Source organism: Endozoicomonas ascidiicola, assembly GCF_001646945.1.
In the GTDB taxonomy this organism is placed as follows: domain Bacteria; phylum Pseudomonadota; class Gammaproteobacteria; order Pseudomonadales; family Endozoicomonadaceae; genus Endozoicomonas; species Endozoicomonas ascidiicola.
On record NZ_LUTV01000006.1, the window covers coordinates 30,972 to 146,314 of the forward strand.

At 46.9% G+C, this 115,343-nt stretch carries 89 protein-coding genes (1 of these 89 only partly in view); 46 read left to right on the forward strand and 43 right to left on the reverse strand.

Features of this window, described 5'->3' with window-relative positions:
- The first annotated feature begins 278 nt into the window (after nt 1-278).
- On the forward strand, nt 279-1,241 hold the full coding sequence (locus AKL11_RS17230) for an SET domain-containing protein-lysine N-methyltransferase (protein ID WP_067519827.1): 963 nt from the start codon (nt 279-281) through the stop codon (nt 1,239-1,241).
- 35 nt (nt 1,242-1,276) lie between these two features.
- Entirely contained in the window at nt 1,277-2,038 is a 762-nt protein-coding gene (locus tag AKL11_RS17235; RefSeq protein ID WP_067519828.1) for a hypothetical protein, read from the forward strand.
- On the opposite strand, the gene rnhB is transcribed toward AKL11_RS17235, so the two are convergent.
- The 14 genes from rnhB to rpsB all read right to left on the reverse strand — a co-directional run bounded on the left by rnhB (nt 2,001) and on the right by rpsB (nt 17,134).
- The gene (rnhB, locus tag AKL11_RS17240) at nt 2,001-2,618 is read right to left on the reverse strand and encodes a ribonuclease HII (RefSeq protein ID WP_067519829.1); all 618 of its coding nucleotides are present in this window, start codon (nt 2,616-2,618) and stop codon (nt 2,001-2,003) included. The genes AKL11_RS17235 and rnhB overlap by 38 nt on opposite strands.
- A gap of 314 nt (nt 2,619-2,932) precedes the next feature.
- Nucleotides 2,933-4,102, reverse strand: a complete 1,170-nt coding sequence (lpxB, locus tag AKL11_RS17245; protein WP_067519831.1) for a lipid-A-disaccharide synthase — start codon at nt 4,100-4,102, stop codon at nt 2,933-2,935.
- Complete coding sequence (lpxA, locus tag AKL11_RS17250) at nt 4,102-4,884, reverse strand: acyl-ACP--UDP-N-acetylglucosamine O-acyltransferase (protein WP_216636823.1); 783 nt, start codon at nt 4,882-4,884, stop codon at nt 4,102-4,104. Before lpxA ends, lpxB begins: the two co-directional genes overlap by 1 nt.
- 258 nt (nt 4,885-5,142) lie before the next feature.
- A complete protein-coding gene (gene lpxD, locus AKL11_RS17255) occupies nt 5,143-6,159 on the reverse strand; it encodes a UDP-3-O-(3-hydroxymyristoyl)glucosamine N-acyltransferase (protein WP_067519833.1) in 1,017 nt (338 codons plus the stop codon).
- Nucleotides 6,160-6,179: 20 nt separating this feature from the next.
- Nucleotides 6,180-6,689 carry an OmpH/Skp family outer membrane protein gene (locus AKL11_RS17260; RefSeq protein WP_067519835.1) on the reverse strand — a complete coding sequence of 170 codons (510 nt, stop codon included), beginning with the start codon at nt 6,687-6,689 and terminating at the stop codon, nt 6,180-6,182.
- Between the two features lie 302 nt (nt 6,690-6,991).
- The gene (gene bamA / locus AKL11_RS17265; protein WP_067519837.1) at nt 6,992-9,313 is read right to left on the reverse strand and encodes an outer membrane protein assembly factor BamA; all 2,322 of its coding nucleotides are present in this window, start codon (nt 9,311-9,313) and stop codon (nt 6,992-6,994) included.
- 117 nt (nt 9,314-9,430) lie between these two features.
- Nucleotides 9,431-10,831: a sigma E protease regulator RseP gene (gene rseP / locus AKL11_RS17270; protein ID WP_253705248.1), complete on the reverse strand. Its 1,401-nt coding sequence runs from the start codon at nt 10,829-10,831 to the stop codon at nt 9,431-9,433.
- 2 nt (nt 10,832-10,833) lie between these two features.
- Entirely contained in the window at nt 10,834-12,036 is a 1,203-nt protein-coding gene (gene ispC, locus AKL11_RS17275; protein WP_067519839.1) for a 1-deoxy-D-xylulose-5-phosphate reductoisomerase, read from the reverse strand.
- Between the two features lie 4 nt (nt 12,037-12,040).
- Complete coding sequence (locus AKL11_RS17280) at nt 12,041-12,844, reverse strand: phosphatidate cytidylyltransferase (RefSeq protein WP_067519840.1); 804 nt, start codon at nt 12,842-12,844, stop codon at nt 12,041-12,043.
- Nucleotides 12,838-13,581: a polyprenyl diphosphate synthase gene (gene uppS, locus AKL11_RS17285; protein ID WP_067519841.1), complete on the reverse strand. Its 744-nt coding sequence runs from the start codon at nt 13,579-13,581 to the stop codon at nt 12,838-12,840. The genes AKL11_RS17280 and uppS overlap by 7 nt, the downstream gene beginning before the upstream one ends.
- 232 nt (nt 13,582-13,813) lie before the next feature.
- Entirely contained in the window at nt 13,814-14,371 is a 558-nt protein-coding gene (gene frr / locus AKL11_RS17290) for a ribosome recycling factor (protein ID WP_067520515.1), read from the reverse strand.
- Between the two features lie 2 nt (nt 14,372-14,373).
- On the reverse strand, nt 14,374-15,105 hold the full coding sequence (gene pyrH, locus AKL11_RS17295; protein ID WP_067519842.1) for a UMP kinase: 732 nt from the start codon (nt 15,103-15,105) through the stop codon (nt 14,374-14,376).
- 123 nt (nt 15,106-15,228) lie between these two features.
- Nucleotides 15,229-16,089 carry a translation elongation factor Ts gene (tsf, locus tag AKL11_RS17300; RefSeq protein WP_067519844.1) on the reverse strand — a complete coding sequence of 287 codons (861 nt, stop codon included), beginning with the start codon at nt 16,087-16,089 and terminating at the stop codon, nt 15,229-15,231.
- Nucleotides 16,090-16,303: 214 nt separating this feature from the next.
- Nucleotides 16,304-17,134: a 30S ribosomal protein S2 gene (gene rpsB / locus AKL11_RS17305; RefSeq protein ID WP_067519845.1), complete on the reverse strand. Its 831-nt coding sequence runs from the start codon at nt 17,132-17,134 to the stop codon at nt 16,304-16,306.
- A gap of 473 nt (nt 17,135-17,607) precedes the next feature.
- Here rpsB and AKL11_RS17310 point away from each other — a divergent pair, with 473 nt between their 5' ends.
- The 6 genes from AKL11_RS17310 to AKL11_RS17335 all read left to right on the forward strand — a co-directional run bounded on the left by AKL11_RS17310 (nt 17,608) and on the right by AKL11_RS17335 (nt 29,978).
- Nucleotides 17,608-19,098, forward strand: coding sequence for a carboxypeptidase M32 (locus tag AKL11_RS17310; RefSeq protein WP_067520517.1), 1,491 nt, complete (start codon nt 17,608-17,610; stop codon nt 19,096-19,098).
- A 381-nt stretch (nt 19,099-19,479) separates the two neighbouring features.
- Nucleotides 19,480-22,236 (forward strand): protein kinase domain-containing protein, encoded by a 2,757-nt coding sequence (locus tag AKL11_RS17315; protein WP_067519846.1) that lies wholly within the window; start codon nt 19,480-19,482, stop codon nt 22,234-22,236.
- A gap of 84 nt (nt 22,237-22,320) precedes the next feature.
- Entirely contained in the window at nt 22,321-23,394 is a 1,074-nt protein-coding gene (locus tag AKL11_RS17320; RefSeq protein ID WP_067519848.1) for an AI-2E family transporter, read from the forward strand.
- A 171-nt stretch (nt 23,395-23,565) separates the two neighbouring features.
- Nucleotides 23,566-24,192 carry an NUDIX hydrolase gene (locus AKL11_RS17325; RefSeq protein ID WP_067519852.1) on the forward strand — a complete coding sequence of 209 codons (627 nt, stop codon included), beginning with the start codon at nt 23,566-23,568 and terminating at the stop codon, nt 24,190-24,192.
- Between the two features lie 89 nt (nt 24,193-24,281).
- Nucleotides 24,282-25,727 (forward strand): protein kinase domain-containing protein, encoded by a 1,446-nt coding sequence (locus tag AKL11_RS17330; RefSeq protein ID WP_067519859.1) that lies wholly within the window; start codon nt 24,282-24,284, stop codon nt 25,725-25,727.
- A 939-nt stretch (nt 25,728-26,666) separates the two neighbouring features.
- Complete coding sequence (locus AKL11_RS17335; RefSeq protein ID WP_157673636.1) at nt 26,667-29,978, forward strand: DUF4116 domain-containing protein; 3,312 nt, start codon at nt 26,667-26,669, stop codon at nt 29,976-29,978.
- Between the two features lie 203 nt (nt 29,979-30,181).
- Here AKL11_RS17335 and tldD read toward each other — a convergent pair whose 3' ends face one another.
- The 3 genes from tldD to AKL11_RS26040 form a co-directional block, all read right to left on the reverse strand.
- Nucleotides 30,182-31,621 carry a metalloprotease TldD gene (tldD, locus tag AKL11_RS17340; RefSeq protein ID WP_067519861.1) on the reverse strand — a complete coding sequence of 480 codons (1,440 nt, stop codon included), beginning with the start codon at nt 31,619-31,621 and terminating at the stop codon, nt 30,182-30,184.
- Nucleotides 31,622-31,756: 135 nt separating this feature from the next.
- A complete protein-coding gene (locus AKL11_RS26035; protein ID WP_216636592.1) occupies nt 31,757-32,047 on the reverse strand; it encodes a TetR/AcrR family transcriptional regulator C-terminal domain-containing protein in 291 nt (96 codons plus the stop codon).
- A gap of 9 nt (nt 32,048-32,056) precedes the next feature.
- Complete coding sequence (locus AKL11_RS26040; protein ID WP_216636591.1) at nt 32,057-32,353, reverse strand: TetR/AcrR family transcriptional regulator; 297 nt, start codon at nt 32,351-32,353, stop codon at nt 32,057-32,059.
- A gap of 133 nt (nt 32,354-32,486) precedes the next feature.
- On the opposite strand from AKL11_RS26040, the gene AKL11_RS17350 reads away from it, so the two are divergent.
- The 3 genes from AKL11_RS17350 (at nt 32,487) to AKL11_RS17360 (ending at nt 37,640) form a co-directional block, all read left to right on the forward strand.
- Nucleotides 32,487-33,623, forward strand: a complete 1,137-nt coding sequence (locus tag AKL11_RS17350) for an efflux RND transporter periplasmic adaptor subunit (RefSeq protein WP_245673557.1) — start codon at nt 32,487-32,489, stop codon at nt 33,621-33,623.
- Nucleotides 33,624-33,626: 3 nt separating this feature from the next.
- Complete coding sequence (locus AKL11_RS17355) at nt 33,627-36,677, forward strand: efflux RND transporter permease subunit (protein WP_067519865.1); 3,051 nt, start codon at nt 33,627-33,629, stop codon at nt 36,675-36,677.
- Between the two features lie 381 nt (nt 36,678-37,058).
- Nucleotides 37,059-37,640 carry a YceI family protein gene (locus tag AKL11_RS17360; protein ID WP_067519866.1) on the forward strand — a complete coding sequence of 194 codons (582 nt, stop codon included), beginning with the start codon at nt 37,059-37,061 and terminating at the stop codon, nt 37,638-37,640.
- A gap of 18 nt (nt 37,641-37,658) precedes the next feature.
- On the opposite strand, the gene AKL11_RS17365 is transcribed toward AKL11_RS17360, so the two are convergent.
- From AKL11_RS17365 to AKL11_RS17390, 6 genes are all read right to left on the reverse strand, one after another.
- Nucleotides 37,659-41,609, reverse strand: a complete 3,951-nt coding sequence (locus AKL11_RS17365; protein ID WP_157673637.1) for a YhdP family protein — start codon at nt 41,607-41,609, stop codon at nt 37,659-37,661.
- A gap of 118 nt (nt 41,610-41,727) precedes the next feature.
- Nucleotides 41,728-43,203 (reverse strand): ribonuclease G, encoded by a 1,476-nt coding sequence (gene rng, locus AKL11_RS17370; protein WP_067519869.1) that lies wholly within the window; start codon nt 43,201-43,203, stop codon nt 41,728-41,730.
- A 227-nt stretch (nt 43,204-43,430) separates the two neighbouring features.
- On the reverse strand, nt 43,431-44,018 hold the full coding sequence (locus AKL11_RS17375) for a Maf family protein (protein WP_067519870.1): 588 nt from the start codon (nt 44,016-44,018) through the stop codon (nt 43,431-43,433).
- A gap of 23 nt (nt 44,019-44,041) precedes the next feature.
- Complete coding sequence (gene mreD, locus AKL11_RS17380) at nt 44,042-44,527, reverse strand: rod shape-determining protein MreD (protein ID WP_067519872.1); 486 nt, start codon at nt 44,525-44,527, stop codon at nt 44,042-44,044.
- Entirely contained in the window at nt 44,524-45,423 is a 900-nt protein-coding gene (gene mreC / locus AKL11_RS17385) for a rod shape-determining protein MreC (protein WP_095210475.1), read from the reverse strand. Before mreC ends, mreD begins: the two co-directional genes overlap by 4 nt.
- An 85-nt stretch (nt 45,424-45,508) precedes the next feature.
- On the reverse strand, nt 45,509-46,546 hold the full coding sequence (locus tag AKL11_RS17390; protein WP_067519875.1) for a rod shape-determining protein: 1,038 nt from the start codon (nt 46,544-46,546) through the stop codon (nt 45,509-45,511).
- A gap of 596 nt (nt 46,547-47,142) precedes the next feature.
- On the opposite strand from AKL11_RS17390, the gene gatC reads away from it, so the two are divergent.
- The 6 genes from gatC to AKL11_RS17420 all read left to right on the forward strand — a co-directional run bounded on the left by gatC (nt 47,143) and on the right by AKL11_RS17420 (nt 55,377).
- Entirely contained in the window at nt 47,143-47,430 is a 288-nt protein-coding gene (gatC, locus tag AKL11_RS17395; RefSeq protein WP_067519876.1) for an Asp-tRNA(Asn)/Glu-tRNA(Gln) amidotransferase subunit GatC, read from the forward strand.
- Nucleotides 47,431-47,480: 50 nt separating this feature from the next.
- Nucleotides 47,481-48,932, forward strand: coding sequence for an Asp-tRNA(Asn)/Glu-tRNA(Gln) amidotransferase subunit GatA (gene gatA, locus AKL11_RS17400; protein WP_067519877.1), 1,452 nt, complete (start codon nt 47,481-47,483; stop codon nt 48,930-48,932).
- 11 nt (nt 48,933-48,943) lie between these two features.
- Entirely contained in the window at nt 48,944-50,392 is a 1,449-nt protein-coding gene (gatB, locus tag AKL11_RS17405; protein ID WP_067519878.1) for an Asp-tRNA(Asn)/Glu-tRNA(Gln) amidotransferase subunit GatB, read from the forward strand.
- 259 nt (nt 50,393-50,651) lie between these two features.
- Nucleotides 50,652-53,294 carry a parallel beta-helix domain-containing protein gene (locus AKL11_RS17410; RefSeq protein WP_067519879.1) on the forward strand — a complete coding sequence of 881 codons (2,643 nt, stop codon included), beginning with the start codon at nt 50,652-50,654 and terminating at the stop codon, nt 53,292-53,294.
- A gap of 113 nt (nt 53,295-53,407) precedes the next feature.
- Nucleotides 53,408-54,628, forward strand: a complete 1,221-nt coding sequence (locus AKL11_RS17415) for a phosphatidylinositol-specific phospholipase C1-like protein (RefSeq protein ID WP_095210476.1) — start codon at nt 53,408-53,410, stop codon at nt 54,626-54,628.
- 146 nt (nt 54,629-54,774) lie between these two features.
- Complete coding sequence (locus tag AKL11_RS17420) at nt 54,775-55,377, forward strand: acyloxyacyl hydrolase (protein ID WP_067519881.1); 603 nt, start codon at nt 54,775-54,777, stop codon at nt 55,375-55,377.
- A 5-nt stretch (nt 55,378-55,382) separates the two neighbouring features.
- Here AKL11_RS17420 and AKL11_RS17425 read toward each other — a convergent pair whose 3' ends face one another.
- Complete coding sequence (locus tag AKL11_RS17425) at nt 55,383-58,283, reverse strand: ankyrin repeat domain-containing protein (RefSeq protein ID WP_067519886.1); 2,901 nt, start codon at nt 58,281-58,283, stop codon at nt 55,383-55,385.
- Between the two features lie 145 nt (nt 58,284-58,428).
- On the reverse strand, nt 58,429-59,814 hold the full coding sequence (gene nhaD / locus AKL11_RS17430) for a sodium:proton antiporter NhaD (protein WP_067520522.1): 1,386 nt from the start codon (nt 59,812-59,814) through the stop codon (nt 58,429-58,431).
- Between the two features lie 328 nt (nt 59,815-60,142).
- Between nhaD and AKL11_RS17435 the strand changes: the two genes are divergently transcribed.
- Complete coding sequence (locus AKL11_RS17435) at nt 60,143-60,640, forward strand: aminoacyl-tRNA deacylase (protein ID WP_067519888.1); 498 nt, start codon at nt 60,143-60,145, stop codon at nt 60,638-60,640.
- Between the two features lie 26 nt (nt 60,641-60,666).
- On the opposite strand, the gene AKL11_RS17440 is transcribed toward AKL11_RS17435, so the two are convergent.
- Nucleotides 60,667-61,644, reverse strand: coding sequence for a pentapeptide repeat-containing protein (locus AKL11_RS17440; RefSeq protein ID WP_067519890.1), 978 nt, complete (start codon nt 61,642-61,644; stop codon nt 60,667-60,669).
- Nucleotides 61,645-61,777: 133 nt separating this feature from the next.
- On the opposite strand from AKL11_RS17440, the gene AKL11_RS17445 reads away from it, so the two are divergent.
- The 5 genes from AKL11_RS17445 (at nt 61,778) to AKL11_RS17465 (ending at nt 66,039) form a co-directional block, all read left to right on the forward strand.
- The gene (locus AKL11_RS17445; RefSeq protein WP_157673638.1) at nt 61,778-62,206 is read left to right on the forward strand and encodes a DUF1499 domain-containing protein; all 429 of its coding nucleotides are present in this window, start codon (nt 61,778-61,780) and stop codon (nt 62,204-62,206) included.
- A 149-nt stretch (nt 62,207-62,355) separates the two neighbouring features.
- Nucleotides 62,356-62,700: an ArsC family reductase gene (locus tag AKL11_RS17450; RefSeq protein WP_172807319.1), complete on the forward strand. Its 345-nt coding sequence runs from the start codon at nt 62,356-62,358 to the stop codon at nt 62,698-62,700.
- 29 nt (nt 62,701-62,729) lie between these two features.
- Nucleotides 62,730-63,767, forward strand: a complete 1,038-nt coding sequence (gene dapD, locus AKL11_RS17455) for a 2,3,4,5-tetrahydropyridine-2,6-dicarboxylate N-succinyltransferase (protein WP_067519892.1) — start codon at nt 62,730-62,732, stop codon at nt 63,765-63,767.
- A gap of 177 nt (nt 63,768-63,944) precedes the next feature.
- Nucleotides 63,945-65,291, forward strand: a complete 1,347-nt coding sequence (locus AKL11_RS17460) for a hypothetical protein (RefSeq protein ID WP_067519893.1) — start codon at nt 63,945-63,947, stop codon at nt 65,289-65,291.
- A gap of 169 nt (nt 65,292-65,460) precedes the next feature.
- Complete coding sequence (locus AKL11_RS17465) at nt 65,461-66,039, forward strand: lysophospholipid acyltransferase family protein (RefSeq protein WP_067519894.1); 579 nt, start codon at nt 65,461-65,463, stop codon at nt 66,037-66,039.
- A gap of 400 nt (nt 66,040-66,439) precedes the next feature.
- On the opposite strand, the gene AKL11_RS17470 is transcribed toward AKL11_RS17465, so the two are convergent.
- Entirely contained in the window at nt 66,440-67,042 is a 603-nt protein-coding gene (locus AKL11_RS17470) for a LysE family translocator (RefSeq protein ID WP_067519895.1), read from the reverse strand.
- A 173-nt stretch (nt 67,043-67,215) separates the two neighbouring features.
- On the opposite strand from AKL11_RS17470, the gene AKL11_RS17475 reads away from it, so the two are divergent.
- The 4 genes from AKL11_RS17475 to AKL11_RS17490 all read left to right on the forward strand — a co-directional run bounded on the left by AKL11_RS17475 (nt 67,216) and on the right by AKL11_RS17490 (nt 70,415).
- Nucleotides 67,216-68,598, forward strand: a complete 1,383-nt coding sequence (locus tag AKL11_RS17475) for an aminotransferase-like domain-containing protein (protein ID WP_067519898.1) — start codon at nt 67,216-67,218, stop codon at nt 68,596-68,598.
- Nucleotides 68,599-68,618: 20 nt separating this feature from the next.
- Complete coding sequence (locus AKL11_RS17480; RefSeq protein WP_067519908.1) at nt 68,619-69,398, forward strand: hypothetical protein; 780 nt, start codon at nt 68,619-68,621, stop codon at nt 69,396-69,398.
- Nucleotides 69,399-69,472: 74 nt separating this feature from the next.
- Complete coding sequence (locus AKL11_RS17485; RefSeq protein ID WP_067519910.1) at nt 69,473-69,790, forward strand: DMT family transporter; 318 nt, start codon at nt 69,473-69,475, stop codon at nt 69,788-69,790.
- A gap of 43 nt (nt 69,791-69,833) precedes the next feature.
- Nucleotides 69,834-70,415 (forward strand): DJ-1/PfpI family protein, encoded by a 582-nt coding sequence (locus AKL11_RS17490; RefSeq protein ID WP_067519912.1) that lies wholly within the window; start codon nt 69,834-69,836, stop codon nt 70,413-70,415.
- A gap of 5 nt (nt 70,416-70,420) precedes the next feature.
- Here AKL11_RS17490 and AKL11_RS17495 read toward each other — a convergent pair whose 3' ends face one another.
- Entirely contained in the window at nt 70,421-71,797 is a 1,377-nt protein-coding gene (locus tag AKL11_RS17495; protein ID WP_067519914.1) for a class II fumarate hydratase, read from the reverse strand.
- Between the two features lie 270 nt (nt 71,798-72,067).
- On the opposite strand from AKL11_RS17495, the gene AKL11_RS17500 reads away from it, so the two are divergent.
- Complete coding sequence (locus tag AKL11_RS17500) at nt 72,068-72,553, forward strand: DUF2753 family protein (RefSeq protein ID WP_157673639.1); 486 nt, start codon at nt 72,068-72,070, stop codon at nt 72,551-72,553.
- 328 nt (nt 72,554-72,881) lie between these two features.
- Here AKL11_RS17500 and AKL11_RS17505 read toward each other — a convergent pair whose 3' ends face one another.
- Together AKL11_RS17505 and AKL11_RS17510 are read right to left on the reverse strand one after the other, a co-directional pair.
- Nucleotides 72,882-74,180, reverse strand: a complete 1,299-nt coding sequence (locus AKL11_RS17505; protein ID WP_067519917.1) for an NAD(P)/FAD-dependent oxidoreductase — start codon at nt 74,178-74,180, stop codon at nt 72,882-72,884.
- Nucleotides 74,181-74,185: 5 nt separating this feature from the next.
- Complete coding sequence (locus tag AKL11_RS17510) at nt 74,186-75,682, reverse strand: aldehyde dehydrogenase (protein ID WP_067519920.1); 1,497 nt, start codon at nt 75,680-75,682, stop codon at nt 74,186-74,188.
- A 179-nt stretch (nt 75,683-75,861) separates the two neighbouring features.
- On the opposite strand from AKL11_RS17510, the gene aptA reads away from it, so the two are divergent.
- The 12 genes from aptA (at nt 75,862) to AKL11_RS17570 (ending at nt 91,940) form a co-directional block, all read left to right on the forward strand.
- On the forward strand, nt 75,862-77,214 hold the full coding sequence (gene aptA, locus AKL11_RS17515; protein ID WP_067519922.1) for an omega-aminotransferase AptA: 1,353 nt from the start codon (nt 75,862-75,864) through the stop codon (nt 77,212-77,214).
- A 97-nt stretch (nt 77,215-77,311) separates the two neighbouring features.
- Nucleotides 77,312-78,094, forward strand: a complete 783-nt coding sequence (locus AKL11_RS17520) for a gamma-glutamyl-gamma-aminobutyrate hydrolase family protein (protein ID WP_067519924.1) — start codon at nt 77,312-77,314, stop codon at nt 78,092-78,094.
- Nucleotides 78,095-78,119: 25 nt separating this feature from the next.
- Nucleotides 78,120-79,466: a glutamine synthetase family protein gene (locus AKL11_RS17525; protein ID WP_067519926.1), complete on the forward strand. Its 1,347-nt coding sequence runs from the start codon at nt 78,120-78,122 to the stop codon at nt 79,464-79,466.
- A 99-nt stretch (nt 79,467-79,565) separates the two neighbouring features.
- Complete coding sequence (locus AKL11_RS17530; protein ID WP_067520527.1) at nt 79,566-80,942, forward strand: aspartate aminotransferase family protein; 1,377 nt, start codon at nt 79,566-79,568, stop codon at nt 80,940-80,942.
- Between the two features lie 109 nt (nt 80,943-81,051).
- Entirely contained in the window at nt 81,052-82,158 is a 1,107-nt protein-coding gene (locus AKL11_RS17535; RefSeq protein WP_067519929.1) for a polyamine ABC transporter substrate-binding protein, read from the forward strand.
- Nucleotides 82,159-82,269: 111 nt separating this feature from the next.
- Nucleotides 82,270-83,382, forward strand: a complete 1,113-nt coding sequence (locus AKL11_RS17540) for an ABC transporter ATP-binding protein (protein WP_067519931.1) — start codon at nt 82,270-82,272, stop codon at nt 83,380-83,382.
- Between the two features lie 12 nt (nt 83,383-83,394).
- Entirely contained in the window at nt 83,395-84,309 is a 915-nt protein-coding gene (locus AKL11_RS17545; protein WP_067519933.1) for an ABC transporter permease subunit, read from the forward strand.
- Nucleotides 84,306-85,253 carry an ABC transporter permease subunit gene (locus AKL11_RS17550; protein ID WP_067519934.1) on the forward strand — a complete coding sequence of 316 codons (948 nt, stop codon included), beginning with the start codon at nt 84,306-84,308 and terminating at the stop codon, nt 85,251-85,253. The genes AKL11_RS17545 and AKL11_RS17550 overlap by 4 nt, the downstream gene beginning before the upstream one ends.
- 150 nt (nt 85,254-85,403) lie before the next feature.
- Entirely contained in the window at nt 85,404-85,955 is a 552-nt protein-coding gene (locus tag AKL11_RS17555) for a cupin domain-containing protein (RefSeq protein WP_067520532.1), read from the forward strand.
- A 302-nt stretch (nt 85,956-86,257) separates the two neighbouring features.
- The gene (locus AKL11_RS25265; protein ID WP_157673640.1) at nt 86,258-87,277 is read left to right on the forward strand and encodes a hypothetical protein; all 1,020 of its coding nucleotides are present in this window, start codon (nt 86,258-86,260) and stop codon (nt 87,275-87,277) included.
- 1,046 nt (nt 87,278-88,323) lie between these two features.
- Nucleotides 88,324-89,082: a hypothetical protein gene (locus AKL11_RS17565; RefSeq protein WP_067519938.1), complete on the forward strand. Its 759-nt coding sequence runs from the start codon at nt 88,324-88,326 to the stop codon at nt 89,080-89,082.
- 398 nt (nt 89,083-89,480) lie between these two features.
- On the forward strand, nt 89,481-91,940 hold the full coding sequence (locus tag AKL11_RS17570; RefSeq protein WP_095210479.1) for a heavy metal translocating P-type ATPase: 2,460 nt from the start codon (nt 89,481-89,483) through the stop codon (nt 91,938-91,940).
- 18 nt (nt 91,941-91,958) lie between these two features.
- Here AKL11_RS17570 and AKL11_RS17575 read toward each other — a convergent pair whose 3' ends face one another.
- On the reverse strand, nt 91,959-93,464 hold the full coding sequence (locus AKL11_RS17575) for an ATP-binding protein (protein WP_067519940.1): 1,506 nt from the start codon (nt 93,462-93,464) through the stop codon (nt 91,959-91,961).
- A gap of 3 nt (nt 93,465-93,467) precedes the next feature.
- On the reverse strand, nt 93,468-94,229 hold the full coding sequence (locus AKL11_RS17580; RefSeq protein WP_067519942.1) for a response regulator transcription factor: 762 nt from the start codon (nt 94,227-94,229) through the stop codon (nt 93,468-93,470).
- Between the two features lie 211 nt (nt 94,230-94,440).
- On the opposite strand from AKL11_RS17580, the gene mglB reads away from it, so the two are divergent.
- The 4 genes from mglB to AKL11_RS17600 all read left to right on the forward strand — a co-directional run bounded on the left by mglB (nt 94,441) and on the right by AKL11_RS17600 (nt 99,229).
- Nucleotides 94,441-95,415, forward strand: a complete 975-nt coding sequence (mglB, locus tag AKL11_RS17585) for a galactose/glucose ABC transporter substrate-binding protein MglB (protein WP_067519943.1) — start codon at nt 94,441-94,443, stop codon at nt 95,413-95,415.
- A 258-nt stretch (nt 95,416-95,673) separates the two neighbouring features.
- Nucleotides 95,674-97,185 (forward strand): galactose/methyl galactoside ABC transporter ATP-binding protein MglA, encoded by a 1,512-nt coding sequence (gene mglA / locus AKL11_RS17590; RefSeq protein ID WP_067519944.1) that lies wholly within the window; start codon nt 95,674-95,676, stop codon nt 97,183-97,185.
- A gap of 50 nt (nt 97,186-97,235) precedes the next feature.
- A complete protein-coding gene (gene mglC, locus AKL11_RS17595) occupies nt 97,236-98,264 on the forward strand; it encodes a galactose/methyl galactoside ABC transporter permease MglC (protein ID WP_067519945.1) in 1,029 nt (342 codons plus the stop codon).
- Between the two features lie 185 nt (nt 98,265-98,449).
- Nucleotides 98,450-99,229 (forward strand): hypothetical protein, encoded by a 780-nt coding sequence (locus AKL11_RS17600; RefSeq protein WP_067519947.1) that lies wholly within the window; start codon nt 98,450-98,452, stop codon nt 99,227-99,229.
- A 282-nt stretch (nt 99,230-99,511) separates the two neighbouring features.
- Here the strand turns inward: AKL11_RS17600 and AKL11_RS17605 are convergent, their stop codons facing one another.
- From AKL11_RS17605 to AKL11_RS17645, 9 genes are all read right to left on the reverse strand, one after another.
- On the reverse strand, nt 99,512-100,303 hold the full coding sequence (locus tag AKL11_RS17605) for a sporulation protein (protein ID WP_067520538.1): 792 nt from the start codon (nt 100,301-100,303) through the stop codon (nt 99,512-99,514).
- Between the two features lie 217 nt (nt 100,304-100,520).
- Nucleotides 100,521-101,114 (reverse strand): HAD family hydrolase, encoded by a 594-nt coding sequence (locus AKL11_RS17610; RefSeq protein WP_067519949.1) that lies wholly within the window; start codon nt 101,112-101,114, stop codon nt 100,521-100,523.
- A gap of 280 nt (nt 101,115-101,394) precedes the next feature.
- On the reverse strand, nt 101,395-102,264 hold the full coding sequence (locus AKL11_RS17615; RefSeq protein WP_067519950.1) for a class I SAM-dependent methyltransferase: 870 nt from the start codon (nt 102,262-102,264) through the stop codon (nt 101,395-101,397).
- Nucleotides 102,265-102,636: 372 nt separating this feature from the next.
- Nucleotides 102,637-103,083, reverse strand: coding sequence for a DUF411 domain-containing protein (locus tag AKL11_RS17620; RefSeq protein WP_067519951.1), 447 nt, complete (start codon nt 103,081-103,083; stop codon nt 102,637-102,639).
- A 53-nt stretch (nt 103,084-103,136) separates the two neighbouring features.
- Entirely contained in the window at nt 103,137-104,477 is a 1,341-nt protein-coding gene (locus AKL11_RS17625; RefSeq protein WP_067519955.1) for an MFS transporter, read from the reverse strand.
- An 83-nt stretch (nt 104,478-104,560) separates the two neighbouring features.
- Nucleotides 104,561-106,087, reverse strand: coding sequence for a sialidase family protein (locus tag AKL11_RS17630; protein WP_157673641.1), 1,527 nt, complete (start codon nt 106,085-106,087; stop codon nt 104,561-104,563).
- Between the two features lie 88 nt (nt 106,088-106,175).
- Nucleotides 106,176-107,591: an MFS transporter gene (locus tag AKL11_RS17635; RefSeq protein ID WP_095210483.1), complete on the reverse strand. Its 1,416-nt coding sequence runs from the start codon at nt 107,589-107,591 to the stop codon at nt 106,176-106,178.
- Between the two features lie 189 nt (nt 107,592-107,780).
- Nucleotides 107,781-109,193, reverse strand: a complete 1,413-nt coding sequence (locus AKL11_RS17640; RefSeq protein ID WP_067520543.1) for a GH1 family beta-glucosidase — start codon at nt 109,191-109,193, stop codon at nt 107,781-107,783.
- Nucleotides 109,194-109,285: 92 nt separating this feature from the next.
- Nucleotides 109,286-110,680 carry an alpha-glucosidase/alpha-galactosidase gene (locus tag AKL11_RS17645; RefSeq protein ID WP_067519961.1) on the reverse strand — a complete coding sequence of 465 codons (1,395 nt, stop codon included), beginning with the start codon at nt 110,678-110,680 and terminating at the stop codon, nt 109,286-109,288.
- Between the two features lie 100 nt (nt 110,681-110,780).
- Between AKL11_RS17645 and AKL11_RS17650 the strand changes: the two genes are divergently transcribed.
- Complete coding sequence (locus AKL11_RS17650) at nt 110,781-111,701, forward strand: AraC family transcriptional regulator (RefSeq protein WP_067519962.1); 921 nt, start codon at nt 110,781-110,783, stop codon at nt 111,699-111,701.
- On the opposite strand, the gene AKL11_RS17655 is transcribed toward AKL11_RS17650, so the two are convergent.
- Nucleotides 111,693-112,331, reverse strand: coding sequence for a TetR/AcrR family transcriptional regulator (locus AKL11_RS17655; protein WP_067519964.1), 639 nt, complete (start codon nt 112,329-112,331; stop codon nt 111,693-111,695). The two genes, AKL11_RS17650 and AKL11_RS17655, sit on opposite strands and share 9 nt — an antisense overlap.
- 16 nt (nt 112,332-112,347) lie before the next feature.
- Complete coding sequence (locus tag AKL11_RS17660) at nt 112,348-114,837, reverse strand: glycoside hydrolase family 2 protein (RefSeq protein ID WP_095210485.1); 2,490 nt, start codon at nt 114,835-114,837, stop codon at nt 112,348-112,350.
- A gap of 245 nt (nt 114,838-115,082) precedes the next feature.
- Between AKL11_RS17660 and AKL11_RS17665 the strand changes: the two genes are divergently transcribed.
- Nucleotides 115,083-115,343: the beginning of an AraC family transcriptional regulator gene (locus AKL11_RS17665; RefSeq protein WP_067519965.1), read on the forward strand. Its footprint extends 807 nt past the window's final position; only the first 261 of its 1,068 coding nucleotides appear in the window; its start codon is at nt 115,083-115,085; the stop codon falls past the right edge of the window.

A 115,343-nucleotide genomic window follows, 5' to 3' on the forward strand; every position in this document is an offset into this window, starting at 1 on the left:
TCGTCTTTTGACTTCCAACCAGGCTGTATCTGCGGTGTAGCCTGAAGCAGCTCCTCCACCTGCTGGAGCGATTTGATGAGCCGTGTGTCCATTATGATTTTCATCCAGTAATTTTGGACGAAAGATCAGAAATCACAGGCTCATTTCATTTTGGAAACAAGGGCTCCGTTCAGGCTCATTTCATATTGGAAGAGACTTCTACTTTTAAATACTTTGGATCTATTAACAATAAATAGTCGCTAACAAAGTCGCTAATAATGAATAGTTGCACTTAGGCCATGCTACCTCTATCCCAGCTCATTAATGCTCAGCACTCATCGATTGACCGCTGCCTATCTGTGGAAACCTACGGACGTAAAAAACCAGCGGCCTATGAAGGCCAACAACGGATACCAGCAGCCAATAAAAATAAGCCTTCTCTAGAGCAAACCGACTTATTCCAAAGAAAAAAAACAGTCTCCGAGAAACCTCCCCTTCTTAACGTTTTGACGATTCAGCCATTTTTACAAAATCGTCTGATAAAGAAGCAGGCCATTCACCGGAGAAAACGTAATAAAAATGCCTTGAACCAGCCATCGGTCATCAATTATTGGGATAATCGATCCCCCATTGCCGTTTTTGAGAACAATGCTCGGATTCTACAGCAGTCATTAGCAAGATATCCCTCAACTACCAGCGTGCACCTTCCAGAAAACCTCAAAACGTATCTATCACAACACGATAAAAAGCATACGTTTCTTTCATCGGACTTCTGGGAGTCTCATATTGAGTACTGGCTATCGCTCAACAGCGAGCAAAGAAAGAGCACGCTGGATCAATACATGATTTCTTTTCTTATTCCCGCATCAGACCCTCGAAAAAAGCTGTACGGCCAGTGTGGCGTTATGGCAGCCAGAGATATCCCTCCATTCAGCATCATTGCACCCTACGGTGGTATGTACTGTGTGGGTAATGACCTTCTCAGCGAGCGAAATCGACACGGCACCAACGTTGTCCGCTATTCAGTAGACTGCTCAATGAACGGTATACAGATTAATCTGTGTGGATACGCCCATGGAAATATCACCATTTGTATAAATGCCAACACCACCTATGTTGAGTCTGATCCGTCTTATAAGGACAACTGTTGCTTTGTTATCGTCGTCTATAGGAACTGGCCCTATGTTTTTATCACCAGTACTGCGTCGATTAAGCAAGACTCCGAGCTATTAATTGACTACGGCAGGCAATACTGGAAGTAAACCTTTTCATACCAGCGTAAACAAGAGTTGTAGAAATGAACAAATTCTCCTTATACGTCTTATTTATATTCATCCTATCGGGGAGTTTTATTTCAACACTGTCTGCAGATGAGCCTAGTCAAAAAGCATTTGAGCAACCCTCTACATTATCTTCTGCCCAGCGACCCACTGCTCAAGAAGAAGACATTCTTTATGAAATAGAACGCATCAATCAAAAAATTGAAAAGCTGGAAGGCTCTGGCGAAATAAGCGGCACAACCAAACTGGCCATTGTCGGTATTTTGGGAACCATCGTTTATGGGGTTGTCCATGGGCACTTGACCTGGATGTTTAACCCTGAGTTTTATTTGGCAAAAGGCATCGCAGTCGTTGAAGGGTCAGCCTGGATCAATGCCGTTCTTCGAGGTGTAGTCGATACAGCAATACCCGGGCTTGCCATTGGAACACTGCTTGGTTTTGCTAATGAATACCCCGATAACCTGCCTGGCCTTAATCTAGAAACGGAAGATTTAGTAAAAGTCGGTGTTATATCTATAGTTTCAACTCTGGCAGCGACCACATTACTTGCCACAACCTGTGTCGCACTATCCAGCAACTGTCTCTCGTTTGGTAGCAGAATGTTTATCGCTGCATTTTACACAATGCCTGTTATGGCAATCATTCTGGTTGCCAATATTTATCAGCAGCGGGTCAATTTGAAAACGTTACAAATACAATTAAAAGAAGCGCACGACACCCTGGCTGAAAGGAGAAAGCTTGCTAATCAACAAGCTCAAGCGCTTCCCGCACCGGCTTGAAAGACCGCCGGTGAATGGGCGTAGCCCCCAATTTCTTGAGTGCGTCCATATGAACTTTGGTTGGGTAGCCTTTGTGTCCTGCAATACCATAACCGGGCCACTCTTTATCAAGAACAGCCATTTCCCGATCCCGAGTGACTTTAGCAACAATGGAAGCGGCAGCGATCTCAGCTACACGACTGTCGCCTTTCACTACAGCCTCTGCACGACAAGTCAGTTTTGGACAACGATTGCCATCGATATAAGCCAAATCAGGTGTTACGCTTAAACCTTCCACTGCCCTTTGCATAGCAAGCATGGTGGCATGGAGTATGTTTAGCTCGTCAATTTCAGCCACTTCAGCTCTACCCAATGACCAGGACAGCGCATCACGACAGATCAAATCGAACAGCTCATCGCGCTTTTTCTCAGACAGCTTTTTGGAATCATTAAGGCCGGGAATCGGGCGAGCTGGGTCAAGAATGACGGCAGCTGTAATCACTGGCCCGCACAACGGACCCCGCCCTACTTCATCAACACCGGCAATAATCAAACCGGGCTCCTGTTCATGGCTGAGCAGGTCAAACTGATGCTGTTTCATGGCTATTTATTCCATTTATGAGGCTGTCGAAAAAACACCAACATCTCGTCCCAATGCCTTGAGGCTGTCGCAAAATTCCAAACATCTCGCTCCCATGCTCTGCGTAGGAATGCATACCACCCTTAAATTTTCAAAGGGTTAGAAGTATGGATTCACACGCAAAGCTTGGGAACCAGAGCTTTCGCGACAGCTCGCTTTGCGTGGGAGCCGGACACCCTGATGTTTGGGGTATGCATTCCCACGCTGGAGCATGGGAACGAGGTGGTTGAGAGTTTTGGACAACCTCAGAGTATGGTAACGAGAACTGATCCTACTCAACGCTCAGAAATCACCGACATCACGCCTTCAAAAGCCAGCTTACTGGCATCCTGTTTCAGCTGTGTATGAATCTGAGAGAAATCACGCTGCAATGACTCTCGATAGGACGAATCATTCAACGCCTTAACCATCGCTTCACAGAGGTTTTCTGCGGTCGCATTATCCTGAAGCAACTCAGGAATTAACTCTCTGTCGGCCAACAGGTTCGGCAAAGCCACATACTTCACCTTTACCAGCCGGCTGATGATTGCAAAACTCAATGGTGCCATTTTATAACTCACCACCAGTGGTTTTTTATGCAGAGCCGCTTCAAGCACCGCGGTGCCTGAGGCAATCAGGATCGCATCCGCCGCCGTCATCACCGCTTGCGCCTGACCATCATAGACCGTCACATCCAAATCAGGGTATTGTGCCACCATGGGCAGAATCTGCTGCTTCCGTCGTTCATTGGCACAGGGGATCAGAAACCGGGCATCCGGGTATTCTTTGCGAAGTAAACGCGCCGTATCCAGAAACAATGAACCCAGTCGAGACACTTCACCGCTGCGACTTCCGGGTAAAAGGCCGATCACTGGCTGGACATTATCACTAATGCCAAGCGCCTTTCGGGCAGCATCCTGATCAGGATTCATAGGAATTTGATCAGCCAGTGGATGGCCGACAAAAGTAACAGGCACATCGTGCTTACGATAATAATCTACTTCGAAGGGCAGCAGTGCCAACATGTGATCAACACCGCTCTTAATCTTCTTTAATCGACTCTCACGCCATGCCCATACCTGCGGGCTTACGTAATGAACGGTTGGAATACCCGCTGATTTGAGCTTTCGCTCAAGCGCCAGATTAAAGTCTGGTGCATCGATACCAATAAAAACATCCGGTTGATCCGCGATGAACCGATCCCGTAAATCACGACGGATGCCCAGTAACTCACGAAGGCGACCCAACACTTCCACAAGCCCCATAACGGACAGCTTTTCCATGGGAAAAAGTGTGTTAAATCCCTCCGCCTGCATCAACGGACCACCAATGCCGTAGCATTCTACATCAGGATAGTGCTGTTTTATTTCTCGTACCAGCCCTGCCCCCAGCAAATCACCAGAGGCTTCACCGGCAACGATGGCAACACGCTTTAATGTCTTCCGTGAGATGCCAGCATTGATCATTAACGGGTAATTCCACGGGTAGATGCTTTAAGAGAATCAATCAACAATAGGATTTCCGGCACGGGCTCTATGGCTTCAAGGCGCTCAATCGCTTCTGTGGTTCTGAGGCCTTGACGGTAAATAATTTTGTAGCACTGACGGAGTTTACCAATCAATTCCTGACTGTAGCCGCGACGACGCATGCCTTCGAAGTTCATACCATGGGCGGCAGCCGGGTTGCCACTGGTCATGACAAAAGCGGGTACATCTTTAAACAACGCCGTATTCGCCGCGCTCATACTGTAATTGCCAATCTGACAAAATTGATGAACCGTCGTATAACCACCGATAATGACACTGTTACCGACAATCACATGGCCTGCGAGGGCAACATTGTTGGCAATCACACAGTTGTCACCAATGACACAATCGTGAGCAACATGAACGTAAGCCATCAGCAGATTATTGTTACCGATGGCCGTTAACCAGTTATCTTGAACGGTGCCACGGTGAATAGTACAACCTTCGCGGATGATATTGTTGTCACCAATCACCAGTCGGGTTGGTTCACCTGCGTATTTTTTGTCCTGATTCTCTTCGCCAACACTGGCAAACTGATAAATCCGATTCTCTCGGCCTATCGTCGTTTTACCATTAATGACAACATGGGAATGAACGCGGGTATCCGCTCCGATTTCGACATCGGCACCAATAAAGGTCCATGGACCAATTTCAACCCGTTCACCAATACGGGCACCCGGCTCAACGATGGCCTGGGGATGGACATTTGCCGTTGGATGAATATCCACCGTCGTAAGGTCAACCGCTTCTATACGGTCAACCACTTCATATTCTTTGGACAGTGTGTCACTCAAGACGCTATTTCCTTTCTTGCACACATAACTTTTTCAGAACAGACAATACTATCATCAAACTACCATCATCAAACTACCATCATCAAACTAGGCTTTTCAGGCAAAGAATGACCGGAAAAGTTTGACCGGCAAAAATGGAAAAGGCTGCACAACAGCCTTTTCCATTTTTGAAGGTACTTCCATCAGTCAGGTGTTTCGTTCGAGTTTCTTTAAACGCTTGGCAAGGTTGTCCAGTTGTCTGAACCGAACCACATTTTTCCGCCATTCCCGACTCTCCATAAAACCGGTACCGGAAGAATAAGACCCCGGGGTTTTAATGGAGTTGGTAATCATTGCCATACCACTGATAAAGGTGTTATCAGCGATGGTTAAATGACCGGAAAAGCCTGCCGCACCGGCGATAGTGCAGCTTTTACCAATTCGGGTACTGCCAGATATGCCGACACTGGCAGCAATTGCTGTGTTCTCACCAATCACCACATTGTGAGCAATCTGAATCAGGTTATCCAAACGAGCGCCGTCGTGAATTTCAGTATTACCCAGAGCACCACGGTCAATGCAGGTGTTATTGCCAATTTCGACATCGCAACCAATAACCACGCCGCCAATCTGTGAGATTTTGTGCCACTTACCATCAGAGTGCGCATTGCCAAAACCATCGCCGCCAATCACTGCGCCAGAATGGATAATGGAGCGAGCACCAATGGAGACACCATGGCAGATCGTGACATTTCGATGCAATCGAACATTTTCACCAATGACCGAGTCGTGCCCAATCACCGTGCCCGCATCAATACGCGCACCCGCTGCAATGTGAACGTTCGCTTCAATAACGACATTGGCACCAATAGCTGCACTGTCGTCTATCTGAGCACTGCCATCAACCACTGCACTTGGATGAACGCCTGATTCAAGCCCACGATCGGTATCAAACAAGGAAGACAGCCTTGCATAACCAAGATAAGGGTTATCAAGGATCAGAGCATTCCCTGAATAATCTTCTGCAATCTTTGGACTAAGGATAACAGCACCAGCCTGGGTCGTTTCCAGATATCTGGCATAGGCTGGATTGGCAAGAAAACTTAATTCATGACTGCGGGCATCCTGAAGGGTATTCAGGCCAGAGATCGCTGTATCACGATCTCCTTTCACCTGGGCTCCACAATACTCAGCCAGTTCTGCCAGAACGTATACATTACTCATGGAACATCACTCATGGAACATCACTTCATTTGGTTCAGGGTGTCAACAACATCTCGGGTTATATCAATACTCGGGCTAACATAGATAGCAGCCTGACGATCCACTACGAGATCCAGTTTCTTGGCTTTAACTACCTGGTCAATGGCAGACTGAATCATAGGGATAAGCTTCTGCATTTCAACATTATCAGCTTCAGACTTTTCTGCCCTCAGTTGACGATCTTTCAATTGAAGATCTTCAACCTTACGGCGCATTTCCAACTGACGAATTTTCAACTGTTCTTCACTGAGCGTCTGGCCATCTTTGCGCAGCTTTTCTTCCATGGTTCTCAGCTCGGTTCTGAGCTTCTCAATACTATCAATCTGCGGTTTGAATTTAGCTTCGGATGCTTTTGCATAACGTTTTCCCGCATTGGATTCGCTCAACACCGCCGCTTGGTTCAATACGCCAATCTGTGCAGCTTCAACTGCACTGGCAAAGGGTGCAAGCATAATCAGGGCAAGAATAGCCAGTCTGATGGATTTCAACATATCTCTCCTGTGATTTAAGTAATCTGTACCAATAAGTACCCAACCATATGAAATCATATTTTCTGACTCATTGGTTAGCCACTGTGCTTTGTTACATCTACGATCACATAGCTACGGCTATGCTCACTCCGATGTGCCTTGCACATTAGCCAACCACTAAGCCAGAAATATTCGATTTCATATGATCGGGTACTTAAGCAGTGACAACATTGCAATTAAGGACCTGCAAATATCGGCAAAAAGGCCATTCTATAAAGAAAAGGTGCCGTTTGGCACCTTTTAAATCAGTTAAAACACTAATATCAGAACGGTGTTCCCAAAGAGAACTGGAACGTCTGAGTTTCATCCTCGCCTTTGGAGTTCAGCGCTTTAGCCAAACTAAACGTCAACGGACCCAGTGGTGTAATCCAGGTAAGACCCAAACCACCGCTATAGCGCAGCTCGTTTAACTTAGGCTTAGTACAATCTTTAAGGTCGGCAGTGGTACTACAGGAAGTATCAAACACATTACCGTAATCAAAGAAAACACTGGTTCGCAAGGAACGCTGATCTTTCACAAAAGGTAATGGGAAGAGCACTTCAAAAGTACCTTCCACCAGAACATTACCACCGATGCTGTTCAGATCCCCGGCATTATCGTTCTGAGGTGCTTTTGGCCCGAGAGAGTTATCTTTAAAACCCCGGACAGAACCAAAGCCACCGGCATAGAAATTTTCAAAGAACGGAATTTCAGATGTGCTGCCATAAGCATCACCATAACCCAGACGGGCTGCGAAACGCGCAGTCAGGCTGCGGGTAATCGGCTGAAAATACTGCCCCTTATAAACCAGTTTGTAGAACGTGGTCGTGGAGCCCGGAGCAGCAGCAGACAACGACAGGCTCTGAGAGTGCCCCGCCGTAGGCAACAGGCCACGGTTCAATTCGGACTGAGACCAGGCTAACGATGTTTTGATGTTGGTAAACTTTTTACCTTCTTCATCAAGATACTCTGTAATGACTTTTGGCGTACCTGAGCCTGTTGAAATCTCAGTACCATCAACACCCAGACTAAAACTGACGGATTCCGTTTCAGACAGCGGGTAACCATATCGAACATTCCCGCCGAAGGTGTCCGCAGCGTAGCTTGAAATATCCGTATCGCTGTAGTCATAGGTTCTGTAATACACGTCAAACCCACGGGAAACACCATCGATGGTGTAGTACGGATCCATGAAGCTGAAGTTATAGAGTTGGCTGACATCACTCTTGTTCAGACCAACGCTGACTTTGTTACCGGAACCCAGGAAGTTACTTTGGCTGACAGAGCCACCCAACAGCAAACCATCGGATTGCGAGAAACCCACACTGGCGGTCACACTGCCAGAAGGCTGCTCTTCGACGGTGTAGTTAACGTCGATCTGGTCATTGGTTCCAGGTACCGGTGGCGTTTCTACGTTGACTTCTTTGAAGTAACCCAGACGCTCAAGACGCACCTTGGACTGCTCAATTTTATGGGTACTGGCGGACGCACCTTCCATCTGACGCATTTCACGGCGCAGTACTTCGTCATCCGTCTTGGTATTACCGGAGAAGTTTATCCGACGGACGTAAGCACGACGACCCGGATCAACAAAGAACGTCAACTCAACCGTTTGATTATCGTGATCGGGTTTTGGAATACCAGTGATGTTGGCAAATGTATACCCTTCATTCCCCAATCGACGGCTGAGAATTTCTTCCGTGGTGGTGATCAACTTACGAGAGAACACCTGATCCTTTCTCGCCAACAGCAGTTTTTCAGCTTCCGCTTCCGGAATTACCAGATCACCAGCCAATTTAACGTCACTGATCGTGTATTTATCACCTTCATCAATATTGGTGGTGATATAAACGCTTTGCTTATCCGGGCTGATGGAAACCTGAGTAGACGTAATATTGAAATTAATATAGCCGCGATCCAGATACCAGGACCTTAACCGCTCCAAATCACCAGAAAGTTTTTCACGGGAATATTTATCAGCAGAGGTAAAGAACTGATACCACTCAGCCGTTTGAAGCTCAAACAACTCCAGCAGTTCTTCTTTTGGAAAAGCGTTATTGCCCACAATATTCATATGTTGAATCGTGGCAACCTTGCCTTCCTTCACATCAATACCGAGTTTTACACGATTACGGGGCTGTGGCTCCACATTCGCTGTAATACTTGCGCCATAACGACCCTGAGCAACGTACTGACGCTCAAGCTCCAGACGAATACCTTCAAGGGTTGCCTGCTGAAAGATTTCACCTTCAGCCAAGCCCGAACGTTCAAGACCTTTCATCAGGTCTTCTGTTTTTATGGCTTTGTTGCCTTTGATATCAATAGCGCTGATCGAAGGCCGCTCAACCACCGCAACCACCAGCACATTGCCATCCCGGGACATACGAATATCATTAAAGTAGCCTGTCTGGTACAGAGCTCGAGTTGCTCCGGCTATTTCAGGCGATTGAATATCGTCTCCAACCTCCATAGGCAGAGCATTAAAAACTGTTCCGGCTGAAACCCGCTGAAGGCCATCAATCCGGATATCTGAGACGACAAAGGCGTTGGCGCCAGGCGCCATGGCTAGTGAGCCAATCAGCAGAGACAACAGTGATCGCTTCATGGAATCCGTTCTTATCCGTGTTCATTGTGCATTAACGTGAAAAACATAATACTTCAACGTTCTTCGCTAGTCGCAGAGAAGACAATGCTTCTCCATCCATAATTAAGCCTGTTAAGACTACTGAAACAAACGACTCAAGTCGTTATACATGGCCAGCATCATGACGCCGGCCACCAGAGTCACACCCACTTTTATACCAAAAGTTTGAGCCTGCTCTGAAAGCGGTTTGCCTCTTACCAGCTCCACCAGATAAAACAGTAGATGACCACCATCCAGCACCGGTATAGGAAGTAGATTTAATACGCCAAGGCTGACACTCAACATGGCCAGAAAATAGAGAAAATTCTCAAGCCCTGATTCAAAGGACGCGCCAGCCACTTTAGCAATGGTTATCGGACCACTCAAGTTTTTCACTGAAACCAGCCCTTTAATCATCTTCCAGATGGACTCCAGTGTCATACTTGTCAGCGACCAGGTGGCTTCTGCACCTTTTACCAAAGCATCCACAGGGCCATATTGAAGATGACGAATCATGGCTTCAGGCCAACTGACCCCGGCAACACCGGCACCAATGTACCCGGTCTTAACACCCTCCACTTCTCGACTACCAGGGATCAAATCAAGAGCGACCGGGGCTCCGTCACGAAGAACGTCCAGTTGAACAAGTGTCTCTGGGTTGGCACGAATAATCTCGACAAAATGCATCCAGTCGAAAACCGGTTCGCCGTTGGCTTCAAGAACGGTATCACCGGATAACAGGCCATCTCGATGGGCCGCACCCTCTTCAGCGACCTGGCCGATCACCGCAGGAATTTCAGGGGAAAAAGGAATAATACCAAGAGAACGAATGGGGTCTGGCTGCTCTTCACCTACCAGCCAGCGGGAAATCTGAACCGTTTTATCGCGAACCGGGCTATCAGACGCCACCTCCCCAGGCACGCCCGGCTGCACAGCAAAGGTAACCGAACCAGTTTCGCCAAGACTGCCCAGCAGTTCCATATTGACAGACTGCCAGCCCGGCGTCTCCACGCCATCCACTGCAACAATTTCATCACCGGGTAAAATACCCGCAACCGCGGCGGGGGATTCTGGCAACACCTCGCCCACCTGAGGCATTAACGTGCGAACACCCACCAGATACATCAACCAGAGAGCCACTATTGCCAGTAGAAAATTCGCAATAGGCCCCGCAGCCACAATCGCAATTCGCGAAAGAACGGGCTGACTATTAAACGACAGGTGTTTTTCTTCATCGGAAACCGGACCTTCGCGCTCGTCCAGCATTTTTACATAGCCGCCCAGAGGAATCAGGGCAATGGAATATTCAGTACCCTGTCGATCGGTTCGACTCCAAAGCGACTTACCAAAACCGACAGAAAAACGTAGCACCTTCACACCGCATCGGCGCGCTACCCAAAAATGACCAAACTCATGAATACTCACCAGAATACCCAGTGTAATCACAAAGGCAAAAATAGTTTGAACGGAGCTTCCCACTTGCGCCAACAGCATTTCCATAGTTACGCAACACCCTGCAATTGAGATACTTGTTTCTGTGCCAGATCACGAGCTTCTTTATCCGCTTCCAACACCAGTTCCAATTCGGTAGCACTCACTACCGATAATGTCTGAAGCGTTGCATCAATAACATCAGGAATGCGATCAAAACGCAGTTTGCGATTTAAAAAGGCGCCCACGGCCACTTCATTAGCGGCGTTCATCATAGCCGCTGCAGTTCCACCGCTGACTGCCACATCCTGAGCCAGTTTCAGACAACGATAGCGATTCATATCAGGCACTTGAAAGTCCAGACGAGCCACCTCCATCAATGACAAAGGCGCCACACCGGAAGGAATCCTTTCTGGCCATGCCAGCGCATGAGCAATGGGGGTTCGCATATCAGGATTGCCCATTTGAGCCAGTACGGAGCCGTCAATATAGTCCACCATGGAGTGAATCACACTTTGAGGGTGAATCACTACTTCCACCTGATCAGGCCTTGCATCAAACAGCCAGCAGGCTTCGATAAACTCAAGGCCTTTATTCATCATGGTGGCGGAATCCACGGAAATTTTACGTCCCATGCTCCAGTTCGGATGTGCACACGCTTGCTCTGGGGTAATCTGCGCGTAGCTTTCCACGGGTGCGTTGCGGAATGGCCCACCAGACGCCGTTAACAATATGCGCCGGACACCGGTAACCTCAAGCCCCTGTTGATAATTGCCCGGAAGACACTGAAAAATCGCATTATGCTCACTATCAATAGGCAACAAAACAGAGCCCGATGCTTTCACTGCATCCATAAACAAAGCACCGGTCATGACCAGCGCTTCTTTATTGGCCAGAAGGATTTTCTTTCCTGCGTTGACTGCTGCCATGGTTGGCGCCAACCCCGCAGCGCCAACAATGGCCGCCATCACCACATCAACATCGGCATCAGAAGCTGCACTGCACATAGCTTCCACACCAATATCCAAGGCCAACTTTATGCCTTCTTGCGTCAACACACTCTGTATTTTTTTTGCAGCATCAGCATCCGCCATCACCACCCGTTGAGGGCGAAACTGCCGAATCTGCTCGAGCATCACATCACTATTCTGACCAGCAACCAGTGAATGCACCTGATAACGATCCGGGTTACGGGCAATAACATTCAGAGTGCTTTTGCCAATAGACCCGGTAGAGCCCAGCACGCACACCTGCTGAATAGAAGCTGACGTCATTCAGTTATATTCCTCTGAAAACCAAAACTGTCAGTAAGTAAATCGGGACTGCGGCGGTGAGACTGTCAATTCGATCCATCACGCCCCCATGCCCGGGAAGAAGACTACCACTATCTTTCACTCCCCGTTCGCGCTTCAGGACACTTTCCCAAAGATCACCAAGCACCGAGAACAAAACGGTGGCGATGGTCGTCAATAAAAAGAATACGCCTCGATCCAATCCATTTCGGCCTACCATAATCGCAACAGCAGCCAAAAGCACAGCCAAGAGCAGACCTCCAACTAATCCTTCCAGGGTTTTTTTGGGGCTGACACGCTCAATCAATTTTGTCCGACCAAATCGTTTGCCGGCAAAATACGCCCCACAATCCGCCGCCCAGACGATCACAAGCACCGTTGCAATCTGCATGGAGGCATCACCCATCTGCTTCATGATATAAAGCGAGAACCACGCAGGAACCAGAGTCAATACACCCATAACCAAACGAATGTAGCGATTTTTAAGACAGACTTTGCTTTTCGGATAACCCTTTACCAACATCAGTGACACCAGCCACCACACACCGGCAATAGCAAGCATCCAATTGGTTGGCATATAAATAGAGGCTGCGCATAAGGCACCAATAGCGAAAGCATAAAGCAATCGGGGCAGTTTACACTCAAAGCCAGAGAGATTTGCCCACTCCCAGGCGCCTATCATAATGATCAAGCCGATAAATAATGCAAATCCGGTTAATGGCAGGAGAAACACTCCTGCCAGAGCCAGCGGCGCTAATATCAAGGCAGTTATAATTCTTTGTTTCAGCACGCAGTTTCAGCCTCCACCTGCTCGCTGGTTTTGCCAAATCGTCGCTGTCGGCAGGAATAATTCGACAATGCCTGTCGAAATGCATCCCGCCCAAAATCCGGCCATAAAGTTTCGGTAAAATAAAATTCGCTATAGGCACACTGCCAGAGCAAAAAGTTACTGATTCGTTGTTCGCCACTGGTTCTGATTAACAGATCTGGCACTGGAAGCCCCGCCGTACTGAGATGACTCTCCAGTACAGACTCAGTGATATCTTCCGGCCGCAACTCCCCGCGGGATACTTTTTCCGCAACCTGTTTGGATGCCTGAGTAATATCCCACATACCGCCGTAGTTTGCTGCAATCACCAGAGTGACTGCATAATCTTCCGCGGTGGACGCTTCGGCTTCACGAATGTACTTTTGAATATCCCTGCTGAACCGGGAAGTATCACCAATCACTTTCAGGCGAATCCGGTTCTTTTTAAGCTTGCCAGTCTCTTTTTTCAGCGCTCGCAAAAACAGGCGCATAAGGCCATTCACTTCAATAGCAGGTCGATTCCAGTTCTCACTGCTAAACGCAAACAGCGTCAGCACTTCAACGCCAAAATCGCCACAGGCCTCAACCACTTCACGTACCCGCTCAACACCAGCGCGGTGACCGGAAAGCCCGGGCAGGTTGTTCTTTTTGGCCCAGCGATTGTTACCATCAAGAATTATTGCGACATGGCGAGGCAGGTTCTCTGGCAGACTCTCCATAAGAGAATCCTGATTATGACTGCTTGACTGAGATGAGGAGTTGGCCATGAATAAAAGATCTGACAATGGGCAGGTTCAATAAGTGTAACTTTCAACCTTGAAGGAGCCAGCAACAAAAAGCAAGCTCATGATGACACATATATGACAACTGACGCCTGCTTTATTCAAAGGGAGCAGCCTATGCGTACTCCCAATGTCAGCCCCAGCCGAGGCCAGACAGTAAAGCCAGCAATCAGATCGCCATCAAATCCTGCTCTTTTGCAGCGAGGCTTTTATCTGCCTCAGCAACAAAATGATCAGTCAGCTTCTGAATATCATCCTGAGCACGACGCTCATCGTCCTCACTGATCTCTTTTTCTTTTTCCAGCTCTTTCACGTCTGCCAAAGCATCACGACGAATATTGCGAATCGCAATTCGAGCATGCTCAGCATCCGCACGCGCTTGCTTGGTGTAACCCTTACGAGTCTCTTCCGTCAACGGCGGCAGAGGGATACGAATCACTTCTCCGGCAGTCGAAGGATTCAGCCCCAGATCAGACTTCATGATCGCCTTTTCAATATCCGGAACCGCTTGTCTTTCCCAGACACGTACCGCCAGCGTACGACCATCTTCTACAGAAATGTTCGCCAGCTGGCTGAGCGGTGTTTCAGAACCGTAGTAAGAAACACGAACACCGTCCAAAAGACTTGGATGAGCACGACCCGTACGAATCTTGTTGAAGGCAACCGTCAACGATTCAATGGTTTTACCCATGCGCTCTTTAGCATCATCTTTAATTTCATTGATCATCATTAACCCCCGTTTACCAGTGTACCTTCATTACCACCAACCACCAGATTCAGCAGCGCGCCAGACTTATTCATGTTAAATACACGAACCGGCATCTGCTGATCGCGTACCAAGCAGATAGCGGTTAAATCCATCACGCCCAACTTACGCTCAAGGACATCATCATAGGTCAGCTGATCAAATTTCACCGCATCTGAGTGCTTCACCGGATCTTTGTCATAGACACCATCCACCTTGGTCGCCTTCAATACTGCATCCGCACCCACCTCAATGCCTCGCAGGCAAGCAGCGGTATCGGTAGTAAAGAACGGGTTACCGGTTCCGGCAGAAAAGATCACCACATCACCGGTACCCAGATATCGGATAGCACGACGATGGTCGTAATGTTCAACCACACCACTGATGGGTGTTGCTGACATCACACGAGTATTGATATTGGAACGTTCCAGAGCATCGCGCATGGCCAGGGCATTCATGACCGTTGCCAGCATTCCCATATGATCGCCGGTCACCCGGTCTAGACCCGCCGCACTCAGCTGCGCACCGCGAAAAAGATTACCACCACCAATAACGATGCCTACCTGGACACCGATGCCAACCAGTTGACCGATCTCCAGCGCCATGCGATCCAGCACTTTGGGATCAATGCCAAACTCACCTTCGCCCTGCAGGGCTTCACCACTGAGTTTAAGCAGAATTCGTTTGTATTTGGGTTGACTATCACTTGCTGGCATATTCAGTTTCCGGATCTGTTAACAATACCCAATGCACATTCTACCTAGAAAGTGCGATAGGTATACACTCTTAATGGACATAAAAAAGACCCGCCCTGTTATACAGAGCGGGTCTTTTTAAACTTACAGTCCAGCTTGAGCGCGAACTTCAGCAGCGAAGTCTACAACTTCTTTCTCGATACCTTCACCCACTTCGAAACGTACGAAGGCAGCAACAGTGGCATCAGCCTGCTTGGCGAAAGCACCAACAGTCACTTCTGGGTTCTTAACGAAAGGCTGTTCAACCAGGCTGTTTTCAGCCAGGAATTTGCCGATACGACCGCCGATCATTTTCTCAACGATCTGCTCTGGCTTACCCGCCATGTCTGGCTGAGCCTTGATGATCTCTTTCTCTTTCTCAACGATCTCAGCAGGCATGTCTTCCGTGTTAACCACTTGTGGGTTAACCGCAGCAACGTGCATGGAAACATCGCGAGCGACGTCAGCGTTACCGCCTTCGAGCTTGGTCAGAACCGCAATACGGCTGTTGCCGTGTACGTAAGAACCAATCACGCCGCCTTCAACCAGAGCGATACGACGAACGCCGATGTTCTCACCGATTTTCTGAACCAATGCCTGACGAGCAGTTTCCAACTCACCTTCCATCAGAACAGCAACGTCAGTTTCTTTACGATCGAACGCAGCATCAACAACAGACTGAACATAGTTCAGGAAGTTGTCGTCACGGGCAACGAAGTCCGTTTCGCTGTTCACTTCAACCAGAACGCCGTAGCTGCCGTCTTCAGCAACTTTAACAGCAACAATACCTTCAGCAGCGATACGACCTGCTTTTTTAGCAGCCTTCGCCTGACCGGATTTACGCATGTCTTCGATAGCAACTTCGATGTCACCATTGGCTTCAACCAGTGCTTTTTTGCACTCCATCATGCCCAGACCAGTGCGCTCGCGCAGTTCTTTTACCATTGCCGCACTAACTGCTGCCATGATTGATTCCTCTCAAATTGAAATTTTATTTTCCGCCCCCCTGCTAATCACCGGAAGCGAACCAGAAAAGTTATTTTCACATCGGAAAAAAGGGGGCAAAGCCCCCTTTTACTCCAAACCGTTTCTGCTTTTTTATCGACAACGCATCCAGGTCAGAACTGACACTTTATCGATCCGAAATCCAGAAACCGTCTGGAGCAGGATCTCAAGAACCTCAGGCTTCTTCAGAACCTTCAGCAGCCGGAGCTTCAGATACTTCTGCCTTAGGAGCAGCTTCTTCTGCCTTAGGAGCAGCTTCTTCAGCTTTTGGTGCTTTTGGCGCTTCAGCAACTTCAACGAATTCGCTTTCAGTACCAGTGTTCGCGCGAGCACGGCCTTCCAGAATCACATCAGCAGCCGCTCTCAGGTACAGCTGAATAGCACGGATCGCATCATCGTTACCTGGGATGATGTAATCAACGCCTTCCGGGCTGGAGTTGGTGTCAACGATACCGATGACAGGGATACCCAGCTTGTTAGCTTCCTGAATAGCGATGCGCTCGTGCTCAACGTCGATAACGAACAGCGCGTCAGGCAGGCTACCCATGTCCTTGATACCGCCCAGACCACGATCCAGCTTTTCCAGATCACGGGTGCGCATCAGAGCTTCTTTCTTGGTCAGCTTTTCAAAAGTACCATCGCCACTCTGGATTTCCAGGTCACGCAGACGCTTGATGGACTGACGAATAGTCTTGTAGTTGGTCAGCATGCCGCCGAGCCAGCGATGATCAACGTAAGGCATGCCACAACGGGATGCTTCTTCACGGATAATCTTGCCAGCTGCACGCTTGGTGCCAACAAACATTACCTTGTTCTTGCCTTCAGCCAGCTTGCCAATGAACTGCAGAGCGCCGTTGAAAGCAGGCAGGGTGTGCTCAAGGTTGATGATATGAATCTTGTTGCGCGCACCAAAGATGAACTTGTTCATCTTTGGGTTCCAGTAGCGAGTCTGGTGACCGAAATGCACGCCGGCCTTGAGCATGTCACGCATAGTGACTTGAGTCATGGGAATCTCCTGATTCAGGGTTATGCCTCCATACACCCCATGCGTTCGACCCGTCTCTGACTAAAGATAGGGCACCCGGAAGCATGTGTCGGTGTACGTGAGATCTATGTAACATTCATTAATTTCGAGCACAAACCGCCCAAATCATTGAGCTAATTTATCCTCAGCCGTTCTTCCTCCCGTTAACCGGTAAGAAAAACAAGCGACGCTTTATACCATATTCTGAAAATATCTGAAACTTTTTCATCCAACTGTATCGTACATAAGCGACATAATTCCATGGCGGACCATAGAAGATACAAAAACACCAAACATTGGGTAAGATGCTATCTAAAGGAAATAGCATTGAGCCTGTAGGTCGATAATTCTGCAGGAATTGCCGACCAATCGCCCCGGCTGATCGTCGTACCGACCTGCAGATGCAAATCTGTTTCAATAAAAAAACCAGCATTTCAAACATCAGGAGCGTCATCTTGTCCAAGGCATACAACAATCTCGTAGAACGTTTCCAGAAGATTTACCGCTTACAGCACTTAGGCTCCATCGCCGGTTGGGACCAGGCAGCCAATATGCCATCCGGAGGCAACAACGCCCGTAGTGCTGCACTGGCGGAGCTGAACACACTGCTCCACCAGCTTATTACCGACCAAGATATGGACTACTGGTTAAAAGAGGCAGAAAAAGATACACCAGATCATGACACCCGATGCTCACTGGCAGAAATGACCCTGGAGTACCAAAAAGCCAATATCATTCCGGATGATCTGGTGCGGGCACAAACCCTGACCTCCAACCAATGCGAGCATGCCTGGCGCACCCAGCGCGCCGATAATGACTGGACAGGCTTTGCCAAAAATCTTCAGGAAGTCGTCAACCTCTCCCGCCAGGAAGCCACCATCAGAGCAGAGCACACCGACACCTCAGCTTATAACGCGCTACTTGAACTCTATGAACCAGGGGTTAACACCCAAGCGCTGGACACGTTATTTGGCGACCTGAAAACCTGGCTGCCCGGTTACATCCAGCAAGCAAAGGACAAACAGTCCAGCCGTAAGACAATTCAACCCACAGGCACATTCTCACAAGAAAACCAGGAAGCCCTCGGTCTGGATGTAATGAAATTACTGGGCTTTGATTTTGATCACGGACGCCTTGACGTCAGCACTCATCCATTTTGCGGTGGGGTTAACGAAGATGTGCGCATGACCACCCGTTACAGCGAAGATAACTTTGTCGAAGCATTAATGGGCACCATCCACGAAACCGGTCATGCCCGTTACAACCAGAATCTGCCAAAAGATAATCCGGAGCTGCCCATTTCTTTTTACCGCTCCATGAGCATTCACGAAGGACAAAGTTTATTCTTTGAAATGCAGCTGGGTCGAAGCTCTGAATTCCTCTCACTGATACAGCCCTTAATCGTCAAACATCTGTGTCACGGTAAACAAGCACCATTCGCCTCTCTTGATAACCTTGAAAAGATTTACACCGAAGTTCGCCCGGGCTTTATTCGCGTGGATGCCGATGAAATCACCTACCCCGCACACATCATTCTACGCTACGAAATTGAGCGGGATCTTATCGAAGGCAACATAGAAGTGAACGACATTCCCGATCTCTGGCAGCAGAAAATGAAAGATTATCTCGGGCTGGATGTCGCTGGTGATCACAAAAATGGCTGCATGCAGGATATTCACTGGCCAATGGGCGCCTTTGGTTACTTCCCAAGCTACACATTAGGCGCCATGACCGCCGCCCAATTATTTGCCGCCCAGAAAAAAGCCATGCCGGATATTACTGATCAGATCCGCCAGGGTAACCTGACGCCGATTTTTGATTGGTTGCAGGAGAATATCTGGTCACAAGGCAGACGTTTTTCCACCAGCGAATTAATGACCCGCGCAACCGGCGAACCCCTGAATGCCAATTTCTTCCGGGAGCACGTAAAGCAGCGATATTTATAAGTATTTCGATGCCATAGATGAATAACCCGGCCTCACCCATGATGACGCCGGGTTTATTAAATAGGTCATTGTGATAACAGGATAACCCCAAGCACACAAAAAAATGTAACTTCTCAAAAAGTGCTGGACGCTGCCAAAAATCGTGCAAGATAATAGTGCATGATTATTGATTACCAAGGGCTACAGTAATTTGGCACTAACGTTGCCCAGCAGTTATTGAGAAGCTACAAAAAAATGCCTTATCACGCGCCAAACTCATCGGACCACACTTAAACAATTTTGTCAGCGTCACTAACCCTATAGTCATTCAACTCAATCTCTCAATCAGATACCTTTCTCAATAACTAAATCAACAATGAAGAGATCATGGAGTGATTGATAATGAATGGGTTGCCACCGTCATTAGGAGAGACTTTATCGTCAGGCGAGTTCAGCGAGCCTGATAGAAGGCTTCTCCTTGAAAACCGCGAAGAAATAGAAAAAGCCTTATTGTCGTGCAATCTCTTCGGGCACAGCGTTAGAGCGACTGACATCAACAATTTTTCTTTATGCTCTGAATTAGAGCATTTCCTTCCCAACCTTTTGGCCAAGAAGCTCACCGCTAGAGTTACGGGCACGACCTTTAGCAATCAACAACCCAAAAAACCAATAGACTATAAATTAACACTGACTCCTGAAGAGTTTGAAGATCTGCTTGAAAAGGATCAGCTCGACAATGAAATACATTATCACGTCACTGGAAATTTATACCTGCGCAATGACAACAATAAATATAAAGATTTTTCTTTACCCAAAAAACTGACAATAGACGGTGATCTGAAAATCCTCCATTATATAAATCTAAAAAAACTACCTGATCATTTAATCGTTAAAGAGGTTTGTGAATTTATCAACCTTGGTTTTACCAAGTTACCAGATACATTTCACGTAGGCTGCCGGCTGACCATAACTAACTGTAACTCCTTCACTGAGCTATCTAAAGAACTTGAAGCTGGTTATACTCTGGAAATTACAGCTTGCGATCAGTTTTCAACACTGGCTTCAGGCTTGGTTGCTGAATCTGTAAAAATTAAAAACTGTCCGAACTTCACCACGATTGAAGATGGTTTCACGTTACCTGATAGCCTCATTATCGGTAACTGCCCAAAGTTTGCCCGCTTTCCTGAAGAGCTCACCGTCGGCCATTGTCTCTTTGTGGAAAATTGTCCAGCTCTGAAAGCCATCTCAACCAAGCTGTCTGTAGGAGCCGGTCTTTACTTTGAAGGCTGTACCGGACTGGAGAGCATACCAGAGAATCTGCATGTACCATGGGGGCTGAATCTGACGAACTGCAGATCCTTTCGTTATCTACCCCAAAAAATCTCACTCGGAGGTACTCTTACCCTGACTGGTTGTTGCCGTATTACGTCCATTCCTGACTGGGTAACCCGCCTTGGCGTTAATAAAGACGGTGAAACTAGAGACATCCACCTCAAAGGTACCGGTCTTTCAGAAGCATTAATAGCCGAGCTGCAGGCAATGGACACACCAGGCATCAAGCTTCACCTGCCAAACATAAAAGAGGACTATAAAGAATATTATTTCGATCTGCTGGCTGAAATAGAAAATCGTAATCAAAGCATCTATAGCAATGATAATGAATCATCTCTGCAGAGCAGATTGATGCTCAAACTAATCAACCTTGGAGTGACATCAAAATCCGCTAAAAGAACCGCCCGGCACTTTATCTTTTATGGAAGACACATCGTTGAAATGAAAAACAATAATGGAGACCTTTTTCTTATGTTTCGCTCCACCGGTACAGCCTGCCAGGGAACCGAGGGTTGCTGGGTTCCATTTCCTGGTATTTTGAATTCGGAGAATCACAAAGACTGGTTTATTAAAGGATGGAACGAGGGCAGCTACCAGTACTCTTACGAAGATATAAAGCACCATCAATATCACATTCCATTTTTTCAGAATGTGGCGATTCAACTCTCAGAAGCAGAGCACACGATCTTTCCCGAACTGCCTGATAGAAGCACTAGAAAAGACAAACATAAACTCAACAAGCCTTTCACTACAGTCGAAGCAAAATCATTGGATGGTCAGGTATTGACTGCGGAGTTGTTAAATACTCTGCCCGAACAGGTATTGACTGAAATGGGCTGTGACCCGAAATGGATAAACCAACTCCCTGAACGGGAAAAGAAACATCCTCTGTCAGCCGATGCCGTTGACAGCCTAACCAATCAAACGCGTAAAAAGCATAAACTTACGGATATTCCAAATACCAAAGCCAAGTATATTGGGGAATCCATGTCACCGGTTAAATTTGCAAGACTCAGCCTGCCCGGATCAGACGCACCCGTTATCTGCGCCGCCAAAAAAATACACAAACCATTTTTACAGACGAACAGGCTCATCAATGAAGAGGCCAGCAGACAGAATAGCTCAGGGCATGCGCCTAAAGTGTATGGCGTTGCAAAAACAGTCACAAAAGACGGCAAAGCCCAGCGCATCCTATTAATGGACATCGCCAAAGGCATCCATGGCGATCAATTTATCAGAAGCTGCAACAGCACGATGTCCGAATCCAAAAAAATACAGCTGGCACAAAACTATGCCACTACCGTACAATCCACGCATAAAAATGGTGCTTTTCATGGCGACCTGAAACCTGCCAATAGCTTTATTGATCCCAAGACATTAAACACCCAATTGATTGATTTTGGCCTAGCGTCTGGCTCTACAAGAACCGCATCCAGAAACTCATTGAATATGTCGACTGCTCCAGAGTTAAGCCTTCCCTGCAACTTATGGACAAATGAAACAACCATTGATATGGAAAAAGTCGATGTTTTTTCTCTTGGCTATATCCTGACCACATTATTTGGATCAAAGACGTTTGCCGTTGATCCTAAGGGAGCAGCATCTTCCTGGAACCCAGACACTAACATCACTGAACTGGAAAATATCATTCACAATGAGCTGTCATCCATTACATTTAGCAACCCGGAGATCAAAACACTTGTCACACACATGATGGATGCCAATCCGGCAAACAGACCCACCATGGAGGTAGTCGTTAACACCATACACAGCTGGTCGGCGCAAACAGCTAAAGGACAGGACAGGCCTGACCTCTTTATTCGGTAGATTCTTTCAGCGACAGCCAGTAGTCAGAAGCACCGAACTGTGATGAAATCAGCGCCTTTGACTGCATTCCCAGAGGTTCACTCGATGCCGGGCATCAAATCAACACAAGTTAGACAGGTGCTTCAGGGGCTGGCCGCCCTGATCATTATCATGACAGGCATCAAACTGGGCAGCACTCTGGTCATTCCACTGCTGCTCTCCGCCCTGCTGACGCTGCTGGCCAACCCCATTGTTAATTTTCTGCATCGTTTTAAAGTGCCACGGGTCATTGGCATCATTTCCACACTCATCGCTTTTGTTATTTTTGCCCTGTATTTCCTGGGCAATATCGCCAGCACCGTACGGGATTTCTCCGCCGCTCTGCCTGGATACCGTGAGCAGCTGACAGAACAATTTCTAGCGGCCCAGGCCTATCTTTCAGAACGAAATATTCCACTGGATCTCAGCGCCATTACCGACTCCTTCGACCCCTCCGCACTGATCGGACCGCTAACCAATATGATTGGCACCGTGGGCAGCACCATGAGCTTTGCTCTGCTAATTATCATTGCCACTATTTTTATGTTGCTCGAAGCGCCCTTACTGCCCGGCAAACTGCGACACGCGCTGTCATCACCGGACCATGAACTGCAAAGCATGCGACGCTTCCTGCACTCATTTAACCGATACGTTGCGTTGAAAACCCTGATCAGCATGATCACCGGTCTTCTGGTTGGCTCGATGCTTTGGGTAAAAGGCGTGAATTTCTATGTTCTCTGGGGACTGGTTGCTTTTCTCTTTAATTTCATTCCCAGTGTTGGCTCAATTGTGGCAGCAATCCCGGGCGTTCTTCTGGCGCTGCTGCAGTTTGGGCCCGGTGATGCCATGCTGATTATGGCGGGTTATCTGGCCATCAACGTAACCATCGGCAACGTGATTGAACCCAATGTGATGGGGCATGGCCTTGGATTGTCGCCTCTGGTGGTTTTTTTATCCCTGATTTTCTGGGGCTGGTTATTAGGACCGGTAGGAATGATTCTTGCCGTGCCTTTGACCATGTTTGTAAAAATCATGATGGAGTCCTCCGCACGCTGGCAAAATGTCGCTATCCTGTTAGGACCTGACGACAGCATCAGTAAAACGACCACTGAAGCCTCTAACGTTGCCCGTTACCCGTAGTCCGTTGTCCGAAAAAGCTGGAGCCACCCATGCTTTTCCGGATAACGGATAACGGATAACGGATAACGGATAACGTTCTCAACGATGCTTCAAGGCCTCAGTATATGTGGATCTTATTTCGGGACAGACCCATAATCACTTTTCATAAACAAGAATACGGTGGAGTGTTACATGGCATCGAATAACCCTTGGACTGACTGGGCCGAACAAATCCGCGCCATCGCCCAGAACGGACTCACCTTCTCCAAGGACGACTTCGATATCGAACGCTACCACCAGCTACAAAGCATTGCCCACGAAATGACCGCTTTACTCACCGACGCACCTTTAGACAAAGTCAATCACTACTTCCTACCCGAAAAAGGATATTGCACGCCAAAAGTGGACCTCCGCGGCGGCGTGTTTCTGGAAGACAAGATTTTGCTGGTGCGAGAGCGTTCCGATGGTGGCTGGACACTCCCTGGCGGCTGGGCCGATGTCTGTGAACCACCTTCAACGGGCGTCGAAAGAGAAGTACTCGAAGAGTCAGGTTACACTGCCAGAGCCATCAAATTGGTGGCATTAAGAGACACTCAGCGTCACCCATACCACCCTCGCAGCCCCCATCATATTTATAAAATGATATTTCTCTGCGAATTAACCGGTGGATCGCCTAAAGAAAATATCGAGATCTCAGAAATCGGTTTTTTTGATGTGAATGATCTGCCCGAACTTTCTGAAGGCAGAACGCTTCCTCGAGATATCAAACTGTTACTTGAGCACAAAAACGCACTTGAGCTGCCTACCGGGTTTGATTAACTCAACGTCTAACCTTTACTCAATATTGGTTGCCCCTGCTGACAAGGATGTTATTACTTCTCAACAGACCCTAAGCAGTTTCCAGAACAATGAATTCAAATCAGCCCATACAGCTATCCGCTTTTCAAGCCGCGGCAATGGAATACAATCGCATCCAGGATCGGAATGAGTCCATCATCCTGCACATTCCGCAATTGTTAAAAGCACTCTGGAAAGGATTTACTAAACAATATTCCGTCAGCATTATTGAAACCAGAACATTTATTAACGACCCTCGCCATAAGAACTCATGGACTGAAGACTTTCTGAAACGCGCTCTAACCGATCGAAAAATCAGTTTACAGCCCCTTTCAAATAGAAATATTTTATCCGACTACCACGAAAAATCCGGAAACAACAACAGGCACGATAAACGCTCTACAGGGCTACCATTCACTGTCTTTAATGCGACGACAGATACTGGAAAACCCTTTACCGCACAAATTCTTAATGGATTACCCGGGTATGCATTAAGAAAGTTTGGATTCACGGATAATCAGCTGGCGCAGATGAAAAAGGTGACCAAAAACCAGCCTCTTTCTTTTATTGCTGCTCGTCAATTATTTCCAATCACCCATGAGGATTATAAAAAACAGAACAACACCGATGCTTATATCCTTGGCCAATCCATGAGCAAAGTAAAAATGGCTTTAGTAAAGCTCCCCGGACAAACAGAACCCATACTCTGCGCCGCAAAAAAAGCACAACCAGGCAATGCGTTTGCTGACGAGGCCGCCGTTAAACGAGAAATAGCGCTGCAAAACCAATCTGACTGCGCACCAAAAGCCTATGGTTATACCAGCACTGTCAATGCCGCTGGAAAAAAACAGTTCATTATTTTCATGGATATTGCCAGAGGCACTGGAGCAGGAAAGCTAAGGCATGAAAATGCCGCTAAAAAATTGCTGTTGGCCAACGACATGTTAACTACTTTATGCAGGATGCATCGTAACGGTGTTTACCCTTGCGACATCAAAGAGGATAACATCATTTTCAGTAAAGAAGGCAAAGCTCAGTTCATCGATTTTGGACATGCCTCCGTAAATCCATTAAATACAATATTCCATTACAACAACCCCTATCTAGCCACTAATTACGCACCTGAATGCGCTACCAGCCAGCAAAATCTCTGGGAAACAAAACGAACTCATATCCATTCGCCAAAAGCTGACATGTTTGCCGTTGGTTCTTTCCTCACCAGTTTTCTGGGCGACAGACAATTATTTGCAAACGGCTATTGGGTACCTATGCCACCGGATGCCCCCAAAGATAACCTGCAAAAGGCCAGGAAAATCATTGGCCCCAAATACGAATTAGTACCGATACGCAGCGGCAATGATTTACAAACACTGATCGATAACGATCTGGAGCAAATCACTCTGCACCCAGAAGTGAGAACCCTGATAGCAAAAATGCTAAAGGTTGATCCGTCTCAGCGAATTGATGCTGAAGCGGCTGCCAGAGAACTGAATCAAATTATTCAAAAAGATCATTAACCCCAAGGGCTCAACGACAAACCTATTTCAACCGCTTACATTTTCGAGCCTGTAAACCCTGCTCGTCCTTAAAAACCTTCGACATTTGGTTTCTCCTGTTCTTATATCAAGGGAGTTACTGAGGAGAAGTGCCGGTTTTATTTCGAGACAATGTCTTAGTGCTGAGCTTAACCAGGCATCGAAGGGCGTAAATCCGTAACTTCTCAAAAAGTGCTGGGCGCTGCCAAAAATCGTGTAAAACAATAGTGCATGATTATTGATTACCAAGGGCTACAGTAATTTGGTACTAACGTTGCCCAGCAGTTATTGAGAAGCTACGTAAATCCCGGTGCATGATAGGTTACGGCAGCACCAGGGAAAAAGCTTAAGACACCCTAAGGTACTAATAAGACTGGAAATATGACTAATACCAATTTCATTTTCAAATTATGAGATAAAACACCTCCAGCCCTTGCAGGCAGATAGCTATCCCAAGAGTTAGAAAATGTAATTGGTATAACTTTATACGCTCAGCCACTGCAGCTAATGGACAAGAGTCAAAACGTCAGCATAGCTAACCGGCTGGTTAGTCTTTTTACAACATCAAGCGATACAATACCGGGTGTAATTAAAAGTGTTCCCGATGTGGTGAAAATTCAAATTTCATCAGCTGTTACCGGGTGTAATTAAAAGTGTTCCCGATGTGGTGAAAATTCAAATTTCATCAGCTGTTACCCCCGCATGAATACTCGGTATCAAAAATAGAAAATTCACAAAATTACAGACTGTTGAACACTTTTAATTACACCCGCTGTTACCCCGCATGAATACTCGGTATCAAAAATAGAAAATTCACAAAATTACAGACTGTTGAACACTTTTAATTATACCCTACAATACCAATCAACATTACATTGCGCCGGCCACCATTCAGCCAGCAAAGCCATGGAGACTTATATCATGAACGGAAGCATACCAGCAGCTCACCTCTCTGGACAAGCTAGTCTCGAGAGCCTAATCGAAGTGACAAAGATTGACCCAGCATCAATCACATCCTCAAGCAAGCGTGTTTCAATAGACGATAAACCACTTGAAATAAATGCAAAGCGAACACTACTGAGTTCACGCCATATTGCTAAGGTAGAAAACACTGCGGAATCAAATTGTTCAGAATTCAACACCCTGTTATCCATAATCAACAAAAAACCATTATCCCCCCTTCAGTTCATCACACTCACCAAACTGGTTGACGTAAACCCGGAACTCTCACTGAATCCGGAGCTGTTAAGCCCTGATGATAGAGTATGGTATGAAAATATTCAGAAGCCCTTAAAAGAATACAACCCAACGTTGCTGGCTACCCTACCGGAAAAATTAAAACATCCCAATATTTGCCTCAAGTATCTGAACCAGGCTCCGGACAATCTCAAATATATCCCAGCCGAGTATTACCCGAGATTTCAGAATGAAATCTTAGATATAAAACCTTCGGTGTTAGCAGGAATTGTCAATGAACTTAACCAACAACAACTAGAGGCCCTGATTTCTATAAACTACTCATGGATAAAACACATACCTGAAGCACAACTGACCACTGCCCTATGCGACTCTTTTTGCAAAATAGCCCCGCAGGCATTCGAGTTACTACCGGCTACATTCCAAACCGCTCGACTGAAGCAAAGATATCTGCAGAGCCATTCCATATTGCCTGCCAACTCCATTACGAACCATTCAGATGATTATCATTCATGCCTGAAGCGTGTAACCTCACTGCCAAGTAAATTTAAAGAAATCCCAGAGCATTTTCAAACAGCGCAGTTTTTACTGACATGTGCAGATCAGTATGAGAAAAATTTATCCCAATGCTGGGGTAAGGGTATGATGGATTATGGACTGAGAAACTTCTTAAAAAATGTACCTGTTGAAAAATGCTCTGAGGCCCTGATTGACCGCATTTTCACGATGAATCAATACAAACTTGAGACACTTCCTGAAACATTGAAAAACACAGCCCGATATGAGCTGGCCTGTCAGAATGATGGATTATCTCTGGCTGAAGTTCCGTCAGATCTGATAACCTCAACACTGTCACAGCTTGCCTGTCAGAATAACGGACTGGCACTGCAATCTGTACCTGAGCCATACAAAACTGCCGCCCTTTGTAAATTAGCATGTTCTCAAAATGGCATGGCTCTTCAATACGTTCCTGACGCATGGAAGACTGAAGAAATTTGCACCATTGCCTGCTCGCAAGATGGTAACGCCTTAGTACATGCGCCTGAAAGCGTCAGAAATTTCGAGCTTTGTGTCACCGCATTACAGCATTGTAGTGGCTGGGTTATTCATGAACTGCCTCCGGAAATAAAGAAGGATGAACGCCTACTCGAACATATAGAGAGCCTTGAGGCATTGTTCTATCAACCATGGGAAGTAGAAGGCTTATCGTTTCTCCACTGGACTGATGACAAAAAAAGACAACGCTGTCACCAGCATATCGAAAAGGGGGGAGCTCTTTCCAGAGTACCAAAAAAATACCGGGACAATGCTCTGTGCTCCAGGGCTGTAGAACGGGCTTTAGACCCCGCCACTGTGTTGCCTTCAGTTCCCGACAATGTTTTATCTGACTCGCGTTTTCAACAGCTTTGCCAAAAACAGCTCCATGATATGGATTATCAGCAATACTTTGGCAACAAAAACAATACTGCATCACTGCAAAGCTATTATCATCCTAACCTACTCAGCCTGAATTCACAGTTGGCAATGATTTGCGGCTCATCGTCCGATGAAGAAAAACGTCAATGGCTTCATAATGTTTACTCAGATAAACAAGAGCAAGTCACCACTCGACAAAACCTCTGCAGTCAAGTAAACCCGTTGAACCGAGGGTTAATCAACAATCCGTTTGCTAAAGATCTGCTAGCCACTTGCTATCAAAATACAGCGTTCACTCCGTCACAATTAACGGTTGCGGATGAGCTTGAGGCTTGGATTAAGACCCAATGCCAACATCCAGAAATATCAGCGCTGCCTGAAAACTTCTCTTTTCCCCCTGATACACAAAGAGCAGGAGGCAGGGCACTTAGAATTCCAACAGGAAAGCCAAACTGCCTTTATTTAAAACTTCAGCGGAAATCAGAACCATTGAACGAACTCCTGCGCGAAGGGTTTGTTCATCAATTCCTGGACAACAAAGGATTACGCCAAGAATTAAAAAGTAATTATCCGTCTTTCACGGCATTTTATCGGATTTCTGTTGAACAACTGCCGGTGAAGCCAGACAGCTTTGACGACGCTCTTGAAATAGAAGACATTGATGGCCATTCATACGTAACCGCATACTATTACCAAGCTTCAGCAAATTACGTCACCTATGCTCACCAGCCTGACAACGCAGCGACAAACCCTTTTCAACAGCCAGAAGAAGGCATTCTAAAAGCCTGCCATGATATAGGTCGGTTTATGAACTGGGGAATGCTTCATACCTCTTCCCTGCCTGCCTTTCATGATACAGACAGTGGGCGCACATTTCTGTTCACACATTCTCTATTGGGTTATCAGCGTGAAGATAAGGCACCAGGCACCTATCCATACCCAGGCAAATTTGGAGCCTGGAACAGCACCGCTACAGAGCAACCGGACTTTGGCTACACGGGCTTTCGGGATATCGGAGATTATGAAAAATTTGGCCATGTGAACAGTTATTTCAAAGCAGTCGATTGCCGACGGGAAACGCATCCAGAACAAGTCAACCAATGCCTGGCCTTCGCTAACTGCATGATGGACAACCTACTGGCCGCACTCCTTATTCGATCACGACTTCGACAGCATTCATCTGGCTACCACTATAAAAATAACGCATCCATAACAGAAACGGCCAATTTTATCAGCGCAACCATCACAGCCTTTATGGAGGGGATGGGCAGAAGCGCGTCTCTATCACAACACTTATTATTAACTGAGGACGCCTGTCAGCAATGGCTGACCCGATGCGCTGAAGAAATACTGTACTGGACAGCACGTCAGCCCTCAGAACGCCACTACCCCGATCCCTGCAAAACAGCACCTGACAAAGACTGTTACAGTGAGCATCTCAAGCACTATAAAATAGCGGACTCACTTTATCCGGAAGACAATTCTTCCCATAGGGTATCAGGTCCGGGTGATTATCATAACTGTAACGGGAAGCTTAACCTGGGAGGGCAAAACGCCATGCTTCCTTTGCTTACCTTAACCAATGGTTTGTTCAGGCTGGCAACTCGCCTCTTTGTTTAAAAACGCAGAAGTTCCAGATGAATAAGCTGTAAAGGGCATAAGGGTAGAAGCCGTTAGAAAAATACCAAGCGATTCGTTCACCTTGAGTGCTAACGGTGGTATGTTTTTAATACCTCTACCCTAAGAAGCTAACGTAATCAGCTTCTCACCTGTCCATCCCATCTAGTGCAGCTGATTACGGCATCAGTTTTCGCTTTACCGCCTCAAGCCGTTCCACCAACGGTAATTTCATCAATCTTCAGGGTTGGTTGGCCAACCCCAACAGGCACAGACTGACCATCCTTACCACAAACGCCAACGCCAGGATCAAGCTCCAGATCATTTCCAACCATGGAGACTTTATTCATCACATCAGGGCCATTACCTATTAACGTTGCGCCTTTCACCGGTACTGTCTTTTTGCCATTTTCAATCAACCAGGCCTCACTGGTCGAAAACACAAATTTGCCCGATGTAATATCCACCTGACCACCGCCCATGTTTTCCACATAAATGCCTTTTTCGACAGAGCTGATAATCTCTTCCGGATCATACTGCCCTGGTAGCATATACGTGTTCGTCATTCTCGGCATAGGCAGATGGGAATACGACTCTCGACGACCATTACCCGTGGACTCAACACCCATCAGCCGGGCATTCAGCTTATCCTGCATGTAACCTTTGAGAATACCGTTCTCAATCAGCACGGTATTTTCTGTCGGCACCCCTTCATCGTCCATATTCAACGAGCCACGGCGACCACCTAACGTACCATCATCCACAATCGTACAATGGGGAGATGCGACTCGCTCACCGATACGGCCGGCGTAAGACGAAGAACCTTTACGGTTAAAATCACCTTCCAATCCGTGCCCGACTGCTTCATGGAGCAATACACCGGACCAGCCAGCGCTCAGCACCACCGGCATAGTGCCCGCCGGTGCGGCAACAGCCTCAAGATTGATCATGGCCTGACGCACGGCTTTTCTGGCAAACTCCAGACCGGCGTCGTTCAATAAAAATTGCAGATAATCACCACGACCACCACCGCCAGCCGAACCTCTTTCAATTCGCCCATCTTTCTCTGCAATAACACTGACGTTTAAGCGTACCAATGGCCGAATGTCCGCCGCTAATGTGCCATCAGAAGCCGCCACCATCACCACCTCATGCACACCCGCCATGCTCACAGTCACCTGCTTTACGCACGGATCCGCTTTACGGGCTGCCTGATCAAGCTTCTTTAACAGGTCCACTTTATCCGCACTGGTTAAAGAATCCAGCGGGTTTGAAGCACCATATAATGCCAATGGCTGGCTGCGCTGCCAGGCTTGAACCTGCTTTTGCTGACCAATACGGGCAATACTTCGGGCCGCACCCGCCGCCTGCTCCAGCGCAGGTAGAATAATTTCATTGGAATAGGCAAAACCGGTTTTCTCACCACTCATGGCGCGAACCCCAACGCCGCTGTCGACGTTAAAGCTGCCTTCTTTGACGATACCGTCTTCCAACACCCAGCTTTCATGGCGCATGGATTGGAAATAGAGGTCAGCCGCATCCACATTGTGGCCAAGTATGCTGTCCAGAATCCTGCTGAGCTCCTGATCGCCAATATTGGCAGGGGTCAGCAGTTGATCACGGGCGGTGGTAATAATATCGGACATAATGAACGGCTCACTCCGGGCTGTTTTTTTATTGCAGTATTTATTCGCAAATCCGAATCGCTGTGCACCATTTTATCCCAGAGGGATTGTTTCGGGAAATACTAACTCAACTTGTTATCGGAAACTCTCTGTAAACTATCGTTCCATACCATTGAGAAATGCAGAAACAATGGTATGCACTCTGACCTTTAACTCTTCACCTTTCGGCACCGGCTGCCTTTCAATCACCTGCGGCCAAAACAAGCGCCCCTGAAACAAACTGATATAAATATTTGTGACGACCTTCAAATCCATGACTTTCAACTTCCCTGCCACCATGGCTTCTTGCATCCAGAGAGTGATTTTTTTGGTGCTGTAGAGCGATCGAATCAGCTTCTCCGCCAACTCTGGCTGACGCATAAACTCCATAACAATAGTCCGGGACAAATCAATACCCTATCCCTGATAAAGCACTTCTGCCTCCTGCAACGTAATGATGTACAGCTGATCGTAAAGGCTCACTTCCGGCACAAAAGCGTAACGTACTGACTGATCAATAGACGACTGAATCACCGTTAACACCGCTTCAAACAACAGCTCCTTACTGTCGAAATGTCGATACAAGGTACGCTTGGACACTTCTGCAACGGCACTAATACGATCCATATTGGCCGCAAGGAAACCATGTTCCGCAAACTCGGCCTTTGCTGCCTCGATAATCGCCTGATGTTTCTGCTCTGATCGCTTCAACACCGCTCTCCCACAGTGAATACGTACTATCTCACGCGCACTGGCTTACATAAGTACACTTGCGAGTTTACTTTAAACCGTTGCAAATCAAAAATAGCCGCAAAATATCGACTTAAATTTCTTTGGAGTGTCAGCGTTGACCACACTGAACCAGTTCAAACCCGGACGGTTTGCTATCCCTCTCGTATTATCAGCATTGCTGATCACTGGCTGCCAGCAAGAAGCCAGTGATGTGGTTGCTGCACCGGTAATTCAGCCCGCTCTGACAGAAGTCATCACTCCGGGAGCCAATGATGATCTTACCTTCAGCGGTGTCATTCGTGCCTCCGAGCGTGCGGAAATCTCGTTTCGCATTAACGGCCTGCTCACCAATATTCTGGTGGAAGAAGGTGATCACGTTAAGCAGGGCCAGACTTTGGCCATTCTGGATTCACGAGATGCTCAGACCAACCTGAAGTCCGCAGAACTGGAATTGCAAAATACACAAGACGATTATCGTCGTGCAAAAGCCATCTTTGAAAACAGTCGCGCTATTTCGAAAAGTGATCTTGATGCGATCACCACTCGCTACAATCTGGCCTCCAATCATGTGGACGAAGCAAAGCGTCAGTTGGAGTACACCACACTGAAAGCGCCGTTTACCGGTGTGATTGGCCGCAAACTGGTGGACAACCATACGCAAATTCAGGCTAATGCCCCGGTGCTGATTCTTCACGATCTCAGCGATCTTGAAGTAGTGATCAACATTCCAGATCAAGTGATGTTATCTGGCCTTAATCAGCGCTCAGCGCTTGCCGAAATTTCTGGCATTCCAGAACAAACATTCAGTTTGTCAGTACGCACTTACGCCACCGAAGCAGACCCAATCTCTCAAACCTATCCGATCGTACTGGGGTTTGATGACCTGAAAGGTTTCCGTGTTCTTCCCGGTATGGCGGTGAAAGTCATTCCAACCATCGCTGACAATACCACTGTTACAGGCTCTGCTATCTCCGTGCCACTCACTGCGATTGTGCCAGACAATCAGGGCAAACAATTTGTCTGGATCGTAGGCAGCAACAACAAAGTTGTGAAGCGATATATCGAACTGGGCAACCTGAGCAAGAACCGCGTCTTCGTTAACAAGAATCTGTCGTCTGGTGAGCGCGTGGTGATCGCCGGCGTTTCCAGCCTGAGAGATGGCATGGAAGTGCGTCCATACTCTGAACAGAGCTATGAACAGAGCTCTGATGAAAAAACCGAATCAGCTTCTCAGAAAAAAGCAGGAGCCTGATCCATGGATATCGCACGCTATACCATAGCCAAGCGAACCAGCATTTGGGTGATCATCGCCCTGACGCTGATCGGCGGCTACATCAGTTATTTAAAACTAGGGCGTTTTGAAGACCCGGAGTTTGTTATTCGCCAAGCGGTGATCAACACGCCCTACTCCGGAGCGACTGCTCAAGAAGTGGCTGACGAAGTCACCGATGTCATCGAAGGTGCTGTACAAACCCTTCAAGAGTTGAAAGAGGTGAAATCCGTGTCCAAACAGGGCATGTCGGAAGTCACCGTTGAAATTAAGCTGGAGTTTGCCAGCAGCTCCGCAGATCTTCAGCAGGTCTGGGACAAACTGCGCCGTAAGATTGGTGATGTTCAACGACAACTGCCGCCCGGTGCCGGGGCTTCCATCGTTAATGATGATTTTTCCGATGTGTACGCTCTGTTCTTTGCCGTCACCGGCGAAGGTTTTACCGATAAGCAGTTGCAGGATTATGTCGATACCCTGCGCCGTGAAGTGGTTCTCGTACCCGGCGTTGCGAAAACAACGACCCTGGCAGAACAGCAAGAAGCGATTTTTGTTGAGATTTCCAGTGAGCGTATGGCTCGTTTTGGGTTGTCAGTAGAAAAAGTGCTGCAGGCCATTCAAAAACAAAATCTGGTCACCATTGCAGGCACTGTGGAAACCGACTCCATGCGGATTCCGGTCATCCCATCATCCGCTATTGATTCATTTGATGATCTGAAGAATCTGCAAGTCGTTGTAGGTAACGACAACACCGTTCTGAAACTGGGCGATATTGCGGATGTCACGCGAGGCTATCAGGAACCCGCCTCCATGCTGATGCGCTATAACGGCGAGCGGGCGGTTGGCTTTGGTATCTCCAACATCACTGGCGGCAACGTTGTGGATATGGGCGATGCGGTGAAAGCTCGACTGGCAGTATTAGAAGGGCAACGCCCACTGGGTATGGAGCTGAACGTCATCTCCATGCAGTCCGATTCTGTTCGTGATTCCGTTGCCAATTTTATCGATAACCTGATTGCTGCGGTTGCCATTGTGTTTCTGGTACTGCTGCTGTTTATGGGGTTGCGCTCCGGCATTATTATCGGATTTGTATTGCTGCTAACGGTTGCTGGTACCCTTTGCATCATGCTGATCGAAGATATCGCCATGCAGCGTATCTCACTCGGTGCTCTGATTATTGCCCTGGGCATGCTGGTAGATAATGCCATTGTGGTGACTGACGGTATTCTGGTTCGTCTTCAACAAAACCCAGACGAAGACCGCATGGCGCTGGCTTCCGAAATTGTTAAATCCACTCAATGGCCATTATTGGGCGGAACCGTGGTGGGCATCTGCGCATTCAGCGCTATTGGCCTGTCACCGTCGGATATGGGTGAGTATGCCGGCTCATTGTTCTGGGTCATTCTCTACTCCATGCTCCTGAGCTGGGTGTTTGCCGTCACCGTTACGCCCATGCTCTGCCATGATTTCCTGAAGGTAAAGACGACAACAGCAGGACAGCAACCCGGTCGTATGGTGTCTGCCTACAAAGCGCTGTTAATCTGGGTTCTGAACCATAAACTGATCAGCTCCGGTTTACTGTTGGCTACCATGGCTATCACGTTATGGGGCGTGCAATTTGTACCACCTGGGTTCATGCCGGAATCTCAGCGGCCTCAATTTGTTGTTGATGTCTATTTGCCCCAGGGCAGTGATATCAAGCGCACTGAAGCCATTGTTGCCAGCATAGAACAAGACGTGAAAGTCAAAGCAGGCATCAGCAATATCACCAGCTTTATAGGCGGCGGTGGTCTTCGTTTTATGCTCACCTATGCACCGGAAGCTCGTAACCCAAGTTATGGTCAGCTGCTGATTGATATTGATGACTACACCAAAATAGCGCCTCTGCTTGGCGAACTTCAGGCCGAACTGGATGCCAAATACACCGACGCGTCCATTAAAGTGTGGAAGTTTATGCTCGGCCGTGGTGGCGGTAAAAAGATTGAGGCTGGCTTCAAAGGTCCGGACAGCAATGTTCTGCGCCAACTGGCAGAGCAAGCTAAAGCCATTATGCTAAACGACAGCAACCTGATCGCTGTTCAGGATGACTGGCGACAGCAGATGCCGGTATTGCGTCCGGCGTATCTCGAAGACGAAGCCCAGCGATACGGTCTCACCACGCGAGAAATCAATCAGGCTATCTCGCAAACCCTTTCTGGCCGTAACGTGGGTGTTTATCGGGAAGGCGACGATCTGATTCCGATTGTGATACGTGCACCAGAAGATGAACGCAACCATCGTCGTGCCATCGAAAACACCGAAGTGTTTAGCCCAACGACTCAACAGTACATACCGGTCAGTCAGCTGATTGATGCTGTTGATGTCGTTTATCAGGACGCTATTCTTCGTCGCATCAATCGTATGCCAACCATTCTGGTTCAAGCCGACCCGGCACCGGGTATTGCCACTGGTGACGCATTCAATAATGTACGCCGTAAAATTGAAGCCATTGAACGGCCTGCGGGCTATGAGCTGATCTGGTATGGAGAATACAAAGCCTCCAAAGACGCTAACGAAGGTCTGGCCATTTCGGCACCCTATGGCTTTGCAGCCATGATCCTTGCGGTGATCTTTATGTTCAACGCCATCCGTCAACCACTGGTTATCTGGCTAACCGCGCCATTGGCTCTGGTGGGTGTGACTGCCGGTTTGATCCTATTTCAGACGCCGTTCGAATTTATGGCCATTCTCGGTTTTCTGAGTTTGATTGGTATGATGGTGAAAAACGCCATTGTGCTGGTTGATCAGGCTGATGCTGAAATTAATGCAGGCAAAGCCGCGTATTTTGCGATTATTGATGCCGCCATCAGCCGTGCAAGACCAGTACTGCTGGGTGCTTTAACGACCATTATGGGCGTGGCACCATTGCTGATAGATCCATTCTTTAAGAGCATGGCAGTGACTATCATGTTTGGTTTGTTGTTTGCGACCATTTTGACGCTTGTGGTTATTCCACTGTTCTACGCTATTTTCTTCCGCGTAAAAGCTGAAACTGTCTAAAAAATGTTTAAGGGAAGTAGCGAGCAAGAACATACCATCGTCATCCTCGCGAAGGCGGGGATCCATTGACAACGATGGGTTCCCGCCTTCGAGGTTGTCGCAAAAGCTCTGGTTCCCATGCTTTTATGCCCTTTGGGTATTGCGTGGGAACCCATACATCTATCTCTTTGAAAATTAAGAGGTATGCATTCCCACGCGGAGCATGGGAACGAGAAGTATGGGGTTTTGCGACAGCCTCCTTCGCGGGAATGACGGCACTTTCTTCCCTTCTACTCCCCTTAACAAGCACCGTCTATATTTCAACCATTGAAAAGCGACTGCCTAAAACGATAGGATGCATTCGACGTTTATAAAAAATACGATAATAATGGAAATCCTATAATGTTTCGGTCTCTGCTTTGTCTGCTCCCCCTTTTGTTTATCACCAGCGCCCATGCACAATGGCAACTGGAGAAGAAGCAGTCGAAGTTTTATTTCACGTTTATCAAAGCATCCTCAGTCGGCACCGTCGGGAGGTTTGAATCTTTTGATGCCCAGGTATCCAAAGAAGACGGCAAAGCAAGCCTGACCATTGACCTTGCCAGCTTGAATACGGATATTGAAAAACGGGATAACCGCCTGAGAAATGTTTTCTTTAACGTTACCAAGAACCCAACTGCAAATGTGGAGATTCACCTTGGCCAAAACATTTTCCAACGCCTCAGTGTTGGTCATTCAGAAAATGAAAGGGTGTCGGCAAAGGTAACCTTGAATGGCAAAACCAGACGTTTAAGAGAAAACGTCAACGTTACCATGCTTGATCAAGACACGGTATTGGTTACTAACACCAAACCAGTACTGTTGAATGTGGAAGACTTTGGTCTTTTATCCGGTATTCAGGCCCTGATCGATCTTGCAGGCGTAAAAAGCATATCAACGTCTGTTCCCATCACCTTCAAATTACTGTTTAAGAAAAATCAGTAAAGCGGGGTATTCAGCAGGCTATTTGAGAGCCTGCTCCGTCTCCTGACTCTTTCTTGGCTTATTGGTAAATAAACCGTCCAGTGTCATATTCGGATCATCGAACGAGCCTTTGATCCGATACCTGATGCTGGCCAGCTGATCCACCTGCTTGCCCAGCAGCTTATCAGCAAGATAAATAATGCCTGCTACCTGTGGTGCTGTGCCCATTAATACGCTGAGAATCGGAAGGTTCGACGACACCGGCAATGTTACAACCAGGCTGAGATCAAGCGTCTCTTGACGTGTATCAACCGTGCCATCCAGCTTAAAGTTGGATGATGGCCCTTCCAGCTCCATGGGTGAGTTAAAGGTAATGACACCTCGATTAAACTTAAGGTTGGCCTTTAATTTATCGAAACTGACACCTGACGAATACAGATCAGAGAAATCCAACTTCAAACGCCGAGCCAGGGTTTCTGTATTAAAGATGCCAAACAATTTCAACGCTTCTGAGGACGCATCCAGTTTCTTTAAACGCCCTTTTTTAAACACCAGATCAATATCACCCTTAAGCGAAGCCACTCCAATGCCCGCCGGTGAACCTTCCCAGTTAAGGTTGCTGGTAATGCGACTTTCTTTCGCTTCAAGCCAGCCGGAAAAGCCCAGTGCTTTTTGCAGTTCCTGAATTTCCGGGCCTTTCAACGATGCCTGAACCCATGTTCGTTGCTCACCATTGGTTTCAATCCAGTCTGCCAGACCACTGAGTGTTAAACCCGATAGCGTGCCCTGAAGATCATTCACTTTCAGGCCATCCTGAGCATGGCGCAGTTTGAAAGCCGCTTTGGCCGGTGCTCGATCCCCAATCTGAAAATGTTGAATATTGACATCCACATTGGGCAGGTTTGCTGGATTTACCTCAGCCAGTGGGTCTAACAATTCACGCTCATCGTCGTTTATTTTTTCAGTCGCATTACTATCCGCTTCAGCCAGGTAGAAATGATCCACATTCAGACGCCATGGTGTGGAATTCTGATTGGGAATCCAGACAAAACCTTTAGCCATTTGACTATCAAAACCAATCTGCATACCCACATGATGTTGATACGGTACCGATTGTTGTAATGAAACGGCAACATCGGAGAATTGGTTATCTCCGTAAGTCAGGGAGCCAATGCGTACATTGTCCACTTCTACCCGGGAGGCAAGTTGTTGCTCTCCAGGCTTGCCAGGCTGCCCGGAAAACTCCTCCTTCCAGGGAAGCAGATCCAGCTGTGGCAACAACCCGGTAATAACAAACCGGCCATCATCCGGCAGATCCGATTTTAGCGTCCCTAATTGATCATTACCCAGAGTAATCAGCGCCGATTCCGGAATAAAACCTTTCCCAATCCCCATGGCAAGTTGTCCCATATTTTCCAGAGACACGTTCAAGCTATCTCGTTCAGTGCCCTGAGTCAGTGACAGGTTAAACCATGAAGCGACATCGGCTGACTTACCAACCGGCGCGGGCAATTCAATTTCGATACCCTTGAGATTGCTATCAATCGTCAGTGCAATGCCTTCACCATCATAATGAATATCGAGCTGGCCGTGATAGTCTGCAGCGCCTTCTAATAAACTCAACCAATCTTGATCCAGCCAGGTTTGCAAGCTGGTAACGGATATTCGGCTGGACCAATCTATGGTCGTCAACAGAGGCGTTTGCTCATCCTCTGTAGAGTTGATAGTGGACTTCTTGATAGTGGACTTGATGATTGCCTTGACTGGCTCATCAAACAGATTGCCAGACAACTGTTGTGAAAAGAAACCTGTCGTCGAGTTAAAGGATACATCACCCTGAATATCACTGATATGAATGCCCTGCTCAGGCAGGCCAAATTCAAAATCCGTGACCTGCGACTGGATATCAACGATCGAACTACCCAGATTATTCAGGGGTAATGACAAACCTAACTCGGCTTCCAAAGCGCCATTCAAGTGCCACTGTTCAGCAGCGCCCTGCATTAATTCATTGATGGGCGTTTTGGTCAGAAAGTGCTTCAGGGTATTACCATCGCCCTTAACCAGACCATTAATATCCAGCACCAACCCTTCGTTCAGGGGTAGCAGAGCGTGAATGTTTTTCAGTTGACCGCCGGCAGATTCCGCGTGGCTGGCAATCACCTCCACTTGATCATCATTGACAAACACGTCACCCTTAAGGCCAGTAATTACAGGCCATTCAGGTGCGTATTGAAGATCAGCATCCAGCAGATCGAAAAACAACCCCCATCGGTTATCCAGAGGACCATCGACGCCCACTAACGCGCCGTTATAGATAAAGCCACCGGAGGCGATATCGCCTTTTTTAATGGCGGTATCGAGCCAATGCACTAAACCTGCGTCCATAGGAATCAGCGCCGGTAGATATTTACCGGTATGCCGCGCATCACCATTGGTCATGCCAACGGTTAGCGCCATGTCAAGAGAATCGCCGACCTCAGCAGTTAGCGGAATATCAAGACGAAGCTGGCCTTTCAAATCGCCTTCCGGACCGGTTAATGAAAGGTCGTTGGATTTCAGAACGTACACATCATCCACAACATCCCAATAGATTCGTCCATCTGCCGTCGTATAGTGCCAGGTTTCACGAAAGAGCTTAGGAAAGCCCAGCTGAAAATCTTCACTGTCCAAATCCAGGTAGCCTTTCAGCAAACTCATTCTCAACTGGCCGCTGACATTCCCCCCGGAAGGTGCTCCCTGCCAGGCATCAACGGAAATATTATTGAGTGTTGCGCTTAAATCAAAATCAAAGGGCTGCCGGGAGGGAAAGATACGGAGCGCCAAATCCTGCAAATCACCTTTAGGGTTTAAGGTGTCAATCAAGTTTGTCACTCCTGCTGGCATCGGAGCAACATCCACCACCAAACGTTTCAGCAGATCAAGGTTCAGATTTTCTGTGGCAACTGTGATCGTATAATCATCCTGTCGACCACCGGTGAGATACCAATTATTGCTCCATTGATAATGACCGCCATCACTAAGGAAATTTTCTAAATGAACGTTGTTCAACCAGATTTGCCAATGAGTGCTCAAGTAGGAGGACTGCTGCCCCTGCATAAATAACTCGGTACTGGCCACCAGACGACTTTCGTTATTAAACCGATCCTGATAGACCAGCGAAGGCATCGATAATCCACCCTGCACCTGCCAGGCACCACCATCAAAGCGCCATTGCAAATCAGCTGCCACCACAGCACTGCGCAAGCCGTCCTCACAGCCGGACCAGAGCACGCAGAGTTGTTCAACATCCAGATCGACCGCATTGATTTTGCCTTGCCAGCGATGGAAACCCGCTTTATTAGAAGCAACCGAAAGAAATCCACTGCCGTTTATCTCCAGAGAGCCCTCTTCCACCTCAACTTTGGCTTGCAGATCTTTTTGCTCATCATCCGTGAGCACCCTCAGATAGCGACCAACAATACTTTGCTGCTCACCATCAGGGCTTTGCAGGTTCAGACGAACATTTTCAATATCCACCATGTTTTGCAAAGAAAGCCATCGCAGCAGCTTGCCATTGTTCGGTGTCGTCTTTTCGGTTCTCAAGGAGGATCCGGCGATGCTTTCAATACCGGACATAGACCAGCGAGCACCATCGCCTTTCACCAGATCAAGATAAGCGCCCTGAATCTCAAGGGCATTAAATACCAGAGAGCGATTCCACAAGGTTTCTCTGAGGTTCAGCTCCATATCAAAGCGATCAACTCGAAAACCCGCAGATTCGGCCTTTTCGCCTTGCAGCTCCAAGCCACGAAACGAAAGCAACGGTTCTCCGCCATTCCATTGAGCAACAACAGATTCCAACTGCAATTCTGCATTCAGATGCTCTTCAACCAATCGGGAAAGTTCTGGTTGAAGGTTCGGCAAACTACTGAATAAAAGCCTGCCAAGGGCAACAAAAATCACCAACAGGGTGAGCCCGGTAAACAGAAGCCTCCAGCTCCACTTCATCAGCCACATCACAATCTTATTTAACAAAGTGGCCCTGCCCTGAGTTAAAACGAAAACTGCCTGAGAAACAGGCAGTAGGAAAGAAACGAATAGGTAATTTTACCGCTAGAATGACGGTTTATACCAGCACTACATCAAATTGCTCTTGAGTATAAATTGATTCCACCTGGAAACGAATGGGCTTCTTGATAAACTCCCCAAGGTCAGCCACGTTATTGGACTCTTCTTCCAACAAGCGATCAATGACAGCCTCAGAAGCCAGCACCATATAGCCGTCACCGTCATAGGCGCGCTCAGCCCGGAGAATTTCCCGGAAAATTTCGTAACAGACGGTTTCTGCCGACTTTAATGTGCCACGTCCCTGGCAAGTAGGACAAGATTCACAAAGCACATTCTCCAGGGATTCCCGGGTTCGTTTGCGAGTCATCTCCACCAGCCCCAGCTCACTGACACCGGTAAAGTTGGTTTTGGCGTGATCCTGCTCCATGGCTTTTTCAAAAGCCCGCTGCACCTGTCGCTGATGCTCCGTGTCTTCCATATCGATAAAATCGATAATAATAATACCGCCCAGATTGCGCAGACGTAGCTGACGGGCAATCGCCACGGCCGCTTCAAGGTTGGTTTTATAAATGGTTTCTTCGAGATTTCTATGGCCAACAAAGGCGCCGGTGTTCACATCGATGGTGGTCATGGCTTCGGTTTGATCCAAAATCAAATAACCACCGGATTTCAACTGGACTTTTCGACTTAACGCTTTGTTGATTTCATCTTCAACACCAAAGAGGTCGAAGATCGGTCGCTCACCGGAATAGTATTCCACCCGACCATCAATTTCCGGTACCAGTTTTTTCACAAACTTTGATACTTTTTCAAATGTCTCTTTTGAATCTACTCGAATCCGTTCGATATCAGGGTTCACCAGGTCACGCATGGTTCGCAAATGCAGAGGCAGGTCTTCATACACATTGGCCGGCGCTTTGCTTTGCTTAATATTTTCTTCAACCGATTCCCAGAGCCTGCGCAAAAACAGAATGTCCGCACCAATTTCATCGGCACCAATCCCTTCAGCGGCCGTTCTCAGAATAAAACCACCCCCACAGGTTTCACCTTCTGGTGTTTTCAGGCACGACTCCACCAACTCCCGAAGCCGCTCCCGCTCTTCAACATCTTCAATTCGTAAAGAGATGCCCACATGATTATTCTTGGGCATATGCACCAGATACCGGGCAGGAATAGAGATATGCGTGGTCAGCCTGGCACCTTTAGTACCTAGCGGATCTTTTGTGACCTGTACGACCAGAGACTGACCTTCATGAACCAATTCATAAATCGGCCGCTCCTGAACGTCGTCGTTGTGCTTTTCCTGTCGTGGCGAGATTTCACTGGCGTGAATAAATGCCGCCCTTTCAAGACCAATATCAACAAAAGCCGCCTGCATGCCTGGCAGCACACGAACAACCTTGCCTTTGTATATGTTCCCCACAATCCCCCGACTGCGAGATCGTTCCACATAGATTTCCTGAAGTACCCCGTTCTCAACCAGAGCCACCCGAGATTCCATGGGGGTGATATTCATAAGAATTTCTTCACTCATCCCAGTCCCTCTATCCTTTTAATGCATTGACCAATATTTCCTTTCGTTCACATCGCTACAAGGACGCATTGGTCAATACACCGCCAGATGGCTGCATACCATTTCTGCTTTTAAAGCATGGGCTGCGCAGCTATTTTAAGCTGCAACAGTATTAGATCATAACAGCATTTCCCTACCTGTTTTTTATTCTTCAACAATTAATTGCCTGACAATTGCCTAACAATTGCTTAACTGTTAGACCATACGGGCACATCGAACTCTGACAGCAGCCTTGCCGTTTCCATCAAAGGAAGGCCAACAACCGCTGAAAAACTCCCTGCAATACTGGCCACCAACACGGCACCATAGCCCTGAATAGCGTAAGCGCCTGCCTTATCAAAAGGCTCGCCAGAGGCAATATAGTCATTAATCAGTTGATTAGTCAGGTCATTAAAGACAACTTCTGTAGTCACCACCTCAGAAACAGCCCTTTCTCCATCAGACAAAGCAATCGAGGTCATTACCTGATGTTTCTGACCCGATAGCAGCTGCAACATTCGACGAGCGTCGTTTTCATCCTCTGGCTTACCCAGAATCTGCCCATCAAATACCACGGTTGTATCCGATGCCAGTAGTGGCCGTTTTTCCTTTTTCGAATGCAATAGCCGCTGCCATCCGGCGATGGCTTTTTCTTTAGCCATACGCAACACATAGTCAGAAGGGCGTTCTCCAGCTATTGGTGTCTCATCAATGGAGCAAACTATCTTTTGAAAAGAAACACCAATTTGCTGGAGCAATTCAGCACGTCGGGGGGATTGGGAGGCTAGATAAATCATCACAAACCTATGGGTTTACGGTATCAAACAACCCGGAAATAACGTCTTAAAAAACGCAAACCGGACATCATCCACGGCCAGATCAACGCGCTGGAAATTGAAGGCAATAAATACCAAACCGACGGAATCGTACCACCCAGGGCACTGCGCAACCACACCAGCAAGATCTGATAGAAAGCGATCAGGAGGAACACCATAAATGCCTGTTGCCACACGGGAAACAATCTAAGCCGTCGATGCATACTGAGCACTACAAATGCCAGCACCAGCAACCCAAGAGAGCTGAGACCGAACATGCTGCCCTGAAAAACATCCAGCAACAGCCCGGTAATGAAGGCAAAGAACAAACCAAAGCGATCTGGCAATGCCAACACCCAGTAAATCACCACAATGGGCACCCAGGCCGGGCGTATTAGAGACAACCACTCAGGTAACGGCATAATACTGAAGATGGCCGCCGCTAACAGCGTCATCCACACCACCCAGTGGGCATTTGGCTGCTGTGTCATGGTTCGTCTTCCTTACTACCCGCGCCACCAGCCTCTCGGTCGATTTTCAGATCTGGATTCAATTCCGCCATTTCTTTTATTTCCCGGAACACCAGAAGCACGACCCGGCTACGATTCACTTCCGCCAGTGGCTGCACCTTAATAGATGCGAACGCTTTTCCCGGGGTATGTTCAACTTCGGTTACCACGCCCACTGGGTATCCTTCCGGGAAGATGCCCCCCAAACCGGAGCTGGTCATCAGATCACCCACAACAAAATCTTCTGTCACCGGAATATGCAGCAACTCCATCCGATCGGTTCTGCCAGAACCTGCAGCCACCGTCCGATATTTTGTGCGATTATTCTGAACAGGGATTTTTGCCGCCTGATCCGTCAGCATCAATACCCGGCTACTCAATGGACTGACTTCGATCACCTGGCCCATAACACCGTGAGCATCGAGAATCGCCTGGCCAGGATACACCTGATCCATCTCGCCTTTATTGATAACCACACGATGCCGGAAAGGGTCCGGATCCACACCCACCACTTCAGCCACCAGAACCTGCTCATCCACCAGCCCGGATGAATTCAGTAATTCACGCAGCCGGATATTCTGTGCCGTCAGCGAGGCCAGTTTCTGGACTTTTTGTTCGAGAATAAGGTTTCTGGCTTTAAGGCGGGCGTTTTCCTGGAGTAAACCACTGCGAGACATGACTAATTCGGAGGCCGTACCCCAAACTCGTCCGGGCAGGTCAGCAAGAAACAAAACAGGAGTAGCAGCAACCGATAACCATTGCCGAACCTGTTGTAAAGCCCGATAGCTGTGATCAAAAAACAACAGCCCCAGCGATAAAATAATAAGAAAAACAAATCGGGTAACCAGCGACTGGCCTTGACTGAAAATCGGTTTAATGACCTGCTCCTTACCAGGCTAGCTTACACAAAAACAGCAACACCCCAATAAGAAGCATTGCTGTTTTTAACCATTGGCGCCTGCATCAATCAGTGGATAAAAGATCCATGCGATGCCTGTCCATCATTTCGATCGCCTTACCACCACCGCGAGCCACACAAGTCAGCGGATCGTCTGCAACCAGAACGGGTAAGCCGGTTTCTTCACTGATCAACTTATCAAGATCGCGGAGCAGCGCACCACCGCCGGTCAATACCAGACCGCGCTCAGCAATATCTGACGCCAGTTCTGGTGGAGACTGTTCAAGTGCACTTTTCACTGCCTGAACAATCGCAGTGAGCGACTCCTGAAGCGCTTCCATAATTTCAGTGCTATTCAGGGTAAAGCTTCTGGGAATACCTTCCGCCAGATTGCGACCGCGAACATCAATTTCCAGCACATCATCGCTAGCGTAAGCAATGGCAATTTCCTGCTTGATACGTTCTGCCGTGGCATCACCAATCAAGCTGCCATAATTGCGGCGAACATAAGTGACGATGGCATCGTCAAACTTATCACCGCCAATGCGAACGGATTCAGAATAAACGACACCACTCAAAGAAATAATGGCAATTTCAGTAGTACCGCCACCGATATCCACGACCATGGAGCCACTGGCTTCTTCAACCGGCAAGCCCGCACCAATCGCTGCAGCCATAGGCTCTTCGATCAGATATACTTCCCGCGCACCAGCACCCAGCACGGATTCACGAATCGCTCGCTTCTCAACCTTGGTGGATTTACACGGCACACACACCAATACCCGAGGGCTTGGCTGAATAAAACTGTTTTCATGCACTTTATTGATAAAGTGCTGAAGCATACGTTCACAGACGTCAAAGTCGGCAATCACGCCGTCTTTCATAGGACGTATAGCGGTGATATTCCCAGGTGTTCTACCCAGCATCCGCTTTGCATCTGTGCCAACAGCGACGACACTTTTCTGGGTTCCCAGATTGCGAATAGCAACAACGGAGGGTTCATTTAACACTATGCCCTTTTCACGGACATAGACCAGAGTATTGGCAGTTCCAAGGTCGATCGAAAGATCGCTGGAAAACAAGCCACGTAACCTTTTCAGCATGTTATGGATTACCTTGATGCAAGGCGTGGTGAATATGATTTATGAAACTCTAACAATGCTGCCAGCATTGGGCAAGCAGCAATTTATCAATGTGAGAGCATGTACCCACAACTTTGCCATTTAGTTTGAACGCACATCACAATAACGGCTGCCCATTTCTGGTATTCACTTGCGCAACCGTCCCTTTTGTCAATGGATTCAAAATATCTGTCGAAGAGACATCAACAAAATCAGTCCTATTGTATAGCGACTGATACCATTTGTAGTAATTAATTCGTTGCTATTGCGCTCTAAGAAGCTGTTCATGATCTTTTGCGAATAGCAAAAACGAGGAGAAAATGTTCCTGTTTTTCAGTTTTTTGAGGCGCATAGTGGCGCTACGTAACGAAGAAAACTGAAGAACAGGGCGTTTTATCATCGTTTACAGCTCGCAGAAAGATTGTGAACAGCTTCTAAGCAGCTGGACCGCAAAACAACATCAGGTATTTGCTTTTGCTATTGATGACTATAAAGCCCGTTTCCCCTTGAGAAATCCTTGCACAGCCCATACATTAACCATAATTTTTCAGGTTATTTATTCAGGAGATAGCTCGCCAATGGCCATTGATGCCTCTGAAGTCCAAAAAGTTGCCCATCTGGCAAGACTTTCTATCAGCGATGATGCCGTGGATGCAACGACCACCACCATCAGCAGCATTCTGGAACTGGTTGACCAGATGCAAGCCGTGGATACCCAGAATGTCGAACCACTGGCCAACCCTCTGGATGCAACTCAACGACTGAGAGCAGATGTCGTCTCCGAAGACAATCAGCGGGAAAAACTCCAAAGCTGCGCACCGGCTGTTGAAGACGGACTGTTTCTGGTCCCACGGGTTATTGAATAATCCGGTCACCATCCACAGCTCCTGACAACGTATTCAAGCGACCGATTCCCATGTATCAAAAAACCATTGCAGAACAGAGCCAAGCCCTGGCCTCTGGTGAAATATCCAGTGTCGAGCTGACCCAGAGCTACCTTGATCGCATTAAACAGCTGGACGGTGATATCAATAGTTTTATCACCGTTACAGAAGAGCTAGCACTGAGCCAGGCCAACGCCGCCGACGAACGTCGTGCAGCGGGCAATACCGATGCCATGACCGGTATTCCAGTCGCCCACAAGGATTTGTTTTGCACCGATGGTGTGAAAACCTCCTGCGGCTCCAAAATGCTGGATAATTTTATTGCTCCCTACGAATCCACAGTCACCAGCAAGTTTAAAAACGCTGGCGCAGTGATGCTGGGCAAAACCAATATGGATGAGTTCGCCATGGGCTCTTCCAACGAAAACAGTCATTACGGCCCGGTAAAAAACCCGTGGGATAAAACCGCCATTCCCGGTGGTTCTTCCGGAGGCTCTGCCGCTGCGGTGGCAGCTCGTCTGGCAGCCGGCGCAACCGGTACGGATACCGGCGGCTCCATTCGTCAGCCCGCTTCCCACTGTGGCATCACTGGCATTAAACCAACCTATGGTCGTGTATCCCGTTACGGCATGATTGCTTATGCCTCCAGCCTTGACCAGGCAGGCCCGATGACTCGCACTGCCGAAGATGCCGCCATCATGCTTAACACCATGGCGGGATTTGACGAAAGAGACTCTACCTGCCTGAATCGTGAAGTGCCTGACTACACCGCTACTTTGAATGATTCTCTGGAAGGCCTGACCATCGGTCTGCCAACCGAGTATTTCGCTTCAGGCCTGGACAGTGACGTTGAACAGCAAATTCGTAACGCCATCACAGAATACGAAAAGCTCGGCGCCAAAGTTAAAGAAGTCAGCCTGCCCAATGCCAAACTGTGCATTCCTGCTTACTATGTAATCGCACCGGCAGAAGCTTCTTCCAACCTGTCTCGTTTTGATGGTGTGCGCTTTGGTTATCGCTGTGAAGATCCAAAAGACTTAATGGATCTTTATATCCGCAGCCGCAGCGAAGGGTTCGGAGAAGAAGTCAAACGTCGTATTATTGTTGGTACTTATGCGCTGTCTGCCGGTTTCTATGATGCGTACTATCGCAAAGCACAACAGATTCGTCGTCTGATACGTGATGACTTCTTAAATGCTTTCAAAGAGTGTGATGTCATTATGGGACCAAACGCACCAACATCGGCTTTCGATATTGGCTCCATGAATAATGACCCGGTCGCAATGTATCTGTCGGATATCTACACACTGTCGGTTAACCTTGCCGGATTACCGGGCATGTCGATTCCAGCGGGCATGGCCAACAACCGTCCTGTAGGCCTGCAGGTAATCGGACAACACTTTGATGAAGCCCGACTGCTCAATATTGGTCATCGTTTCCAGCAGGCAACTGACTGGCACACACTCACTCCAGCACTGGTATAGGACGCACAGATATGCAATGGGAAACCGTTATCGGGCTGGAAATTCACGTCCAGCTGGCCACAAAAACCAAAATTTTTTCCGGTGCCTCCACCGCTTTTGGTGCTGAACCTAACACTCAAGCCTGTGCTGTAGACCTGGGTCTTCCGGGTATTCTGCCAGTAGTGAACGAAGAAGCCATCAATATGGCCATTAAGTTTGGCTTGGGCATTGATGCTGAAATCAACAAAATTAACGTATTTGAGCGTAAAAACTATTTCTACCCGGATCTGCCAAAAGGCTATCAGACCACACAGCTGGAAAAACCAATTGTTGGTGCCGGTCATGTAGACATCACTCTGGCTGATGGTTCAACTAAAAGCATTCGCATCCATCATGCACATCTGGAAGAAGATGCCGGCAAAAGCCTGCATGAAGACTTCCACGGCATGAGCGGCATCGACTTAAACCGTGCCGGTACTCCGCTGATCGAAATCGTTACTGAGCCGGATATCCGCACTTCAGAAGAAGCCGTTGCATTCGCCAAAAAGCTGCACTCCATCGTCACCACGCTTGGCATCTGCGATGGTGAAATGTCTCAGGGCTCCATGCGCTTCGATGTAAACGTCTCTGTTCGTCCAAAAGGTCAGGAAGAACTGGGCACCCGCACCGAAACCAAAAACCTGAACTCCTTCAAATTTATGGAAGCCGCTATCCATAAAGAAGTAGAGCGTCAAATCGACGTACTGGAAGATGGCGGTAAAATCACCCAGGAAACCCGCCTTTACAATGGTGACACCGGTGAAGCACGTTCCATGCGCAGCAAAGAGGAAGCCAACGATTACCGTTATTTCCCCTGCCCGGATCTGCTGCCAGTGGTGATTGACGACAGTCGTCTTGAGAAATTAAAAGCCGATATGCCAGAAATGCCGGACGCGAAAAAAGCACGTTTTATCGCTGACTTTGGCCTGAACGATTACGACGCTGAAATACTGTCCGGCGATCAAGCCACTGCCCACTACTTTGAAGCCTCCGTAGCTGTGAGTCAGGATGCCAAACTCTCTGCCAACTGGGTAATGGGCGAACTGTCCAAATCCCTGAACCAGAGCAGCATCGCAATTTCTGCAAGCCCGGTAACCGCAGAAATGCTTGGCGGCCTGATCCAGCGCATCAAAGACAACACCATCTCTGGCAAAATCGCCAAAGAAGTCTTCGAAGCGCTCTGGAATGGTGAAGGCACATCAGCGGATGACGTCATCGAGAAAAAAGGTTTAAAACAAGTCACCGACACCGGTGCTATTGAAACCATGATCGATGAAGTGCTGACAGCCAATGCCCAACAAGTTGAAAATTATCGAGCCGCACCAGAAGACAAACGCGGCAAGATGATTGGCTTCTTCGTGGGCAAATGCATGCAAGCCTCAAAAGGTAAAGCCAACCCCGGTATGGTTAACCAGATTTTGAAACAGAAACTGGACGGCTAATGCAGTATATTTACCTGCCAGATTATTTCTGGTGGGTAAATACGACAACTTTCAATTATTCCCTCTTATTTTCAAAACCAGCAAGCACCATCAATTCCCAATAAATATCAAAAAATAAAATCTGAATAACATTTCCATATCGCCAACCATTTAAAAAGATGCTAGCGTAATCCTTATGGATGAATAGTACGTATGTACTATGTTGTAAGCACTGTCCATTCAACAACTCCAAAACAAATAATAATAATGGAGAAAAAATATGAGGATTAAGCAGTCCTGGCTTGTACCAGCTCTGCTGGCTTCAGTGCTAGCACTAAATCTGGCTGGATGCCGGAGTGGCGGCAACGACAATGCTGTCGATAACACCACAACCTCCACCGACAACTCAAACTTCCCTGATAATGCCATTTTTGTTTCGACAGAAGGCAATCTTGGCGAAAACATATCCGAAGCCTTTATCGAAGCAAATAATGGAGACACTATTGTTCTTCCAGAAGGCCGCTTTGAAATTGATAGAACTCTGCTATTTGATGGCAGCACTGCCAATGCGCGGAATGTCACCATCACAGGGTATGGCATGGACGAAACCATACTGGATTTTGAAAATGCGGACTCCGGCGACGGCATTTATGTTCAAAACACCAACAATATTACCATTCAAGACCTGGGTGTTTACGAAGCCAAAAATAATGGTATCAAACTGAAAGATACCAATGGCATCATCCTGCGCCGTGTTTCCACAGTCTGGGAAGGCGAACTGAATGAAGATAATGGTGCCTACGGCCTTTATCCGGTAGAGTGCCAAAATGTACTGATTGAAGACTCTTATGTTCGGGGTTCTGCAGATGCAGGTATTTATGTTGGTCAATCAGATTACATTGTCGTCCGTCGTAATATTGCAAAAGAGAATGTGGCCGGCATTGAGATTGAAAACTCAAAATACGCAGATGTCTATGATAATGAAGCCACTGGGAATACGGGCGGCATTCTGGTTTTCGACCTCCCCATAGGCAACCAGCTTTATGGCAACAGTGTTCGTGTATTCAATAACCGGGTTATTAGTAACAACACTGAAAACTTTGCAACAGACGGAACCTTTGAGGGTGGCGTCCACATTGTTCCGCCGGGCACTGGCGTTATTATTCTTTCCACCGGTGGCGTCGAAGTTTTCAATAATATCATTGAAGATCACAAGACCATGGCTGTGGCGGTTTCCAGTTATTTGATTGCAGAAGGCCCGGATTTGGGCGCATTTGTGTTTAAACACGGTAGCACCATCGCTGATGGATGGCGTTTTATTCCAAGAAATATTTACATCCACAACAATGAAATTTCAAACACCGGTTATGACCCTGATGGAGAGCTGATAGCTGATATTATTAGCACTTATATGGGTCCGGTTGGTGCGCCCAGCTTCCCAGCCATTCTTTATGACGGCATGGGAGAGTTCTTTGCCAATGCCGGTTTGACAGCAGAGGCAGGTATTGGAAATGCAGAGCCACCATTTGCAGAAGATGGGTCCGATAATATCTGCGCCACCAATAATGGCGATATTTCATTAGGCCAGATCTTTCTAGGTGATCAGCAAAGTCCTACCCCTGCTTTCGCGTATACCCCCAACCCTGCTGATCCATCACTGGAACTGATGAACTGCACCCAGCCCTCGCTTCCTGTCCACCTTGTCACCTATGGCAGCGATATCTTTGGCTGTGGAGTAGACGACGACGTAACGGGCTGCGATGGTGGTAATTTCAAAGCAGGTCAAGGTGATATTGGGATTGGTGATGGAGGCCTTGATGGTAATGGCAACGAAGCGTTATGCGACTTAGATACCTCCGGGGTCAACTGGAGCGCGTTACAGGAAGCCAACTGCCCGAACCTGTCCGACTACAACCTATTCTCTGACAACACCAATCCAAAGGGAGAAACCACCGATAACAGTGGCTTGCCTTACGATCTGAACACCGCTCTATTTTCCGATTACAGCAGCAAGTATCGCTATGTATTTGTACCTAACGGTGAAACCGCGGAATATCAGGATCAGGAAGTGTTTACCTTCCCGGTAGGCTCCGTTCTGGTGAAAACCTTTGCTATGCCGGACAACACCAGCACCCCCGGTAATGCAAATGAAGAGTTACTGGAGACTCGTCTACTGATTCGCCGAGCTCATGGATGGGATGCCTTGCCTTTCGCCTGGAACCCGACGAAAGACGACGCAACACTGGCAAAAGCAGGAAGGGTTATCAATCAATCAGTAGTTCATGACGGTGAAGCCTTAACCTTTGAGTACACCATACCAAGCATTAACCAGTGCGTGCAGTGCCACCAATATCAAGATACTGAAGGCGTCCGGTTTGAACCTATAGGACCAAAAGCCCGACACCTGAACAAAGACTTCATGTACACAACAGGAACCTCAAACCAACTGAGCATGTGGTCTAACATGGGTATTTTGAGTGGGGTACCGGCAGATCTGGCATCACTACCAACAATTCCAAAATTTGGCTTACTGGGTAATGGTGATCTGAAAGTAGCGTCAGATGAAGAGATCATGAATCTCGGTAAAGGTTATCTGGATATCAACTGTGCTCACTGTCACCGCAATGAAGGAAATGCCTCCAATACAGGCCTCAACCTAGAGTATTGGCGTAGTTACGAAGGTAATTCAACTGCGCACGGTGCCTGTAAGACACCCGTTGCCTATGGTACTGATGCTGTCTCATCTTATGATGTTGTCCCGGGCGATGCTGAAGATTCGATCATGCATTACCGCATGGTAAGTACAGATCCTGGTGACCGTATGCCAGAAATTGGTAGAAGCCTATCTCACGATGCGGGTGTTGAGCTGATCGCCGAATGGATCAACCGCCTACCTGAACAAGTGTGCGATCGCCCAACATAACTACCTTCCATAGCAGAACCAGAAAACTGGTTCTGCTTCTTTATTAGCATGCAAGATAACCATGCTGCGTATTCACGAAGGCTAAGAACAATAATAATTTCGGATGCTCAAAAATGAGAACAATAAGCTCAATCTCATCATATTTTATAAAGGTGTTGATGATCGTCGGAACCATTGGTTTTTTATCTGCCTGTAAAGATGACAGTTCAAGCACACCAGCTGCAACCGATGCGAATACAGAAAACTCATCCTCCGGTGTAAGAATGAACGAAGTTCAATATTTAGGAACTCACAATAGTTACCACCCAAAACCACCTGATGATGTCGTTTTCATTGCCAATAACCTGGGTCTTTTACCTGAAGCGTATGCAGATGCAATTAGAGACACCAAAATTGATCTAATTATCCCAACTCTGGAATACAGGCACTCGAGCTTAACTGAACAGTTTGAAGCGCAAGGTATACGACAAATAGAACTCGATGTATTTCTTGATCCAGATGGTGGAAGATATGCAAATAGAAGCGTGCTTGCACTACTTGGAAAGGATCCTGCGTCAGGTATAGCAGAACTCAACCAACCGGGACTCAAAGTACTTCATATTCAAGAAATTGATTACGAGAGCACTTGCTACACATTTATTTTGTGCCTTTCTGAAATTAAAACATGGTCTGACAGCAACCCAAATCACCTGCCAATAACGGTACTGATTGAAGCTAAGGATGAGGTTATCCCTGATCCTGGTATAGGCTTTGCCATTCCTTTGCCATTCGATGCCGATGGACTTAATGAAATTGATGAGGAAATTCGCTCAGTATTCCCCGACTCAAAACTCATCACTCCAGACAGCGTACGTGGCGACGCATCAACATTGGAAGAAGCCATTTTGACCCAAGGCTGGCCTCTTCTCTCAGATGCTCGCGGTAAAATCATGTTTGCCCTCGATAACAATAATGCTGCTCGCACTCTATACATTGAAGGTCATCCTTCCTTATCCGGAAGAGTCATGTTTACAGACTCAGCCCCAGGAACACCAGAAGCCGCATTTACTAAATTTAACAACCCGGTCAGCAACTTTGATAGCATCAAAGACCTTTCGAAAAGAGGGTATCTTGTTCGAACACGAGCCGATGCTGACACAAATGAGGCAAAAGAGAATAATACGATGAGACAGGAAGATGCCTTTAATTCTGGCGCTCACTTTATCAGCACCGACTACCCTGTACCGGATGACCGCCCAGAATTTAATAATTATTCAGTTTCAATTCCCGGCGGAGGTATAGCAAGGTGCAACCCAGTCAGCGCTTCAAACGCCTGTGATGATAATGCGCTGTAATATTTATTAGTCAAAAGACGATAACACCGGGACAGATCTCTGACCCGGCATGCTCCCTACATTTACACTAATCTCTTTTCAGACCTACTCAAGAACAACAAAATTCCCACGATACCAACTAAGCACTCCTAACACAGGGCTTGGAAATGAACCGTGGGTATCTTCTTGTTGCACTTATTTTAATATCCAACATTTCACAAGCCGACTGGCAACCCGATAGAGTCAGCGTTGGCCACGGCAACTTTTTCAGCCCATTTGCCAACCGCACTGCTGATATCCAACAATATCGACTTGGCCTGATTTGGGAGGTTAGCAACGAACTCTGGTCATCTGAAAATACTCAATTACAAAGCTATGTTGAGCTGGCTCTTGGAAAGTGGAATAGCTCATTGAATCCGGCTTTCAACAACCAAAGAATCGGTGCTGATAGCGTCAACCAGATAAGCGTAAGCCCGGTCTTTCGCCTGACCAGTCAACAGCCAGCATGGGGAAACTCTTACCCATTTCTGGATATGGGCGTTGGCCTTAGCTATCAAAGCGAAGAGGATATTGAACAGAAGCACCTGACTGGCATCAATATGGGGGGAAACTGGCAGTTTGAAATTCGCGCTATGATTGGCATGGCTTTGGGTGAAAATAGAGATTTCGAAATCAGTTATGGTTGGATGCATTACTCAAATGCGTATATCCACGATGCCAATGAGGGAATAGATTTTCAAACCCTGCAATTGACCTATCGTTTCAGGTAAACTACTTAAATATAATCAGGAGCTTTGTTCTCATTGATACTGGTTGGATAAAATTCATCCAGCAAGTAACGATTCAGTGTGAACCCATATTTCTGGCCATGCTCCTCATTTATCTGATCGCAAATTTCCCTGTAAGATTCATCAATAGCAACAATCTTCGCTTCCATAGACGTTGAGTTCAAAAAAACAGAAACGCGTGCCCCATTATTAATAAGACATGAAAAAAAGCCTCTAAAAATCGACTCAAGACCATTAATTGTTCTTCGTATTTTTTGCTCACCCCAAATCAAACAGGCTTGTTTAACCCTGTAAAAGTACTCCTCCATACAATATTGAAGCAAACATATATGAGAAGCTTGCCCCGATCTAACCAACGTCCTATAAGAATTTACATTAAGCGTATAGTTTTCATTTTTATACTGTACTAATAGTTTAAGAAACTCCAACTGAAAATTTGAAATAGACAGCTCAAGGGCTGTAGATGGCCCCATAACCGTGCTATCAAATTTATCTGGGTGAGCACCACTTATAAGAAGTAATTTAACCAGTTCATTTATCTCATTTCTGTCATCCGAACTACACATCAGCACTGAAAGTGCCGTTTCACAAGTCTTGGTTTTTTGCTTAACAATATATGAGACTGCGTTGACATCCGCCCCACATTCAATAAGCGTATTCGCCACACCCTCCATTACCTCACTAAAATGAAGTGCATACTGCTTCACCATGATAAATAGAGGATAAATAACATAATTTTTACCAACCGCAGGCTGATTAACATTACTACCTTTGCTTACTAACAATCTAAAACAGTCCCACATCCCAGTCTCTATAGCCAACGTTAAAGGAAAAGCCATGGAAGAAGGCCGCAATTCACCAGTTGGCGATTCTTCAATTCTAAAAAAAAGAGAGTCGCAACGCGCACCAAACAACAACAAATTACACACACTTTCGCTATACGACTTACGTAAACCAGAATCCTTTGTATGAATAGCCAAATAGAGCATGAAATTCAATAAACTGGCAGCCATTAATAAACCACGAAACCGAAACAAAACAACCTGATCAACATCAACTTTCTTTTCTCGAACAAGAAAAAACCAGTCATCCTGTTTCAGCACAAAGCCACACCTAAGTACATGAAATAATGGAGGAAGACTTTCAACACCCACTGAATCTTCAAGCGTTATGACATTCAGCAAATATTTTTTTTGAATAGACTTCAATAGATCAGTATTGCCATTTCGAGATTTTATCTCACCGACCAATACCTTTATTAATCTTGTATGAACAAAATCAACTTTATCTTTCGCCTCAATAATTTCAGTGGCTTTATATTTCTCTACTAGATCCATATAAACAAAAAAATCTTTTAAGCCACCTTGATCTGCAAACACCTCTCCCCGATACGCACTATCCACAGAAGACGACAACGCCTTTTGTGGAGATACCGGGATAATATTTTTTTTAAACTCTTCCTTAGCCCTCCTCTTTCTTTTAGATCTTCTGCCTTTATTTTTTGGTACGATATCATCATGACTTTCATTACTTTTTATGGTCTCAATGCTTTCTTCCAACACCTCACCAATCACACAGGATAAATCATTCAAACCTGCGCCACTTACATTTGGCAAAGATTGGAAACTCCCCCCTTGAATAGTGGAAACATCATGATCAACCTTTACCCCACTGACACAGTCGGCTTCTTTTGAAAAACCAACACAATTAAAATCGTCGCTATTTACTGAGTTTGTAACCTCCCCAGTTAACCGATCACCCTCACAAAATTCTTTTTTAATTAGCTCTGATCTACCAACATCGTAAGCTAGCACTGGTTGATCAGACTCTGAATTTAATAAACACTCATTTTCCTTTAAACAAAATAGGCTATTCGCAATAAAACCATTTCTCTGCTTTCTATTATTGCTGATATTTTTAGGAGAAAAACCATAGAAAAACTCATCTTTATTATTCTCATACTCCAAACCTTCAAGGTTTAGGGCATTATTTTTCAACATACTGTACAAGAGAGCTCTTCTACCGATAAATTTATCTCGCAACCTCGCATCACATTCAGACATATTATTTATAAGATAATTAATATCCGATAACACTTGCTCAAATGTGACCAACGGCACTTCATAACTATTCCCTTTAACATCAACACTATATCTGGCAACCTCTGACCGCCATAAAACCGGGAAATCAAGATCTGTGACATCAGCTCCCCCCAACTTAGCATTTGCTGAATCCGGAGAGACCACATCCATTTTAAATACGATTTCACGTTCACGATGAACATGCAGGCTTTGTACTGAACCCGTAATAACCACACCTGTTTTTTTTATATCCAGCGCAGGAACATCCTCATTAATAAAAAGACAATTTTCTGTTTTTTCCGAGATTTCAACAGTAAAATCATGCCTGTTCAATTGCTGCAACACCTTACAAAACAATTTTCCCCATGGTTCAAGCGTAGAATCAACACGGGTTGTCACGACATCATAATCACTGTTCATCCTGATATTTTGCAATTCTTGATTGGATAGTAATTCTTCAATGGCAATTTGGTCGACATCTTCACTTCGTTGTTTCTGACTCAACATATTCTCAACATGATGCAAGTAGGCTCGACTACCGGATATAAACAAATCTTGCTTAACACCTAAAACAGCCATCACTCGATAGAATACCTGCTCGATATGATAAAATACGATTGATTCAATACCTTGTGATATACCCTCCGTAGACATATAGTTAATTTCAATTAAGTCATCAGAGTCAACAAACCCGATCTCTCGTAAGCTTATTTTGCAAGAAGGTTGATGGCCTTCACCCTCTTCTTTTTCAACTTTCTGGGTAGTACCCTGCAATATAAGCTGCCGGCTCTGAGAGGCAATATTCATTAACATCCTGATCGTTAAAACAGAAGCACCTGTTGGTTGAACAACCAAACGGCTTGCAACCAATATTCTTAATGATTTTTATCACAATATAAAAAGCCGACTCTTATAAAAAGTCGGCTTTCTCAGTTTATCTCTGATCTAGGATTTATCCATTAATCAGGAAATGAACCCAAACACTGGCTGCATAACCCAGGCCAATAGCCCAACTCCAACGCAAGTGAGAAACAAAGGTATAAAGCCCTTTTGATGTTCCCATCAACGCAACACCGGCAGCAGAACCTACAGACAGCAAGCTACCACCCACACCTGCAGTCAACGTAATTAACAACCACTGGAACGTATCCATCTCTGGATTCATACCCAGAATGGCAAACATCACAGGGATGTTATCCACTACGGCGGAAATTACACCGGCAATAATATTGGTCCAGGTGGCACCAAGGCCTGCATACATGGATTCCGAAACCACATCCAAATAACCGATATAACGCAACCCGCCAACAGAGAAAATAACACCAAAGAAGAACAACAGGGTATCCCACTCGGCATGGGCAACTTCTTTGAACACATCCATTTTGGTTTCTTCCGGCCCATGTGGACGAGCCGTTAAACGACGTCCACTGGTCAACCCCTGAATATGCATAAAGTAGGTGTAAAACATCAGCAAGGCCAAACCGGTCATCATGCCCATAAACGGCGGTAGACCAAGCACTTTTTCAAAGCTGACGGCCAGAAAAATCGTCACCAGGAACAAAAAGCAGATCATCAGGCCGCCACGACGAATCTGGCTTTGAACCTGTACCCCCATCGGACGCCCCTTAGGAATAAAGAGGCTCATGATCGCCGCTGGAATCACGTAATTAACCACGGCAGGGATAAAGAGCGTGAAGAATTTAAAGAACTCCACTTTGCCCGCCTGCCAAACCATCAGAGTAGTGATATCGCCAAAAGGACTGAACGCGCCCCCTGCATTGGCAGCCACCACCACGTTGATCATGCCAAGAGTGATAAAGCGTGGATTACCCTCCCCTACGGCCATAATAACAGCGCCCATTAATAGCGCCGTGGTCAAGTTATCCGCAATTGGCGAGATAAAAAAGGCCAAAATACCGGTGATCCAGAAAAGCCCAAAGTAATTAAAACCTTTGGTGATCAACCAGCATCGAAGCGTGGCAAAAATTTGCCGGTCTTCCATGGCGTTGATATACGTCATGGCCACCAGCAAGAAGAGGAACATCGCCGCATATTCTTCCAGATCGTGCATTACCGCACTTTTCAGCTCTTCATGACTGACACCTTTTGCCGAGGCCATAAAGGCGATCAAAGCCCATATCAAGCCCGCGGCCATAATCACCGGTTTAGACTTTCTGAGATGCAACTGCTCTTCTGCCATAACCAGACAGTAGGCAACCACAAAAATTACGATGCAAGCCCAGGCCAAAGGGCTGGATGTCATACCCAGAACCTGATCAGCAGCGGTGGCGGAAGAAGGCAGCAAAGCTAAAGCTGCCAGAGAGAGGAGTCTTTTCATTATTGTATTCATCTTTAGTAACTGGTACACGGCATCCTTTGCCACCAGCGTGTGCATTGAAAGCTCTAATTAAAAGTCTAATTAAAAATTCTGTAAAATTCGCGCGCAAGGATACAGGCACGGAAGAGGAAGTGCAAAAAGCAGTCTGGATTAAAAACGGACATTTTAAGAACACAATCGATTAAAAATTCGGCACATTGTCAAACGGTCGCCCAATTTCCTGTATACACTCTATACAAACTATTGTTCAGTTTAGTTAGCTTAATGTTTGCACTCAGCGATGCTTGCACTAAACGACAACTGTCTTGTTATTTTCAGGTGATGCTTGATGTCTATTGCTCCAAGGCTTAAATCATTTCTGAACCGGAACGACATCGATTATGAAGTGGTTTCCCACCCTTACTCCGATGGCGCACTCAATACAGCCAATGTCGCCTGCGTACCCGCCAAGAATATGACCAAAGCCGTGGTTCTCAAAGATGAGCAAGGCTATGTCATGACCATTCTTCCTTCCGTTAACAAATTAATGCTGCGCTGGGTGAACTCCAAACTGAATCGTCACCTTCATCTGGTCAGTGAGCATGGATTGGAAGAGCTGTTCCCAGATTGTGAAAGTGGTGCGATACCGGCCATAGGGACGGCATATGGAATTAAAACCTGCTGGGATGACGAGCTCAACGCAGTGCAGGATTTGTACTTTCAGGGCGGGAATCATCGAGAGTTGGTGCATCTTCAACGGGAGCAATTCAAGCAGTTACTGCAAGGGGAACCTCACGCAGCGATCAGTTGCCCACCGGAAGAAATGGAAGCGTACTCAAAGGATTAACAAGGACTTAAAAAGTTTAACGACTTCTATCGTATGATTTTTTTTACAAACAATACCACAAACAGAGCCAGTGAAAAGCTGCCAGAGAACGCCTCAAAGGCAGCAACGACGCGAGATAACCCCAATGGCGTTAAATCCCCATACCCAAGGGTGGTAAAGGTGACGATACTGAAATAAAGACAATCCAGCCAATAGATCAGATTTACCCCCAGGGCCTGATTTTGATCAAAACGAACCACTGCACCATTATCCAGAATCCCTGTGCACAGGTAAGCGAATGAACACAACAGAATCAATACCAGTGAACACCCGATAACTTTCTGGGGCGATTCGCCATAGCCGCTAACGATATCCACCAACCATGAGAAGCACCGCTTCAATGAGTATTTTGGCATCTGTCGTCGTTCATACACTTTTTCCCGGTAGTAAAAATCCCCAGCTACCGACATCATGCCAAGGCGCTCACATTGTCTGCGAATATTCCGGGCGGACTCTTCCGCTTCTTCATAAATAGACACGGCTTTTTCAGGGCAGGCAACCGCTTGCGCTTCCTGATACAACTGGTCGCCCCAGTTAATATGATCCAGTGAACAGTCCCGAAGTTTAACGCCCAGAAGATTACAACCTTCCAAATTGGCACGATGCAAATTCGCATGGGACAAGTCAGCTTTAAACAGACGGGATCCGGAAAGATCCAACCGAAACAAATGGGCATTATGAAGCGACGCACGACTCAAGTCAGAATGAATCAATCGATAGGCCGTCGATCCCTCATGGTTCACAAGATTCACGCCTTCAAGGTTAGCCTTGATCAGTAAAAAACCTTCCATAGGGCGACCTGTGCGAGCACGTTTCTCTAATCTGACTTTCACGTCGGCCGTCGACTTATCCGCTTCCGGATCATGCCAGAAACAAAAACGACGACCGGGTTCTACCTCGTCACAGCATCGCCCTGTCTTACCAGAAAATACACATTGTTCATCGATTCCGAGCGATAGTTCCATGATCGAGCCTGAGTCTGCTGATTTTCTCCTGAATATATCGTCCACCCTTATCCAGACTGTACCTGCCGGTAAGGGGTGCAGACCTTGGCATAGTCAATTAGAATGCTTGTCTAAACAGATTGGAATAAGCACCATGAGTACAAAAATAAGACATCTTCTTGTTCTAACCAGCCTGCTACTGACACCGTTGCTAAGCCAGGCAAACACTGACGGCCTCCCCTGCCCAGAAAGCCCGAACTGCGTCAGTAGCCTGGTTGAGGGGCAACAATTTATTGCCCCCTTTATGTTCAAAGAAAGCGACAAAGCCAAAATCCACGACATATTGGTCAACGCTCTGGAAAAGTCCTCCAACATCGACATAAGCGGCAGTAATGGACACATTATCCACGCCGTGCGTACCAGCCAACTGTTTAAGTTTGAAGACGATATTATTTTACTGATCAACGGTGATGGACGGGTTGATGTTAAATCGGCTTCCCGAGTTGGTTACTACGATTTCGGCGCCAACCGCCGTCAGATAGAGAGCCTGAGACAGCGCCTGAAAGCAGAGTTGGTCGAATAACGAGGGCTTTTCCGCCTACGCAAACAACACTAAATTTGTGTACAATTGCCGCCCTGAATTCGCTACCTGCATCTCCTGCTATACCGGACTGCGTAGCCATCAGTAGGCAGTAGAGACAGACAAGCGAACCCATGGTAATCGGAGACAATGTGCTAACAATCTACGGCATCTCTAATTGCGACACCATTAAAAAAGCCCGACGATGGCTGGATAACAATGGGCTAGAGTACGATTTCCATGATTATCGAAAAGATGGCCTGGATCTGGTTTCTCTAGCGAACTGGGCTGAAGAGCTGGGCTGGGAACAGCTACTGAACCGCCGTGGCACCACATGGCGCAAACTGCCTGAAGAAGTAAAAGCATCGATCAACAAAGAGCGCGCTCTTGAGCTAATGCTGGAACAACCAGCGATGATCAAACGTCCTTTGTTGGATACCGGTGCAACCAAAATTCTCGGTTTCAGTGAAAAGCAATACAGCCACCTGTTATCTTGAGTTACATCGAATAAACTAAGGAATGATAAATGAGTCATCAGTATTTCAGCCTGGCCATTGGTGTTGGTAGCAAAAACAAGAAAGACCAGTGGCTCGAAGTGTTCTACCCAAACCCCGTGCTAAACCCGGACTCCGCCCTGCTGGCAAAAATCTCCAGCCTTGTGGGCTATACCGGTGGCAACCAATCCATTGAGCTGGACAGCAAAACCCTCCACGCCCTGGAAGATCTGTTTGTTGATAACAAAGAAACGACACTGGCCACCATTACCCGGAGTCTGGAAGAAAGTGCGCAGCCCAGAGTGATCACCATTCTGGAAACTGACGATGTACCGACCAGCACCCCGGAAGCGTATCTAAAACTGCATCTGCTTTCTCACCGGCTGGTAAAACCCCACGGTGTAAACCTTCAGGGCATTTTCCCATTGCTCCCAAATGTTGCCTGGACCAACGAAGGCGCTGTCGATCTGGAAGAACTGCCTGCCCGACAACTTCAGGCCCGTGCTGAAGGTCGTTTACTGAGTGTCAACTCCGTGGATAAATTCCCGAAAATGACCGACTACGTGGTACCTGCCGGTGTACGCATTGCCCATACGGCCCGTGTTCGTCTGGGAGCCTATGTCGGTGAAGGCACCACCATCATGCATGAAGGTTTTATCAACTTTAATGCAGGCACTGAAGGCACTAGCATGATCGAAGGTCGTGTTTCTGCCGGCGTCATGGTCGGCAAAGGCTCTGATCTGGGTGGCGGCTGCAGCACCATGGGCACCCTGTCCGGTGGTAACAACATTGTTATCTCTGTTGGCGAGAACTGCCTGATTGGCGCGAATGCTGGTCTGGGAATCCCACTGGGTGACCGTTGCATTATTGAAGCAGGTCTTTATCTCACCGCCGCCAGCAAAGTTCAGATTCTGGATGACAAAAAAACCGTGGTAGAAGTAATTAAAGCCGGTGATCTGGCTGGAAAATCCGACCTGTTATTCCGTCGTAATTCGTTGACCGGTACGATTGAATGCCTGACCAACAAATCTGCTATTGAGTTGAATGACGAGCTGCATTCTCATAACTGACACTAGGAGCAAAATCTAGCCCGGAAACTGCTTTTCCGGGCACCTAATCCTATCGAATGTCTACTCGAACCTCTTATCATCCAAACCTTAATGCACGTACAACATCGAAACTTTCTACGTTGTTTTTAGTCTACTTTTGAAGCTTAACGTCTATAAAGCATCTCAGAGTAATACTAAATGAGCACACCCTCTTCCGTTACACTCTCTGCCAAACTGCATTCTAATAGTTACACAAACGGTCAGGCACCAAACAATTCAACCAGCGCAATACCTACTGAAGTAAAAAAAGAAATCCCAAAGGAAACAGAAAGGCTAGAACCGACTCCTCTCTCATCATTCGAAAAAATATCGATTCTCAATGCACACAGCAAGGTTTCTGAGCCGCCAGTTGGCCTGGAATGTCTAAATCCAATCTATCAAGCTCTCACTCCCGGTGATCTGGAAGCGACTAAACAAAAAATCAACCCTATTTTCGATTTCGATAAGTTTCCCCCATTGCTAGAAAAAGCCATTCAAAACAGCTCTGTAATAAATCGATTCTGGGAGAACCATCTGAAAGAAGCAGGTGTTACTGACATTGCCGGAGAGCAAGCACTAGTAGCCATGAGCGAAGCTATTCGAAAACTGGAAGTCGATACACATCAATACACCAATGATGGGATTATCCAGATGTTGAAAGATCAGATCATTGCTCTGGCTACAATTCAAAGTAGACAATTTCCGGATAAAATACTGACCGGTACCCAAATAAGAGTAGCTCTGAAGTCATTACTACCATTAGGCTCCAATAAATACGATGCAATAAAGACACTACAACAAAGCATGTGTGAGCCAACCGGAGTCCATAATGTAAAATCATTTGTATTGAACTGCTTACTCTTCAACTTCGTATCGCCGGTTATTCTCGGTGGTGGACATGGCTCAGAGGGTTGTATTTATGAAATTTTCAGCACGCCATTTTTAAACAAACTAAAAGAACTGCTGACTTATTTACCCAAAATAAGAATTGAGCTTGGGGCGGGTATTGGCTTAACCAGTGGCGCACTCAACAGCATTAATCGAAAAGTTCAGGTCACTGCTGATATACGCAAAATACCTGCTTCTCAAGCTTGGCCGGGAGTAAAGACTCTTAAAATCGAGGCAGGGACAATCGCTATAGCCTACAAACAGAAATCTGAAAAGTTCGAGGTCTTATACATTGCCACTTGCCCCGACAATGAACTATTTAAGCACCTGATAGGCAAAGAGAAGCCACCCGTTCTTTTATTAGTACCCTCTGAGCATTTTGGCTGTGACGTTCTGGGAGGTGAAGACATTCGTTCCGAAATATTACGAGACCAACACTGCACACCTATTCAAATAGGCGACTGCGGACAAGTTGGTAGCGGTTTTATATTGGGCCTGAATATGTCTAAAAGTACTTTCGAGCAGTATGCCCACAAGATTCCTGATAAATACATCTTGCAGGAGAAACCACTGAATAACCTCCACGTAGCACAGCTAACGATCACCAAAGAAAGCTGAACAAAGATCAGTTTATATATTGCAAAGGAAGCAACAGCACTATACGCTCTGAATCCACTGAGCAATGAGATCTAACTGGTATGATTGGGCATCCAGAATGCTCGCCTACCAGTGACGACTTTGCGTTTCTCAGTCAACAATAATAACCATTCCGGAGCTTCTGCAGTTAATGCGCCGTACCATCTTCGACACCCCCGTAATCAACAGCTTCTTCCGTCTCTTGTCTCGGATTGGCCTCAAGCTCTTCGGCTGGAAACTGGAAGGTCAACGCCCTGATGCCAGTAAGTATGTCATTATTGCTGCTCCCCACACCAGTAACTGGGATTTCATTTTCATTATTGCGTTTGCCTTTACCTTTCGCATCAAAGTGTTCTGGATGGGGAAAAACACCTTATTCAAAGGCCCTTTTGGCAGCGTCATGAGATGGCTTGGCGGCATTCCAGTAGATCGCAATAAAGCCAATGGGCTTGTGCAACAAGTAGTGGACACATTCAACAGTTGCACTGAGCTGGCCGTTGCCATCCCCCCAGAAGGCACCCGAAGTAAAGTACGACAGTGGAGAAGTGGTTTTTACCATGTAGCCCACAGCGCGGGCGTCCCCATTGCTCTGAGTTTTCTGGACTTCAAGAAAAAAGTAGGCGGCTTTGGCCCTATGTTTTCACCAACCGGTGATTATGAAGCTGACCTGATCAAGATTCAGGATTTTTATAAAGACATGACGGGTAAACACCCACGTAAATTCGCCTGATCTTCATTGTCCACGGATGGACCGCTCCCCCTTCCCATCTCCTCCTGTGAAATTGACAACTAACGCTAATCTTTCGGTCTCGAAAAAACCAAATGATTTGGCGGGATACACGCCAGTAAATGATATTCAAAATAGCAATCAATAAAATAAATAATAGCGCCAATAAGTTAGTTTCCATTATGAACTAATGAACATCAGATCGGTCGAAGACGACGCTAAACACTAAACAATCATTAAACTAACTTGGAGGTTTACGTTGAATTTCATTATGAATTGGGGGTTTGGTTTCTTTGTAAGTGATTACGGCAGTATGTCTTCATCTTTGCTGAAGTCGATGCTTGCTTTTTTTTAAACTTTATCAGCTGGCGAGAAGAAAGCTCTCGTCAGCTTTTTTATGCGGTTACGTCCAGATGAACAACAAACAGGATGCCGTGGCAAAACCCATCACTCCATTAAATACCCGCCACTGACCAGGGCTGCGGATCGCCTTACCAATCAATGTGCCAAAACCAGTCCATAAGGAGATGCAGGGGAATCCGACAACCCAAAAAACCAGCGCGATCATCAACGCCGATAACCAATATTGATCGCCGCCCAAAGTGAAACTTCCAATGGCCGTAATCGCCATCGCCCAGGCCTTTGGGTTCACAAACTGGAATGTGGCTGCTTGTATCAGCGTCATCGGGCGGGCGACACGGGCATCATGTTGCTCAGGTGCTGGTGCAGAGCCAATTTTCCAAGCCAGAAACAGAAGATAGGCGCTGGAGATCCACTTCAATACCTCCTGTACGATGGGAAACTTCTGAAACACCGCACCCAACCCTGCTGACATCAGTAGAATCAGCACAACCACACCAAGACCAATACCCACAATATGGGGTAAAGAACGCCAATAGCCAAAATTAGCCCCTGATGCTGTCAACATCATATTGTTTGGTCCTGGGGTGCCCGTCATAGCCACGGCAAAGATGGCAACAGACAGGATAAATTGATATTCCAACATGCAGTCTCCCAACAATCTTTCTATACCTAACGATACCTAATCGACACTTAAAATTGTATCGATACAATTTCCATTACTTCCTTTGCCATTACTTCCTTTGAATGTCTTGCAATTATCAGACATTATGGACACTAACCCCTGATCAAAAAGACGTCAAAGGTTTTATTGTCACCATGACAATTGCAATTAACGCCCTCAAAACTGAAAAAGGCCCTCTGTATCGACAAATCGCCGATGCACTGGCAGAGCAGATCAATGCCGGGCTGCTGCTGCCTGGCAGCAAACTACCTACCCATCGACGTCTGGCCGACCAACTGCACGTCACCGTGGGAACCATCACCCGAGCTTATGGGGAAGTGGAACGACGGGGATTAGTAGAAGCACGGGTTGGAGCCGGAACTTATGTTCGTGACCACCGTAAGGCAAACTGGGTATTCAGCAACGATTTGGATAATAGCCAGTGCGAATTGGGTTTCAACATTCCACCCTCATTCGACCGCAGTCAAATGATGCAACAGGCTATGTCGGCCTTAACGGAAGACCCGCGACAGATCAATCACCTACTCCTTTATCATTCTGCGGCTGGCATTGCTGAGCACCGCGAAACAATGGTGGGGTGGCTCTCAACACTCGGGCTGAAATTATCCAGCGATCGTCTGTTATTTACTTCTGGTGCACAGAACGCCACACAGTTAGTACTGTCAGCATTCAGTCGAGCAGGCGACAACTTATTGGTAGAAAACCTGACCTATCCCGGCTTGATCAGCCTTGCTCGACAGCAGCAACTGACACTGAAGCCTGTCGCTATGGACGATCAGGGATTACTGCCTGAAGCATTGGACAATGCCTGCCGCCAATATCAGCCACGTTTTTTGTACAGCATGCCGACACTTCAGAATCCAACGACTGCGGTTATGGGGCTGCAACGGCGACAGGAGATTCTGGATGTTTGTCGCCAGCACAATGTTTATCTGATCGAAGATGACGTCAATGGCTTACTACCGGAACACCGCCCGGAAGCCATGGTTAACCTTGATCAGGAACACGTCATCTATGTAGGAGCGCTGTCCAAATTTTTAGCACCCGGGCTAAGGGTTGGTTACGTTCATGCACCGGAAGCGCTTTATAAACAACTTATGTCGACTATTCAAAATCAATGCTGGATGGTGAGCCCGTTACTAACAGGCCTTGCCTGCCAATTGATAGAACAAGGCTCCGCTGACCAAACGCTTCATTATATTCGTCAGGATATTCGTCAACGTCGGCAACTGGTTTGCAGCCTTCTGGCCGATACGGGTATTCAAACCGCAGAAGATTGCTTTCATGCCTGGCTGCCGGTGCCCGAAGCCTGGAGTTTAAGTGACTTTCTTGCGGCTCTGAAAACGGAAGGGATCGCGGTAAAATCCGCTGAGTTATTCGTCCCCCCGGGCTACGCCATTCCACCCGCAGTGCGTTTATCCTTCAGTGCACCGGATAATCTTGATACCCTGACCAGCGGATTGAAAACCATAAAATCATTGTTAGCCACTCAGCCCGTGGCCGAATTCTCGTTATAAAAAGGCGGTTCGGAATATCCATGTTTAAAAAAATTAGAGTATTCATCCTGCTGACTATTCTGGCGATGGTTGGGCTAAACAGCTGGCTGCCACAAGTACGAAGTACCGACTGGAACGCACCGTTAACGGTTGCTATTCACCCGATTAATGGCGACCACAGTCGTAAAACAGAAGAATACCTGAATCATGTGGAATCCTGGCACTTTAAAAAGGTCGAACAATTCATCAGTCAGGAAGCCCAACGATATGGAATCAATATCGGAACCGATATCAGCCCTATCACTTTTCAGGTAGGGCAACCGCTTCATGAGCAGCCTCCTGCTCTGCCTGCTGATCGCACTCTGTTTTCCACCATGCTTTGGTCCATGAAATTGCGATACTGGCACCGACAAATGAAAAGCGAGAGCAGTCTGGCCGGAGCCGATATACACCTCTATGTCATTTATCATGATCCCGAACAATTACCGGTTCTTGAGCATTCAGTGGGTTTGCAAAAAGGTATGGTGGGTATTGTAAATGCTTACGGCGATCGTCGTTATACCAACAGCAACAATGTGGTTATCGTTCACGAATTACTACATACACTGGGAGCAACGGATAAATACGATCTGGCCACGGGCACACCTATCTTTCCAGAAGGCTATGCGGCACCGGAACAGACACCTCGCTATCCACAGAAAATGGCCGAGCTGATGGCTGGTCATATTCCTATCTCTCCAACTGAAAGTAAAATGCCGAGAAGCCTTTCTCAAACACGGATAGGTCCTTTAACCGCCAGCGAAATCAATTGGTCTGAGTAAATTAAAGGCGGCCTTTGCAATATGTACTAACATTCAGCGTTTGGTTTAACATTTAATAGTTCAGGAGCGCACGCGTGGCATGGTTTTACCTACTTTTGGCGGGCTTATTTGAAATAGGCTGGCCTGTCGGACTTAAGTTTGCACAGAACCCATCAACCCGATGGCAAGGTGTATTAATCGCCATGATTTGCATCAGCCTGAGCGGCTACACCATGTGGCTTGCCCAGAGAGAAATCCCGCTCGGTACAGTCTACGCAATATGGACAGGGTTGGGAGCTTCCGGTGCATTCTTCATTGGCATTCATTTCTATGGAGAGCCTGCGACGCTGATGAGATATTTTGGCGTTCTATTGATTATTTCCGGCGTCGCCGTATTAAAGCTGGCTAACTAATCATACGACCAAAATCGACTACCGTGTATAAAAAGAACAAACAATGAATATCGGCATCTACATATACCAACAGGCTGAAGTACTCGACTTCTCTGGCCCCTTTGAAGTGTTCTCGACAGCAACACGTCTCTCATCATCCGATACTCAGCTATCCCCGATTCTGATCAGTGAAGATGGTGAACCGGTCTCTGCCCGGGGCGGTTACACCGTTGTTCCAAACTTCGGTTTTCATAACCACCCGACACTGGATGTGCTGATCGTTGTTGGTGGTGTGCATGTTGCTGAAATGGATAAACCCGTGGTTCTTAACTGGATAAAAGCTCAAGCAGAGAATGCATCGTTAACCGCATCCGTTTGCACTGGCGCCTTTCTTCTGGCAGCCGCAGGTGTGTTAACCCATCAAAAAGTCACCACACATTGGGAGGATATCCCAGACCTTCGCAAACAGTTTCCTCAACTAAAAGTAGAAGAGTCAGTACGCTGGGTCGATGAAGGCGCCATCATGACTTCGGCAGGCATTTCTGCGGGTATAGATATGAGCCTGCACATCGTCAGCCGTCTTCACAGCCGTGAACTGGCAGAAAAAACGGCAAGACAAATGGATTACGATTGGCAACAGCGATGAGCGCTTTACAACCCACCTTCCGTGAGCTTACGGGGATCCAGCAGTTTCTCCAGCTCATCACGGGATAAGTCTGTGTTCTCTTCAGCCACATCAACCACTGACCGCCCTTCTTTATAAGCCTGCTTGGCAATGCCTGCCGCCTTTGCATAACCAATAATAGGGTTCAGAGCCGTGACCAGAATCGGGTTTCTCGACAGTGCCTGTTTAAGGTTGCTTTCATTAACCGTGAAGGTAGCAATAGCCTTATCAGCCAGAAGACGACTGACGTTTGCTAGCAAGGTGATGCTTTCCAATAGATTTCTAGCTATGACGGGTAACATGACATTCAGCTCAAAGTTACCCGACTGTCCCGCCACAGAAACCGTGACATCATTCCCCATCACCTGCGCTGCCACCATCGCCGTGGCTTCCGGAATGACCGGATTCACTTTGCCCGGCATAATGGAAGATCCTGGCTGCAGCGCTTCCAATTCAATTTCTCCAAGCCCGGCCAACGGTCCGGAGTTCATCCAGCGCAGGTCATTCGCCATTTTCATTAATGAGACCGCTGTCGTTTTCAAGGCGCCGGATACTGAGACAGCAATGTCCTGAGTACCGATAAGGGCAAACAGGTTCTCAGCAGGGGTAAACTGCAAGCCGGTCACACCATTTAGCGCTTCGCTGAAGGCTTTGGAAAAATCAGGATGGGCATTGATGCCCGTTCCAACCGCAGTGCCGCCTTGAGCAAGGGTCATCAAATCCGGCTGAAGCCGTGTGATTGTGAGAATATTCTGATCAATCTGAGCGCTCCAGGCCAGCAGACTTTGATCCATTCTGACCGGCATGGCATCCATCAAATGCGTGCGCCCGGTTTTCACATAATCTTTTACCGAATCCGCTTTATGTTTGATCGTGGCGGATAAATGCTCCAGCGCTGGCAGCAGCTTGTGCTTCACCTCAATGGCCGCACTGATATGAATAGTGCTGGGAATAATGTCGTTACTGCTTTGCCCAAAGTTCACATGATCGTTGGCATTGACGGTTTCACCAGCATGGCGGCAGGCTAACGTCGCCAGCACTTCATTCGCGTTCATGTTTGAACTGGTGCCCGATCCCGTTTGAAACACATCCACCGGAAAGTGCTGTATCAGATTCGGCTCACCTAACAATTCATCCACTGCCGAGACAATGCCGCTCCCCAGACTAGAAGACAGTGTTCCCAATTTGATATTCGCCATGGCCGCCGCTTTTTTTGCCAGCAACAATGATCGAATAAAGGCTTCTGGCATTCCCTGATGGCTGATAGGGAAGTTATTCACCGCCCGCTGAGTCTGCGCGCCATAGAGTGCTTCAGTAGGCACTTCCAGCGCTCCCATACTGTCTTTCTCAGTTCTTGTACTCATGACTACCCTCATTTGCGGATGGATCAAAAAAATACTCGGCAGCCTGAATTTCTCAGGCCAAAACTTTTCATTCGCTCAGTTACTCTTTATCGGACGGGCAATGCGTTACCTCTTTTCCAGCGTAGACGCTCCAACATTCCCTGTGGCTCGATCTATTCAAAGAGTCACCACTACCTCCTTATCTTGAATGAACAGTTTATATATCCTATGATCATAAATACAAATGATAATTATTATCAATAAGATCGAAATTTTTAATGGGAGAGCAATGTGACTTCCTGGCAACAGAAAATGCATCAAGCCAACCAGCAGTATCAACTTCGCAACTGGGCAGCGGCGGAAGCTAGCTACCTTGAGGCCGGTAAAATGGTAGAAAATGCCTGGTTCAATGAGTTGGACAACCCGCAACTGATGATGGAGTGGATAGCCATCATGCATCATCTGGCTGTGCTTTATGAGGAACAACGCCTTGTGCAAAAAGCCAGTGAATATCTGGTACAACCTTATCGAAGAGTGACAACATTGTTGAAATCCGGCGGGTTATCCGATGCTTTTCTATTTCCTCTGATCCGAAGCGTTAAATGCACCGTCACCCCATTATTGGTATTTTCCAAGAAATACCCCATCTGCAAATGCTGCCAGCAATATCTGGATGAAGCGGAACGGTGGTTACAAGATGATACTGCCAATCAGACTATCACGGCCAGCAATCCACTGATAAATGAAAACAGGCAGGTACAAACAACACTGCATTAATATCATAAGGCTGGGCACTTAAGAGGGTGTCGTAAAACTCCAGAAACCTCGTTCCCATGCTTCGAGGTTGTCGCAAAACCACGTAGGTCGGTAATTCTGCAAGAATTGCCGACATCTCGCCGCGCTGTAGAGGCTGATTGTCGGCAACCCTGCGTGTTACCGACGAGATCTGTTTTTAAACACCTTTTGCGACAGCCTCTTAAGAGTAAGCCACAGATTAAGGAGCTATAAGGTGTTATCCATCTATCGAGTGATTGGCAAAGTACTGATGGCATTTCAACCACAGCACCCGCCTGATCACACTGACTTTAGTTTTTAGCTTCTTTCTTTAAATAGCTTCTTTCAATTGATGCCACAACATGCCCAAGGCCAATAATGGTGAACGGAAATAATGACCACCAGGAAAGGTCATATGTCGTATAGACGCATAATGATCAAATCGCTCGGCCTGTCCGGCTATCGCTTCCGCCACAACCTTGCCTGCCATATGGGTAGCGTTCACTCCATGTCCCGCATAGGCCTGTGCATAATAGATGGTTGAATCCAGCCGCCCAATCTGAGGCATCCGGTTGGCGCCGATACCGATCATCCCGCCCCATTGGTAATCAATGTTTGTAGACGCCAGTTGAGGAAACACCTTTAGCATCTTCGGGCTTAGAGATGCTTGAATATCCTTTGGGTCACGCCCGGAGTAATTACACATACCACCAAACAACAGTCGTTTATCTGCGGATAACCGGAAATAATCCAACGCAATACTAACATCACAGATTGCCGTATCGTTGGGTATCAAACTGCGCCAGACGCCTTCCTCCAAAGGCTCCGTGGCAATAATGTAACTGCCTGCAGGAAGCACCTTACCGCCAATCTTTGGCTCAAGCCCCCCCATATAGGCATTACCAGCCAACACCAGAAACTGGCAAGTTACCGAGCCTTTTGCCGTTTCAACCCGAGGCTGCAACCCTTTATGAATGTTGACGACAGGTGACTGTTCAAAAAACTGCACGCCATGGCTCTCTGCGGCTTTCGCTTCACCCAAGCAGAGGTTCAGAGGGTGCAAATGACCACTACCCCAGTCCACCATGCCGCCCATATAGCGATCAGTACCGACGAAATCCTGAATTTCATTGCCCGACAACAGCTGTAATTCATGGGCATAATTACGTCGATTTAGTGACTCATAATCCTCACGAATACCATCCATCTGTTTTTCCTTGATGGCGGCATCCACATAGCCCATTTTCAGATCGCATTGAATGTCGTATTTCTTAATGCGTTGCCGCACCAGCTCAACGGCTTCAAAACCCATCTGATAAATCGCTTCAACACCTTCTTCACCAATCTGGTTACGAAACTGCTCCGGCTCTTCACCAATACCACGAATTAACTGACCGCCATTACGCCCTGTTGCACCCCAGCCAATTTTTCTGGCTTCAAGAACAGCAACGTTGTAACCACGCTCCGCCAGCTCCAAGGCTGTAGATACTCCGGAAAAGCCACCACCAACCACACAAACATCCACCTTCAGGTGACCTTCCAGAGATGGGTAATCCGTCGTGTAATTTAGCGATGCCGCGTAATACGAATCAGCATGTTGCTCCGTGTGTACCGGTGCTTTCAGTTTCATAATGATTAGTCCAGCGCAATCCAGGTAGATTTTAATTCGGTGTATTTTTCAAAAGCGTGTAATGACTTATCCCTGCCATTACCAGACTGCTTGAGCCCACCAAAGGGCATGGTCATATCGCCGCCATGGTAGTTATTGATAAACACAGAACCAGCCCGAAGTCGTCTGGATACACGATGTGCACGGCTCAAATTATCCGTCCAAAGCGCTGCGGCTAATCCATAGACCGTGTCGTTTGCAATCTGAACCGCTTCGTCTTCATCCTTGAAGGTAATCACTGACAATACCGGCCCAAAGATTTCTTGCTGGGCGATGGTCATTTTGTTATTCACACCATCAAAAATGGTGGGCTCAATATAATAACCGCCGGTTTCTGCCATCACCCGCTCGCCGCCCATAATAAGTTGTGCGCCTTCATGCTTGCCCGATTCGATAAAACCGAGCACATTGCGGGTCTGAATATCATCAACAATAGCACCAGAGGTGGTTTCAGGATCCAAGGGATGGCCTGGCTGCCAGGTTTCCATATGCTTTTTCAGGAGCATGATAAATTCGTCGTGTATGGATTCTTCAACCAACAATCGGGAACCTGCGGTGCATACCTCACCCTGATTATACCCAATGGCCATGGCCGCATAACTGGCAGCTTTATCAAGATCGGGGGCATCTGCAAAGATGATGTTTGGGCTCTTACCACCGGCTTCCAGCCATACACGTTTCATATTCGATTCACCGGCATAAATCATCAGCTGTTTGGCAACATGGGTTGATCCTGTGAATGCCAGACAATCCACCTCCGGATGCAATGCCAGCGCTTTACCGGCGGTATGACCAAAGCCTGGCAACACTTGCAAAACCCCTTTTGGTAAACCGGCTTCTTCTGCCAGTTCAGCCATTCGAATAGCGGTCAGTGGTGACTTTTCCGAAGGTTTTAAGATGACGCTGTTGCCGGTCGCCAGTGCAGGCCCCAGCTTCCAGGACGCCATACTTAACGGGAAGTTCCATGGCACAATTGCTGCCACCACACCTATGGCTTCTCTTGTCACCAGAGCAAGACTGCCCTGCCCTACCGGTGCAACTTCGTCGTACACTTTATCAATGGCTTCCGCGCACCAACGAATACAATTGGCGCTGCCCGGAATATCATCACTCAGAGATTCACTGATGGGTTTGCCCATATCCAGCGTCTCTAGGAGTGCTAATTCTCCACGGTGCTCATCAATCTTGGCGGCAAACGCCTGCAGGATTTGTTTACGGTTTTTGGGGGCCATACCAGCCCAAACCCCGGATTCAAAAACAGAACGAGCGACAGAGACCGCGCAATTCACATCCGCTTCATCACAGCTGGCAATGGTGGCGATCTTTTTTCCATCGATTGGGGAAATACAGTCAAAGGTTTCGCCACTGACTGCATCGGTATATTCACCATTGATCCATGCTTGCCCACGGATAGTTAGCTGTTCAGAAAATGCCTGCCAGTCAGCACGATTTCTTACCGTCATTTGGTCGCCTACTTTTTATGATTCTAATTCAGGTTAATTGCACATTAACCAAATGCAATGCTTGATTCAATACGAAATGTTTGAAATATTGTACACATCGTTTGATATACCATTCACCCAACAAGGTGAACACAACCGGTTAAAACCATATTATTAAAACAATAATAAAAGGTGACATCATGTCCAACCAGACGCCCATGGATGCTTTCTGGATGCCATTCACGGCCAACCGCCAGTTTAAAGAACAACCCAGACTGCTGACCAGCGCGGAAGGTATGTTTTATAAAGACGACAAAGGTCGTTCTATACTGGATGGCTGTGCAGGTTTGTGGTGTGTGAATGCTGGGCATGGCAGAAAGGAAATCTCTGAAGCCGTTGCAGAACAAGTGGCCAAACTGGATTACGCGCCCCCCTTTCAAATGGGGCATCCTCTGGCATTTGAGTTTGCCGATCGACTGGCAAAACTGGCTCCGGGAAATCTGAACCATGTGTTCTTCACCAACTCCGGTTCTGAATCCGTTGAAACCGCCCTTAAAATTGCTCTGGGCTATCAACGCCTTAAAGGCGAAGCCACACGACAGCGTCTGATTGGTCGGGAACGCGGTTATCACGGCGTTAACTTTGGTGGTATCTCCGTCGGCGGCATTGGCAATAACCGTAAGATGTTTGGCCAAGGTCTCAGTGGTGTTGATCACCTTCCCCACACATTAAACATAAACCTTAATGCCTTTACCAAAGGTCTGCCGGAACATGGTGTTGAGCTGGCAGACGCCCTTGAGCAGATCATTGCCCTGCACGATGCCAGCAATATTGCTGCGGTGATTGTTGAGCCGGTATCAGGTTCCGGTGGTGTGATCATGCCACCTGAAGGTTACCTTCAACGGATACGAGAGATCACCAGAAAACACGGCATTCTGCTGATATTTGATGAAGTAATAACCGGCTTTGGTCGTGTAGGTAAAGCCTTTGCTTCTACCCGCTGGGGAGTAGAACCCGATATCATGACCACGGCCAAAGGCCTGACCAACGGTGTTATCCCTATGGGGGCAGTGTTTGTCAGCGACGAGATTCACAACGCCTTTATGACCGGGCCGGATAATATGATTGAACTGTTCCACGGTTATACCTATTCTGGCCATCCTGTCGCCTGTGCGGCAGGACTGGCGGCGCTGGATCTTTATGAAAATGAAGGCTTGTTTGAAAAAGCCATCGAGATGGAAAACCTGTTCGCTGAATCACTGTTAAGTCTAAAAGACCTCCCCAATGTGATCGATATTCGCAACACTGGCCTGGTCGCTGCGATCGAACTGGCACCCGAAGCGGGTAAGCCGGGTCAACGTGGTGAAAAGGCATTTAAGCATTGCTATGAGAACGGTGTGTTGGTTCGCTGGACGGCAGATATTCTTGCCCTTTCACCACCCCTGATTATAGAGCCTGCCCACATTGATCAGATCGTGACTGAACTGAGAAATGGCATACTCCTTGCTGATCAACCAGCATCATTCAGGAAAGAATGCAGCTTGATGCGTTAACACATTCAATACATAAATCGGCTGCATTTTAGACCAGAAAGAGTTCAATAAATAAAACACTTATACCAAAGTGTAAAAAATAATAAAAAGGTTAGTTATGTACACAAACACCCGCCCACTCATCGGCGTTACTGCTGATACGACAATGGATGGCCTACACAGGATTCATCAGGCTGGTGAGAAATACATTACTTCTGTCGTTCATGGAGCCAATGGCATTCCCGTTATTATTCCTTCCCTGCCAGAGCCGCTGGACAGTCATCAGATTCTCTCTCAATTGGATGGCATTCTGATCACTGGAGGCTATTCTAATATCCAACCTCAGCGCTATGGTGGTGCACCTGCAGGGCCTGATGCCCACGAAGATGCACAGCGAGATCAATCAACATTGCAGTTGATTCCCGATGCCATCGAGATGGGTATTCCAATATTAGGCATCTGTCGTGGTTTTCAGGAATTGAATGTTGCTTACGGTGGTACTCTGCATCAAAAGCTCCACGAAACTGGCAGGTATCAGGAGCACCGGGAAGATAAAAGCACTCCGCTCGATACGCAGTATGGGCCAGCCCATCCGGTACATATTCAAGCAGGTGGGTTACTGGCAGCCATTGCAGGAACGGAAGAACAAATAGTGAACAGTGTACATATGCAGGGCATTGATCAATTGGGTGCTGGATTAAACATTGAGGCCGTTGCACCGGATGGGCTTATCGAAGCCATTTCTGTTTCAGACAGCAAAAATTTTGCTCTCGCGGTCCAATGGCATCCGGAATATCGGGCTACCGAGAACCTGTTTTCCATGACCATTTATCAGGCCTTTGCAGAAGCCTGCCGTACACGGCATTACGAAAGACACAACGCCTATCTACACGAACTATAACGCTCAATAAAAAAAAGAAAAAACCATGAAAAAACTGGCCAGCTGGTTAAAAGAGCAAAAAATCACTGAAGTAGAAGCGGTTATTTCTGACTTCACCGGAATCGCCCGGGGCAAAATCATGCCCAGCAATAAATTTCTTGCGGAAAAAGGTATACGACTGCCGGAGAGCATTCTGATACAGGGTGTGACCGGAGATTACGTTGATGATGAAATCTACGATGATCTGATGGACCCTGCAGAAGTCGATATGATTCTCAAGCCCGATGAATCCGCCGTTCACAAAATCCCCTGGGCGCTAGAGCCCACCGCACTCGTGATACATGACTGCTACGACAAACAGGGCAACCTGATTAATACCGCCCCAAGGGCTGTACTGAAAAATGTACTGGCACTTTACCAGGCAAAAGGCTGGACACCTGTCGTTGCACCGGAACTGGAATTCTACCTTACCCAACGATCTGCTAACCCGGATCACCCACTGCAACCACCGGTCGGACGTTCAGGCCGCCCGGAATCCGGTCGTCAGTCATACAGCATTGATGCAGCCAACGAGTACGATCCGTTATTTGAAGATGTCTACGATTGGTGTGAAGAACAGGGCCTGGATATTGATACCCTGATTCATGAAGAAGGGGCGGCGCAGATGGAAATCAACTTCCGTCACGGTGACGCGCTCTCTCTGGCAGATCAGGTCTTTTTGTTTAAGCGGACCGTTCGGGAAGCCGCTTTAAAACATGGCATTAATGCCACTTTTATGGCGAAACCCGTCAGCCATGAACCCGGCAGTTCCATGCATTTGCATCAAAGCATTCTGGATAAAGATGGAAACAATATTTTCAGTAATGAAGACGGCAGCCCAAGCAAGCTGATCGATCATTATATTGGCGGGCTGCAAACATTCGTTTCCGAATCCATGGCGCTATTTGCTCCTAACGTAAACTCCTACCGTCGTTTTTTGAGCAACGCCTCTGCGCCGGTCAACCTTGCGTGGGGCATCGATAACCGCACCGTTAGCCTGCGAGTTCCTGAATCCACTGCAGACAGCCGCAGGGTAGAAAACCGTCTGGCTGGCGCCGATGCCAACCCCTATCTGTCCTTTGCCGCCTCTTTGCTCTGTGGCTATCTTGGCATGATCAATGAAATCGAACCCACGGAGCCGGAAACCGGAAATGCCGCTGAAGATTCAAACGACAAAAGACTGCCATTGAATCTGGAAGAAGCGTTAGAACTGATGGAGAACAGTGAGATTTTGAAGGAGACACTGGGTGAGCATTTTGTTCGATGTTATGTGGAAGTAAAAAGAGCTGAATACCAGAATTTCAAGGAAATCATCAGTTCCTGGGAACGTCAATACCTGCAAATGACCGTATAAAAGCTATAAATACAATAAGAAATTAAGGGTATAAAAAAAATGAGCCACGCCATTTCAGAACCAAAAGCCATAGATGATAAGATCACTAAACCTGCGGTTATGATTGAAAAAACCAAACAATCAACAGAAGAGAAACAGCTGAAAGATCAACACCATCATCTACACCCTTTCTCAGATCCTGCCGGATTGAAAAAAGACGGTGTCCGGGTCATTGAATCTGCCGAAGGTGTCTACCTCCGGGATAGTGATGGTAATCGTATTCTCGACGGTATGGCTGGCCTGTGGTGCGTCAATCTCGGTTATGGGCGTCCTGAATTGGTTGAAGCCGCCTGCCACCAGATGAAAGAGCTGCCCTACTACAACACGTTTTTTAAAACCACGCACAATCCGGCGATCAAGCTGGCAGAAAAACTCTCTGAAATTACACCAAAACACATGAACCACGTTTTCTTCACCGGCTCTGGTTCAGAATGTAATGACACTGTGTTGCGTATGGCGCGCCACTACTGGGCCAGTAAAAATCAACCGGAAAAACAGATCTTTATCAGTCGCGAAAATGCCTACCACGGCTCTACCGTTGCCGGTGCCAGTCTCGGCGGTATGAAACCCATGCACAAGCAGGGTGGTCTACCTATTCCTGGTATTGTTCATATTCAACAACCTTACTGGTACGGAGAAGGTGGTGACCTTTGCCCGGAAGCCTTCGGCCTGAAAGCGGCACAATCACTGGAAGAAAAAATTCTGGAACTGGGTGAAGACAACGTTGCCGCATTTATTGCCGAGCCAATACAAGGCGCCGGTGGTGTGATTGTACCTCCAGAAACCTATTGGCCAGAAATTAAACGTATCCTGAATAAATACGACATTCTTCTGGTTGTCGATGAAGTCATTTGCGGCTTTGGACGAACCGGTGAATGGTTTGGCAGTGATTACTACGGTTTACAGCCTGATATGATGCCCATGGCCAAAGGGATGTCCTCTGGCTATCTGCCCATTGGTGGCGTGATGGTCAGTGACCGCGTTGTCGAAGTACTCGAAGCTGGTGGTGATTTCAACCATGGCTTTACCTATTCCGGCCATCCAACCGCAGCAGCGGTCGCCCTTGAGAACATTCGAATTCTTCAAGAGGAAAAGATTGTCGAGAAAGCCAAAACAACAGTCGGCCCCTATCTGCAAAAACGCTGGGCAGAATTGGCAAACCACCCTCTGGTGGGTGAAACCCGAGGCGTTGGTATGGTTGCCGCTTTGGAAATAACCAATAACAAAGAGGCCAGAACCCGCTTTGATGACAATGGTACCGCCGGAACGGTTTGCCGGGATTTCTGCTTCAAGAATGGTTTGGTGATGCGTGCTGTAGGCGACACCATGATTATTTCTCCACCTCTGGTCATCAGCCATGCAGAAATTGATGAGCTAGTGACCAAAGCCCGCAAATGCCTTGATCTGACGATGGAGTATTTCAACGCAGCAGTGTAAGCCGTTCAAAACTTAATCAATACAGTAGAAAAGGCGTCACTGTGTTGATATTGTCCCTGAGCGTTTAACCACTAACACCACTTACAACAACAAGAAAAAAGGACCTCTTATGATCCGACATTTGGGTAAGTCTCTTATTGCTGCCAGCATTGGCTGCACCATAGCGCTGTCGCCTGCGACCATGGCCAGTGAAAAGACGCTGAACATCTATAACTGGTCTGACTATATAGCCGAAGACACCATTGCCAATTTTGAAGCCGAGACCGGTATCGATGTTCGTTATGATGTCTTTGACAGTAACGAAGTACTGGAAGCCAAACTGCTTTCTGGTAAGACAGGTTATGATATTGTTGTACCATCTGCGTCGTTTATGGCCAAACAGATTCAGGCCGGCGTCTTCAAAGAACTGGACAAAAACAAACTGCCCGATTGGAAACATCTGGACTCCGAAATCATGGGCGTTGTTTCAAGCTTTGATCAGGACAACAAACACGCCTACCCTTACCTGTGGGGAACCACTGGTATCGGTTACAATCCAAACTTAGTTGAAAAATATCTAGGCAATGCGGCACCACTCGATAGCTGGGCACTGGTATTTGACGAAGATAATATCAGCAAACTGAGCCAATGTGGCGTTGCCTTCCTGAATGCCCCCACCGAAGTATTTCCTGCGGCACTGAATTATCTTGGCCTTGATCCAAACTCCACGGATAAAAGCGATTACAACAAAGCTGCGGCACTGTTGAAAAAAGTACGCCCCCATGTGACTTACTTCCACTCATCTCGATACATTTCTGACCTCGCTAATGGTGATATATGCGTAGCCATTGGCTGGTCCGGAGATGTGCTGCAAGCGAGTGACCGTGCTTATGAGGCTGACAATGGAGTAGTGGTTGAGTACAGCATTCCCAAAGAGGGAGCAGGTATGTGGTTTGATATGCTCGCCATCCCCAAAGATGCAGAAAACATTGATGAAGCTTACGCCTTCCTGAACTACCTTCTAAAGCCTGAGGTGATGGCAGAAATCAGTAACTACGTCGCTTATGCCAGCGCAAATAAAACATCTGAAACACTGATTGATGAAGAAATCCTGTCCAACACCGGCATCTACCCAACTGAAGTAGCCAAGAAAAATCTCTATGTGTTTGAGGTACTGCCTCAGAAAGTTAATCGAATGGTTAACCGCTCATTCACTAAGATCACGACAGGACAATAAAACAGGTGCCCATAAATGAAATGGGCTTATCACTGACTCCCGGGAGTTGAGTCTTCAGGATGAACGAGAGTCAGTGAGTCAAAAAACAAAAATAATAAAAGGTGTATATCCATGTCCACCCCTGACAGTTCAAAAGACCAACCCATTCTTCAAATCCAGAGTGTCTCAAAACAGTTTGATGATTCACTGGTGGTGGATCATGTCTCTCTGGATATCCCCAAAGGAGAAATCTTTGCACTGTTAGGCGCATCCGGTTCCGGAAAGTCCACATTACTGCGAATGCTGGCGGGTTTTGAAAAACCGACCTCTGGACGAATTATTCTCAACGGGCAGGACATTACCCATCTACCGCCCTACGAACGGCCAATCAACATGATGTTCCAGTCATACGCCCTGTTCCCACACATGACCGTAGAACAAAACATCGCCTATGGCCTGAAGCAGGACAAACTGCCCAAAGAAACCATAGGACAGAAAGTGCATGAAATGTTGCAACTGGTAGACATGAGTCAATTTGCCAGACGCAAACCCCATCAACTGTCCGGTGGTCAACGACAACGTGTTGCCCTGGCTCGCAGCCTTGCCAAACAACCAAAACTTCTGCTGCTCGATGAACCCATGGGCGCTCTGGACAAAAAACTCCGCACCCGCATGCAGTTGGAATTGGTGGATATTATTGAAAAAGTAGGCGTTACCTGTCTGATGGTGACCCACGACCAGGAAGAAGCCATGACCATGGCGCATCGCATTGCCATTATGGACGCTGGCTGGATTGTTCAGGTGGGCAGCCCCACCGATATCTATGAAACACCCAACAGCAGAATGGCGGCTGAATTTATCGGCTCTATCAATATGTTTAAAGGTCGAATCACTCAGGATGAGGCAGACCATGTGGTTATTGAATCACACCTGCTGAATGCGCCTGTTCGTATTGGTCATGGTATTGCTACCGCTTTGGAAAACCCGGATATCTGGGTCGCTGTTCGACCGGAAAAAACCCGTGTTACCCGGGAAAAACCAGCCACTGACAATAACTGGTCCTCAGGGACAATAGACGACATTGCCTACCTTGGAACCCACTCGGTGTATTACGTCAAACTGGATTCCGGAAAAATTATTCAGGCCAATATGGCCAATATTGAACGGCATGGTGATCGCCCTACCTGGAATGATCCGGTTTACGTGAGCTGGGAAGAATCCAGCCCAGTCGTACTGAACAGTTGAGGGGGGTTGGCAATGAATACAATAAAACGACTTCTTCCCGGCAGAAAGGCTTTAATCGCCACACCCTATCTCTGGCTGCTGCTCTTTTTCCTGGTGCCTTTTGCCATTGTATTAAAGATCAGTTTTGTCGAAATGATCATCGCTATTCCACCCTACACCAGTCTGGTGGAGTTCGCCGATGAAACCCTCAATATCAGTTTAAACCTTGGGAACTACATCTTTCTGATAGAAGATGATATGTACCTGAATGCCTACCTTAGCTCCGTTCAGATCGCCTTTAACTCTACAGTATTCTGTCTATTACTGGGATACCCCATGGCTTACGCGATGGCGCGAGCACCTCAACATATGCAGACGACACTGCTACTGTTAGTGCTTCTGCCTTCGTGGACCTCATTCCTGATTAGAATCTATGCGTGGATGGGCATTCTTAAAAACAACGGCTTAATTAATAACGCACTGATGTTTCTGGGAGTCATTGATGATCCGCTACTGATCATGAATACAAACATCGCCGTTTATATCGGCATTGTTTATGCCTATCTGCCCTTTATGGTACTGCCTCTATATGCCAACCTAGTGAAACACGACCACTCGTTACTGGAAGCTTCGGCCGACCTGGGATCACGTCCGTGGAAAACCTTTTTGACCGTTACATTGCCTTTGTCCAAATCCGGTGTGATTGCCGGTTCTATGCTGGTATTTATTCCCGCTGTCGGCGAATTTGTGATTCCTGAGTTACTGGGAGGGCCAGACACCCTGATGATTGGCCGGGTTCTCTGGCAGGAATTCTTTAACAACCGGGATTGGCCCGTAGCCTCTGCACTGGCCATGGTGATGTTGATGCTTCTGATTGTTCCCATGGCTCTGTTTCACCACTACCAATCCAAAGAACTTACTGTTGATGAAGTGGGGGAACGGTCATGAGTAGCCACAGGAATAAACGATTCACTTTTTCCAACAGTCTGTTGATTATCGGGTTATTATTTCTTTACCTGCCCATGATCATCATGATTATTTACTCCTTTAACGAATCCAGACTGGTCACGGTATGGGCTGGCTTTTCAACCAAATGGTACGGAGAGCTTTTTGCCGACACTCAACTATTACAAGCCATTGGTATGAGCCTTGAAATTGCCTTCTGGAGTTCTTGCATGGCGGTTGTACTCGGTACGATGGCCGCCTTTGTGATGACCCGCTATCGCCGCTTTCGAGGAAAAACGGCCTTCTCCAGTATGATCACAGCACCACTGGTAATGCCCGACGTGATCACCGGCCTTTCTCTACTTTTGCTATTTGTTGCCATGGCAAACACCATTGGCTGGCCAGCAGAACGTGGCATGCTCACCATTTGGATTGCCCATGTTACGTTCTGTGCTGCTTATGCGACAGTCGTCATTTCATCACGACTTAGGGAAGTGGATCGTTCTATCGAAGAAGCGGCGATGGATCTTGGTGCAACGCCGTTTAAAACCTTTTTCCAGATCACTTTGCCCGGTATTGCACCGGCCCTTGCTGCCGGCTGGCTACTGTCATTTACCTTATCCCTGGATGACCTGGTCATTGCCAGTTTTGTTTCCGGACCTGGGGCCACCACACTGCCAATGGTGGTATTCTCATCAGTGCGTCTTGGGATTTCACCCAAAATCAATGCTCTGGCAACGCTGATTATGCTGGCCGTTTCATTCGCAGCCTTTATCACCTGGTGGTACATGCGGAGACAGGAAGCACGGCGGCGGCAAATGCTGCAGATGAGTGGTAATGACTCAGAACCTATGGGTAACAGCCATTATACACCGCCAGATTCTTACAACTGTCGTCGTATAAAATCCACTATGCATATTAAATCGAGTGATGCTGTCAATGCCTGAGCAACAAGCAGTTGACTTTGTTTGTGACTTAACCTGCGCAGCACTGGCCAATCAACCATGCTCACTGCAAAATCAAAGATACTGTATAGAATTAATACTGATTTTTCGCTATAAATGATCGAAGCGATTTGCTCTCATGGAGGATTGGATTTGGATGTAGGATCACGGTTGAAGTCCATACGGATTATGCACAACCTCTCTCAACGGGAACTTGCCAAACGCGCTGGCGTGACGAACAGCACTATCTCGATGATTGAGAAGAACAGTGTCAGTCCGTCTGTTAGCTCTTTGAAAAAGGTGCTCAGTGGTATCCCAATGTCGCTGGTTACCTTTTTTTCTCTGGATGCAGATGATCAAGAGAGTGAACCTGTCGTCTTTCGTAATAGTGAAGCAGTCCCTATGGAGATGGACAACATTCTGATCAACGTTATTGGCCTGAACAAACCAAACAGGGGATTCTCCTTTATGGATGAGCTTTATCCCCCAGAATCCGATACCGGATCCGATATGCTTTGTCATGATGGCGAAGAAGCAGGTATTGTCATTGAAGGCACCTTAGAGTTGACTGTTGGCAATGATGTCTATCAGCTAAACCCGGGGGATAGCTATTATTTTGATAGTACTAAACCTCATCGATTCAGAAATCTGTCTAAAGTTAATAACTGCCGTTTAATCAGTTGCACTACTCCTGCCAATTTTTAGTAAAATCAAGCGCACTGCTTTTTCTCGTCGCCAGTTAGAGATAAGAGCAGGAGCATTCAATCAAAATTAGATTATCACAATACAAAACCTTTCCAACCGATTGCATAAAAAATAATTAATAGCAATTAAATTTTATTTGTCAAAACAATAAATCAATCTATCTTCAGCAGATATGTTGATAGCTTATCAAAAATTTCAGTAGCTGTTAACTGTAATTAAAAAACCAATTAAACAACGTTCGCTATCAGGTAAACACTGCAGCATAAGTGAATGCTTTATATAAATTATATTTAGGATATATTATGGATCCCACGTTCTTACTAAATGCAGTTCCACTGAACATTCATCCCCCCTCGAATAACGACACCCCGACATCCCTGCGGTCTGGCACAGGCACTTCACATGGCCGGGATGTTCGACCCATTGCCTTATCAAACACCCCTGAAATAAATAGTGGCTCAGCATCGGGAACGCCAGATCATCCACACGCTACCAGTTCATTCCTTCAGTCCCCGAACAGTCAATTCTCTACAAAATTGGCTCAAGCCGAAATTCGTTCATTACTGGGATCTTCAGGTTTGAATTCCAGCTCGACCGCCAGACTACAAGCGTCCGATCCAGAAAGTGGAAACCCGTCATCACAAACGGTAGTACAAGAGGAACAGTCTGATACTTCGGTAGTGCAGGCACAAAATCGAAATTTTAGGTTAGGGGGGGCTTTAGTGCCTTTTGGGATATCACAAATATGTATAGGAGTCTTTGACTATCTATATCATGTTGATGAAGACCATGTTGATGATGAAGACCATGCTGGTGAAGGTCATGCTGAAGAAGGCCATGGTGATGAAGACCATGCTAACAACGAAGTGGTGTTTCGACAGTTGCGCCAGGCGGGGCATATATTTGAAGGATCGTGTAATGTGCTATCCGGTACGGCCAGAATACTTACTGGATTCTTCCCTAATCACTCCGCACAATGCAAAAAGGTATCTAATGTACTGCAAACTGTGAGTAGTGCGGGAACCGGATTGGCGGCAATCGCTGACGGTCTGCATGGAGACTTTGTTCATGCAGGGCTTCATGCGTCTCAATTCGTATCTAATGTTATAACAGCAGTACCACCTCTTTTTACCAATCACAAAGGTTTAAACGCAGTTTTACAAACAACGGGTAGCGCATTTGAAGCATGCGCCTCCTTTGCCTTAGGTTTGGTAGGAGGGGGGCCTTTCTATATGGCAGAAGGTGCATTCAATGCTGTGATGGCTCAAGAATATGCTCTCGACTATCGGGTTGATGCCGCGAAAGAGAAAAAACAAAATTAATATACTGCAAGCTGTGAGTAGTGAGGGAACTCTCATGACGGCAATCGCTGACGGTCTGCATGGCGACATGGTTCATGCAGCGCTTCATGCGACTCAATTAGCATCTAATATTGCAACAAAAGTGCCACCTTTTTTTACCAATCTTAGAGGCGTGCAAACGTACTGACACAATAATTGGGTCAATGACTCAGTCGGTTAAACCTGAAGAAATACTTTTTTTCAATGTTTAACCTTGATAGTACTCGGTTCAATCGAAAAACGGATAAATGACCTCCGGCAAAGCTGAACTTGAATCCGTAACTTCAGAAGGTGCCTGCATCCCCAAAGACCGTGCGCCCAGCTGAGCGCTGCTTAACTCCTGTTCAAAAAACGACCGCGTGTCTTTTCTGGAGTTATTAAATGTTTTGCCCCGCACATAGGTAAAAAATATTAATTTGTTAAATTAAAAAACATCTCTATCTTTAAATACTAAGGGAAGTGGAAGGGAAGATAATACCATCGTCATCTCCGCGAAGGCGGATATCCACTGTCGTTGTGGGTTCCCGCCTTCGCGAGAATGACGGGGTGCTGGTATTTTTTTAAATACCACTTCCCTAACCTAAGTAGTGCCTGAACGAAAACTACGTAATCCCAACTCTCCCATGGTCTAAGGGTAAAAACTTAACCACGAAGTTTTGTAGGAAATCGAAGATTGCTCATTTTGAAAATTTTCCAGCCCTTGGGAACTCTACATATAACGAATAAGCATTAAGAAACTTCGATGGTTATATGGACTCTTGAAGCCTTTGATACCAAGGCGAAAGGTACTTTCCGGCTAAGCACTAAGTAGTTGTGCAAATGGAATCGTATTTTCTGAGTGAGTGGTTATTTACTATGCAAGGTACAGCATCCGGAGCATAGCCGTAGCTATGCGACCAGAGTTGTAACGCGGCAGAGTGACTGACCGCCTACTCAGAAAATACGATTCCATTTGGTCAACTACTTAACAACAAAATAGCTTTAATTACTCATAATGCATTTAATCCCAACAAATACTCGGAGCAATAATGTCAGCGGTTAGACATGGAGATACAATTAATAAGCCAATTTGCTTTACCAGCAGCAATCTGCACGACCCTCAATCGGCTCACAGTTCTGAGGGCCGACTTATTACAATTGCTAAACCGACAGGTAATCTATTAGTTAATAATAATAAACAACTGTCATCAAAAAAAATCGAAATAACCTCATGCACTATAGCCATTGAAAATGCCCCCGAAACACTCCATAAAGATTTCCATTCATTAGAAGAACCTTTAAATGTAAACACTGATAGTGCAACTCCTGATAGTGCAACTCCTGATAGTGCAACTCCTGATAGTGCAACTCAGAAATTACTGTATTCAGAGATGGTTAACACCTCTCAACCACCGGACTCATCTTTATCAATGTTAACCAACGACATAGATTCCCTAGAGAAAGGTGAGGTCACAGCTATTAAAGTCGAGATGGACGACCAGCTACCGACAGTAAACTTTGTTTCAGCACCCTCTCTCAAGTCAGGTAATCACTCTCAATCATCTTCTGAAATGTCTGACTCAAGTAATCAACTTAAAGAGCTCGATGTTTTGCAAGAAGAAAGAAAAAAAGCACAAAGTATAGGTAGTGTAAAAGGAATCAGATATTTATGGCTGAGTACCAAGGCGCTATACAAGACGAAGCATAGCAGTAGCGATGTGATCGGAGCTGCAACGCAGGATGCAGGAGGTAGAGCAACGCAGAAGCAAGTGGCCGAGAGTGGCTGTCCACTTAGTCAGAAAATATGATTCCATTTGGTCAACTACTTAGACCTAAACGAAAACGTTAAGCCTGACAAACAATGGATCCATGCAGTCTTTAATTTAATTGAACAGAGTTATGCCCCCCGGCAAGTGGGGGCTGAAAACTGCATAGAAAACCTCTTAACTCACCAAAATCGTATTCACGATGGATACAAACTTCGCACCTTTTTAATCCAGGCCAACGATTAATACAACCCACAGCTCGCTTGAATCCGTTCAAGTCGGCTCGCGTTAGAATTTACATTATCATAATCAACCAGAATTATTTCCTTTACCTTCCAGCAGGGGTAAGGGTTATTCTTATGCTCAAGAAGCTGTTCACAATCTTTCTGCGAGCTGCAAACGATGACAAAAGATATATCTGAATCTCTGGAGCATAACCCATGTCCATCCGGGAAACCGAACTCAAACTGCAAGGCCTGCGCTGTGCGGGTTGTGTGAGTAAAGTCGAAAAGGCTCTGTTTGCTGTTTATGGTGTCAGCGAAGCCCGTGTCAACCTGACAGACAGAACGGCATTAGTGACTGGAACCGCCAGCACTGAAGAGTTGATCAATGCGATTGAAACCATTGGTTTTGGTGCTGAGCTGCCTTCAGTTCAATCCAACTCTGCCACAATTTCCATTCCCGGCATGAACTGCGCTTCCTGTGTCGGAAAGATTGAAAAAGCACTGCTGAACATTACTGGTATCTCAGCATCCGTTAACCTTGCAGATAAAACGGTGACAGCTGAAACCAATGATGCCAGCTCGATTCAGCTTTACACTCAACAAATACTTGAGCAACTGGAAAACGTCGGTTACCCCGGTGTCGTTCTCGATTTGGGTGAAGCCTCCTATGAACAGCAAGAAGCCGATGATAAACGACGCTATCACTATCTGCTAAAACACACTTGGATTGCCCTTGGATTGGGTGTGCCTTTGATGGTCTGGGGCATGATCACCGGAGAAATGAGTGTTAATAACACTCAGCAGCAACTGGCCTGGGGCGTGGTTGGAATACTGACTGGATGGATTCTTGTGGTTTCCGGCGGTCACTTCTTTACCGGTATGTGGCAATCCCTTAAGCACCGCAGCGCGAATATGGACACCCTGGTAGCAACAGGAACAGGGGCAGCATGGCTTTATTCAATGATGGTCGTATTGTTCCCTCAATGGCTACCAGAATCCGCCCGTCACGTTTACTTTGAAGCCTCAGCCATGATTATTGGTTTGATCAATCTGGGGCATGCCCTTGAACTCCGTGCCCGGGGGAAAACCAGTGAAGCGGTTAAACGATTGCTTGGGCTTCAGGCAAAAACCGCCCGGGTTGTTCGTCATGGACAAGATCTGGACATTCCTGTCAGTGACGTTCAAAAAGGCGACATCGTGCGAGTTCGCCCCGGCGAAAAAATCCCTGTGGATGGCTGCGTAACAGAAGGTGAAAGTTATCTGGACGAGTCCATGCTCACCGGTGAACCAATACCTGTAGCAAAGTCCGTGGGTGACACGATCAGTGCCGGTACCATCAATAAGAATGGCTCTTTGCTCTTCACTGCAGAGAAGGTGGGCAGTGAAACCGCGCTGGCGCAAATCATCGCTATGGTGAAAAAAGCACAAAGCGCCAAAATGCCCATTGCCCGATTGGCGGACAAAATTTCCAGCATCTTTGTGCCTGCGGTGATCTTGATTGCACTGTTTGCAGCAAGTATCTGGTTCTTCTTTGGTCCTGAACCCAGAATTGCTCATATGTTGGTGGTGACGACCACCGTCTTGATTATTGCCTGCCCCTGCGCCCTTGGTTTGGCTACGCCTATGTCGGTCATGGTGGGTGTTGGTAAAGCAGCGGAGCTGGGGATACTGATTCGTAAAGGCGATGCACTGCAACAGGCCAGCAAATTAACGACACTGGTTTTAGATAAAACAGGCACCATTACAGAAGGTCGCCCTACCGTTACCCAAATCATTACTCATGAGTCATTTACCGAAGCACGACTACTGACGCTTGCAGCCAGTCTGGAACAGGCATCAGAACACCCTCTGGCAGAAGCCATTGTAGAGTCCGGAAAACAACAGGCCAGTGAACTGAGTGCTGTAAAAAACTTTCAGGCCATTCCCGGGCATGGTGTTTCCGGCCAGGTAGATACCCATAATCTTTTACTGGGTAATGCCAAACTCATGGCTGATAGCCACATTGATACCTCAGTGTTTGAATCCCAAAGTGTCAAGCTGGCAGAACAAGGTCAAACCCCGATGTACTTTGCTGTGAATCAACAACTGGCAGGTATTATTTCGGTATCTGACCCTATTCGTTCCGATTCCAAAACGGCTATACAACGACTTAAACAGCTTGGTATCAAGGTAGTCATGTTGACTGGGGATAATAAACTCACCGCACAAGCCATAGCAAAACAGGCTGATATTGATGAGTTTTTTGCAGAAGTGCTCCCCGGTGATAAAGCAGATCATGTACAACAACTGCAGCACCAAAAACACACGGTCGGAATGGCCGGTGATGGCATCAATGATGCCCCTGCCCTGGCTCAAGCGGATGTCGGGTTTGCAGTGGGTTCGGGCACTGATGTTGCCATTGAGTCGGCAGATATTACGTTAATGGGCTCTTCGCTGCATGGCGTTGCGGATGCCATTGAACTTTCAAGAGCCACGTTGCGCAATATCAAGCAGAATCTGTTTGGAGCATTTATTTATAATTCTCTAGGTATTCCTGTGGCTGCTGGCATTTTATTTCCGTTAACAGGGATGTTGCTGAATCCGGTAATTGCCGGTGGGGCGATGGCGTTATCTTCTGTCACTGTTGTATCCAACGCAAACAGGCTGAGATTTTTCAAACCATCCGGTAAACGTTGATGTACGCATAAAGACCGGCTAAACCGGCAACGTAACAACCACCTCCAACCCGCCTTCTTCGTGATTGCGGAGTTGGAGGTTACCACCATGAATACTCACCAGATGTCGTGCCGTTACCAACCCAAGACCATGCCCTTCCGGGTTGCGTTTATAACCAAACTCCAAACGCTGATAAGGCTTAAAGGTGGAAATATCCACCCCGGCGGGCAGGCCAGGCCCACTATCCCTGATGGTAATAATAATCTGGTCGTCTTCACGCTTTATATAAACATTGACCGGAGAGCCATAAACGATTCCGTTGCCTATTAGATTTTCCAGACACCGCTTTAAAGCCAGAGGTTTGCCCGTTACTTCGTATATCCCATGATTATTTTCACCGTTTGGATGAAAGGGCGTATGCAGCCAGGCTCGCTGGCCGACCGACTGAGCAGCAAGGGTAATCTCATTCAACAACCGATCTAAATCCACCACTTCCGCATTTTCATGAATATCCGTATCACTGACCACCTGAAGCGCAGATTTCACCATGATCTCTAACTGTTCCAGATCTTTGATAAATGGATCACGAACATTGTCATCATCCATTAGCTCAGCACGCAGCCGGAGTCGGGTAATCGGGGTTTTTAAATCATGAGAAATGCCCGAGAATAGTTGCTTCCGATCATTCATATAATGTCGGATATTTTTCTGCATATGGTTAAAGGCACGTGCCGTACGTTCATATTCAAGGCAGCCCTGCTCCGAAACGGTGACCGGCTCCAACCCTTCACCAAAAGCCTTGGCCGCACTGGAAAGCGCTTCAAAAGGCCGAACCATAAAGTAAATAGCCATGGTCGCAAAAGCCAATAGTGTTAACATCCAGGCCATATAGGATGTCTGTAGCGGTGCGGGAGAAAGTTCTTCAGCCAATATGGATGAATCCGGCATCAATGTCGCCAAATAGAGCCACTCTCCGGTTTCAAGCTTCAGCTGAATCACCAGTACTGGTAAATCCAACGGATCAACCATCAAGCTTTCTTTACCCCAGTTGTCGGGTAAATCTTTCAGGTATGTCTGATTGTTAATCACTTTTAATGTTTCTGGTCGGGAGAATGCCACTTTCGGTTGACCAAAAATATGTTTATCACTACCTAATACAGCTTTGAAAACATTCACCACCGTCTGTTGAGCCTGAGAGTTTTGATAGGGTGAAAGCTGAATAAAATCGGAATTCAACGTAATAAAATATCGGGCACCGCCCATGTATCGCAGTTGATTAATGGTGACCTTGCGAATTTCTGCTGGCTGCGTCACAAAATAATCAATGGTTGCCAGCATCCGCAACGCCACATTGGTGGAGACTTTTGCCAGAGCCTGCTGACGGTCACTCTCCATTTCTTTTTCCCAAAGATAATTCACCAACAGCTGAGAGGTGAAAATCAAGGCAAACATAACCACCAAAAACCGACCCGCCAGAGTACTGGGAGAATAGATATTGATCTTGCTGATTAAAGCATGCCAACTGTTTTTGATCTTGCCAGTCATAAATTATTGATACGCCGTCACCGGCTCATGGGTGTGCTCAGTAAAGTGGACATCTGTCGCCAAAATGTAGCCGGAACCACGAACCGTTTTGATAATCTCTGGTGACTTTGCATCTTCCCCTAAACAATGTCTCAATCTGCTGATATGTACATCAATAAAACGATCCAATGGGTCAGAATTTCTTTTTCGTGTTTCTGCCGCAATATATTCCCGACTCAATACTTTGCCTGCGTTGTTAATAAACAACATCAGCAAGTTATAGTCAGCGCCTGAAAACGACAATGGTTTTCCATCGGCACTGTATAAAGCCCGGGTAACCGTATCGAGACAGAGACCATGAAACCAGCAGTATCTTAAAGAGGGCTTAACCATTGGTTCAACAGGTTCACTACGACGGAAAATCGCTTTGATGCGGGCTAACAGTTCCCTTGGGTTAAAAGGCTTGGCAAGGTAATCATCAGCGCCAATTTCAAGACCAATTATCCGATCCATTTCATCCGACACTGCCGTCAACATAATCACCGGAACTTTGGAAAAAGTACGCAGGGTACGACACACTTCGAAGCCATCCATACCGGGCATCATAATATCCAGAACCACCATGGAACGGAGCGCTTCATCTGGTGACAGGCTTTGAAACCGATTGAGAAAGAACTCTCCATCGTCACAAGCCTCAACACAGAAGCCATGCTTTGACAGGTACTCTGCAATCAACTGACGAATACCGTCATCGTCATCCACAACAAAAATCCGGTGTGCTCCCATGCCCCCTCCTGTACTTTCTTCATCCTGATTATTTCAGTCAATAGAAAGTGGATAAATGACGTCTGGCAATAATCAGACGCTTTATCATAGTTATTTTAAGATTTTGTTACACTTCGTTGATCTCTCTTACCCTAACATCCATTTTCATTTGATAGCATTAGTTGACGCAAAAGTACCAAATATAAAATTCACATAAAAGAGAGCAACAAAGATGAAAAAAACTACCATGTTTGCTGCCATAATGGCAGCTATGACCTTTGGCGGTACTGCGAACGCCAGCACAACTCTGGGTGTTACTGTCTACAAATACGACGATAACTTCATGGCTACCGTCAGAAGAGCCATCGAAGCGGAAGCTGGTAAAGTAGAAGACGTTCGTCTTCTTATGAACGATTCGCAGAACGACCAATCCAAGCAGAACGATCAGGTCGACGTAATGCTGGCCAAGGGTGTTGATGCTCTGGCCATCAATCTTGTTGACCCTGCCGCCGCGCCGGTCATTATCCAGAAAGCAAAACTGGATAACGTGCCTATCGTTTTCTACAACAAAGAACCAACCGCGGACGCCCTGGCCAGTTACGAGCACGCTTACTATGTTGGCACAGACTCCAAAGAGTCCGGCATTATCCAGGGTGAGCTGATCAGTGAGCACTGGATTCAAAACCCTGCATGGGACTTGAACGGCGATGGCAAAATCCAGTATGTACTGCTTAAAGGTGAGCCAGGCCATCCAGACGCTGAAGCCAGAACTTCCTACGTTATCTCCACTATGAACGACAAGGGATATGAGACAGAAGCTCTGCACCTCGATACCGCCATGTGGGATACCGCCATGGCTAAAGACAAGGTTGACGCCTGGATCTCTGGCCCTAACGCTGAAAAAATCGAAGTAGTCATCGCCAACAACGATGCCATGGCCATGGGCGCCATCGAATCTCTGAAGGCTGCTGATAAGTCTTCCATTCCGGTTTTCGGTGTAGACGCGCTGACCGAAGCACTGGCTCTGATCAAAAATGGCCAGATGCAAGGTACCGTTCTGAACGATGCCAACAATCAGGCTAAAGCGGCTTTCGAACTGGCGAATAACCTGGCCAACGGCAAGGCTGCCGGCGAAGGTACCAACTGGAATATTGAAAACAAAGTTGTTCGTGTTCCTTACGTTGGTGTTGATAGTAGCGACCTGTAAATCGCTATGATAAATCAGGGTTAGGGAAGTGGCATTGTAGAAAGTACCAGTCATCCGTCATTCCCGCGCAGGCGGGAATCCATTACGAGCCGTGGATCCCCGCCTGCGCGGGGATGACGATGGTATATTTTTAACTGCAGCTTCCCTTAAGTATAGTTAACCCTGATTTTTACAACGCCTCTCTTTCTCGTTTTAAGAGCAGTTGGTGGAAACTATACATTCCACCGGGTGTTCTGTGTCTCTAAAAGTCAGAAAGCTATGGAAACCAGCACCCAGAATGATTGGCTTCTGGAAATGAACGACGTCAGTAAGTCGTTTCCCGGAGTAAAAGCCCTGGACAGGGTTAATTTAAAAGTCCGACCCCATTCCGTCCATGCCTTAATGGGAGAAAACGGTGCGGGGAAATCGACCTTATTAAAATGCCTGTTTGGTATTTATGAAAAAGACGAAGGCAGTATTTATTTTCAAGGTCAGCCTGTTGAATTTGAATCTTCAAAAGAAGCATTGGATCACGGTGTCTCCATGGTTCATCAGGAGTTAAACCAAGTATTGCAATCCAGTGTGATGGATAACGTCTGGTTAGGTCGGTATCCAAAGAAAAATGGCTTTATTGATCACAAAGCCATGTACGATGAAACCAAACAGATATTTGAAGAACTGGATATTGATGTAGACCCAAAAGATAAAGTCGCGGATCTCTCCGTTTCCAAACGACAGATGGTAGAAATTGCCAAGGCATTTTCCTACAACGCCAAGATCGTCATTATGGACGAACCGACATCGTCACTGTCGGAAAAAGAAGTCCGCCACCTGTTCACCATTATTCGAAAACTAAAAGACCGTGGCTGTGGCATTGTTTATATCTCTCACAAAATGGATGAGATCTTTGCCGTCTGCGACGATATCACGATCCTCCGGGATGGCCAGTGGGTAACCACACGACCACTGGAAGGGCTGGATATGGATCAGATCATCAGCTTGATGGTCGGCCGTGAGCTGACACAGCGCTTCCCGCCACGAGATAATGAGCCAAAAGAAGTGATCCTTGAAGTCAGTAACCTGACTGCCAAGAATCAACCTTCCATTCAGGATGTCAGTTTTGATCTCAGAAAAGGAGAAGTTCTGGGTATTGCCGGCCTTGTGGGCGCTCGAAGAACCGATGTCGTTGAAACCATTTTTGGAATCCGTGATAAAAGCAGTGGTTCCATCACGCTCCACGGCAAAGAGTTGGCGAACAAAGATGCCTATGAAGCCATTCACAACGGCTTTTCACTAGTCACCGAAGAGCGTCGTGCAACTGGCATCTATTCAACACTGGACATCACCTTTAATTCACTGATCGCCAACATTGAAAAATACAAAGGCAAATCCGGACTGCTCAGCAGTAAATCCATGGGGGATGACACTCAGTGGGTGATCAACTCCATGAAAGTGAAAACCCCGGGGCATAAAACCCGAATCGGCTCACTGTCTGGTGGTAATCAACAGAAAGTGGTTATTGGTCGATGGCTGCTGACTCAACCAGAAATCCTGATGCTTGATGAGCCCACTCGAGGCATCGATGTTGGCGCCAAGTTTGAGATTTACCAACTGATACTGGATCTCGCTAAAAAAGATAAAGGCATCATTATGATCTCCTCAGAAATGCCAGAGCTGCTCGGTGTCACCGACCGAATCATGGTGATGAGTAATGGTCGTGTTGCCGGCATTGTTAATACCAAAGACACCACCCAGCACGAAATCCTTGAGCTGGCTGCGAAGTATTTGTAACCAATTTTGATTTTAAATTTTAGTTTAAATAAAGAGGGGGGAGGACTGCCATGAGCAACGCCAGCAGTCTTACAGCGGGAAAACAATTTAATGTCCTGCGTTTGATTAAAGAAGGTGGCATTTATGCTGTACTTCTGATTCTTCTTGCTGTGATCATTATTCAGGAACCGTCGTTTGTTAGCCTGAGAAACATCAGCAACATACTTACTCAGTCGTCTGTACGAATCATTATTGCACTGGGTGTTGCCAGTTTGATTGTCACTCAGGGTACTGACTTATCGGCTGGTCGTCAGGTGGGTTTGGCAGCGGTTATTTCTGCAACCCTGTTACAAGCGCTGGAAAACGTCAATAAAGTATTCCCTGAAATAGGCCCAATGCCGATTCCGGCGGTGATTCTTATTGTCTGCGCCATCGGTGCCATTATTGGTATGGTAAACGGCATTGTGGTGGCCTACCTGAAGGTAACGCCATTTATTGCCACCATGGGCTCCATGATTATCGTGTATGGGCTTAACTCCCTCTATTACGATTATGTAGGCGCATCACCGGTCGCTGGTTTTGCGCCTCAGTTCTCAGAATTTACCCAGGGATTTATAAGGCTTGGTGATTTCAGGCTGTCGTATATTACTTTTTATGCAGCCATTGCCACGGTATTCAGCTGGATTCTCTGGAACAAAACCGTCTTTGGTAAAAACATTTTTGCCATCGGTGGCAACCCGGAAGCGGCGAAAGTCTCTGGTGTTAACGTGCCTCTTACTCTGCTGAAAGTCTATGCGTTGTCTGGCGTCTTCTATGCCTTTGCCGGTCTGCTGGAAGCGGGACGTATCGGTTCAGCCACCAACAACCTCGGTTTCCTCTACGAGTTGGATGCCATTGCCGCCTGTGTGGTGGGTGGTGTTTCCTTCGCAGGTGGTGTGGGTAGCATTAAGGGCGTAGTCACCGGAGTACTGATCTTCACCATTATCAACTATGGTATGACCTACATCGGTATCAACCCATACTGGCAGTTCATTATTAAAGGCGGAATTATTATCTTCGCTGTGGCATTGGACTCAATGAAGTACGCTGATAAGAAGTAATGCCAATCCCTGCGCTGGCATATACCAGTGCAGGGTTGAACCATTTCATGATGCCTGTGTCTTACATTACTGTATTTATTCTTTAGTGATAGAAATCTGAAATGAAACCTCCCTTTTTATTATTTCGAGTATTGGTATTTTCACTCCCTCTGTTTGCTTCAATATCCTGGGCACAGGAATCAACGATGCCAGATGCAATATCACTGTCCCACTTGCTTGATAACGTCTCATATATCGACCCTGAAACGATCGAAAACCTCATACTTAAAGATCAGGATTTCATTCTTTATTCTGACCTGAAGTTTCAGGAACAATCATTGACCTGGGGTGATGAGCTCATCGAAATTGGTAAAATAACGGGCATGGGGGTTCTGGCGGCAACCAGCTATGGCATTATTCATGATTTGATCACCACTCAAATCCATTTCGGCTATTTCTCTGACCTAAACCTGACTCATCATGGACTGGTAACACTTAAACATTTTCCGTGGGTATACCATTCAGAATCTCGAATTCTGTACGCGCTGCTCTGGGGCACCATTTCAACATGGTGGGTAGGACTGCCCCTGGGAGGCCTTTCTGCTATTGCAGCCAGGATAGATCCCAAATCCATTAAACACACATGGCATGATCTGGTCAAACCTATCTCTGTTTTAATAGCTGCGAATCTGGGTGCTGCACTAATGACCGGCGTCATGACTTATGCCACCACAGGCGACAGATTTTCTGCGGTTGCAGCAATGCACAATAGTTCATACCTCGCAGGTGCTGCGGGCGGCCTGCTGCTGCCATTTTATATTTACTTTTCACGCCCGGGCTTCACTGGTACGTTACAAAGTCAATGTATGCACATGACGGATACACTATTAAAGCTGTTTAAAGATAACCCTGACAATCCGGATATACTGGCACTGATTCGCTTTCTCCTGAATAGTTCGAATGGAAATTGTCATCTACCAGAATAGTTCTGCCATAGGAATATAAAGTAATCTTGGTCAGTGAAAAAATGGATCCATGATCATGAACATTTCCGAAGCAGCCAAACTGACCAATTTAATCCCTAAAACTGGCTGGCTAGGAGGCTGACAGAGAATAGCACTCATAGCGAGGATGGTAGCGATTTTTCAGACCAATTTACTACCACCGTACGACTGCATGGATGCAGGAGCTAGTACCCAAGGGCATAAATGCAACCCAAGGGCAGTTGCCGTGTAGGGCAGTCTATTCTCGGTCAGGCTCCCAGGGTATCAGGTTGTCTGATCCAGAAAAGCAATGACTTGCTGACCCAGATCTGCAGGTAAGGCGTCAGCAGAAATCTCAAGATGCCTCTTCAGCTCCCCCCTGCCGAGTAAGCTGGATAGCATGCCAGATAAACCCCGTTGCTGACGATCCACTTCAAACCACAGTTTCAGTCGCTTCTCGTCCCGCCAGGCAACCACCTCAAGCTCTCGCCAGCGCCCGAGGAATTTTCCGGATACCGGCACAAATTCAAACTCCTGCACAAACGGTAGCTCGAAACCTTTTGCCGCTTCGCATTCTGCCTGACGGAGTTGTAAACCAGATCCCATGAGCGCTTCGAACAAACTACGCAACAATGGATCAGGCCTGACCACCAGTAGATCCGTATCCGATGGGTCAATAGCGAACTGGATATCCAGACCAGTTTCCAGCCACACCTTACCTTCCCCCAAGGTAATAGGTGTATTCCAAGGCAACGTAAAACTGTCTTTGAAAACCCGCTCCTCGCCCGCCGCAATAATAAACGACTCTGGTAGTGACCACTCACTGAGGGAGTAAACTTGTTTTACTTTCTCCTTAACCGATTCGTCACCATTACCTTTATTCCTTTCAATCTCTTCAAAATACTGACAGCAAATATCGAGATAAATATTATCAATTTGCTGCTCGACACTTCCGCCCTTCACATAGATATTGAAATCGACCCGTTCTCCAGGAACTAATTCCGGTTGCTTTAAAACAGCGTCAACTTTAGTAGCACCAATAGAAAGAGATGCCATGGCTTTTTTCAGTAGTGACATATACGGCTTTTGCACATTATTGTGGTTTATAAAATTTTGTAGGTTTGAGTAGTTTGCCATTTGGAACCGAATATTTCTGGCTTGTTGACCAGGTTCTCTGCAAGGCGCAACGGCGGGAGCATAGCGAGCTATGTGACCAGAGTTGCAACGCAGTCAGAGGGCCTGATCAATGAGTCAGAAAATATGATTTCAGGTGGTTAACTACTTATAAATTGGTTTATTCAGGCCATTGCAACTGGCCATTCACCACCAGCACACAGTCCATTCCAGCTGAGGTAGCTGCCTGTCGTCCAAGCTCAGTATCCTCAAAAACCAGGCAGTGTTTTGGCTCAATGCCCATCTGCTCCGCAGCTTTCAGAAACGTCTCCGGATGCGGTTTGCCATTGTTGACATCCGTCACGGTGACCAACGTATCGAGACGACCCAGCACACCCACTTCATTCAATAATGCTAACGCATCTCCACGCAGAGCGCCGGTTCCGACCGCCAGTTTTTTCTTACCTTCTGCAGCCAGTAATACCTGATACGTTTCCTCGATCAGCACGGGCCCCTGAAAGATATCTTCCAGCGACTGTCGCTTGGTTTCAGCCACCTTTTCCGCATCCAGAGTCAGGTTATAACGCTCACTGATCATTTCAGCGGTTCTCTCCGTGGACACACCGCCAAGAGAATGATGCCATTGGCGATCATAGGGAAAACCATGAATTTCTGATGTTTTCTTCCAGGCATCGAGGTGGGAAGGCATTGAGTCAATCAAAGTGCCATCCATATCAAAAATGATGGCATCATAGCGCTGAAGTTTGCTGAGCATATTCACTCTCATGGCGTCTACAGGAATACCGTGTTTTATACATCCCCGGGAAAGTCGTCAACCTACTTCAGGATATATTTTATACCAATGGCGTTTTTAAATTTTGGAGCGAGCAAGTTATTTTGGGCGACTGGGCAAGGCGAAGAGACGAGTCATAGCCATAGCTATGGCGAGGAACTTCAACGCAGATCCAGTCGTTCAAAATAGCTGCGCAGCCCATAATTTAAAAACAGAATTGGTATTATATGCTGAACAACCAGGTTATCTGACAGGAAGGGCCTTATTTTGAGCAACTGAATTTCAAAGACACACGACAGAACTTTGGTATTAGATACCTGGCGATTTTCTCATCAACGATCCGACAGACATTTTGTATCGCCTCAAGGAATCTGACAGCCAACGAGTCTGACGGCAACACCAACCGGATGGGTGCCAATAAAGATTGACCGATAATAGGCTCTAAAAACCCTTCTGTTGTCACTTTGGCCTGTTCAAAAGGTTCTATAAAGCGGTGAACGTCCGCTCTGGTAAAGTTATGCACATCAATGCAGTCATGCTCCCAACGCAATCGGGTGGTCGATTTTCGCTTCAGGAACATATAGAGCTTATTCAAAAGTACTAAAGGCATCTTCAACAAATTGATTGCCAACGCACCAAACCAGGTAGGCTCGCCAATGATCACTACCTGCCCTCCTGGCTTTAGCACCCTATGAACTTCTATTAGAAACTGATCTGGGTGAGGAAGGTGATGAAGAAATGCACAGCCAACAATGAGCTCAACACTATTATCATCAAAAGGCAGTCGTATCATATCGGAAACACACGTTTCTATGTCAGCTCCAACGTTCCGGGCATTCTCGAGGGCGACATCAAGACTCACTTTACTGATATCAACGGCGATGACCTTATCATACCAGCCTGTAGTCGCCAGATTCACTGCCAGATTCCCCGTTCCAGCACCGACATCTACCACTTTACCTTCCTTCTTCAGTGGATTGACAGCGACCCGCTCTAACTCAGAAATCAGCTTATTCCTGGTCGATGGCGTAAAACTCACCCCCATTCTTTCGTCGTATGTCTGAGCTTCTACCTCATCATGGAATCGCCGGTTAGTATCTAAGATCCGATCAGTATCTACATTCAATTTCATAACACACTCCATTGCGTTTATAGAGAAAATGATTGCTTTCAGTATCGGACGTTATCCTTTTATTTTTACCTTATCGGAATTCATAAAGATCTTGTAATACCAATGGCGTTTTTAAATTTTGGAACGAGCAAGTTATTTTGGTCGACTGGGCAATACCCGAGGGCATAAAGGCGTAGAGACGAGTCATAGCCTTTACGCCCTGTGGGTGTTAGCTATGGAGAGGAGTTTCAACGCAGATCCAGTCGGTCAAAATAGCTGCGCAGCCCATAATTTAAAAACAGAATTGGTATAAGTTCCCAACCATATGATGAAGCCATATTTTCTGACTCATACGCTCCCCATATGACCGGATACCTATTATCGGTCAGCCGCTTAGTGCGACATGAATAATTTAATACTGCCGTCTTCTTGGTACGCAAAAGTAGTGTATGGGTCTTTACGGTCTCCATACTCCATACCGGGAGACCCCATGGGCATTCCCGGTACCGTCAGACCTCGAAAATCGGGTTTCTCTGTCAGCATTTTCAAAACATCCGAAGCGGGTACATGACCCTCCACAGCATAATCACCAACAAATGAGGTATGACAGGAGCCAGCACCATAGGGAATATTGGCCATCTGTTTATACTTACCCATATCCTGTGCATTGTGGACTTTCACTGTAAAACCATTCTCTTCCATATGCTTGACCCAATCAGAACAGCAACCACAGGTAGGTGATTTGTAAGTGGTCACAACCGGTAGAGTCTGCTGCGCAGATACGAAGGGAGTCATTGCCAGCGCCATTGAAGCCAGGAACAGTGCTATTTTACTTTTCATATAATAGGCTCATCAAAGAAATCAGGTGATTCATTATTATCAAAACTGCTTATTCAATCCATCGCCTCATTAAGATATTTATTCACTCTTTCTTCGTTGTACAGAAACAGGACGCCACAGGCAATAAAAGAAAAGCTGCAACCAATCCAGGCCGTTAAGGAAACACCCAGCTCTGTGGGCTGCCCATGATTGCTGCCAATAATCAACAGCGAAGGGAAAATCAAACTGGTAACAGAACCCGCCAGTTTCACATTTAAGCTTTGCAGCCCAAAAAAGGTGGCTTCTTTATGCTCACCCGTACGACGGGTGTCGGAGAGCGTAATATCGGTCATCATAGCTGCTGGAATAATGCTCGTTACTGCGATGGGAATTGCCCCCAACAAGACGATCAAGCCCGCCACTACCAATGGATAAGTCACTGAGGGCGCAAAAGGAATCATGGAAAACACTGCCCCTTCCAGCATCAAGGCAACGATATAGATATGCTTCTTCGGATAAAAACGGGTTAAACGAACTACCAGCGGATACAGGGCAAAACTGGCAAAGAACATCGCCACCATAAACGGTGTTGCCCACTGCTCCTCCAAACCAAGCAGCATGGTTACATAATAAACGGCACCGGTTTCCAGAAAGTAGGTGGCCATCAACGTCAAACAATTCACGATGACAAAGACCCTAAAGTCTTTGTTCTTTAATGCTTCTCCCATGGATTTCAAAGCGCCCTTGCTGGCAGAGCGCCCATGACAATCCCGACGTTCATCAATAACCACCAGCGGTACAAACATGCAGATCGTGCCCAACAATGCAAAGCAAACCACAATCAGCTGAAGTGCCTCAATAGAGGTCATTCCATATCCTTCCAGAATCCCTTTAAAGAACCACAGCGTTTGTCCAACACAGAAAGCGACGCCCCAGGCAGCAGCACTCATCATTGCCAGAAATACCCGATCATCTGCCGTCTTTCCTAACTCGGGAATCAATGCACCGTAGGGCACCACATACAGCGTCATGAACAGATAAAAAAGCAGAACACTGCCTGCCACCCAAATAATGTTCAAGGAGGATGCCGCATCGTCCGGTGGAAAAAAGGTTGCCACTGACGTCAATGCAAAAGGTACAAAACCAATCATCATAAATAAGCGACGTCGGCCAAAGCGGCTTTGTGAGCGATCACTCAGGTTAGCAATAAAAGGACTGGAAAACGCATCAAGTACACGACTGATTGCGGTGATGATACCCAGTGCAGTCAGCCCAAATAGAATGGGAATACGGGGAAGCAACTCCGGAATTTCTGTCTGCCCTTCGACCACCGGCGGAAAATAAAAGTAACTCAAAACAATCCCCATGGAGAATGCCGTGAGTGTCGAGCCAAAATGACCAAAGGAAAAAAGCACCAATCGCCACCTGGGTATACGAGGTAGCGGCGCTCTAACACCGCTTTCTATTACTGCCATAGATTCAAATTTATATTCTAGAATTAACCATCATTGAGCATTTGCTCAGGGAGTAAGGCCAGTGTGATTTTTTCGGAATACGACATTCTGCCATTTTCAAACAACACCGCCACGTCGCCATTGGAAAGCGCGCCTAAATCAGAATAGCCCGATGCACCTGGGTAGACAGAAACACTGGTATCCCAACTACTGCCTTGATCGTTACTCAGTCGCACCGTCATATTTACCCGAGCCTTGGTGTGGGCAGGGTTAGAGAACAGTAAACCCTTTTGACCGTATTCCAGCACTGAGGCCTGACAAACCGGTGTGTACAATGCCACGTCCTTTTTCACATCAAGCCAGCTGATGCCACCGTTATCAGAAGTACTCATCCATCGACCATTAGGCGCCGGTGCTCGTCCAAGAGCCGCATGCTGACGGGTAGAAAGATAGATACTGCCATCCTCAAGCTCTGCGACAGCCGACTCATCACCATCATTCAGTAACTCACTTTTACGCCAGTTCTGACCCAGATCATCGCTGAGTAATACCAGTGCACGATTGCCGCCTTTTTGAACCTGATAGCCCGGCACGACTATACGACCAATCGCAGGTGCTTTAGATTTTTGAATACCATGACCCGGACCAAAAATAAGATCGTCATAAGGCAGCACGATTCTTTCACTCCAGCTACTACCACCGTCAGGGCTGGAGATCATGACCGGTGTCATACCGTCAATACCACTGATGTTATGAGCGAGAAAGACAATACCGTTTGTTTGCTCAAAAACTGGCGTCGGGTTTCCGCACTTACCTCGGGCATCCCCAACCTCATATCGACAAACAACCTGCTGTTCATTCCAGGATCGTCCACCGTCATCACTGATCTTCAGCACCAGATCGATAACACCATTATCCAGAGCGCCATCGCGCCGGGCTTCTGCAATCGCCAGAAGACGGTCAGAGTTTAGAACTTCTCCGGAAGACAAACGACTTCCCGCCGGTATGATCAGCATGCCGGGAATGCGATAAATGGCATAGCCATTCTCACCACCGACAAACACATCATTAACCACAGTCAGGTCAGGATGATACTCCGGATCATTAATCCACTCCGTCGTTGCCATTAACGGCCAACCTGCCAACGCCACCACAGCAAGAGCTGCCATTCTGTGAGCGACCAATCTCGACAGTTTTCGAACCATAAAGGCACTGAGCACCAATACAATCGCCAGAAAGCCCCAGGCTACGCCCAGAGCAGCAATCACTTCATCAAAGATACTGACCGGTTGAAAATAGTCGTAAAGGACACTGTCTAAAAACACCATTACTAACAATGCGGCAACGGTCGTAAATGCAACAAAGTATGGCAGCGAGCGACTTGGTTTTTTCTCAATTTCTGAACGGTCTGTCCACAAACTTTTGATGACTCGAAGGGACGTGAAACCGTAAACCGCACCATAAATCACGGCCAATGCCGTCAGTGCAGCCAACGCTTCGATACCCGATGCGTTAAACAGTAGAAACATGACCAGAAACATCAGCAACCCGATGGTACTGATGGTGGTCATAACAGCGAGCGTTCTGGAAAACACTGTCATCATCTCAACCTTTATTTTGATTATTATATAGGTTCAAGAATGCCTGATCAGGCGATGGTCAGGCTATTGATTGTGTCATCTCTTTTTCCGATACAGGCTCTTCCACCAGATCATCAAGATGTTGATTAACACGATCTTCGTCGTAAAACTTTAAAGCAATGGCGGCGATAAAACAGAAGCCAGCACCAACAAAAGCTGTAATGGAAACCCCCAGAGTGCTTGGTGTGCCACTACTGCTGCCAATAATCAACAAAGATGGGAAAACCAGACTGGTAACAGACGTTGCCACTTTAATATTGAAGTTCATGGCACCAAAGAAGACACCTTCCTTATAACTACCAGTTCGATTGCCATCGGAGCGGGCAATATCCGCCATAATCGCTGTGGGGAGAATGCTATTGATGGCCGTTGGAATCGCCAACAACAGAATCAGCACCCAACCGGTCAAAGCAGCATCGGGTAGAACGGCACATAATGGCAGCAACGCAAATAATAAACCGTGTAGAACTACCGCAAAAATCTGCATGTTACGTTTAGAGATTTTTCGGGTCAGTTTGACCACAAATGGGTAGCAGGCAAAACTGCAACCAAACATAACGATCATAATTAATGATGCTGTGGCTTCATCCAACCCCATTAACATCGTCACATAATAGATGGCGCCAGTTTCCAAAAAGAACGTCGCCATAAAAGTGACTACGTTGGCAATGGTAAATACTCTGAAATCCGGATTTTTAAATGCGGATCTCATCGCCCCGAACACAGGTTCAGAGCAGGTATTTCCTTCACAGTACTTGCTCTCATCAATCGCCAGAATCGGCACCAGCATAGCCAGTGCACCCAGAAATGCGAACAGACCAGCACAGATTCTGATGGCCGTCATAGCATCCATCCCTGATGCTTCAAGCACATCTTTGATCACCCAGATCAATTGCCCTGTTGCAAAAGCCAATGCCCAGGCAACCGAGTTGGCTGTTGCAATAAAAACGCGATCTGCAGAGGTTTTTCCCAGCTCCGGAATCAGTGCCGTATAAGGCATGACGTACATAGTCATAAACAGATAAGCGAGAATACCAAACACCACAACCCATATTGCATTGGTGATGGTTGGCACCGTATCTGGTGGTGTAAAAATTAACACCGAGCAAATAGCAAAAGGCACGAGAGAGAACGCCATAAAAATACGACGACGGCCAAATTTATGCACCGACCGGTCACTCATGTTGGCAATGATTGGATCAGTAATGGCATCAAACAGACGAGAAATGGCAATAATAAGGCCGAGTAACGTCAGCCCCATAAATACTGGTGCTCTGGTAATTAATTCGGGTATCGGTTCAACACCATCGATCACCGGGGGAAAGTAGAAGTAATTGATCACTGACATAAAACAGAATGCTGTCAGCATCCACCCAAAATTACCAAAGGAGTACAACACCAACCGCCACCGTGGCACTCTCATTGTATTTTCCATCACTTATCCCCCATCCCGCTGTTATTTTTATTGTTAGGAAATGGCTAGGAGGCTGTCCGAGAATAGACTGCCCTACTGCGGTGGCAGCAAATTGGTCTGAAATTTCGGTTTTGTTCGTCAAATAGCGCGCTATTCTCCTCACAAAACCGAATTTTTATCCTCAATTTTCTGCCATCCTCGCTACGGGCGCTATTCTCGGACAGCCTCCTGATTTTCTGAACACAAACTCGCATTATTCTGCTTTGATTGCAAAGTACCACGTCGTGCAATTTGCTGTTGTAGCCAATAACCGGAATCTTTGATGGTGCGCCGGCCACTGTCAAAATCCACATAAACCAAACCAAAACGGGTGCTATAGCCCTTGGCCCATTCAAAGTTATCAAGCAATGACCAGGCAAAATAGCCACGGACATCAACGCCCTTTTCTTTCGCTTTCAGCACTTCCTGAATATGAGTTTTCAGATACTGTACGCGAGGATCGTCATTCACCTGACCACCACGCTCTTCATCAAAGTAAGCAGCACCGTTTTCAGTGATGTACACTGTCGGATTGCCGTACTCTTCCTTCATCATCATCAATAGTTGGCTGAACCCTTCCGGATAAATCTCCCAATCCATGGCCGTGTATTGATATGGGTCTGGCTCTGGTTTTCTGGGAACAAAGGAACCTCTCAACCCAGGTACAAGACGATTGCCTTTTACAAATTCTCGGCTGTAATAGTTAAGACCTGTGAAATCTGTGGGTGTTTGAATAATATCAAAATCCCCTTCATTTACGGGCGGACGAAACCAGCGAAACCGTTTCCACATTACCTCGGGATACTGACCTTTAAAGACCGGATCAAAAGCAATGCCATTCATAAAAGCATTGGCTGTTTTTTCTGCATCCCGATCAATCGGCCGCGTACCTCTGGTGTGCATGGGTGTATAACTCAGAGTCAAACCGGCCTGCGCCTCACTGTCTTCGCTGCGTATGGCCTGCATCGCCAAACCATGACCCAGAAGAATATGATGCATGGTGCGCCAGAAGGCCCATGGATTCCGTTTACCGGGAGCATGGTGGCCAAACAGATGGCCAAACGTCGCGTGCTCCCAGGGTTCATTGACGGTAATCCAGTTTTTAATGCGATCACCAAAATGATTAACGACAGTCCTTGTGTAATCAGCAAAGTGATAACAGGTGTCACGACCGGCAAAACCGCCGGTTTCCTTATACAGCGCTTCTGGAGTATCCCAGTGAAAGAGTGTGGTAAACGGCGTAATACCCGCTTCCAGTAAAGAGTCCACAAGGCGATCGTAAAATGCCAAACCTTTCTGGTTTACCTTACCTTTGCCCTCGGGAAATATTCGTGACCAGGAGATGGAAAATCGATAAGCGTCCATGGAAAGCTGCTTCATAATATCCACATCTTCCTGATAACGATGGTAATGGTCACAGGTAATATCGCCAGTGTGACCATGATCAATCTTGCCCAGTGTATGACAAAATGTATCCCAAATGCTTGGGCCACGGCCATCTTCAGCGACGGCACCTTCAATTTGATAGGCAGCGGTCGCGGTGCCTATCAGAAAATCATCAGGAATATTGAGATGATCAGACATATGCATGCAACGACGTATTTTATAGTTATGTTGTCTTCATCATCTGACCATCATCGTATAATGTCAATATAAACCTGAATAATATTCATCTTTTATTTATATTCTGGTAAATAGTCCCGATGAGCATTGATAAGGTCGTCACACAGGTTAACAATCTGATCCATGGTTAACTCCGACGACGTATGTGGATCAAGCATGGCGGCGTGATAAATATGCTCTCTGCGTTGAGTCAGTGCTGCCTCTATGGTCAAATCCTGAACATTAATATTCGTTTGATTCAACGCAGCCAGTTGAGGCGGAAGTGCGCCCGCAAACGTCGGTGTAATGCCGTTTTGATCTGCAAGACAAGTGACTTCTACCACCGCATGTTCCGGCAGGTTAGTGATCAGCCCTTTATTCAGTACATTGCCTCCAAAGGTATACGGTGCACCAGCTTCCATCGCCTCTAGCATATAGGACGCATACTCTTCAGAACGAGTGTGAGGCAAAGCATCACCTTTGCGCCAGGCTTGTAATAGGCCTTTAACCTCATTAGCCGTACTTTCATCGAGCAACGTCATTAACTGCGATTCCATATCCTCAGTTAACATACCACCGAGTGCGGCTTCAATGCCCGCCCATAAATGCTCATACTCTTCACAACGGCGAGGATATTCATCAAGGGGAATATTAAATCGCTCGATCAGCTCTGGCGCGGATGATTTGATAAAATAAGGGTTGTATTCTGCATTGTGCTCGCTGGACTCTGTCACATAGTGACCAAAGCGCTTCATCAGCTCATAGCGAACCATGTCATTATGCTTACCCGTTTTACTGCGCGTTTCAGCCATTTTTTTGATCTGCGGATACAGGTCTTCGCCATTACGGGTGATCTCCAACAACCAGGCCATATGATTGATACCAGCAATCTTCCACTTTACGCCTTCCACTGGAATATCCAGCGGCTTTAGCAGCTCAGGCACGCAACACTGTACGCTATGACACAAACCAACTGTTTTTACGTCAGTTGCCCTTAATATGGCGCCTGTAACTATGGCCATAGGATTCGTGTAGTTCAGTAACCACGCTTTTGGGCACAGCTCCTGAATATCCCGGGCGATATCCAGCATGACCGGAATAGTACGAAGACCACGGAAGATGCCGCCAATACCCAATGTATCGCCAATGGTCTGGCGTAAGCCATAGCGGGAAGGAATCTCAAAATCAATCACGGTCGCTGGTTTGTAACCACCCACCTGAATAGCATTGAACACATAATCCGCCCCGTTTAGCGCTTCTCTACGATCAAGGTGTGTGGTAATGGTGGCTTTCGAACCAAATGAACGACTGATTGCTTCCATAATCTGAGCGGTCTGCTCGAGCCGCTTCTGATCAATATCATGGAGAGCAAAATGACTGTCTTCTAATACCGGGCTGGACATACAATCACCAAGCAGGTTCTTGGCGAACACGGTACTTCCGGCACCAATCATGGTGATTTTTGGCATAACAATGACTCCCCAGTAAACGACATGTTTTATTTATAATGATGGTCTGGTACTACTATAGGGAGCGGAAACCTCAGACTGAATGGTGGAATGTCGGAAGATGTTGGCAAAAAGTCAGAATTACTACAGAACCACGCACACCCCAACAGAACATTATTTTGAAAAAACACCGTTCTGCGCCCAGGATATTATCCTCTATCACTGCGGTGAACATGTTCGATCCACAGCCAGTCATACCGCCAACCCAAAAGATCATTTCCTGTTGCATGTCGTTTATGATGGCGGTGGTACACTTCAGCTGGATAACGCCAGCCATCAACAAACCATCGATGTGCAATCAGGCGATGTATTTCTAATCCGCCCTGACACCCATGCCCGATATCAGGGAGATAAAAACACCCCATGGTCTTACTGCTGGATTGGTATTCAAGGCCAACTTGCAGAAAGCATCCTTAATCATGCAGGGTTTGATAATCATCAGTCAGTTGTCCATTACTCCGATGCTCATCAGAATAAGCTGATTGATTCATTAAAAACATTGATGAAAGCAACAGCACAGGAAAGGCACAACCCTCTATCACTTCTTAGCGAGGTCTACCGATTTCTTGGGTTAATGCAGCAAAACCAACCCGAACACAACCCAGTGCCAGTCTCCCCTCAGCGCAGTCATTATTATCTTGAACATGCTCACCAGTACATCAGCAAGCACTATGACCAGAAAGTGGCTCTGGATGACATTGCCTGCAACATTGGCATCAGCCGAAAACACCTGAGCAGCCTCTTTCGGGAGAAATACGGCCAGTCACTGAAGAGTTACCTCACCACCTTCAGAATGCGACGCGCCTGCGAACTATTACGACAGCAGCCACCCATCTCCGTCGAGGTGGTGGCATGCAGAGTGGGATATGACGATGTTCACGGGTTTTCCCGCATGTTTCGAAAATACATGACTCTGTCACCCACTCAGTACCGCGATAACAGTAAGTGCATGACCTCTATCTGTAGTTCGGTATTACGATAATGATGAAAGCGTCTGACTCATATTTCTCAATAACATTTTAAACGACGACAGCAGTTTTCTGCTCTCAGCCTCTTCCGTCATTAAACAAAGTCGGATGGTGTTTCCTGCCAGATGCGTCATCAGCAATGCATAGCTTTCCAGCTCTGCCAGCTTGCTCTCATCCACAAAAGGGGATAGTGCTTCCATAATGATACCCGCAGAATCGCGACTCACTTGAAGCTCACTGTTATTCATGACTTTGTCAGAAGCCAGACCATACCAAATATCAGTAATCACCGGTTCTGATTTATACCACTCGTAATATTCATCCAACATTTGCTCAAGGGCATCAAAACCCTGATCCAGATTTTCAATACCCGACAGCGACACCCTAATCAACTCATTGGTGGTATCGATATATCGCTTATCCAGTGCCTGAAGAATGGCCCGTTTGTTGGGAAAATACTGGTAAATCGAGCTTGGTGTGACCCCTGCCCGATCCGCCAGCTCGTGGATTTTTAAACCACCTGCCCCTTTTTCGCTGACGATATCGCGAGTGGCATTTAATATCGCATCCACCCGAGTTCTGCTTCGCTTCTGGCTTGGATTTCGACGAGCTTGTTTTTTAACAGGGGCGGCCGTTTCACTCATAAGTTAACGTTCTCAATTATTCTGCCAGAGCTTCCAGCTGAGGCTTCACTGTTTGTGGTGATATATATGATGGTAAATGTGGTGATAAATCTACACGTCCTGTGACTGTGAGTCGATGTTCAACTTCACCAAAACGCTCATTACTAATGTTTACCAACCCTTCGCCACTTAAACCGGTAGTTTTCACCCAAAATGCCACTCCTCCGCCAACCAGAGCAATATGCCCCGGCCCAATGACTTCGATAGGTCCCTTGGTTGAAATCGACAACACATCATTGGCATAGGGCATAACATTGTCGCCTTCATCGACACATCGAACCACAAAGCGGGTGACATCGTAAGTTGCCTCTTCCTGCAAGGCTGTATCGTCTACCTGAACATCCAATCGCTGCTCAAAGGACTGCAAACAACTCTGCTCACAGACCTTCTGATTATTCTGGTAACCCTCTATTCGAAAAGTTGTTGCCGAGTCACCCCAGCCGCCAACGTATTTACTGTAAAGTGCCACGCCATCACTGAGCTGCATTCGGTTCTTTTTTAATAGATACAGCATTTTCAGTTTGCTCATCAAAGGCAGGCTTTCAATACCAACCCTGCCAACTTCAATGAGAATTTCTTTTATCAGTCGACTGTCTTTTTTACTGAACGTCTCATTTTCTTCTATCAGATTGCCAATCAGGTTATCAATAATAATGGGCGGATTGGGTACATGGGGATACTGCTTCCTGGCCGGATAAAACGTCTCGATGAATTGGTCATTCTTATAGAGTTTTATGTATTCACAGTTCGTGAACACATGCACATCACTTAATTCACTGCCCGGATAATCCCCCATCCGCATATTGCTCAACACCTGCAAATAGGGTGTTTCATTTTGCTGAGCCGCATAAGTTGCCGCGGCATACTTTGGAATACGGAACATATCCATCACACCGTGGTAACAGATGCGATCACCACTGCCAAAATCTTTATGGGTGTTGTAATCAAACATGCACCAGCCAATGGCACCGCTGATACCATCGTCGGCATACATGGCATCCAAAACCCTCAGGTGTCTCAGTGCGTGCTCTAATCGATGCTCTTGAGAATCAAAGGATTTGGTTGGGAACATATGCCCATTGTGTTCCGTCACCAAATAGGGAGCTTTATGGCCGATAACCGATTCGGGCTTGTCCAGCCCTCGCGTTTGTCCATTATGGACAAAGTCATTGTAGGTGTAGACATCCTCAATAAGATGGCTGTCTTTACGACAACGGACACCGCCCGTTGGTCGTGTATCGTCCAACGTTTTGGCGATACGCTGGGTCATCTCATAGAGTTCATCACAATCTTCGGATTCATTAATTCGGACACCCCAGATAAAAATGCTGGGCCGATTCCAATCCCGGCGAATCATCTCTTTCACATGCTGTCGTGTAATATCCCACCACTCACCTTTGTCACCAATGTGCTGCCAACCCGGAATTTCATTAAACACCAGCAAACCCAGCTCATCGCAACGATCCAGAAAATGTTGACTTTGGGGATAATGAGAAAGTCGCACCGTATTCAGCCCCAGCTCATGCTTCAGAATCTCAGCATCTTTATACTGGGCACGCTTTGGCATGGCATAGCCCACATACGGAAAGGACTGGTGTCGGTTTAAACCGCAAATCTTCAGTGGCTGGCCATTCAGATAAAAACCATTCACCCGGAATTCCACTTCACGAAAACCAAAACGATACTGACTCTTATCCAACAATAATCCGTTGTCGTACAACTGGATAACCAGGTCATACAAGTGTGGATTCTCGGTGTCCCAAAGCTCAACATTTTCTATCTTTTGTTGTATTTCAACCTGCTGAGTTAGCTCGCCATTCAGCAAAACAACACTTTGAAACTGATCCACAAGAAGATCGTTTTTCATTAGGGAGCACTGAGCCGTGATCGCTGAATTTAATCCAGTTTTATTCTCAAGATAGAGATCCAAATCCAACAATTTTTCAGTATTGAGTACATTCCGGGTTCGAACATGGCAGTTCTCGACCATCACCGGGCCGGTAAACTCCATCCAGACTTCCCGGTAAATCCCCCCGTAGGTCAGATAATCTACTACATAACCAAAGGGTGGGATCTCTTTGCGCTCGCGGGAGTCCACATAAACCACCAGCTGGTTATCCTTGCCATATTTTAAATAGCGGGAAACATCGACGTTGAACGGCGTATAACCACCTTTGTGTTCCGTCACAAAATAGCCATTAAGGAAAAGGCGAGCATAGGTCATCACCCCTTCAAAATGCAGAATTGCGGGCTGACCTTTTAGGTAAGATTCGACGTGAAGTGTCTTACGGTAACAACTTTCAAACTGATAGCTTTTTTCATCGAAGTTGTTGTAAGGCAGCTCTTTATTAGTGTGGGGAATCTGCACAAGCCCAAAGGTGCTGTCATCATAAGCCGGCGATATAAATTCTTCTTTAAAATCGGGGCAAAACTTCCAGTCAAAATTAAGGTGCTGGATGACTCTCATTTCTCACCTGCCATGGTACTTACTTTATAAAATTTTTATCCCATTAATACTCGGGGAAATGTGTCATGATATCAACACAAACATGAATATTATTCAGGTTACTAATAATTAGACCTTTCGCAACTGAACTTAGCAACCAATAGATTCACGTAAATCCTCTCTCTACTGCTGGTTCAAAACACCGTTTCCCGCTAACATCACCACCAGTAGTAAGGATATGAAAATAACAACCGGCAGTACAAACCATGACCGAATACTTAATGCCTGCAAAGTATGCCCGTTTGATTCTCAGGGTTGCCCAGGAGCAGGGTTACGATGTTCATGAGTTGATTGAAGATGCAGGGCTGTCGTTTAATCCGCTGGAGTTAGCGCCGGATGAAAGTTTTGAAATACCCACATTGACGTTCAGCAAACTGTTTCGCCGCATCTCCGATATTTTACAAGATGAAGCTTTTGGCCTCGGCACCGATTTTAAAGTACCTCCTGGCACTTTCCGAATTCTCTGT

Coding starts and splice junctions, on each gene's coding strand:
- AKL11_RS17230 (WP_067519827.1), top strand. CDS start 279: ATGCTACCTCTATCCCAGCTCATTAATGCTCAGCACTCATCGATTGAC.
- AKL11_RS17235 (WP_067519828.1), top strand. CDS start 1,277: ATGAACAAATTCTCCTTATACGTCTTATTTATATTCATCCTATCGGGG.
- rnhB (WP_067519829.1), bottom strand. CDS start 2,618: ATGAAACAGCATCAGTTTGACCTGCTCAGCCATGAACAGGAGCCCGGT.
- lpxB (WP_067519831.1), bottom strand. CDS start 4,102: ATGATCAATGCTGGCATCTCACGGAAGACATTAAAGCGTGTTGCCATC.
- lpxD (WP_067519833.1), bottom strand. CDS start 6,159: ATGAGTAATGTATACGTTCTGGCAGAACTGGCTGAGTATTGTGGAGCC.
- AKL11_RS17260 (WP_067519835.1), bottom strand. CDS start 6,689: ATGTTGAAATCCATCAGACTGGCTATTCTTGCCCTGATTATGCTTGCA.
- bamA (WP_067519837.1), bottom strand. CDS start 9,313: ATGAAGCGATCACTGTTGTCTCTGCTGATTGGCTCACTAGCCATGGCG.
- rseP (WP_253705248.1), bottom strand. CDS start 10,831: ATGGAAATGCTGTTGGCGCAAGTGGGAAGCTCCGTTCAAACTATTTTT.
- ispC (WP_067519839.1), bottom strand. CDS start 12,036: ATGACGTCAGCTTCTATTCAGCAGGTGTGCGTGCTGGGCTCTACCGGG.
- uppS (WP_067519841.1), bottom strand. CDS start 13,581: ATGGAGAGTCTGCCAGAGAACCTGCCTCGCCATGTCGCAATAATTCTT.
- frr (WP_067520515.1), bottom strand. CDS start 14,371: ATGATCAATGAAATTAAAGATGATGCTAAAGAGCGCATGGGTAAAACC.
- pyrH (WP_067519842.1), bottom strand. CDS start 15,105: ATGCCAGCAAGTGATAGTCAACCCAAATACAAACGAATTCTGCTTAAA.
- tsf (WP_067519844.1), bottom strand. CDS start 16,089: ATGGCAGCAGTTAGTGCGGCAATGGTAAAAGAACTGCGCGAGCGCACT.
- rpsB (WP_067519845.1), bottom strand. CDS start 17,134: ATGACTCAAGTCACTATGCGTGACATGCTCAAGGCCGGCGTGCATTTC.
- AKL11_RS17315 (WP_067519846.1), top strand. CDS start 19,480: ATGAATGGGTTGCCACCGTCATTAGGAGAGACTTTATCGTCAGGCGAG.
- AKL11_RS17320 (WP_067519848.1), top strand. CDS start 22,321: ATGCCGGGCATCAAATCAACACAAGTTAGACAGGTGCTTCAGGGGCTG.
- AKL11_RS17325 (WP_067519852.1), top strand. CDS start 23,566: ATGGCATCGAATAACCCTTGGACTGACTGGGCCGAACAAATCCGCGCC.
- AKL11_RS17330 (WP_067519859.1), top strand. CDS start 24,282: ATGAATTCAAATCAGCCCATACAGCTATCCGCTTTTCAAGCCGCGGCA.
- AKL11_RS17335 (WP_157673636.1), top strand. CDS start 26,667: ATGAACGGAAGCATACCAGCAGCTCACCTCTCTGGACAAGCTAGTCTC.
- tldD (WP_067519861.1), bottom strand. CDS start 31,621: ATGTCCGATATTATTACCACCGCCCGTGATCAACTGCTGACCCCTGCC.
- AKL11_RS17355 (WP_067519865.1), top strand. CDS start 33,627: ATGGATATCGCACGCTATACCATAGCCAAGCGAACCAGCATTTGGGTG.
- AKL11_RS17360 (WP_067519866.1), top strand. CDS start 37,059: ATGTTTCGGTCTCTGCTTTGTCTGCTCCCCCTTTTGTTTATCACCAGC.
- AKL11_RS17365 (WP_157673637.1), bottom strand. CDS start 41,609: ATGAAGTGGAGCTGGAGGCTTCTGTTTACCGGGCTCACCCTGTTGGTG.
- rng (WP_067519869.1), bottom strand. CDS start 43,203: ATGAGTGAAGAAATTCTTATGAATATCACCCCCATGGAATCTCGGGTG.
- AKL11_RS17375 (WP_067519870.1), bottom strand. CDS start 44,018: ATGATTTATCTAGCCTCCCAATCCCCCCGACGTGCTGAATTGCTCCAG.
- mreD (WP_067519872.1), bottom strand. CDS start 44,527: ATGACACAGCAGCCAAATGCCCACTGGGTGGTGTGGATGACGCTGTTA.
- AKL11_RS17390 (WP_067519875.1), bottom strand. CDS start 46,546: ATGCTGAAAAGGTTACGTGGCTTGTTTTCCAGCGATCTTTCGATCGAC.
- gatC (WP_067519876.1), top strand. CDS start 47,143: ATGGCCATTGATGCCTCTGAAGTCCAAAAAGTTGCCCATCTGGCAAGA.
- gatA (WP_067519877.1), top strand. CDS start 47,481: ATGTATCAAAAAACCATTGCAGAACAGAGCCAAGCCCTGGCCTCTGGT.
- gatB (WP_067519878.1), top strand. CDS start 48,944: ATGCAATGGGAAACCGTTATCGGGCTGGAAATTCACGTCCAGCTGGCC.
- AKL11_RS17410 (WP_067519879.1), top strand. CDS start 50,652: ATGAGGATTAAGCAGTCCTGGCTTGTACCAGCTCTGCTGGCTTCAGTG.
- AKL11_RS17415 (WP_095210476.1), top strand. CDS start 53,408: ATGAGAACAATAAGCTCAATCTCATCATATTTTATAAAGGTGTTGATG.
- AKL11_RS17420 (WP_067519881.1), top strand. CDS start 54,775: ATGAACCGTGGGTATCTTCTTGTTGCACTTATTTTAATATCCAACATT.
- AKL11_RS17425 (WP_067519886.1), bottom strand. CDS start 58,283: ATGAATATTGCCTCTCAGAGCCGGCAGCTTATATTGCAGGGTACTACC.
- nhaD (WP_067520522.1), bottom strand. CDS start 59,814: ATGAAAAGACTCCTCTCTCTGGCAGCTTTAGCTTTGCTGCCTTCTTCC.
- AKL11_RS17435 (WP_067519888.1), top strand. CDS start 60,143: ATGTCTATTGCTCCAAGGCTTAAATCATTTCTGAACCGGAACGACATC.
- AKL11_RS17440 (WP_067519890.1), bottom strand. CDS start 61,644: ATGGAACTATCGCTCGGAATCGATGAACAATGTGTATTTTCTGGTAAG.
- AKL11_RS17445 (WP_157673638.1), top strand. CDS start 61,778: ATGAGTACAAAAATAAGACATCTTCTTGTTCTAACCAGCCTGCTACTG.
- dapD (WP_067519892.1), top strand. CDS start 62,730: ATGAGTCATCAGTATTTCAGCCTGGCCATTGGTGTTGGTAGCAAAAAC.
- AKL11_RS17460 (WP_067519893.1), top strand. CDS start 63,945: ATGAGCACACCCTCTTCCGTTACACTCTCTGCCAAACTGCATTCTAAT.
- AKL11_RS17465 (WP_067519894.1), top strand. CDS start 65,461: ATGCGCCGTACCATCTTCGACACCCCCGTAATCAACAGCTTCTTCCGT.
- AKL11_RS17470 (WP_067519895.1), bottom strand. CDS start 67,042: ATGTTGGAATATCAATTTATCCTGTCTGTTGCCATCTTTGCCGTGGCT.
- AKL11_RS17475 (WP_067519898.1), top strand. CDS start 67,216: ATGACAATTGCAATTAACGCCCTCAAAACTGAAAAAGGCCCTCTGTAT.
- AKL11_RS17480 (WP_067519908.1), top strand. CDS start 68,619: ATGTTTAAAAAAATTAGAGTATTCATCCTGCTGACTATTCTGGCGATG.
- AKL11_RS17490 (WP_067519912.1), top strand. CDS start 69,834: ATGAATATCGGCATCTACATATACCAACAGGCTGAAGTACTCGACTTC.
- AKL11_RS17495 (WP_067519914.1), bottom strand. CDS start 71,797: ATGAGTACAAGAACTGAGAAAGACAGTATGGGAGCGCTGGAAGTGCCT.
- AKL11_RS17505 (WP_067519917.1), bottom strand. CDS start 74,180: ATGAAACTGAAAGCACCGGTACACACGGAGCAACATGCTGATTCGTAT.
- AKL11_RS17510 (WP_067519920.1), bottom strand. CDS start 75,682: ATGACGGTAAGAAATCGTGCTGACTGGCAGGCATTTTCTGAACAGCTA.
- aptA (WP_067519922.1), top strand. CDS start 75,862: ATGTCCAACCAGACGCCCATGGATGCTTTCTGGATGCCATTCACGGCC.
- AKL11_RS17520 (WP_067519924.1), top strand. CDS start 77,312: ATGTACACAAACACCCGCCCACTCATCGGCGTTACTGCTGATACGACA.
- AKL11_RS17525 (WP_067519926.1), top strand. CDS start 78,120: ATGAAAAAACTGGCCAGCTGGTTAAAAGAGCAAAAAATCACTGAAGTA.
- AKL11_RS17530 (WP_067520527.1), top strand. CDS start 79,566: ATGATTGAAAAAACCAAACAATCAACAGAAGAGAAACAGCTGAAAGAT.
- AKL11_RS17535 (WP_067519929.1), top strand. CDS start 81,052: ATGATCCGACATTTGGGTAAGTCTCTTATTGCTGCCAGCATTGGCTGC.
- AKL11_RS17540 (WP_067519931.1), top strand. CDS start 82,270: ATGTCCACCCCTGACAGTTCAAAAGACCAACCCATTCTTCAAATCCAG.
- AKL11_RS17545 (WP_067519933.1), top strand. CDS start 83,395: ATGAATACAATAAAACGACTTCTTCCCGGCAGAAAGGCTTTAATCGCC.
- AKL11_RS17550 (WP_067519934.1), top strand. CDS start 84,306: ATGAGTAGCCACAGGAATAAACGATTCACTTTTTCCAACAGTCTGTTG.
- AKL11_RS25265 (WP_157673640.1), top strand. CDS start 86,258: ATGGATCCCACGTTCTTACTAAATGCAGTTCCACTGAACATTCATCCC.
- AKL11_RS17565 (WP_067519938.1), top strand. CDS start 88,324: ATGTCAGCGGTTAGACATGGAGATACAATTAATAAGCCAATTTGCTTT.
- AKL11_RS17570 (WP_095210479.1), top strand. CDS start 89,481: ATGTCCATCCGGGAAACCGAACTCAAACTGCAAGGCCTGCGCTGTGCG.
- AKL11_RS17575 (WP_067519940.1), bottom strand. CDS start 93,464: ATGACTGGCAAGATCAAAAACAGTTGGCATGCTTTAATCAGCAAGATC.
- AKL11_RS17580 (WP_067519942.1), bottom strand. CDS start 94,229: ATGGGAGCACACCGGATTTTTGTTGTGGATGACGATGACGGTATTCGT.
- mglB (WP_067519943.1), top strand. CDS start 94,441: ATGAAAAAAACTACCATGTTTGCTGCCATAATGGCAGCTATGACCTTT.
- mglA (WP_067519944.1), top strand. CDS start 95,674: ATGGAAACCAGCACCCAGAATGATTGGCTTCTGGAAATGAACGACGTC.
- mglC (WP_067519945.1), top strand. CDS start 97,236: ATGAGCAACGCCAGCAGTCTTACAGCGGGAAAACAATTTAATGTCCTG.
- AKL11_RS17600 (WP_067519947.1), top strand. CDS start 98,450: ATGCCAGATGCAATATCACTGTCCCACTTGCTTGATAACGTCTCATAT.
- AKL11_RS17605 (WP_067520538.1), bottom strand. CDS start 100,303: ATGTCACTACTGAAAAAAGCCATGGCATCTCTTTCTATTGGTGCTACT.
- AKL11_RS17610 (WP_067519949.1), bottom strand. CDS start 101,114: ATGCTCAGCAAACTTCAGCGCTATGATGCCATCATTTTTGATATGGAT.
- AKL11_RS17615 (WP_067519950.1), bottom strand. CDS start 102,264: ATGAAATTGAATGTAGATACTGATCGGATCTTAGATACTAACCGGCGA.
- AKL11_RS17620 (WP_067519951.1), bottom strand. CDS start 103,083: ATGAAAAGTAAAATAGCACTGTTCCTGGCTTCAATGGCGCTGGCAATG.
- AKL11_RS17630 (WP_157673641.1), bottom strand. CDS start 106,087: ATGACCACCATCAGTACCATCGGGTTGCTGATGTTTCTGGTCATGTTT.
- AKL11_RS17635 (WP_095210483.1), bottom strand. CDS start 107,591: ATGGAAAATACAATGAGAGTGCCACGGTGGCGGTTGGTGTTGTACTCC.
- AKL11_RS17640 (WP_067520543.1), bottom strand. CDS start 109,193: ATGTCTGATCATCTCAATATTCCTGATGATTTTCTGATAGGCACCGCG.
- AKL11_RS17645 (WP_067519961.1), bottom strand. CDS start 110,680: ATGCCAAAAATCACCATGATTGGTGCCGGAAGTACCGTGTTCGCCAAG.
- AKL11_RS17650 (WP_067519962.1), top strand. CDS start 110,781: ATGTTGGCAAAAAGTCAGAATTACTACAGAACCACGCACACCCCAACA.
- AKL11_RS17655 (WP_067519964.1), bottom strand. CDS start 112,331: ATGAGTGAAACGGCCGCCCCTGTTAAAAAACAAGCTCGTCGAAATCCA.
- AKL11_RS17660 (WP_095210485.1), bottom strand. CDS start 114,837: ATGAGAGTCATCCAGCACCTTAATTTTGACTGGAAGTTTTGCCCCGAT.